At 56.9% G+C, this 115,343-nt stretch carries 90 protein-coding genes and 27 pseudogenes (2 of these 117 cut by a window edge); 54 read left to right on the forward strand and 63 right to left on the reverse strand.

The window, feature by feature from the left end:
- From P6U16_RS24615 to P6U16_RS24640, 6 genes and pseudogenes are all read left to right on the forward strand, one after another.
- Nucleotides 1-473, forward strand: partial view of a hypothetical protein gene (locus tag P6U16_RS24615; RefSeq protein WP_277704090.1) — the 3' portion only. The gene continues 31 nt to the left of window position 1, outside the view; the window shows 473 of its 504 coding nt (coding positions 32-504); the start codon falls outside the window, past its left edge; it ends in the stop codon at nucleotides 471-473.
- A 943-nt stretch (nucleotides 474-1,416) separates the two neighbouring features.
- Nucleotides 1,417-3,939, forward strand: a complete 2,523-nt coding sequence (locus P6U16_RS24620; RefSeq protein ID WP_277704091.1) for a HAMP domain-containing methyl-accepting chemotaxis protein — start codon at nucleotides 1,417-1,419, stop codon at nucleotides 3,937-3,939.
- Between the two features lie 6 nt (nucleotides 3,940-3,945).
- Nucleotides 3,946-4,041: pseudogene (locus P6U16_RS24625) on the forward strand (ATP-binding protein); the annotation flags it as partial.
- A gap of 654 nt (nucleotides 4,042-4,695) precedes the next feature.
- Complete coding sequence (locus tag P6U16_RS24630) at nucleotides 4,696-5,538, forward strand: DUF3800 domain-containing protein (RefSeq protein ID WP_277704092.1); 843 nt, start codon at nucleotides 4,696-4,698, stop codon at nucleotides 5,536-5,538.
- Between the two features lie 385 nt (nucleotides 5,539-5,923).
- A complete protein-coding gene (locus P6U16_RS24635; protein ID WP_277704093.1) occupies nucleotides 5,924-7,111 on the forward strand; it encodes an MFS transporter in 1,188 nt (395 codons plus the stop codon).
- A complete protein-coding gene (locus P6U16_RS24640; RefSeq protein WP_277704817.1) occupies nucleotides 7,111-8,220 on the forward strand; it encodes a class II histone deacetylase in 1,110 nt (369 codons plus the stop codon). The genes P6U16_RS24635 and P6U16_RS24640 overlap by 1 nt, the downstream gene beginning before the upstream one ends.
- A 231-nt stretch (nucleotides 8,221-8,451) precedes the next feature.
- Here the strand turns inward: P6U16_RS24640 and P6U16_RS24645 are convergent, their stop codons facing one another.
- The 8 genes and pseudogenes from P6U16_RS24645 to P6U16_RS24680 all read right to left on the reverse strand — a co-directional run bounded on the left by P6U16_RS24645 (nucleotide 8,452) and on the right by P6U16_RS24680 (nucleotide 15,675).
- Nucleotides 8,452-9,579 (reverse strand): helix-turn-helix transcriptional regulator, encoded by a 1,128-nt coding sequence (locus tag P6U16_RS24645; RefSeq protein ID WP_277704094.1) that lies wholly within the window; start codon nucleotides 9,577-9,579, stop codon nucleotides 8,452-8,454.
- Nucleotides 9,580-9,923: 344 nt separating this feature from the next.
- Entirely contained in the window at nucleotides 9,924-11,414 is a 1,491-nt protein-coding gene (locus P6U16_RS24650) for an aldehyde dehydrogenase family protein (RefSeq protein ID WP_277704095.1), read from the reverse strand.
- A gap of 5 nt (nucleotides 11,415-11,419) precedes the next feature.
- Nucleotides 11,420-12,121 (reverse strand): HAD-IA family hydrolase, encoded by a 702-nt coding sequence (locus P6U16_RS24655; protein WP_277704096.1) that lies wholly within the window; start codon nucleotides 12,119-12,121, stop codon nucleotides 11,420-11,422.
- Between the two features lie 2 nt (nucleotides 12,122-12,123).
- Entirely contained in the window at nucleotides 12,124-12,987 is an 864-nt protein-coding gene (locus tag P6U16_RS24660; protein WP_277704097.1) for a hypothetical protein, read from the reverse strand.
- A 9-nt stretch (nucleotides 12,988-12,996) separates the two neighbouring features.
- Complete coding sequence (locus tag P6U16_RS24665) at nucleotides 12,997-13,809, reverse strand: thiamine pyrophosphate-dependent enzyme (RefSeq protein ID WP_277704098.1); 813 nt, start codon at nucleotides 13,807-13,809, stop codon at nucleotides 12,997-12,999.
- 98 nt (nucleotides 13,810-13,907) lie between these two features.
- Nucleotides 13,908-14,606, reverse strand: a pseudogene (locus tag P6U16_RS24670) (thiamine pyrophosphate-binding protein); the annotation flags it as partial.
- 2 nt (nucleotides 14,607-14,608) lie between these two features.
- The gene (locus P6U16_RS24675) at nucleotides 14,609-15,262 is read right to left on the reverse strand and encodes a histidinol-phosphate transaminase (protein ID WP_277704099.1); all 654 of its coding nucleotides are present in this window, start codon (nucleotides 15,260-15,262) and stop codon (nucleotides 14,609-14,611) included.
- Entirely contained in the window at nucleotides 15,232-15,675 is a 444-nt protein-coding gene (locus tag P6U16_RS24680; protein ID WP_277704100.1) for an aminotransferase class I/II-fold pyridoxal phosphate-dependent enzyme, read from the reverse strand. The genes P6U16_RS24675 and P6U16_RS24680 overlap by 31 nt, the downstream gene beginning before the upstream one ends.
- A 248-nt stretch (nucleotides 15,676-15,923) precedes the next feature.
- Between P6U16_RS24680 and P6U16_RS24685 the strand changes: the two genes are divergently transcribed.
- From P6U16_RS24685 to P6U16_RS24695, 3 genes are all read left to right on the forward strand, one after another.
- Nucleotides 15,924-16,541 carry a hypothetical protein gene (locus tag P6U16_RS24685; RefSeq protein WP_277704101.1) on the forward strand — a complete coding sequence of 206 codons (618 nt, stop codon included), beginning with the start codon at nucleotides 15,924-15,926 and terminating at the stop codon, nucleotides 16,539-16,541.
- Nucleotides 16,542-16,849: 308 nt separating this feature from the next.
- A complete protein-coding gene (locus tag P6U16_RS24690; protein WP_277704102.1) occupies nucleotides 16,850-18,394 on the forward strand; it encodes an FAD-dependent monooxygenase in 1,545 nt (514 codons plus the stop codon).
- Between the two features lie 172 nt (nucleotides 18,395-18,566).
- Nucleotides 18,567-18,752: a hypothetical protein gene (locus tag P6U16_RS24695; protein WP_277704103.1), complete on the forward strand. Its 186-nt coding sequence runs from the start codon at nucleotides 18,567-18,569 to the stop codon at nucleotides 18,750-18,752.
- A gap of 168 nt (nucleotides 18,753-18,920) precedes the next feature.
- Here the strand turns inward: P6U16_RS24695 and P6U16_RS24700 are convergent.
- The 9 genes and pseudogenes from P6U16_RS24700 to hmgA form a co-directional block, all read right to left on the reverse strand.
- Nucleotides 18,921-19,801, reverse strand: a pseudogene (locus P6U16_RS24700) (AraC family transcriptional regulator).
- 156 nt (nucleotides 19,802-19,957) lie between these two features.
- Nucleotides 19,958-21,613 (reverse strand): IS66 family transposase, encoded by a 1,656-nt coding sequence (locus P6U16_RS24705; RefSeq protein WP_277704104.1) that lies wholly within the window; start codon nucleotides 21,611-21,613, stop codon nucleotides 19,958-19,960.
- Between the two features lie 45 nt (nucleotides 21,614-21,658).
- The gene (gene tnpB, locus P6U16_RS24710; protein WP_277704105.1) at nucleotides 21,659-22,006 is read right to left on the reverse strand and encodes an IS66 family insertion sequence element accessory protein TnpB; all 348 of its coding nucleotides are present in this window, start codon (nucleotides 22,004-22,006) and stop codon (nucleotides 21,659-21,661) included.
- Nucleotides 22,003-22,413, reverse strand: a complete 411-nt coding sequence (locus P6U16_RS24715) for a transposase (protein ID WP_277704106.1) — start codon at nucleotides 22,411-22,413, stop codon at nucleotides 22,003-22,005. Before P6U16_RS24715 ends, tnpB begins: the two co-directional genes overlap by 4 nt.
- Before the next feature lie 43 nt (nucleotides 22,414-22,456).
- A complete protein-coding gene (locus P6U16_RS24720; protein WP_277704107.1) occupies nucleotides 22,457-23,377 on the reverse strand; it encodes an AraC family transcriptional regulator ligand-binding domain-containing protein in 921 nt (306 codons plus the stop codon).
- Nucleotides 23,378-23,795: 418 nt separating this feature from the next.
- Nucleotides 23,796-25,737 (reverse strand): annotated as a pseudogene (locus P6U16_RS24725) (acetoacetate--CoA ligase).
- Nucleotides 25,738-25,817: 80 nt separating this feature from the next.
- A pseudogene (maiA, locus tag P6U16_RS24730) lies at nucleotides 25,818-26,461 on the reverse strand (maleylacetoacetate isomerase).
- Nucleotides 26,462-26,471: 10 nt separating this feature from the next.
- A complete protein-coding gene (locus P6U16_RS24735; RefSeq protein WP_277704108.1) occupies nucleotides 26,472-27,488 on the reverse strand; it encodes a fumarylacetoacetate hydrolase family protein in 1,017 nt (338 codons plus the stop codon).
- 58 nt (nucleotides 27,489-27,546) lie between these two features.
- A complete protein-coding gene (hmgA, locus tag P6U16_RS24740; protein WP_277704109.1) occupies nucleotides 27,547-28,845 on the reverse strand; it encodes a homogentisate 1,2-dioxygenase in 1,299 nt (432 codons plus the stop codon).
- 135 nt (nucleotides 28,846-28,980) lie between these two features.
- Between hmgA and P6U16_RS24745 the strand changes: the two genes are divergently transcribed.
- Nucleotides 28,981-29,427, forward strand: a complete 447-nt coding sequence (locus P6U16_RS24745; RefSeq protein ID WP_277704818.1) for a MarR family transcriptional regulator — start codon at nucleotides 28,981-28,983, stop codon at nucleotides 29,425-29,427.
- Between the two features lie 233 nt (nucleotides 29,428-29,660).
- On the opposite strand, the gene P6U16_RS24750 is transcribed toward P6U16_RS24745, so the two are convergent.
- From P6U16_RS24750 to P6U16_RS24785, 8 genes are all read right to left on the reverse strand, one after another.
- A complete protein-coding gene (locus P6U16_RS24750) occupies nucleotides 29,661-31,067 on the reverse strand; it encodes an aldehyde dehydrogenase family protein (RefSeq protein WP_277704110.1) in 1,407 nt (468 codons plus the stop codon).
- Nucleotides 31,068-31,216: 149 nt separating this feature from the next.
- Nucleotides 31,217-32,245, reverse strand: a complete 1,029-nt coding sequence (locus tag P6U16_RS24755; protein ID WP_277704111.1) for a helix-turn-helix domain-containing protein — start codon at nucleotides 32,243-32,245, stop codon at nucleotides 31,217-31,219.
- Nucleotides 32,246-32,376: 131 nt separating this feature from the next.
- On the reverse strand, nucleotides 32,377-34,368 hold the full coding sequence (locus tag P6U16_RS24760; protein WP_277704112.1) for a primary-amine oxidase: 1,992 nt from the start codon (nucleotides 34,366-34,368) through the stop codon (nucleotides 32,377-32,379).
- A 76-nt stretch (nucleotides 34,369-34,444) separates the two neighbouring features.
- Nucleotides 34,445-34,615: a hypothetical protein gene (locus P6U16_RS24765; protein ID WP_277704113.1), complete on the reverse strand. Its 171-nt coding sequence runs from the start codon at nucleotides 34,613-34,615 to the stop codon at nucleotides 34,445-34,447.
- Nucleotides 34,612-36,054, reverse strand: coding sequence for an APC family permease (locus P6U16_RS24770; RefSeq protein WP_277704114.1), 1,443 nt, complete (start codon nucleotides 36,052-36,054; stop codon nucleotides 34,612-34,614). Before P6U16_RS24770 ends, P6U16_RS24765 begins: the two co-directional genes overlap by 4 nt.
- A gap of 396 nt (nucleotides 36,055-36,450) precedes the next feature.
- Nucleotides 36,451-36,645, reverse strand: coding sequence for an FAD-dependent oxidoreductase (locus P6U16_RS24775; protein WP_277704115.1), 195 nt, complete (start codon nucleotides 36,643-36,645; stop codon nucleotides 36,451-36,453).
- Nucleotides 36,646-36,745: 100 nt separating this feature from the next.
- Nucleotides 36,746-37,855 carry an FAD-dependent oxidoreductase gene (locus P6U16_RS24780; protein WP_277704116.1) on the reverse strand — a complete coding sequence of 370 codons (1,110 nt, stop codon included), beginning with the start codon at nucleotides 37,853-37,855 and terminating at the stop codon, nucleotides 36,746-36,748.
- A 117-nt stretch (nucleotides 37,856-37,972) separates the two neighbouring features.
- On the reverse strand, nucleotides 37,973-38,395 hold the full coding sequence (locus P6U16_RS24785) for a MarR family winged helix-turn-helix transcriptional regulator (RefSeq protein ID WP_277704117.1): 423 nt from the start codon (nucleotides 38,393-38,395) through the stop codon (nucleotides 37,973-37,975).
- A 138-nt stretch (nucleotides 38,396-38,533) separates the two neighbouring features.
- Here P6U16_RS24785 and P6U16_RS24790 point away from each other — a divergent pair.
- Nucleotides 38,534-38,836 (forward strand): annotated as a pseudogene (locus tag P6U16_RS24790) (homogentisate 1,2-dioxygenase); the annotation flags it as partial.
- A 1,164-nt stretch (nucleotides 38,837-40,000) separates the two neighbouring features.
- Here the strand turns inward: P6U16_RS24790 and P6U16_RS24795 are convergent.
- From P6U16_RS24795 to P6U16_RS24835, 9 genes and pseudogenes are all read right to left on the reverse strand, one after another.
- Nucleotides 40,001-41,194, reverse strand: coding sequence for an aromatic amino acid transaminase (locus P6U16_RS24795; protein ID WP_277704118.1), 1,194 nt, complete (start codon nucleotides 41,192-41,194; stop codon nucleotides 40,001-40,003).
- Between the two features lie 166 nt (nucleotides 41,195-41,360).
- Entirely contained in the window at nucleotides 41,361-41,639 is a 279-nt protein-coding gene (locus P6U16_RS24800) for a thiamine pyrophosphate-dependent enzyme (protein WP_277704119.1), read from the reverse strand.
- Between the two features lie 38 nt (nucleotides 41,640-41,677).
- Entirely contained in the window at nucleotides 41,678-43,027 is a 1,350-nt protein-coding gene (locus P6U16_RS24805) for a thiamine pyrophosphate-binding protein (protein WP_277704120.1), read from the reverse strand.
- A 114-nt stretch (nucleotides 43,028-43,141) separates the two neighbouring features.
- On the reverse strand, nucleotides 43,142-44,587 hold the full coding sequence (locus P6U16_RS24810; protein ID WP_277704121.1) for an aldehyde dehydrogenase family protein: 1,446 nt from the start codon (nucleotides 44,585-44,587) through the stop codon (nucleotides 43,142-43,144).
- Nucleotides 44,588-44,675: 88 nt separating this feature from the next.
- Nucleotides 44,676-46,022 (reverse strand): NAD(P)/FAD-dependent oxidoreductase, encoded by a 1,347-nt coding sequence (locus P6U16_RS24815; protein WP_277704122.1) that lies wholly within the window; start codon nucleotides 46,020-46,022, stop codon nucleotides 44,676-44,678.
- A 322-nt stretch (nucleotides 46,023-46,344) separates the two neighbouring features.
- Nucleotides 46,345-47,137, reverse strand: a pseudogene (locus P6U16_RS24820) (amino acid ABC transporter ATP-binding protein).
- A 160-nt stretch (nucleotides 47,138-47,297) separates the two neighbouring features.
- Nucleotides 47,298-48,029: an amino acid ABC transporter permease gene (locus tag P6U16_RS24825; RefSeq protein ID WP_277704123.1), complete on the reverse strand. Its 732-nt coding sequence runs from the start codon at nucleotides 48,027-48,029 to the stop codon at nucleotides 47,298-47,300.
- Nucleotides 48,030-48,259: 230 nt separating this feature from the next.
- Complete coding sequence (locus tag P6U16_RS24830; RefSeq protein ID WP_277704124.1) at nucleotides 48,260-48,988, reverse strand: transporter substrate-binding domain-containing protein; 729 nt, start codon at nucleotides 48,986-48,988, stop codon at nucleotides 48,260-48,262.
- A gap of 369 nt (nucleotides 48,989-49,357) precedes the next feature.
- On the reverse strand, nucleotides 49,358-50,251 hold the full coding sequence (locus tag P6U16_RS24835; RefSeq protein WP_277704125.1) for a transporter substrate-binding domain-containing protein: 894 nt from the start codon (nucleotides 50,249-50,251) through the stop codon (nucleotides 49,358-49,360).
- Between the two features lie 297 nt (nucleotides 50,252-50,548).
- Here P6U16_RS24835 and P6U16_RS24840 point away from each other — a divergent pair, with 297 nt between their 5' ends.
- The 5 genes and pseudogenes from P6U16_RS24840 to P6U16_RS24860 form a co-directional block, all read left to right on the forward strand.
- The gene (locus P6U16_RS24840) at nucleotides 50,549-51,295 is read left to right on the forward strand and encodes an aspartate/glutamate racemase family protein (protein WP_277704126.1); all 747 of its coding nucleotides are present in this window, start codon (nucleotides 50,549-50,551) and stop codon (nucleotides 51,293-51,295) included.
- A 396-nt stretch (nucleotides 51,296-51,691) separates the two neighbouring features.
- The gene (locus P6U16_RS24845; protein WP_277704127.1) at nucleotides 51,692-51,979 is read left to right on the forward strand and encodes an FAD-dependent oxidoreductase; all 288 of its coding nucleotides are present in this window, start codon (nucleotides 51,692-51,694) and stop codon (nucleotides 51,977-51,979) included.
- Complete coding sequence (locus P6U16_RS24850; RefSeq protein ID WP_277704128.1) at nucleotides 51,940-53,313, forward strand: FAD-dependent monooxygenase; 1,374 nt, start codon at nucleotides 51,940-51,942, stop codon at nucleotides 53,311-53,313. The genes P6U16_RS24845 and P6U16_RS24850 overlap by 40 nt, the downstream gene beginning before the upstream one ends.
- Before the next feature lie 116 nt (nucleotides 53,314-53,429).
- Nucleotides 53,430-54,554 (forward strand): 3,4-dihydroxy-2-butanone-4-phosphate synthase, encoded by a 1,125-nt coding sequence (gene ribB, locus P6U16_RS24855; RefSeq protein WP_277704129.1) that lies wholly within the window; start codon nucleotides 53,430-53,432, stop codon nucleotides 54,552-54,554.
- A gap of 177 nt (nucleotides 54,555-54,731) precedes the next feature.
- Nucleotides 54,732-54,832 (forward strand): annotated as a pseudogene (locus P6U16_RS24860) (VOC family protein); the annotation flags it as partial.
- 301 nt (nucleotides 54,833-55,133) lie between these two features.
- Here the strand turns inward: P6U16_RS24860 and P6U16_RS24865 are convergent.
- The 5 genes from P6U16_RS24865 to P6U16_RS24885 all read right to left on the reverse strand — a co-directional run bounded on the left by P6U16_RS24865 (nucleotide 55,134) and on the right by P6U16_RS24885 (nucleotide 58,576).
- Nucleotides 55,134-55,613 carry a flavin reductase family protein gene (locus P6U16_RS24865; protein WP_277704130.1) on the reverse strand — a complete coding sequence of 160 codons (480 nt, stop codon included), beginning with the start codon at nucleotides 55,611-55,613 and terminating at the stop codon, nucleotides 55,134-55,136.
- A gap of 70 nt (nucleotides 55,614-55,683) precedes the next feature.
- Nucleotides 55,684-55,971, reverse strand: coding sequence for a hypothetical protein (locus P6U16_RS24870; protein WP_277704131.1), 288 nt, complete (start codon nucleotides 55,969-55,971; stop codon nucleotides 55,684-55,686).
- Between the two features lie 26 nt (nucleotides 55,972-55,997).
- Nucleotides 55,998-56,393, reverse strand: coding sequence for an ester cyclase (locus P6U16_RS24875; protein WP_277704132.1), 396 nt, complete (start codon nucleotides 56,391-56,393; stop codon nucleotides 55,998-56,000).
- A gap of 33 nt (nucleotides 56,394-56,426) precedes the next feature.
- Nucleotides 56,427-57,743 (reverse strand): LLM class flavin-dependent oxidoreductase, encoded by a 1,317-nt coding sequence (locus P6U16_RS24880; protein ID WP_277704133.1) that lies wholly within the window; start codon nucleotides 57,741-57,743, stop codon nucleotides 56,427-56,429.
- 2 nt (nucleotides 57,744-57,745) lie between these two features.
- Nucleotides 57,746-58,576 carry an alpha/beta hydrolase gene (locus P6U16_RS24885; RefSeq protein WP_277704134.1) on the reverse strand — a complete coding sequence of 277 codons (831 nt, stop codon included), beginning with the start codon at nucleotides 58,574-58,576 and terminating at the stop codon, nucleotides 57,746-57,748.
- A gap of 320 nt (nucleotides 58,577-58,896) precedes the next feature.
- Between P6U16_RS24885 and P6U16_RS24890 the strand changes: the two genes are divergently transcribed.
- Nucleotides 58,897-59,301 carry a LysR substrate-binding domain-containing protein gene (locus tag P6U16_RS24890; RefSeq protein WP_349017754.1) on the forward strand — a complete coding sequence of 135 codons (405 nt, stop codon included), beginning with the start codon at nucleotides 58,897-58,899 and terminating at the stop codon, nucleotides 59,299-59,301.
- A 13-nt stretch (nucleotides 59,302-59,314) separates the two neighbouring features.
- On the opposite strand, the pseudogene P6U16_RS24895 reads toward P6U16_RS24890, so the two are convergent.
- Nucleotides 59,315-59,773 (reverse strand): annotated as a pseudogene (locus tag P6U16_RS24895) (FAD/NAD(P)-binding oxidoreductase); the annotation flags it as partial.
- A 295-nt stretch (nucleotides 59,774-60,068) separates the two neighbouring features.
- Here P6U16_RS24895 and P6U16_RS24900 point away from each other — a divergent pair.
- Nucleotides 60,069-60,272 (forward strand): annotated as a pseudogene (locus tag P6U16_RS24900) (OST-HTH/LOTUS domain-containing protein); the annotation flags it as partial.
- Between the two features lie 265 nt (nucleotides 60,273-60,537).
- On the opposite strand, the gene P6U16_RS24905 reads toward P6U16_RS24900, so the two are convergent.
- Nucleotides 60,538-61,518: a hypothetical protein gene (locus P6U16_RS24905; RefSeq protein ID WP_277704135.1), complete on the reverse strand. Its 981-nt coding sequence runs from the start codon at nucleotides 61,516-61,518 to the stop codon at nucleotides 60,538-60,540.
- Between the two features lie 1,092 nt (nucleotides 61,519-62,610).
- Nucleotides 62,611-63,654, reverse strand: coding sequence for an IS110 family transposase (locus P6U16_RS24910; RefSeq protein ID WP_277704136.1), 1,044 nt, complete (start codon nucleotides 63,652-63,654; stop codon nucleotides 62,611-62,613).
- 438 nt (nucleotides 63,655-64,092) lie between these two features.
- Here P6U16_RS24910 and P6U16_RS28550 point away from each other — a divergent pair, with 438 nt between their 5' ends.
- Nucleotides 64,093-64,998: a hypothetical protein gene (locus P6U16_RS28550; RefSeq protein ID WP_349017704.1), complete on the forward strand. Its 906-nt coding sequence runs from the start codon at nucleotides 64,093-64,095 to the stop codon at nucleotides 64,996-64,998.
- Complete coding sequence (locus tag P6U16_RS28555; RefSeq protein WP_349017705.1) at nucleotides 64,995-65,684, forward strand: Fic family protein; 690 nt, start codon at nucleotides 64,995-64,997, stop codon at nucleotides 65,682-65,684. Before P6U16_RS28550 ends, P6U16_RS28555 begins: the two co-directional genes overlap by 4 nt.
- A gap of 180 nt (nucleotides 65,685-65,864) precedes the next feature.
- Here P6U16_RS28555 and P6U16_RS24920 read toward each other — a convergent pair whose 3' ends face one another.
- The 5 genes and pseudogenes from P6U16_RS24920 to P6U16_RS24940 form a co-directional block, all read right to left on the reverse strand.
- Nucleotides 65,865-66,170: a hypothetical protein gene (locus P6U16_RS24920; RefSeq protein WP_277704137.1), complete on the reverse strand. Its 306-nt coding sequence runs from the start codon at nucleotides 66,168-66,170 to the stop codon at nucleotides 65,865-65,867.
- 138 nt (nucleotides 66,171-66,308) lie between these two features.
- Nucleotides 66,309-66,857, reverse strand: coding sequence for a hypothetical protein (locus P6U16_RS24925; RefSeq protein ID WP_277704138.1), 549 nt, complete (start codon nucleotides 66,855-66,857; stop codon nucleotides 66,309-66,311).
- A 130-nt stretch (nucleotides 66,858-66,987) separates the two neighbouring features.
- A pseudogene (locus tag P6U16_RS24930) lies at nucleotides 66,988-67,709 on the reverse strand (transcriptional regulator).
- 226 nt (nucleotides 67,710-67,935) lie between these two features.
- Entirely contained in the window at nucleotides 67,936-68,670 is a 735-nt protein-coding gene (gene hutC, locus P6U16_RS24935) for a histidine utilization repressor (RefSeq protein ID WP_277704139.1), read from the reverse strand.
- Between the two features lie 129 nt (nucleotides 68,671-68,799).
- Nucleotides 68,800-69,201 (reverse strand): hypothetical protein, encoded by a 402-nt coding sequence (locus P6U16_RS24940; RefSeq protein ID WP_277704140.1) that lies wholly within the window; start codon nucleotides 69,199-69,201, stop codon nucleotides 68,800-68,802.
- A 93-nt stretch (nucleotides 69,202-69,294) separates the two neighbouring features.
- Here P6U16_RS24940 and P6U16_RS24945 point away from each other — a divergent pair, with 93 nt between their 5' ends.
- From P6U16_RS24945 to hutH, 4 genes and pseudogenes are all read left to right on the forward strand, one after another.
- Nucleotides 69,295-70,287: an ABC transporter substrate-binding protein gene (locus P6U16_RS24945; RefSeq protein WP_277704819.1), complete on the forward strand. Its 993-nt coding sequence runs from the start codon at nucleotides 69,295-69,297 to the stop codon at nucleotides 70,285-70,287.
- Nucleotides 70,288-70,395: 108 nt separating this feature from the next.
- On the forward strand, nucleotides 70,396-71,253 hold the full coding sequence (locus P6U16_RS24950; protein ID WP_277704141.1) for a proline/glycine betaine ABC transporter permease: 858 nt from the start codon (nucleotides 70,396-70,398) through the stop codon (nucleotides 71,251-71,253).
- Nucleotides 71,246-72,076: a glycine betaine/L-proline ABC transporter ATP-binding protein gene (locus tag P6U16_RS24955; protein ID WP_277704142.1), complete on the forward strand. Its 831-nt coding sequence runs from the start codon at nucleotides 71,246-71,248 to the stop codon at nucleotides 72,074-72,076. The genes P6U16_RS24950 and P6U16_RS24955 overlap by 8 nt, the downstream gene beginning before the upstream one ends.
- Nucleotides 72,069-73,590 (forward strand): annotated as a pseudogene (hutH, locus tag P6U16_RS24960) (histidine ammonia-lyase). The gene P6U16_RS24955 and the pseudogene hutH overlap by 8 nt, the downstream one beginning before the upstream one ends.
- 216 nt (nucleotides 73,591-73,806) lie before the next feature.
- On the opposite strand, the gene P6U16_RS24965 reads toward hutH, so the two are convergent.
- The 3 genes from P6U16_RS24965 to P6U16_RS24975 are packed head-to-tail and all read right to left on the reverse strand — an operon-like array spanning nucleotide 73,807 to nucleotide 75,068.
- Complete coding sequence (locus tag P6U16_RS24965; protein ID WP_277704143.1) at nucleotides 73,807-74,046, reverse strand: 4-oxalocrotonate tautomerase family protein; 240 nt, start codon at nucleotides 74,044-74,046, stop codon at nucleotides 73,807-73,809.
- 15 nt (nucleotides 74,047-74,061) lie between these two features.
- Nucleotides 74,062-74,442, reverse strand: a complete 381-nt coding sequence (locus P6U16_RS24970; RefSeq protein WP_277704144.1) for a nuclear transport factor 2 family protein — start codon at nucleotides 74,440-74,442, stop codon at nucleotides 74,062-74,064.
- Nucleotides 74,442-75,068, reverse strand: coding sequence for a glutathione S-transferase N-terminal domain-containing protein (locus P6U16_RS24975; protein WP_277704145.1), 627 nt, complete (start codon nucleotides 75,066-75,068; stop codon nucleotides 74,442-74,444). The genes P6U16_RS24970 and P6U16_RS24975 overlap by 1 nt, the downstream gene beginning before the upstream one ends.
- 112 nt (nucleotides 75,069-75,180) lie before the next feature.
- Here P6U16_RS24975 and P6U16_RS24980 point away from each other — a divergent pair, with 112 nt between their 5' ends.
- Nucleotides 75,181-75,564, forward strand: a complete 384-nt coding sequence (locus P6U16_RS24980; protein ID WP_277704820.1) for a helix-turn-helix domain-containing protein — start codon at nucleotides 75,181-75,183, stop codon at nucleotides 75,562-75,564.
- Between the two features lie 459 nt (nucleotides 75,565-76,023).
- Here the strand turns inward: P6U16_RS24980 and P6U16_RS24985 are convergent, their stop codons facing one another.
- Complete coding sequence (locus P6U16_RS24985; protein ID WP_277704146.1) at nucleotides 76,024-76,404, reverse strand: hypothetical protein; 381 nt, start codon at nucleotides 76,402-76,404, stop codon at nucleotides 76,024-76,026.
- Nucleotides 76,405-76,527: 123 nt separating this feature from the next.
- Here P6U16_RS24985 and P6U16_RS24990 point away from each other — a divergent pair, with 123 nt between their 5' ends.
- Complete coding sequence (locus P6U16_RS24990; protein WP_277704147.1) at nucleotides 76,528-77,727, forward strand: ATP-binding protein; 1,200 nt, start codon at nucleotides 76,528-76,530, stop codon at nucleotides 77,725-77,727.
- A 41-nt stretch (nucleotides 77,728-77,768) separates the two neighbouring features.
- Here the strand turns inward: P6U16_RS24990 and P6U16_RS24995 are convergent, their stop codons facing one another.
- Nucleotides 77,769-78,488, reverse strand: coding sequence for a Crp/Fnr family transcriptional regulator (locus P6U16_RS24995; RefSeq protein ID WP_277704148.1), 720 nt, complete (start codon nucleotides 78,486-78,488; stop codon nucleotides 77,769-77,771).
- A 96-nt stretch (nucleotides 78,489-78,584) separates the two neighbouring features.
- Between P6U16_RS24995 and P6U16_RS25000 the strand changes: the two genes are divergently transcribed.
- The 3 genes and pseudogenes from P6U16_RS25000 to P6U16_RS25010 all read left to right on the forward strand — a co-directional run bounded on the left by P6U16_RS25000 (nucleotide 78,585) and on the right by P6U16_RS25010 (nucleotide 79,829).
- Complete coding sequence (locus P6U16_RS25000) at nucleotides 78,585-78,824, forward strand: hypothetical protein (protein ID WP_277704821.1); 240 nt, start codon at nucleotides 78,585-78,587, stop codon at nucleotides 78,822-78,824.
- Between the two features lie 142 nt (nucleotides 78,825-78,966).
- On the forward strand, nucleotides 78,967-79,182 hold the full coding sequence (locus P6U16_RS25005) for a hypothetical protein (RefSeq protein WP_277704149.1): 216 nt from the start codon (nucleotides 78,967-78,969) through the stop codon (nucleotides 79,180-79,182).
- Between the two features lie 252 nt (nucleotides 79,183-79,434).
- Nucleotides 79,435-79,829 (forward strand): annotated as a pseudogene (locus P6U16_RS25010) (MucR family transcriptional regulator).
- Nucleotides 79,830-80,409: 580 nt separating this feature from the next.
- Here the strand turns inward: P6U16_RS25010 and P6U16_RS25015 are convergent.
- The 3 genes and pseudogenes from P6U16_RS25015 to P6U16_RS25025 form a co-directional block, all read right to left on the reverse strand.
- Nucleotides 80,410-80,621 (reverse strand): annotated as a pseudogene (locus P6U16_RS25015) (4-oxalocrotonate tautomerase family protein).
- A gap of 15 nt (nucleotides 80,622-80,636) precedes the next feature.
- Nucleotides 80,637-81,013: pseudogene (locus P6U16_RS25020) on the reverse strand (nuclear transport factor 2 family protein).
- Nucleotides 81,013-81,639 carry a glutathione S-transferase C-terminal domain-containing protein gene (locus P6U16_RS25025; protein WP_277704150.1) on the reverse strand — a complete coding sequence of 209 codons (627 nt, stop codon included), beginning with the start codon at nucleotides 81,637-81,639 and terminating at the stop codon, nucleotides 81,013-81,015. Before P6U16_RS25025 ends, P6U16_RS25020 begins: the two are co-directional and overlap by 1 nt.
- A gap of 112 nt (nucleotides 81,640-81,751) precedes the next feature.
- On the opposite strand from P6U16_RS25025, the gene P6U16_RS25030 reads away from it, so the two are divergent.
- Nucleotides 81,752-82,135: a helix-turn-helix domain-containing protein gene (locus tag P6U16_RS25030; protein ID WP_277704822.1), complete on the forward strand. Its 384-nt coding sequence runs from the start codon at nucleotides 81,752-81,754 to the stop codon at nucleotides 82,133-82,135.
- Nucleotides 82,136-82,617: 482 nt separating this feature from the next.
- Here P6U16_RS25030 and P6U16_RS25040 read toward each other — a convergent pair whose 3' ends face one another.
- On the reverse strand, nucleotides 82,618-83,199 hold the full coding sequence (locus tag P6U16_RS25040) for a hypothetical protein (RefSeq protein WP_277704151.1): 582 nt from the start codon (nucleotides 83,197-83,199) through the stop codon (nucleotides 82,618-82,620).
- A 477-nt stretch (nucleotides 83,200-83,676) separates the two neighbouring features.
- On the opposite strand from P6U16_RS25040, the gene P6U16_RS25045 reads away from it, so the two are divergent.
- The 5 genes from P6U16_RS25045 to P6U16_RS25065 all read left to right on the forward strand — a co-directional run bounded on the left by P6U16_RS25045 (nucleotide 83,677) and on the right by P6U16_RS25065 (nucleotide 87,615).
- Nucleotides 83,677-84,321 carry a BA14K family protein gene (locus P6U16_RS25045; RefSeq protein WP_277704152.1) on the forward strand — a complete coding sequence of 215 codons (645 nt, stop codon included), beginning with the start codon at nucleotides 83,677-83,679 and terminating at the stop codon, nucleotides 84,319-84,321.
- Nucleotides 84,322-84,448: 127 nt separating this feature from the next.
- Entirely contained in the window at nucleotides 84,449-85,849 is a 1,401-nt protein-coding gene (locus P6U16_RS25050; protein ID WP_277704153.1) for a sensor histidine kinase, read from the forward strand.
- Entirely contained in the window at nucleotides 85,849-86,496 is a 648-nt protein-coding gene (locus tag P6U16_RS25055) for a response regulator transcription factor (protein ID WP_277704154.1), read from the forward strand. The genes P6U16_RS25050 and P6U16_RS25055 overlap by 1 nt, the downstream gene beginning before the upstream one ends.
- Before the next feature lie 128 nt (nucleotides 86,497-86,624).
- Nucleotides 86,625-87,023, forward strand: coding sequence for a DUF1236 domain-containing protein (locus P6U16_RS25060; protein WP_277704155.1), 399 nt, complete (start codon nucleotides 86,625-86,627; stop codon nucleotides 87,021-87,023).
- A gap of 400 nt (nucleotides 87,024-87,423) precedes the next feature.
- Nucleotides 87,424-87,615 (forward strand): hypothetical protein, encoded by a 192-nt coding sequence (locus P6U16_RS25065; RefSeq protein ID WP_277704156.1) that lies wholly within the window; start codon nucleotides 87,424-87,426, stop codon nucleotides 87,613-87,615.
- A gap of 10 nt (nucleotides 87,616-87,625) precedes the next feature.
- On the opposite strand, the gene P6U16_RS25070 is transcribed toward P6U16_RS25065, so the two are convergent.
- A complete protein-coding gene (locus P6U16_RS25070) occupies nucleotides 87,626-88,039 on the reverse strand; it encodes a hypothetical protein (protein WP_277704157.1) in 414 nt (137 codons plus the stop codon).
- A gap of 404 nt (nucleotides 88,040-88,443) precedes the next feature.
- On the opposite strand from P6U16_RS25070, the gene P6U16_RS25075 reads away from it, so the two are divergent.
- Complete coding sequence (locus P6U16_RS25075; RefSeq protein WP_277704158.1) at nucleotides 88,444-88,737, forward strand: hypothetical protein; 294 nt, start codon at nucleotides 88,444-88,446, stop codon at nucleotides 88,735-88,737.
- Nucleotides 88,738-88,860: 123 nt separating this feature from the next.
- The gene (locus P6U16_RS25080; RefSeq protein ID WP_277704159.1) at nucleotides 88,861-89,112 is read left to right on the forward strand and encodes a hypothetical protein; all 252 of its coding nucleotides are present in this window, start codon (nucleotides 88,861-88,863) and stop codon (nucleotides 89,110-89,112) included.
- A gap of 622 nt (nucleotides 89,113-89,734) precedes the next feature.
- Here P6U16_RS25080 and P6U16_RS25085 read toward each other — a convergent pair.
- On the reverse strand, nucleotides 89,735-89,965 hold the full coding sequence (locus P6U16_RS25085) for a hypothetical protein (protein ID WP_277704876.1): 231 nt from the start codon (nucleotides 89,963-89,965) through the stop codon (nucleotides 89,735-89,737).
- 61 nt (nucleotides 89,966-90,026) lie between these two features.
- Here P6U16_RS25085 and P6U16_RS25090 point away from each other — a divergent pair, with 61 nt between their 5' ends.
- The 4 genes and pseudogenes from P6U16_RS25090 (at nucleotide 90,027) to P6U16_RS25105 (ending at nucleotide 93,969) form a co-directional block, all read left to right on the forward strand.
- Nucleotides 90,027-91,568 carry an ATP-binding protein gene (locus tag P6U16_RS25090; RefSeq protein WP_349017706.1) on the forward strand — a complete coding sequence of 514 codons (1,542 nt, stop codon included), beginning with the start codon at nucleotides 90,027-90,029 and terminating at the stop codon, nucleotides 91,566-91,568.
- Nucleotides 91,569-91,771: 203 nt separating this feature from the next.
- Nucleotides 91,772-91,975 carry a hypothetical protein gene (locus P6U16_RS25095; protein ID WP_277704160.1) on the forward strand — a complete coding sequence of 68 codons (204 nt, stop codon included), beginning with the start codon at nucleotides 91,772-91,774 and terminating at the stop codon, nucleotides 91,973-91,975.
- 310 nt (nucleotides 91,976-92,285) lie between these two features.
- Nucleotides 92,286-92,948: pseudogene (locus P6U16_RS25100) on the forward strand (aminotransferase class III-fold pyridoxal phosphate-dependent enzyme); the annotation flags it as partial.
- Between the two features lie 127 nt (nucleotides 92,949-93,075).
- Nucleotides 93,076-93,969 carry a phosphotransferase gene (locus tag P6U16_RS25105; RefSeq protein WP_349017707.1) on the forward strand — a complete coding sequence of 298 codons (894 nt, stop codon included), beginning with the start codon at nucleotides 93,076-93,078 and terminating at the stop codon, nucleotides 93,967-93,969.
- Nucleotides 93,970-93,990: 21 nt separating this feature from the next.
- Here P6U16_RS25105 and P6U16_RS25110 read toward each other — a convergent pair.
- Nucleotides 93,991-94,083, reverse strand: a pseudogene (locus P6U16_RS25110) (homoprotocatechuate degradation operon regulator HpaR); the annotation flags it as partial.
- Between the two features lie 627 nt (nucleotides 94,084-94,710).
- Between P6U16_RS25110 and P6U16_RS25115 the strand changes: the two are divergent.
- The 5 genes and pseudogenes from P6U16_RS25115 to P6U16_RS25135 all read left to right on the forward strand — a co-directional run.
- Nucleotides 94,711-95,347: pseudogene (locus tag P6U16_RS25115) on the forward strand (response regulator).
- A 198-nt stretch (nucleotides 95,348-95,545) separates the two neighbouring features.
- Complete coding sequence (locus tag P6U16_RS25120) at nucleotides 95,546-95,740, forward strand: hypothetical protein (protein WP_277704161.1); 195 nt, start codon at nucleotides 95,546-95,548, stop codon at nucleotides 95,738-95,740.
- 785 nt (nucleotides 95,741-96,525) lie between these two features.
- Nucleotides 96,526-101,980, forward strand: a pseudogene (locus P6U16_RS25125) (AAA family ATPase).
- A 190-nt stretch (nucleotides 101,981-102,170) separates the two neighbouring features.
- The gene (locus tag P6U16_RS25130) at nucleotides 102,171-102,407 is read left to right on the forward strand and encodes a hypothetical protein (protein WP_277704162.1); all 237 of its coding nucleotides are present in this window, start codon (nucleotides 102,171-102,173) and stop codon (nucleotides 102,405-102,407) included.
- Between the two features lie 364 nt (nucleotides 102,408-102,771).
- Nucleotides 102,772-103,101 (forward strand): annotated as a pseudogene (locus tag P6U16_RS25135) (hypothetical protein); the annotation flags it as partial.
- Nucleotides 103,102-104,124: 1,023 nt separating this feature from the next.
- Here P6U16_RS25135 and P6U16_RS25140 read toward each other — a convergent pair.
- Entirely contained in the window at nucleotides 104,125-104,874 is a 750-nt protein-coding gene (locus P6U16_RS25140; protein WP_277704163.1) for an SDR family oxidoreductase, read from the reverse strand.
- Nucleotides 104,875-105,102: 228 nt separating this feature from the next.
- Here P6U16_RS25140 and P6U16_RS25145 point away from each other — a divergent pair.
- The 3 genes and pseudogenes from P6U16_RS25145 to P6U16_RS25155 all read left to right on the forward strand — a co-directional run.
- Nucleotides 105,103-105,337 (forward strand): annotated as a pseudogene (locus P6U16_RS25145) (ABC transporter permease subunit); the annotation flags it as partial.
- A 592-nt stretch (nucleotides 105,338-105,929) separates the two neighbouring features.
- The gene (locus tag P6U16_RS25150; protein ID WP_277704164.1) at nucleotides 105,930-106,181 is read left to right on the forward strand and encodes an AbrB/MazE/SpoVT family DNA-binding domain-containing protein; all 252 of its coding nucleotides are present in this window, start codon (nucleotides 105,930-105,932) and stop codon (nucleotides 106,179-106,181) included.
- Nucleotides 106,178-106,576, forward strand: coding sequence for a type II toxin-antitoxin system VapC family toxin (locus P6U16_RS25155; RefSeq protein WP_277704165.1), 399 nt, complete (start codon nucleotides 106,178-106,180; stop codon nucleotides 106,574-106,576). The genes P6U16_RS25150 and P6U16_RS25155 overlap by 4 nt, the downstream gene beginning before the upstream one ends.
- A gap of 75 nt (nucleotides 106,577-106,651) precedes the next feature.
- Here P6U16_RS25155 and P6U16_RS25160 read toward each other — a convergent pair.
- Both P6U16_RS25160 and P6U16_RS25165 read right to left on the reverse strand, forming a co-directional pair.
- Nucleotides 106,652-107,062 (reverse strand): annotated as a pseudogene (locus tag P6U16_RS25160) (transposase); the annotation flags it as partial.
- Between the two features lie 722 nt (nucleotides 107,063-107,784).
- On the reverse strand, nucleotides 107,785-108,645 hold the full coding sequence (locus P6U16_RS25165; protein ID WP_277704166.1) for an RHE_PE00001 family protein: 861 nt from the start codon (nucleotides 108,643-108,645) through the stop codon (nucleotides 107,785-107,787).
- Between the two features lie 455 nt (nucleotides 108,646-109,100).
- Between P6U16_RS25165 and P6U16_RS25170 the strand changes: the two are divergent.
- Together P6U16_RS25170 and P6U16_RS25180 are read left to right on the forward strand one after the other, a co-directional pair.
- A pseudogene (locus P6U16_RS25170) lies at nucleotides 109,101-109,256 on the forward strand (prevent-host-death protein); the annotation flags it as partial.
- A 412-nt stretch (nucleotides 109,257-109,668) separates the two neighbouring features.
- Nucleotides 109,669-109,968: pseudogene (locus P6U16_RS25180) on the forward strand (WYL domain-containing protein); the annotation flags it as partial.
- Nucleotides 109,969-110,129: 161 nt separating this feature from the next.
- On the opposite strand, the pseudogene P6U16_RS25185 reads toward P6U16_RS25180, so the two are convergent.
- Nucleotides 110,130-110,506: pseudogene (locus tag P6U16_RS25185) on the reverse strand (helix-turn-helix domain-containing protein).
- Nucleotides 110,507-110,614: 108 nt separating this feature from the next.
- Between P6U16_RS25185 and P6U16_RS25190 the strand changes: the two are divergent.
- From P6U16_RS25190 to P6U16_RS25200, 3 genes and pseudogenes are all read left to right on the forward strand, one after another.
- Complete coding sequence (locus tag P6U16_RS25190) at nucleotides 110,615-111,322, forward strand: glutathione S-transferase family protein (RefSeq protein WP_277704167.1); 708 nt, start codon at nucleotides 110,615-110,617, stop codon at nucleotides 111,320-111,322.
- Between the two features lie 27 nt (nucleotides 111,323-111,349).
- Nucleotides 111,350-111,791, forward strand: a pseudogene (locus tag P6U16_RS25195) (transposase); the annotation flags it as partial.
- A 2,640-nt stretch (nucleotides 111,792-114,431) separates the two neighbouring features.
- Nucleotides 114,432-115,343 (forward strand): annotated as a pseudogene (locus tag P6U16_RS25200) (IS3 family transposase) (it continues 243 nt past the right edge of the window).

A 115,343-nucleotide genomic window follows, 5' to 3' on the forward strand; every position in this document is an offset into this window, starting at 1 on the left:
GATGGGCACGGCCGTCGCTGGTCCCGGAAGACCCTCACCTTTCGGTCAAGGACCCACTTGACGAGGGCGAGCCCATCGAGCCAGAAGAGAAGGATGCCCTTTTTATCGGCATGCTTCGGCACCATATCGCCAACCTTATCCGGCCGCTTGGCCACACCGTGCTGGCGAACGCCCTCCACGCGCTCACACAGCAACGGTTCCCGCGCAGGCTTCAAGGCGATCGTGATTTCGCCCGAGCTGCGCTGGATGCGGCACCTGTAGGGGAAATCGACAAGGCGGCTGGAATGGATGGGCTGAATGGCGGGATCGTTACCCGTGCCGGCCCGGTAACTGACGCGGGCGTCACGGCAGGCGATCAGGAGGCGCTCGCGCGCCTCAATCTCGGGCCGGTATTTGTCGGCATTGAACGCGAACTGATCGAAGCCCCCATCGAGGCCGACCCGCAGCCTGAAGCAGTCGGTCAGTCCCGATGAGTTTGCGCGTCCTGATCGCGCGGGCGGTTGGGTCGTACCTCTGGGCGAAGAGCGACACATGATTGGCGGAACCTGACGCAGCCCGGGGATGGACAAAAGCAGGCATCGGAAAGAATTGGGGAGCGAAGACATGGATGCACACGCCGATCTTTTCGTTGGAGGGCGAGCTCCTTGCTAAAATGGTCCGAATTCAAACGGGCGTCCGATGTCGTCCTTGCCGTCTGACCGTCTGGCCGTCTTACCGTCCGCTCTATGAGCGCTGGTATATGCAGGAGCTTATCGAGAACTATCTTTCTCTGGTTTGGCGCGAGCGCATGGTGCCGGGAGAAGACGACAGTGTGCGGTGTTGTTTTGCATTTAATCGTGAGATTCCAGTCCTAACAGTTTCAACAAGATAGCCCGGCACTTAATTTGAGACTTGGCATTTAATTTGAGATTCTGGCTTAACTTTTTGGCACTTAATATGCGATTCGCCGCCGGGAAAAGACGGTGGCCTACGGCCAAGCTTCCATCAGAAAATTTCCTATATTACAGATGGTTATCGCCGAACCGGAAGGCGTCAGGCGCGGAAAATCACACCGAATAATCTCAAATTAGGTGCCATCACCAGCCGGAACGGGCGCATTCTTACAATTAAATGCCAAACGACAACGGCATGTTATAGGGCATGTACAATCATAAAGGGTATTACTACCGGGTTGCCGTGCGTGCCTTGCTCTGCCGATTGGTAGTCGGAGCATTTCAAAGAGGCCCGTCCCGCCAACACCACGGCACAAATACCTCCAAAGCCGGACGGTACGTCAGCTGAGTCCACTAGTTTTAGGCGAACGTTAAGTATGTGATGCGATTGTTGTTGCTTGCCTAGGCATGCCCGCACCCGAGCCCGTCTTTGCGACCGAAGCGGACATTAATTTCAAAATGCTGAATTTGTGGGAAAAAGACCGTGATTGACAAGATTATGTCCCGCTTCAAGATCCAGACAAAGGTTGTCCTTCTGGTCCTGCCTTTTGTGATCAGCATTTCTGCCGTCGGATTAAGCGGGCTCTATGCTTCCGGCCTACTTCAGGGCCGAATGGAAATCTCCAATAGCGTGCTGCAGTCATTGTCCGGCTTCAAACATGTATTCACGGGAATGAGTGATTTCCTGATGGCGCCGACCCAGCAAAATCACGACCGCGCCGCGAAGTTTGCGGAGGAACAACTTAACCTGCTCAAGGCAACGACGGAAGAACTGCGCAAGGAAACCGATGTTGCCTTGCTCGACAAGGCGGTTGTTGAATCCCAAACAATTTCTGAGAATATCGAGACGATCTGGGTTTTACAAAAACAACAGGAAGCTGTTCTTGTCGATGTCGCAAACGCGCAGGCCGCGCTGCTGGATAAGCAAGGAGAGACTGGCAAGCGTTCATTTAAGCTGATTGCCGCCGCCAAGAGGATGGAGAAGGCCGCGAAAAAAGGCCTGACCAATGCCATGGACCTCGATAACGCATCCGTTCTACTCGATGCCATGGCGTCCGATCATGAAAATGCCCAAACACTTCAAGACAAGTTCAAGGCATTTGAGAAATACAGCCCCGATCTTGAAAAATCAGTCAGCAAAGTTCTGGCGTCACTTCCAACCGAGAAACAGCCTGACGGCAAGAAATTTGAAGAACTGGCAAAAAATCTGATTGCCCAGGTCAAAGCCAAGGACATGAGCGAAGCCGCGATGAGCCTGGCAAATAAAACGCTCGACAACCTCAGTCCGTTTGCGACAGTGTTCAAGCGGGTTAGCGGGGAGTTGATGCGCCAGTCGATCCTCAATCTAGCGGCTGCCGATATCGAAATATCGAATGCCGAAGGCGTCGCCAACAAGCTTCGCGCGATCGTCGGCAACAACAACGAAATTCGGGTTGTCTTTGCCGAACTTGCCGGAAACCCCTCCGAAGAGGCTGTGAAAAAGGTCGCGCGGGCACTGTATATGTATGCGACCGAAGTGGCCCGTCTCTCGCAGGCGGTGAAGAGCGACCAGTTCTTCACCGAGTTGCCGGCGATGATGAAACCGATCCTTGATGGCCTTGAAAAGGCGGCCGTGGCGCTTTCCGGCAATTCGATGCAGAAGACAACGGAATTCGTGACGGCCTCCAAGCAGATCGAAGAGACTTGGCAATTGTTGTCGACGTTCGGCGAAACGCAGAAAGCCAACGCGCGCGTTGAACGCGATGGCGCCAATCGCATCTCCATCGGCGCCGTCCTTCTTGGCATTTTCATTGCCATGGCTGCCGGTGCGGCCCTGGTCTTCACGCTGAAGGGGCCGATTGGGCAGATCACGTTGGCGATGCGACGATTGGCGGATGGTAGACTGGACACGTCGATTTCGGGTGACCGTCGCCCCGACGAAATCGGTGACATGGCTCGGGCCCTGGCCGTATTCAAGGACAATGCGCTGGCCAAAGTGACAATGGAGGAGGAGACCGAACAGGTAAGGTTGGCGACCGAGGATGAGCGCAGCCGCAACGAGGCCGAAAAGCAGGAAAACGCCTTGCACGTGCAGTTCGCCGTTGATTCGCTCGCACGTGGTCTCGGCAATCTCGCCCGAGGCGACCTCCGTTTCACAATCGACACGCCGTTTGCAAGCGACCTCGATCAATTGCGGAACGACTTCAACAGTTCTGTTGCCGGCCTTCGGGATACGCTTTCGCAGATTCGCAATGCGTCTGGCCTGATCCAGGAAAACGGCCGTCAGGTGGCGGACGCCGCCGACGATCTCGCAAAGCGCACCGAGCAACAAGCCGCCTCGCTGGAGGAAACTGCAGCGGCCGTCGGGGAAATCACAGCGGCCACCAAGACGGCGTCGGCCCGGGCAGGCGAAACCAAAGGCATCGTCGCAACCGCGAAGCGCAATGCCGACAACTCATCCGGCATCGTCCAAAATGCAATCTCGGCAATGAGCCGGATCAAGGGTTCCTCCGACAAGATCAGCCAGATCATCGACGTTATCGACGGGATCGCCTTCCAAACCAACCTTTTGGCACTGAACGCCGGCGTCGAAGCCGCGCGTGCTGGCGAAGCGGGCAAGGGCTTCGCCGTGGTGGCCCAGGAGGTACGTGAACTTGCCCAGCGTTCGGCGAAGGCGGCAAAAGAAATCGGCGGGCTGATTGCCAACTCCGCCGAAGAAGTATCGACCGGATCGCGTTACGTCGAGGAGACGGGCAATGCGCTGATCGAGATCTCCCGCCAGATCGTCGGTATTACGGGTCATATCGACCTGATTGCCAACTCGGCCAGCGAGCAGTCTTTGTCGCTGCAGGAAGTCAACTCGACCGTCAACCAGATGGATCAGATGACCCAACGCAATGCGGCTATGGTCGAGGAAACCAATGCCGCCACGCGACAGCTTTCCGAAGAGGCCGACCTATTGATGGAACTGGTGGGGCGCTTCGCGCTCGACGCCCATCCGGGGCAGCCAGGCCGCCGCGCGGCATAGAAACTAGGACGCGGTACTGGCAAAACGCATGTCGCGACCGCCCTCGGCATCCAGGCGATCGAGCATCATCGTCGAAAAGTCCGCTTCTTCTCAACCATCGAATGCCGCTTAGTAGAAAGCGATGTGGTGTCGCGCGCCTTGAACAGATACGAACCTACGACACGTTTGTTCAGAAAGCTAAACTACTGAAAAATCGCGTTTGATACAGAAAGTCCGACTATGGGATCAAGTGCATGCAGTGCGATGCGAGATAGGCAAACTGCAGAGATGTCGACATCAAACGGACACCGGCTTGGTTTCGCTTCGTCCAGAACATCCAGGATGTTGCCTATCCAATCCCAGAGCCCGACCACCGTTGGGTCGCGTTGTATATCTGCTCGTTCGGGAGCGGGTTGATCGACGGCGATCCGGGGCCGGACCAGGAACCCATCCATCAAGCGCGGGATGGGACGCATTAATAGATCCGGCTGCGACGAATAACGATCATGCTGATGCGCATCTTATCGCCATCCTCGGCACCTGATGCTATCTTCTTTTCGGTCCGGTCATCAGGTCAGAGTCGATGGCCACTACTGCTGAGACGGGTCACATACGACGTGAAGCCGCGAACGCCGGACTTAGGCGATTGCGAACCATGCGGAGCCGCCCTTGAAAAGCCGACAAGCAACCGATATATATCGGTCATAGTCGAGAGCGCTGATCCGTCGGTGCGTTGAACGATTGTTTCACTCGGCTTACCTAATTGGAGCGGACCGCATGCGGTCCGCTTTTTCGTTTCAGGGGGATTCGTTGCATCTATTATATCTTGACGAGTCTGGTCACTCGCATGATCCAAGCTCCGACTTCTTTGTCCTTGCCGGCTTTAGCATATTCGAGCGTCAAACACATTGGCTGGAAGCCCAGATAGACCCTGTGGCGGCGCGCTTCAGCTCTACCAATCCTCGAGAAATTGAGTTCCACGGAAATCCGATGCGCTCGGGCAACGGTACCTGGAAAGGTGTGCCTCCCCACGACAGAGTTCAAGCCGTTGTCGATATCTTATCGCTACTGGACGACAAGCAGTTGCAGTTGAAGGTCTACGCCTGCGTCATCGAAAAGAAGCTCCTCTCTCCGAACGATATTCTGGCTCGGAGCTTCGAGGAGGTGGCTTCGTGTTTTGATGGCTATCTGAAGACGCTTTATAAGAAGAAGAACCCCCAGCGCGGCTTGGTCATCCTCGACAAAAGCAACTATGAGGAGAAAATCCAAACCCTCTCTCATGTGTTTAAGCACGTCGGGCATGCCAACGGCCAACTTCGCAACTTTGCCGAAGTCCCGCTTTTTCTGGATTCAAAGGCATCGCGCCTGATTCAGATGGCGGATTTGATCGCCTACTGGATTTTCCGTCGTTTTCAGTCAGGCGACCAGCGTGGCTACGACCTCATAAAGCCCTACTTTGCCCGGTATGGCATCGGGCCAGTCTCAGGTCTGCGCTGTCATGTCTCGCCGGAGACAGAGGCGCGCCTCGCTTCGCTTCCAGTTCCAGCTCACCCGTTCCCCAATGCAACGCCGAAAGGTATTGCCGCCGACGTACCCCAAATTTCCCCGCTTGAAGATTGACACGGTGTCAGACGAGCGCGCACCCGTTCCGTCATGCTCGGCTTCAGATGTTAGTGAAAATTCCTGCTCTTGATCTTCAGCTTATCGATATGAAGATTGGGTGTTTATCCGGGCCCGATTGCACGGAGCCCGCTTCGAGAGCGCTAAAACTAGCCTTTTGTGGGGTAAGCATATTTATGGAACTAGCCCACCTGCCGGCTTGAAAATTCTCCGCAGCATTTCAAGCACGACCTGCGCATCGTTCATCTGAACGACTATGCGGCGGCGATTTTGCTCCCGACACTGAGTGCAAGCCTCCGGAACAGAGAGGTGTCGATATACATCGACCAACAGAGGGATCAACATCGATGACAAACCCAGAGCAATTCGGGATCGAGGCGCGGTCATGACCATGACATCCGCCTCGACCCTTCCCACCACCTTTCCGAAACTTACTCTGATCGCGCTTGTGGCTTTCGCCGCGATCACACCGTTGGCCCTGCTGGTTGCCCCTGCCCTTGCTGCCCAGCTCGGTATAGAGCTCGGCATCGGGCCGTCGGAGATCGGCACCTATTTCTTCGTCGAGAATGGCGCCTTCAGCGCCGCCTCACTGCTGTCGCTGTTCTGGCTGGGCCGTGCCAATGTCCGCATCGTCGGCATCATTGCTCTCGCCGTGTTCATTTCAGGCAACCTCGCGACCCCGCTCGTTCTACCGGACTACACCAGCCTGCTGCTCATCCGCGCTTTCACCGGTCTCGGCGGTGGAACCCTGATGGTCTTGTCGATGGTCAGCGGGCAGGATGCCAAGAACCCCGACCGGGTGTTCGGCTACTGGGTGGTAGGTCAACTCGTCGCTGGCGCGGCGGGCCTGTTCTTGCTGCCCTTTCTTTTCGCGAACTTTGGACTGAAGTCGTTCTACATCGCACTCGGCGGTCTCGCTCTGCTGCTTTCGCCTCTCTACAAGGGCCTTTTGGCGCCAAGGATATCAGAGGCCGCAATAACAAGATCTGCGGCAGGAAGGGGCTTCGTCGTGCTCGCAATCCTCACGGTCGCTTCGATCCTCACCTTCTATATCGCGATTGGCGGTGTCTGGACCTTTGCCAGCATGGCCGCAACCCAAGCCGGGTTCGCCAGTGAAAGCACGGGCGGCATTCTTGCCATCGCCTCGCTCTTCGGCATTACCGGCGCAATAATCGCCACCTGGCTCGGCGGACGCTCCGCACGGCTGGCCATGCTGCTGGTGGGCTACGCGGTCCTCATATTCTCGGTCGCTGCGCTCGCGATCTTCACAAACGGAACGGCCTATGTCGTAGCGATTTGCGCCTTCAAGGTCGCCTGGACGTTCGTACTACCCTTCATAATCGCCGAAGTGGCGGCGCGCGATCCATCCGGCAGACTGCTCGCCTCGACCACGCTCGTAATCGGCACAGGGCTGTCGCTCGGGCCGCTCTTCGCGGGCTTGTTGCTCGGTGCCGCCTTTGGCCTTGGCACTGTGTTCATCGCGGCAGCAGCATGTGGAGTGCTCTCATTTGCCTGCCTGTTCCTGTCCCTGAAATCCAGGCGTGATCCTGTCTTGAACAAAGGAATGCAATGATGAAGACGACCGGATTTTTCACCGACGAAAGGACCTTCTGGCATACGGGCGGCGTCCAATCCCTGGTGCTCCCCGTAGGCGGTTGGATCCAACCGCCATCCGCAGCCGGCTTTGCCGAATCCCCTGACTCCAAGCGGCGGCTTCTCTCCCTCCTGCAAGTATCCGGCCTTGCGGCAAAGTTGGATGTGCGCTCCGCCGAGCCAGCGAGCCGGGAGGATCTGTTGAGGATTCACCCGGCGAGCTACCTCGATAAATTCAAGAGCGTCAGCGACACGACAGGCGGCGATCTCGGCGTCAACGCCCCTTTCGGCGTCGGCAGTTACGAGATCGCTGCGCTCTCGGCAGGCCTTGCCAAGGCAGCAGTCGATGCCGTCCTGTCCGGCTCGGTGCGCAGTGCCTTCTCGCTGTCGCGTCCGCCGGGCCATCACTGCCTGCCGGACACGCCGATGGGCTTTTGTCTATTCGCCAACATCCCAATTGCTATCCAGGCCGCGCGGGCAAAGCATGGCGTGGAGCGCGTCGCTGTTGTCGACTGGGACGTTCATCACGGCAACGGCACGCAAACAATTTTCTACGAGGACCCTAACACACTGACGATCTCGCTGCACCAGGACCGCTGCTTCCCGCCCGGCTACTCCGGCACCGAGGATCGTGGTGCCGGCAAGGGCGAAGGCGCCAACATCAACGTCCCGCTTCTTCCTGGCGGCGGTCATCAAGTCTACCTGCGTGCCTTCGAGCGCATCGTCATCCCAGCGCTGGAGGCTTTCAAGCCTGACTTGATTGTGGTGGCGAGCGGACTGGATGCTTCGGCGGTCGATCCCCTTGCTCGCATGAACCTGCATAGCGACAGCTTCCGAGCCATGACGACGAGCATCGCCGAAGCGGCCGGACGGCTCTGCAAGGGCCGGTTGGCGATCGTCCATGAAGGTGGATATTCAGAGACCTATGTTCCCTTCTGCGGCCATGCTGTGATCGAGGCACTATCGGGCGAGACGAGTGGCGTGGTCGACCCCCTGATGCCGATGGTGTTGCTCTGGCAGCCGGAGGAGCGGTTCGATGCCTTGCAGTTCGGGATTCTCGACGAAATGGCGAAAAAGCTGAAGCTCTAGAAAGTGACCAGTGTCGAGCTGGCGGCTTATGCTCCCGCAAGCCGCCAGCGGGAGATACGATCTCGCATGCTGCGGCTCATCGCTCTCGATTGCGGCTATTATGGGCAGTCTCAAATGATCCGGTGGCAACACCGGTACACGATGCATAGCAAGAACGCTCTGGCCGACGATCGTCGGTAGATTTCGGCAACGACCGCGAAAACATCCGCAGGGTCGACAGTTCAAATCCGATCAACTGGAAGTTTGTTGCCGAGCACCTACGCCGCCAACAAGCCGAGCCATCTGGGTTTTGTTGTGCACGCCAAGCTTTTTGTAAGCCGATCGCAGGTGGTGCCTGACGGTGGTGGGCGAAATGTCCATGCGGCGAGCGACCTCCTTGTAGGAAGCGCCGTTTGCGAAATGCTGGATCGTTTCGAGTTCGCGCGACCCCAGCCGATCGACCAGTGATCGGGGGCGCAGTTCCAGCACGAACAGGCCGGCGATCGGATTGATCTCGATCCGGTGGGTTGTGCACAGAAACGGCGTTTCAGGAAGGGACTGCAGGTGCTGGCAAATTACATTGGGCAGTCTCTGGCCATTCCAGCCGGGCCACGCGGCAGTAATGGTTTCGGCAAAGCCTGGATCTGCACGGTGGATGACGCCATACGCGTCGCAGATCGCACGGCGGGTCTCGGTCGACACTTCCTTGCCGAGGCGGAACAGTTGCATGGTGCGGTTGATGCGCATTGCGGCAGCGAGGTGTGGAATGAGCGCCTCGATCGTCGCAACTTCCTCGGCAGAAAATGGTCGATTCGGATCGAACCGGTAGATGGAAAGGAAACCGATCAGGCCGAAGCGCGTGTCGAGCGCGCAGGTCCGCATCAGGTGTTTCAGGCCGAATTTTTCTGCCCAGGTCCGGAAGACCGGGTCGACGTCGTCCTGTCTAATGTCGGTCACTGCTGCCTGGCCATAGACGAGATGCGTCAGGTCGGCGAGCGGATCGTGTTCGCGGATGGTCAGCCATTCGCGGTAGAAATTTTCTGGCAGATGATAGACAAAGCTGTTGTGGGTGACGGGTCTATTGTCTTCCTGCGTCGCCACGCCGGTCCAGCCAGCGTCAAAGGCCACGAGCTCTTCGAGCAATGAGAAGAAGCAGCGCTCGAAGCGGCCGACTTCCTCGCGCATGGCCGCCGCATAGAGATCGAGCAGGAAGACGCTTAGTTTCTGGCTCGGGTTGTGGAAGCCGGCGAGCGTTTTGGTGAAATCAAGTCGGCGTGCCGGATGGGCCGAGCCGGACATCGTTTCCAGTCGGACAGGTTCCGGAACCGTGCCCGGGTTCGCAACGGTCAACCTGGCCACCTCGCTCACGGCTTTTTCCATTGCAGGCTTCTCCTATCGACGGCAATCAAACCGACCGCCGGTGAAGCCGGCTCGCCAAAGGCCATCGACTATACTTGGCGTTCTCCTCGCGCTCTCCCACAGAAAGCCGGAACGATAATTTTCAATCATCAGCGCTGTTGTTCCCTGATTAGTTCCGATGAGTTCTGGAGCGACCCAGCCTTGCTCCGAGTCATCCTTGCAAAGGGCGGGCTGAAGCTGGCGGTGAAGCCATATGGGTGATCGTCGCGAAGACCGATCTTATGACAGTGGTGTAGCGCCGGCATCACGATCTCTGGTGCGAAGGGCAAAGAGACTGCCGTCGCCCTTGGCGACAATTTAAGCGTTCAGAGTTGTATCCATTTGGCCTTCAGGTTTTCGTATTTCTCGAATGCGTGCAGTGAGCGGTCCGAGCCGTTGCCCGATTGCCGGACGCCGCCAAGCGGAGTCGTTATATCCGCGCCGGAATAGCAATTGATCTGGACGACGCCAGATTTTATTCTGCTGGATACTCGGTGTGCCCTCGAAAGATCACGGGTCCAAAGTACCGACGAAAGACCAAAGACGGTTTCATTCGCAATGGCGACCGCCTCATCCTCCGAATCGAACGGCCTTGCAGCGAGCACCGGCCCGAAAATCTCCTGTTGAACAATATCCATGTCAGCAGTCACACTCGTCAGGATCGTAGGCTCGTGATAGAAGCCGCCGCCTTCGGCGTGAAGCTGGTGTCCGCCATAATAAACGACGGCACCTTGTTCGGCCGCGCGCGTTACCGCGGCTCCGGTTTTTGCGAGTTGAGCGGCATTGGCCAGCGCCCCTGTCGTAAAAGCCAGAGAAAGCGGGTCCCCGATCTTCATCGCGAGAGCCTCAGTCCGCACAATCTCCATGAAATCCTTATAGATGGACCGTTCGACAGCCAAGCGGGACGCCGCAACACATACCTGGCCATTGTTGCGGAAAATCGATGCCGCCGTTTCTTTCGCCGCCCGCTCGATATCCGGCGCATCGGCGAAGACCAAATTGGGAGACTTACCGCCGAGTTCGAGATACACGCGCTTCATGTTCGAACGTGCTGAGTAGTTTAGCAGTCGACGTCCCACCCCGCCGGAGCCGGTGAAAGCGAGCACATCCACATCCATATGCAGTCCAAGGGCCTCGCCCACGATGGAGCCGCGTCCGTTGACCGCATTCAAAACGCCAGAAGGCATACCGGCCTCAGCCGCAAGCTCGATCACCCGCAAGACCGAGAGGCTCGCTTCCTCCGAGGGTTTCACAACGACACTGTTTCCCGCAGCCAAGGCAGGTGCCCACTTCCAGCTTCCGATCATGAGTGGGAAGTTCCAGGGGATAATCACGCCAACCACCCCCACCGGCTCCCTGTGGATCAACGAAAGTACATCCTCGCGCGTGGGGGTGATCTCACCATTCCGCTTATCGATAGCTTCGGCATAGAACCGGATTGTCGCAGCAGCCGATTGCGGCTCGCCTTTGAGCGCCATACGAATGTCAGTGCCATTGTCCCGGACACCCAACACTGCAATCTCCAGTGCATTCCTGTCGATGAGATCCGCCCACGTAAGCAAAATCTTCTTACGCTCCGCCGGTGCCATGCGCGACCAGTGACCTGCCTCGAAGCTTCGCCGCGCGGCGGCCACCGCCCGGTTCATGTCTTCGCCGTCCGATGCCGCGAGAACCGTCAGTTGTTTCCCATCGATCGGGCTGATAACTGGCATCTCATCACCGCTTGCAGCGGCGACCGCTTTGTTATCGATGAAGTTCAGGCCAATCGGTGCCGGCAATTGCCGCAGTGCATCAATGGTGGACTGATTAAGGCTCATCTGTCTTACTCCTCACTGATCGGCTCAAGGACACCCGGCGCGCTAAAGGCTTTCGCAATACCCAACTCCTTCAGGGCGGCGTTAAAGGCATCCCTTGGACGCATGACATCGAGATGCAATGCCCGCAAGCCGACATCAAGCCCTCCACGGACATTGCGCATCTGGTCGTCGATGAACACACACTCGTCTGCCCTCATTCCCAGATCGCCAAGACACGCCTGATACGCTTTCGGGTCTGGCTTGAGAACGTGGGTGTAGGTGGCATCGCTGATGATGTCGAAATTCTTCAGTAACCTCAGCGACTGACGCAGCTCGACGCCGAAGAAAAGATCGAGCTCGTTGGAAAGGATAGCGAGCTTTTTCCCCTCCTCCTTCAATGCAAAGATCAGCGGCTCGATTTCCGGGCGAATGATTTCATGGGTATTCTGACCGCGCGCGCGCACGACAAACTGCGCCATTTCGGTCCAGGTTTCTCCCAAAAGCGAGCCTGTTTCGCGTGCGCGCGCCAACCAGTATTCGCGCTCAGTGATTTCGTCGCGCTGCATGGATTGCCAGAGCACATCACCTTCCGGATCGAAGGGCCCCATCCAAGTCAGACTGCCTGTCGGCAGGCCGAGGTTACGCTCGGAAAATCGGTGTGTTTCGAACATCGTCAACGTCACGACGCTGCCAAAATCGAGAATGAGAGCTTTTGCGTCCTCTACCATTTTCAATACTCCGCCCACGCATCCGCGGCCCGTGCCGCAGCCGAACCTTGGTACAGCATTTCGAGCACGTGATAGGCCGCCTGCACCTCATCCGCGCTTGGAGTCAGTTCCCTGACTTCGACCGGGCGATCGTAGGCGGACCCGTCGATTGCAAATTTCCGGTCAACATTCAGGATTTCGCTGTTTCGGAAGCTAAGCAGCCGATTGAAAACATCTATGTAAATGCCGGGGTCATATTCCCGATCCCTGTCAGGCACATCGGGCACACCATGCCAGCGGTTGTGCAGTTGCCGAGTCGCAAGCCATTCACCTTCTACAATGTGGATCGGGGCATCCTTGGTTTCCTGTTCGTTGCGTGGATTGGCGAAGGTTTTTGCACGCTGACCGGTGATGACCTTGCGCATTTCGCGCGTGGGGACAGGCACGAAGAACAATACCGCGTCCGACTTCAGCAAATTTTCAGCCGAGTCATCGGCTTGCTGCAAAAGCTCAACGAAGCGGCCGCCGACGACGGGCAACTCGCCAATTAGGATATCCTCCTGCGCCGAGTACTCTTCCACCCATCGTTCAACACCCCGACGAACCCAAAGGCCGACGGCCTTACGGATTCCCGGATGTGTCACATTATCCGTCTCGGGGTATTTTTTCAGCCAAGCGCCGGTTTCAAACACGCGGCGGGCGGAGTCCCATTGCATCGAATGAACTTTGCGCCCCGCCTGATGGGCAAGGATGGTAAGCTGCTGAAGAAGCAGACTTTTTCCGGAACTGGGCAGGCCAGCAACGAAGATCATCTTGCAGGATGATATAGCCTTCCGGAAACTGGAGCCAATCGGGTTGTCTGCGGGTACAATGCAACGGTCGCTCATGCTGGCTCCTTACTGGAACTGGTCAACACTCGGCATATCACCGACAGCTACTTCAATTACTGTCGGGACATCCGTCGTCGCAATCGCTCGGCGCAGGGCGAATCGCACCTCTTCAGGCGAACGCGTATGAATCGCCTGCGCGCCGAAGCTCTCCGACATGCGGCAGAAATCGGGATTGTGCAGATCCGTGGCGATGACCTGCCCGCCGTAATCATCGATTTGCATCTGTTGCACATTGCCGAAACGATTGTTGTTGAAGAGGAGGACGATCAGCGGGATTTTATGTTGGACGGCAGTGGCTAATTCCTGCACGGCGAACATGAAACCGCCGTCGCCGGTAACGGAAACCACAGGAACGTCTGGCTTAGCGACCTTGACACCGAGCGCCGTCGGGAAGCCATAACCCAACGTTCCCTGGTAACCTGTGGAGATGTAGGTTCGGGGCTTATAGACCGGGTAGACGATCCGGCTGGCAAAGCCGACCTGTGTCAACTCGTCGACGAAGATACCATCCTCGCCGATTTCTTCGCGGATGACCTCGAGATAGCTCAACTGCGGTTCCAGTACGGCAGAACGCCTCGCCCAAGCGGCTTTAACGTCCAGCAATTCCGCTTCGCGCGAGGTACGGATTAAGTTGTGGCGTTCGAGCCGCTCCAGCAAGATCGGCAGTGCCTGCTCCGCTCGAGCAGTTACCTCACATTTCGGCGTAAAGAATTTCCGGTGGCTGGTCGGATCGACGTCGATGCGGATGATATCAGGCTTGTGCGCGTTGATCCATTTGCGTGCCGGAACGCGCATGTTGCTGCCGATCGCCAGCACCACGTCAGCCTTTTCCAAAGCTCCTTGGCGGCCGGCTGGTGAAGCGACAAATAGCTCCGCGCGTCCATGACCCCCATGCCTGTGCGATAGCCGACAACGGGAGCCTGCAATGTTTCGGCCAACTGACGAACCAGTGCACTAGCCCCTTGAGCACCGCTCCCTACAAAAATCAGCGGCGAAACCGAGCCACCAAGGAGCTTGGCCGCTTCTTCGATCGCCTCTTCGTCGAGTGGCGGTTCATAGGAAGGCTGTACGTCGAAATTCGGGTTCGCCGGGGCCTTGCCCGCCATTACGTCCATCGGAATTTCAAGGCCGACGGGTCGCGGCCGCCCCGACTGCATCTGGCGGAAAGCTTCGGCAATCAAAACAGGGACTTCCGACGGGCTGTTCGCACGATCGGCCCATTTGGTCAGCGACCGCAGGATCGTGAGTTGATCGTTAATTTCGTGTAGCTCGCCCCAATCCTTCCCGATCGAGGCTGAATTGATCTGTCCGGTCAGGCACATCAACTTCGCATTCAGCGCGTAGGCTGTCGACATAGCCGCTGTCGCATTTAGAAGGCCTGGGCCTGGCACGACGTTGAAGACCGTCGGCATGTCGCTGGCCAGCGCGTGGCCGAGTCCCATATAGGCGGCACCCTGCTCATGTCGCGTATGTATAATGCGGAACTTTTCCCGATGGTCGTAAAATGCGTTATAGAGCCAATCATTCTGCACTCCAGGCAAGCCGAAGACGGTTTTCACCCCGAGCGTGTGCAGCGATAGAACTGCTGCCTCGCCGCCTGTCATAGTTTTCGTCATGCTTAACCCTCCAGGATCGTCGTGATTGCAGTCAAAAGATGTGTGTTGTCGTCCGGTGTACCGATGGTGACCCGGATATGATGCGGCAGGTAGAAGGCCGGACGCACCATGACACCGTGCTTGACCAACGCCGCCGTTAGCATTTCAGCGTCGTAGCCGTCAGGGCAGCGAAACATAACGAAGTTGGCTTGGCTTGGTGTGACCTCAAGGCCCAGTTCAGAGAGCTTTTCCGTAATCCGGCGACGCTCGATATGGTTGTTTTCGACCGTCCGGCTCAGATGGTCGGTATCTTCCAGTGCGGCCCGAGCCGCCTCCATGCCGGCGGTGCCAACGTGAAAGCTGCGCTTCAGCTTCTGTACCTTTGCTACAATCCGCGCCGGCGCTATGCCATAACCAAGACGCATTCCCGCAAGTCCGTAGGCCTTGGAAAAGCTGTGGATTATCACGATGTTCCGATCATCAAGAACATGCCGGATCGCGTCAGGAAGACCATGTTCCGTAGCAAATTGATAATAGACTTCGTCGTAGATCACAGTGACATGTTTGGGCAGTCCTTCGAGAATAGACGTCAACAAATCTTTGCCAAACCACGTTCCGGTTGGGTTGTTTGGATTACACAAATAGATCAGCCGTGTTTCATCCGTGACCGCTGACAAGATCGCATCCACGTCAAGGCGAAAGTTGGGCTCGATAAGGGAATCTTATCAATGGCGCATCCCTTGTTAGTAAGTGATTGCGAATAGGCGCCGAAGCACGGCGGGCATATTATCGCTCGCTCGCCGGTGAGGATGAGTGCGTCCTCAACGAGCGACAGGACCTCGACGCCGCTGTTGGCCGAGAAAAAGTGAGATGGTGCCAGACCCCGGCCGTGGAAGCCCGCAAGAGCATCGCATAGCTTGCTATCCGTGCGTTCCGGATAGAGATTAGATGAGCCGATGGCTGATTGCGCAGCGGCAACCGCCTTCGGCGAAGGACCAAAAGGGTTTTCGTTCGACGAGAGCTTTGTAATCGCCAGACCCTCGGCCAAACCCCTTACTTCGTCGATTGATAAACCAGCCTTATACTCCATAGCGGGACCTCTCAGGATACGAGCGTGTCGCAGGGCGAGATGGCAGCACGCGAACCTACATTTAAGGGCTTATTTAGCATTTATCTGGTTCGAGCTATGTCATCCTTTTCGGACGACAAACAACGTCGGAACGTCTTCTCACGAACCGGCGTCGTTGAGCCGTTGCTCACCTGAATTTTGAACCCAGGGCACGGCAACCTCACCCATTTCGATTGATAAGACCCATCGGGCTATGCGATGTTCCGCTTATGTCGTTGGAAGAATACTTTTCCGGCAGGGGCGCCGAGCGTCTTCTGCGATCGCTTTCGGAATGCCTGCATTCAGTGGGCACTGAGGGATTCAATACAAGCTTTCTCAAACTCACCGAACACGTCGTCAAGGCCGACCAATGTATGGTATTTTCGTACCGCGCTGACAGGCCCGAATGCTATTTGTCATTCAACAGGCGTCAGAGCAAAAATGCGGCGAACCTCGCTGCGAAATATCTGCGGTCGGCCTATCGGGAAGATCCGGTTGTCAAATATTTAGACAAAGTACAAACGGTCAATGAAATGCGAATTTTGCGCCTTTCCGACCTCAGGGCGGAGATGCCGGAACATTATTATCAAACATTCTTTCGAGCGAGTGGCATCGTGGACAAGATTGTCGTCATAGTCGGCACCAAGGAAGAGGCTCTTGCACTCAATTTCTATCGGTTCACGGAGAGCGGCGCGTTTACCGTGAGCGATGAGAGCCTGCAAATTCCCTTTTGGCAAATCGTTTCGAAAATAGCCCTTCTGCACTATACAGGGAAGAAGGCCGCTCAGCTTCGCAGTCCCTTGAATTCGCTGTCAAAACGGGAAAAAACATTTGCGAATCCATGCTAAAGGGGCTGGCGTCAGATGCAATCGCCTGGAAGCTCAATATCTCTGTCAACACCGTCAAGACATACCGGCAACGCGCCTATGCCAAGTTGGGAATCAACTCGAAAGCGGCACTTTTCTCTCTCTGCAACGAGCATACCACCGAAATAGACTGACCTCAGTTCGTGTTTGCTGCCTTGAGTTTTGTCATTCACTGCGCCTTCTGATTTTATGCCAGTTAAGCGTTGGGTAGTTTGGGTACTGTTGAGACATTCCGACGCGCGCTTACCAATCAATCGCCTCCGTGCTTTTTTGGCGTTCCGGCCCACATAATGTCGCCTGTTTTGGGGGACAGACCGGCAATCCCGACCAACGTAAAATCTGAAACTTCGGAGGACGTTAAGGATATCGAGGAGGCGATTTTGAGACCCGCAGGACGCAGCGAAACTGAATCTCGCTATTTTCATTACCCGTACTTCGATGCACCGGGAAAGCAAGTGCACACCGCTGGCCAGACCGCCAAAGTGGCGATCGTCGGCGCGGGCCCAGTTGGAATGACCGCAGCGCTCACATTGGCAAGAGAAGGAATTCCTTCACTTCTTTTCGACAACAAATCGACATTTAATGACGGCAGCCGAGCTATCTGCGTCGCCCGTCCGAGCTATCAGATCCTTCAGCGGCTTGGCATTGCCGCGCCTTTTGTGGAAAAGGCGCTTGGCTGGACGACCGGGCGCTCATTTTATCGCGGGAAGCAAATCCTTGAGTTCAAAATGCCGGACAGCGAGGGCGAAAAGTTTCGCCCCATGTATAACATCCAGCAGCAATATATCGAGGAGTTCCTCTGGAACGCGGTAAGCGCCAACCCACTAATCGAAACACGCTGGCAAAGTTCGGTCGACGGTATCGAGGATAGAAATGACGGCGTCTGCCTGACGGTCAAAGACCCGGACGGCGTTTATTCAATCTGTGCCGAGTGGATCCTAGCTTGCGACGGTGCGCGAAGCAATATCCGTGCAAAGAGGGGACTGCGTCTTCAGGGCCAGAATTTTGAAGGTCGTTATGTCATCGCCGACGTGCAGATGGACCATGACTATCCCACGATACGACGAGCGCTTTTCGACCCACGCTGCCGTCCCGGCGGGACCGTCCTGATCCACCGGCAGCCGGACAATATCTGGCGTATCGACTACCAACTTAGCGAAAACGAGGCTACCGAGGACGCGATAAGGGAAGACAAGGTTCGGCAAAGTGTAACGGCCGTTCTCGATGAGATCGGTCATACCGGGCCGTGGGAGTTGGAGTGGTGGAGCGTTTACTCGGCCAATACGTTAGCTCTCGCTGATTATCGCGACGGGCGTGTGTTTTTCGCCGGCGACAGCGCGCATGTCGTTCCGATTTTTGGCGTTCGCGGCCTGAACAATGGCGTTGCCGACGCGGCCAATATCGGCTGGAAACTCGGGTGGGTGCTAAACGGCAAGGCTGGCGAGGCTCTGCTCGACACTTACTCGCCGGAGCGGCGTGGCGCGACACTCGACGTCTTTGCCAATGCTTCTAAGAGCGCCCGTTTCATGACACCGAACACGCATGGTTGGAGGCTTATGCGAGATGCCGCACTTTCGCTCGCTCTCGATCATCCCTTCGCTGGCGCTCTGGCAAATCCCCGCCAGATGACCGCCTATACCTACAGCGACAGCCCCGCCGTCGCACCCGATGACACAAATTTCACCGCAGGCCCGGTGGCTGGATCAGTATTCCAGGATGTAGGTTTAAATGGCGGACATCTTTCCGAAAAGCTCGGACACGGCTTTACGGTACTTTGTTTCGACGAGGAACTTTCGGCGCGTCTTGAGGACGCATTTACCCCGGGGCGGATGTGACTGTTCTGTCACTGCCCTGTGGTTCTCCTATCGCAGATGCCTACGGTGCAGTGAACGGAACTGTCTATCTCATACGGCCGGACACGCATATCGCAGGTCGATGGGCCAAAGCCGACGTGGCAACAGTTTTGGATGCTTATCGCATTGCAACCTGCCAGCAAGGAACCGCCTAATGACCGTCGATGAAATAGAAGCCATTTACGACGCGATCGCTATAAAGATAGATGAAGTCGGCGAAGGCCAAGCAGAACTCTACCTGGCAAAGCTGTCGCTTCTTCTCGCTGAAGCGACAGGAGAACGGCAGACTGCGATGAAGTGCGTCTCCGACGCGGCTTCCGGTTTGATCCCATCGGCTTGATCCCATCGCGCAGGAAAATCGTAACTATCCGGTGAAGGCCGCTACGGTTTCGCCTGATGGAATGCTCACGTTTAGCGAACGCGCTGTTTAGCCGGATCGGGAGGTTCGGGTTGAAAGCTGCTTGTCCGCCGCTGCGGACAGAAACGGACAAGCCGCCACAGAGGTTCGCTATTTCAGGGGCAGGAAGAGCTCTGCCACCGCTGCATGTTCAGGTGCTTCGGGAAAGAAGGTGAGACGCTGGCAATACAGGGGAAATCCCTAGCTTCCTCGCCACTGGCCGGCAGCCAATCGCGATAGAGATAAAGCGCGGCAGGCTCCAGATCATCAGTGTTGCCGACGACTTTCAGCACGGCGCAACGGCCGCCGGGGATCATGCCCGCCTCGATATGCTCTCCATTCGTCTTGATCGGCTGATCGGTGCTGACACAAAGGTCCAGCCGATACTCGTCCGGAGACGTCACCCGCGGATCGGAATGGAAGATGTTGAAAGTCAAACTGGTCTTCGGATTCAGGCCAGTGGCTTTGCGCCATGCTATGAAGCGTTTGATCGTGTCGCCGATCCTTGCCGGATCACCTCGGTGTTTCATGATCGCGACAGGGGTCGGAGACACCTCGCGGATTTCGATGTCATTGGCTGCAAATGTCCTTTGCATAAGCTTACTCCTTGCTTGGTTGAGAGGCCATAGGGCCGCAAGCCACGGCTCCCAATCGGGAGATTTCCTGAACTGCGAAGGCGACTGGCTGAACCGTTGCCGAAATGCGCGGGCAAAGGCGTCAGGAGCTTCGTAGCCGGCATCCATCGCTATCTCGGTCACGCTGTCTACGTCTCTGTAGGCAAGCCTGTAGGATGCCCGCTTCATGCGGAGGAGCTGGATATAGCGATGCACAGACAGCCCAAAGGCCGCCGCGAACTGCCGATGGAAATGATACTTGGAGAAGGCGGCCACGCAGCTCAACTCGTCCAGGTCCAGATTGCGGTCGAGATGCTGATCAATGTGATCTAGGACCCGTTGCATCCGGGCATGATAGTTTCGAAGCGTCGTCGTCATTATCCTGTCCTTACCGTGGCAGGATCAAATAGCCCCGCACAAATGCTGTGCGCTCGACCGATCTTGCGGATTATCAGGCTTGGCTGCTCAGCATTTACGTCGGCCTATGAGGTAGCCATCCGGCAGGGGGTGTCGGAATCCACTGTGGAGCGCACATTATGCCGCCTGAGCGTTCAGCGTCTTCGGTATCCAGTTCCACGGCAGCAATTGCTCCAGCCTGCTGATCGGCGTGTCCGCAATGTTGGCGAGGACGTCGGCGAGCCAGGCCTGCGGGTCGATGTCATTGAGCTTGGCGCTCATGATCAGTGTCGCCATGAACGCCGCACGTTCAGCACCACGATCCGATCCGGCGAAGAGCCATGACTTCCTGCCGAGTGCAAAGCCTCTGAGCGCTCGTTCGGCAGCATTGTTCGTCAGGCAAATCCGGCCGTCATCGAGGAATGACGTAAAGCCATCCCATCGCTTGAGCATGTAATCTATCGCCTCGGCGACGGGAGAACTGCGCGACAGTTTTGCCCGCTCAATTTGGAGCCAATCATGCAGCTCTTCGGCGAGTGGCAGGCTGTCCCCTCGGCGCCGCTCCAGGCGTTGGTCGGCGGCAAGACCGTTGATCTCCCGTTCAATATCGAACAGGGCATCGATCCGTTTGACGGCCTCCAGTGCCATCGGCGAGATCGGCGCGGCTTTGCTGCCACGTTTGGCGTTCGCGGCCATGTCAGCCAGCACGAAGAACTTGCGGCGTGAATGTGCCCAGCAGAGTGCTTGGCGCAGAGGCGCGGGATCGCGATTGACCTTGAACAGCGGATTGTAGCCGCCATAGGCATCCGCCTGCAGAATGCCGGTGAAGGTCTTCAGGTGGCGTGCGGGATGCTCCTGTCGCCGGTCTCGCGACGCGTAGAACAGAGCTGCTGGCGGTGACAGCCCGCCAAACGGCCGGTCATCCCGGACATAGGTCCAGATGCGGCCCGTATCGGTCTTTCCCTTCGCCAGGATCGGCACGGTCGTGTCGTCGCCATGCAGTCGCTCGGCGGCCAGGACATGGGCCTCGATCAACGAATGGATTGGCTTCAGGGCCGCGGTGTCAGTACCGACCTGATCGGCAAGCGTCGACAGGCTGAGATCGATCCCCTCTCGGGCATAGCGCTCGCTTTGGCGATTGAGCGGCTGATGCTGGGCGAACTTCTCGAACAGGATCATCGCCAGAAGGTTCGGGCCGGCAAAGCCGCGGGGTGTCACATGGAAGGGTGCTGGCGGCTGCGTGATCTTCTCGCATTCGCGGCAGGAGAACTTCTCCCGCACGGTCTGAATGACCTTCCACTGACGCGGGATGACCTCCAGCGTCTCTGTGATATCCTCACCGAGCTTCGACAGCTTGGCCGAGCCGCAGCAGGAGCAGTTTGTTGGGGCAGCAATGACGACACGTTCGCGTGGCAGATGCTCGGGAAACGGCTTGCGTGAAGGACGCTTGCGCTCGAAGGCCCTGACGGTCGAGCCCTTGGCAACCATCTCCGCCGCGAGCTCGTCTTCGCCGGCATCAGCTTCGAGTTCTTCGAGTTGCAGTTCCATCTGGTCGAGAAGCCGCGCCTTGCGCTCCGAGCGACTGCCGTAAAGCTCTCGGCGGACCTTCTCGATCTCCAGCTTCAACCGTGCGATCAGCGCCTCGGAATGTGACACGAGCGCCTTTGCGCTCGCAGCTTCCGCCTTGGCAGTCGCCGCTTCTACCTCGGCAACAACACGCCGCGAACGCTCTTCGGCCAGCAGTGCGAGCGCACTGGCAAGGTCATTTGGAAGCTGGTCGACGGGGTTGCTCATGGGGAGATGGAATCATATTCGCCCCCGCCATTCCAGTGTTTTTGCTCATCCAGCCGATGTTGGTCGCCAGGTCCTTTGCGGCATCCGCCAGTCGATGCCTTCCAGCAGATAACCGAGCTGCCCAGGCGTAATCACGACGGTCCCATCTGCCGCCGACGGCCATATGAAGCGTCCCCGCTCCAGCTTCTTCGTGAACAGGCAGGCTCCCTGGCCATCATGCCAGATGACCTTGATCAGGCCACCGCCACGACCGCGAAAGACGAACAGATGCCCGCACATCGGATCGCGCTTCAGCGTCTCTTGCACCATCAGCGACAGACCAGGAAAGCCTTTGCGCATGTCCGTATGGCCGGTCGCCAACCAGACCTTCACACCAGCAGGAACCGGGATCATCGCCGACCCAGCACAAAATCGAGAATGCGGCCAAGCGCCTCCGTGTCTATGTCGCTGTCCACACGGACACGGCGACCGCGGCCCAGCTCAATCGTCACATCGCTACGCTTCCGGCGGGACTGCGATGGGGCTGGCGCTTCTAAGGCGGCTGGCTGGGCTGCCGGCGCGGCCTCCGACACGATCACGGGCACCAAGGTGTTCGCCACCTGAAGCGACGGCTCCTCGATCCGGCAGAGTTCCTTGCGCCACCGAAAGAGCTGGCTCACGTGGATGCCGGCCGATCGCGCAATCTCGGAAAGAACCGCACCAGGCTCAAGGCAGGCTGCAACGAGCCGCTCTTTGTCCTCGCGAGACCAGCGCCGGCGGCGCTCGACAGACGTGATGACCTCAATCGGATGCTTCGTCATAGGACTACTCCTAGTGTTTGCACTAGGACTTCCGATGTTCGCATCAACCTCGCAAGACGGCCCTCCCCGGGGGCTTACGGAAAATCGAACCAACACGCTTCAACGCCAGCTTATTGGCCCCAATTCTCCTTGTCCTGCCAGCGTCTCCGAGCTCGCCAAAATACGGTTGAATCGGCATAGCCGAGCGCGTCCGCGATGCGAATTTTTTGAGACTTGCATCAATTTGTTTTTGAGCGAGTTCTCGACGGTGGCACTCAACTAGCTCCCGCAGAGACGTTCCCTCATGCTGGAGGCGGCGTTGCAAGGTTCGCTGTGTCACGCCGAGATCCTCTGCGATCAAGGCAATGGTGATACGCCTATATCCCAGGTGCATTCCGATCAACGAGTTCACCCGGTCCCGCAAGGACTTGCTCTCTTTAATCGAGAGATCGTTAATATGCCGCTCTAGGATCGAAACGAGTGCGGGATCTTCACTCCGGAAGATCCGTTGGGCATCTGCCTTGGTAATGACAAGGCGGTTACTTGACTGCCCGAATTTTACGGAAGTTTTGAAAATCTTATCAAGCTCGTTTGTCCTATTCGGCGGCTCGGGATGCTCGAAATGTATTTCCGCAGGCTGCCAATTGCGCGAGAAGCAAAGGCGAATGAGTTGGCAGCATATGGAGAGCGTAAACTCGCTATCTTGCCGCCGAGGCCACAAGTTTGGGACGGAAATCTGGTAATTCCAAACGTAATTGTCTCCAATCTCTTGAAACCCACTTGACGTCCCACCTTGAATGGCAGTGACATAAAGCGTGAGGCGATCAACCGCTTCACGGATCGTTGGAGAAATTGAGAAAAGCACTCCAGCTGGACCTAAATCACCTGGAGTTACTTTCGTACCGAGAACTGCGCCCAGATTCCCCAAACCGCTCAATCTTGCGGCGTCCTCAAAAAGTGAGACGTATAATGCAAGCGGGACCATGGCGTAGGGATCAGTGAATTGCCCCGGAGCATTCCATGGCGAGCAAGTAGCGCATCGACATGGAGGCCAGTTTCCTCAATCTGTGTAAGAATTGGGATAAGCACCGACGCACGAATAGCTGCTACCGTGGACAATGTGACCTCCAAGAAGAGCTCTCACCGATATGCTCAGTTTCTGAAAGCTGTGGCGCAATATATCGAAGTCCCGGCTTAATGTACAATATCGCTGGTTATCGGTCCGACCTACCCCTCTTGAAAAGAAGCAATTCTGGGACGGGTTCGTCGAGAGACGAAGTTCACATATCACTGGCAGTACGCGCGTGGCCGTGGTCGCCCCCGTCGAAGTCTTTATTCGCTACGTTCTGCTTCTGCCTAATGCTGTATCAAGTTCGGTACCTAGGGCAGGCACCACTCATATATCACGTTTCGAGATCGGAAAGACCGGCGTATAAGTCCAGCGCTTCGGGATTGGCGAGGGCTTCCTTGTTCTTTACCGGTCGGCCGTGGACAACGTCGCGCACAGCCAGTTCGACGATCTTGCCGGACTTCGTGCGCGGGATATCGGCAACTTGTATGACCCTTGCGGGCACATGGCGCGGCGAGGCACCGGTGCGGATGCGGGTCTTAATAGACTTCACCAGATCGTTGTCGAGAATTCGGCCGTTTGATAGGTGTACAAAGAGGATGATACGTACGTCGTTGTCCCATTCCTGGCCGATGCATATTGCCTCAACGATCTCGTCCATCTGTTCGATCTGATTATAGATTTCCGCAGTGCCAATGCGGACCCCGCCTGGGTTAAGTGTCGCGTCGGAGCGACCGTGGATGACGATGCCGTCATGTTCGGTCCATTCAGCGAAGTCGCCGTGGCACCAGACGTTTTCGAAACGCTCAAAATAAGAGCTGCGGTACTTTTTACCGTCAGGATCGTTCCAGAACATGATCGGCATAGACGGGAACGCCTTGGTACAGACAAGTTCGCCCTTTTCGCCGCGCACCGGCCTACCGTCGTCGCCCCATACATCGACCGCGAGCCCGAGGCCTGGCCCCTGAATTTCACCGCACCAGACCGGCTTCAGCGGATTGCCGAGCACGAACGACGAAACGATATCCGTTCCACCGGAAATAGAGGCAAGATGCACGTCGCTCTTGATGCCTTGGTAAACGAAGGAAAAGCCTTCCGGTGACAGTGGCGAGCCGGTAGATGTCAGCAGTCGAAGCATCGAGAGGTCATGACTCTCCTTGGGTACGAGGCCGCCCTTGCGGACCGCGTCAATATATTTCGCCGAGGTGCCAAAGACGGCGAACTTCTCATCCTGTGCATAGTCGAACAGGACGTTGCCATCCGGGGCAAAAGGAGATCCGTCGAAAAGACAGAGGGTGGCGCCGAGCGCGAGTCCCGATACGAGCCAGTTCCACATCATCCAGCCGCAGGTAGTGAAATAGAAAAGCCGCTCACCAGGCTCCAGGCTGCAATGGAGTCGGTGCTCCTTCAGGTGTTGAAGAAGGGTGCCGCCCGCTGAATGGACGATGCATTTTGGTACACCGGTCGTACCGGAAGAAAAAGAATGTAGAGCGGGTGCGAGAAAGGCAGTGGCTGGAATTCTACCATTTTCGCCTCATAGGGCGCAGTTAAATCGGCGAGCGTACAGCCATCGGCAAGCGCGGCTGCGAGCGTGGGGGCGTCACCCGCGTAAGGTACCACCATCACTGGAATCTTAAGGGCTCCGGAAACCACCTTCACCTTAGCGGAAACGTCCTGTAACTGACCATTGTACCAATATGCATCGCAAGTGATGTACAGTTTCGGATCGATCTGGCCGAAGCGGTCAAGTACGCCCTGCTCGCCGAAATCCGGAGAACAGGAACACCAGATTGCGCCGATAGAGGTGGCGGCGAGCATGCAGGCGATTGTTTCTGGAATGTTTGGCATCATAGCGGCGATACGATCGCCTTTTCCGATGCCGAGCGCACAGAAAGCCTGCTGCAGGCGGGATACCTCCCCTGCAGTTTGTCCCAGGACCATCGATAGCTTAGTTTATCTTCGCCACGGAAGATCAGCGCATCGCCCGTACCGGTGCGGGAAAGCAGATTTTCGGCGAAGTTCAGCGTGGCGTCGGGAAAGAAGCGGGCGGCCAGCATAACCTCGCTATCGATCAACACACGTTCGCCGCGTTTGCCCTTGACGCCACAATAATCCCACACCAGAGACCAGAAGTCGCCACGCTCTGCGATCGACCAAGCATGCAACTGATCGAACGTCGCAAAGGTTTGCTTGAACCTCGAATTACATGCTTTAAGAAAATCATGCATCGGACTGACAGCATCCGACGGAGTCCACAGAAGAGGGCCAGTGCTCATAGTTAGGTCGGTCTCCGAGGGATCATAAGTTGTTCGATATCTGCGTTATCGTAAACCAAGCGGACTGGGCTTCAGATTGGTCACGTCGTTTTTGTCGGCGAAATCGGCCGTGCATTTGCAAAGGGTTTCAATGCGGCCGCTCTGTCGGCAATTTCCAGTGTGCGTGGAGAGGCGGAGAGATCGACATTCCAGCGGCGGGCATTGTAGATCTGCGGTACGAGGCAGAGATCGGCCATGCTTGGCTGGTCGCCATGGCAGAAATCGCCGGTTGCCGGATGGTCGAGCAGGCGTTCGAAGGCAGTCAAGCCTTCGCCGATGAACTTGCGCATCCAGGCTGCGCGCGCCGCATCCGGATGGCTCGATTGCTGCATCACGTGAGCGACGACGCCGAGATTGCAGGTCGGGTGGATGTCCATGGCGATCGCATAGGACAGCGCCCGGACGCGATGGCGGCCAAGCGGATCGACGGGTAGAAGGGTACTGTCTGGCCGGGTCTCGGCGAGATATTCGATGATAGCGAGCGACTGCGTCAGCATATGGCCGTCGATTGACAGAGCGGGAACTAGCCCTTGCGGATTGCGGGCAAGGTGATCCTTCTGCTTGTGTTCTCCGCTCAGCAGATCGACGGGCACGGGATCGTGGGGATTGCCAGCATGTTGAGTGCGATCCGCACCCGGTAGCTGGCCGACGAGCGCCAATAGTCGAACAGAATCGCATCGGTCATCGGCGTTGCCTCAGCAGGGTTCATATTTCGTGATGGTCTGCTCGATCGCCCCGAAGATCGAATGGCCCGCCTTGTTCTTCATTTCGATGCGGACGGTATCGCCGAACTGCATGAACGGCGTGGTCGGCGCACCTTTCTCGATGGTTTCGATGGTGCGGATTTCGGCAATGCAGGAATAGCCGACGCCACCTTGCGAAACCGGCTTCCCGGGACCGCCGTGGAGCTTGTTGGAGACGGTACCCGAGCCAATGATGGTGCCGGCGGAGAGCGGCCGGGTTTTGGCTGCATGGGCAACGAGCTCGCCGAAATCAAAGGTCATATCGATGCCGGCATTGGCGCGACCGAAGGGGTTGCCGTTGAGATCGACGCACAGCGGCAGGTGCAGCTTGCCACCGTCCCAGGCTTCGCCAAGCTCGTTCGGTGTGACGGCAATCGGCGAGAAGGCCGAGGACGGCTTGGACTGAAAGAAACCGAAACCCTTGGCGAGTTCCGCCGGGATCAGTCCACGCAGCGAGACGTCGTTGACGAGCATGATCAGGCGGATGGCTGCCCGCGCCTGTTGGATTGTCGCTGCCATCGGCACGTCATCAACGATGACGGCGATCTCGGCTTCCATATCGATACCATAGGTCTCGTCGGCCATGACGATCGGATCGCGGGGGCTAAGGAACGAGTCCGAGCCGCCCTGATACATCAACGGCTCGGTCCAGAAGGTTGCCGGCATCTCGGCATTGCGGGCCTTGCGCACCAACTCGACGTGATTGACATAGGCCGAACCGTCCGCCCACTGATAGGCGCGCGGCAAGGGAGAGGCGGCTTCGTGTTCGTGGAAGCGAAGGGAGGGCTGGGCGCCGGTTTCCAGACCCTCTGCAACAGCGGCGAGGCGCGGTGCCACATGTTCCCAATCGTCCAGCGCCGCTTGCAGCGTGCGGGCGATATGCCCGACTTCGGAGCAGCGGGTCAGATCTCTGGTAACGACGACCAGACGGCCATCGCGGGTGGAGTCCTTGAGGGTTGCAAGTTTCATATCTTTGAGTTCCATCCTTGAATAATCGGTTGGGTCTGCCGCTATCGCGGAGCGGATGTCACTTGATGCCGGGCGTGCCGTCGAACTTGCGTTCGAGCTCGTCCCAGCATTCGAGATAATCGTCTTGCAACGTCTCGAGCTCTGCGGCGTAGCGGGTCAGTTGCTGCGGATAGCGGGTCTCGAACATGAAGGCCATGGTATGATCGAGTTTCACCGGCTTGAGTTCTGTGCTGGAGGCTTTCTCGAAGCCGGACGCGTCCGGCCCGTGCGGCAGCATCATATTGTGCAGGCTCATGCCGCCGGGTACGAAACCTTCCTCCTTGGCGTCGTATTGACCATGGATCAGGCCCATGAACTCGCTCATGATATTGCGGTGGTACCAGGGCGGGCGGAAAGTATGCTCGGCCACCAGCCAGCGCGGTGGGAAAATGACGAAATCGACGTTGGCGGTGCCTGCCTCTTCCGTCGGCGCCGTCAACACCGTGAAGATCGACGGATCCGGATGATCGAACAGGATGGCACCGACCGGCGAAAATGTCCTGAGATCATATTTGAACGGGGCGTAGTTGCCGTGCCAAGCGACGACATCGAGCGGCGAGTGGCCGATCTCGGTGACATAGAACTTGCCGCACCACTTTACATGCACCCGGCACGGTGTTTCCTTGTCCTCGTAAGCCGCAACCGGGGTCTTGAAGTCGCGCGGATTGGCGAGGCAGTTGGCGCCGATCGGGCCGCGATCCGGCAGGGTGAACTTGGCGCCATAGTTTTCGCAGATGTAACCCCGCCATGTCGAGCCTTCGCCGAGACGCGTGACCTTGAACATCATGCCACGCGGGATCAGGCAGATTTCAGACGGTTCGACGTCGATGATGCCCATTTCGGTGAAGACGCGAATGGTGCCGAGCTGCGGCACCACCAGCAGTTCGCCATCGGCATCGAAAAAATAGTCGTCGATCATGTCGTCGTTGAAGATATAGACATGGGCGGCCATGCCGACCTGGGTCATGACATCGCCGGCGGTCGTCATCGTGCGGACGCCAGAGAGGAAATTGAGCGTTTCCGTCGGTTCCGCGATCGGGTCCCAGCGCAACGGGCCGAGCGCCAGTGAATGATCGTCGAGGCACGGCGCCGATTTCCAGAGGGGATAGCTGGCATTGGAAAAGCGGCGTGTGTGGCGCACGCTCGGGCGGATGCGGTAGAGCCAGGAACGCTCGTTGGTGCCGCGTGGCGCGGTGAACGGCGAGCCGGATAGCTGTTCGGCATAGAGGCCGTAGTTGCATTTCTGCGGGCTGTTCTGGCCCTGCGGCAAGGCGCCGGGAAGGGACTCTGTCTCGAAGTCGTTACCGAAGCCAGGCATATATTGCGTGCTATTGGCCAGCGCATCGATGGCGGCCGTCCGTTTTTTCCAACATGGCTTGATCCTTCTCTACATATTGTTACATACGTAACTGTCTATTTTGTAACTATCAAGGAAGCCAAAAGCGTGCGGCCCATCATCGGCGATTTCGATCTCGAACAGTTCCTACCGTTCCGCCTCAATCGCGCGGCCGAATTCATCGCACTGCGCTTCGCCGCCGCCTACAAGGCGAAGTACGGACTGACACGGCCGGAATGGCGCACATTGGCCGCCTTAGGAAGCTCCGGCCGAATGACGGCCAAAGAGGTCGGGGTCCATTCGACCATGCACAAAACCAAGGTCAGCCGTGCTGTCTTTGCGCTGGAAGAGCGCCGCTGGCTCAAGCGGGCTCAGGATGAGGACGACCGCCGTGTAGAGCATCTGGAGCTGACGGTCGCTGGCGTAAAGGCGTACCGGGACCTGACCCGGCTGGCGCGCGATTATTCGGCAGAGTTGCTCGATCTGGTGGGGCAGGATGGGTTGCTCGCTCTTTCCTCGGGGTTGCTCGCCGTTGAAGAGGCCATGGCCAAACGAGGCGGCTGACATTTTACGATTTGCCGCGCTGGCGAACGGGCAGTCCTTCAAAATCCGTCAGCGTCGCCAGCAAGATGCGTGCTTCGCGGCGGAGACGCGCCACAGGCCATCGACGGCGCACAGGGATCGTGATCTTCGACCAACAACGTCGCATGGCTGCTGGGCTCGGTGGTTATCTTCTATGCATGCCGATACCCGCTCGGTCTACTCGAGTGCCGAACGTGCCCGCCCACGAGTGGCTATCAGGAGAAGACCGTCTGAATGTCGGTGTATTCGGCGAGCCCCTCTTCGCCGAACTCGACGCCGAGGCCGGACGATTTCACACCACCGAAGGGCGCGTTGGGCTGGATCGCGCCATGTTTGTTGATCCAGACAGACCCGCACTGCATCCGAAGTGCCAGCTTACGGGCAGCCTCAATATCGGAGGACCAGATCGAGCCCCCAAGCCCGTTCGGGCTGTCATTTGCTGAGGCTATCGCCTCCTCGATGTCGCTGTAGCGGATGACGGGGAGTACGGGACCGAACTGTTCCTCGTCAACAAGCGGATCGCCATTCTTCAGTCCGGCGACAATAGTCGGCGGAAAGAACAGCCCCTCGCCCGCCTCACCACCCAGCAGAACCTTTCCGCGCGTCTTGGCGTCCTCGACCAACCGCTTCACCTTGTCGAACTGCATCCGATTCTGGATCGGGCCGAGGACGGAGCCCTCGGCCAGTCCATCGCCGACCGGAATTTTCGACGCATAATCAACGAGCGCTTGGCAGACGGCGTCGTGAATATCATCATGCACGTAAAGCCGCTTCATCGCCGCGCAGGTCTGGCCATTGTTGATGAAGCCACCCCAGAACAACCCTTCGGCAATGGCCTTCGGATCTGCGTCCGCGAGCACAATGCCGGCATCGTTGCCGCCAAGTTCGAGCGTCAGCCGCTTCATGGTGGCCGCCGCTGATTGCATCACCTTCTGGCCGGTGGCGCAGGAGCCGGTGAAGACGATCTTGCGGATATCAGGATGGGCCGACATCGCTGCGCCCAGGTTGACCTTCGTATCATCGCCGGTGACGATATTGACGACACCCGGCGGTAGAATCTCGTTGATGATCTGCACCAGGCGCAGCGTCGCCAGTGGCGTGAAGGGAGAAGGCTTGACGACAACAGTGTTGCCTGTTCGAATCGCCGGCAACATATGCCAGACAGCAATCATCACCGGAAAGTTCCAAGGCGTGATCGAGCCGACGACGCCGAGCGGTTTGCGGTGCAGTTCCACGCGACCGGCATTGTCGTTCTGCAGCACCTTGACCGGCAGCGAAAGCCCGGCAGTATAGCCGGCCCAAGCTTGCGCGCCGCCGAGTTCCCAGCGCGAACCGAGCCCGTTGAGTGGCTTTCCCTGCTCCAGCGTTACGAGCCTGGCGAGTTCTTCGGCATGTTCGCCGATTTTGGCGGCGACGGCCAGCGTCGCCTCTTTCAGATCCGCATCAGATTTTTGCGCCCAATCGACAAAGGCACGCTTGGCTGAAGCTACGGCCGTGTCGAGATCGGCAAGCGTTGCGTTGGGTGCCGAGCCGATGGGCTCCCCAGTTGCCGGATTAATCACGATAAAACGATCAACGGTCGTGTGCGCGGATCCGTTGATGACGAGATCGAATTCTTCCATAGCTCTTACCTCCCTGTGTGAATTCTTCAGCGGGGAACATCGGCCCGACCGCGACGAAGCATTTCAATACTTCGACAGTATGCTTCGAACCGGTTTTCCTGCCATCGGCGCTCCCGGCCGTCGGGAGAAATCTGACGCAAATCGGGTCATCAGTCTTGGCATCCAGCGTCAGCCGGCATGGCGTTCGGCGACAGGCCGTCCGTCGAAAAGGCTTCCGAGATCTTCGAAAGATGACCGGGAGCGACGCCGAACCGTCTGCGGAACCCCCTGTAGAAGGAAGAAAGGTCGTTGAAACCGCATTCGAAGGCAATCACAGCGATTTTCTGAGGATGGGTTACGGCGCTGCGGGCCATCAGAGTGGAACGCGCCAGCGCTAGCCTCTTATCGAGAATACGGCCAGACACCGTCTCCCTCACCGCCTCGAAGCGGCGTTGTAGCGTGCGCGGAGAGACGCCGAGGATCCGCGTCAACTCTGTCGGGTCGAAAGCAGGATCCCGCGCCCGCCGATCGATCAGCAGGAAGGCTTCCTCAAGAAGCCGATCATGCTGGCGCTCGCCATCGGCAACATGACTATCTGCGCAACGGAGATAGGCGCCCAGCAGATTCATCAGCGCCTCAGCAAGCAACGCTGCGACCTGCCGGTCCGTGGTCAATAGCTTGCAGACGGTCGCTTTCAACGCAAAAGCCAGCGGATCGTCGCGATCGACACCCACTCCGCCAAAACAGCTCTGCCCGAAACGGGCAAGGGCCTCGTCCCTTGGCAAGTGCACGGAAATCTGCACCGACCTAGCTCCGCTGTAGACGAACCGCGATGGGCGGGTGGAATCGACGAGATACATATCGCCGGGTGCCAGCAAGGTGGCCCTCTCTCCCTGATCGATGACGCACTGACCCTGTTGCTGAACCAGGAGAAACAGATATTCGCCGGGATCGCGACGAATCTGCCGTTGCGTGCGGGTGACGCAATCGGCGTCAAGTGCCACGATAGCCGTATCATAGCCACCGAGACGAAGATTGGTCAGCCCGCCCTCAATACAGTCCCTATGGTCTTTTGAAGGTTCGACGGCGAACCCGCCGCAAATGCCGCGCAGATCGGCTGTGAAATCGTCGATCTCCCACCTGTCGAATGAAACAGGCAACGCTACAGACATCCATTCGCCGGGTATCATTGTCGTCATGTGGTCCTCCTATCCTTTTCATTCAGGTCGCGGAGGGGCGTGCGGGCCACCCACCCACTCACGCACGCGGTCGGATGCAGCCGCGGAGGCCCGAACGAGTTCCTGGACCGGCGCGGCGGTGCAAGGCTACGTCATGAGTGGCAGCACGAGGCTCCTGCTTGGTCTCCGGCCGCCGACGCCTCCCGATTGTCCCTGCTCTGCTCATTCTTCCGAGCAGGTAGGTCCATGGCGATATTGCCGGCGAAGAAGCCGTTCGGCTTCAGTGTAAAGCCCGCATATTCAACTGGCATGATCGGGAAATCCTCCGGTTTGCAGACGTGGGTATGGCCAAAGGAATGCCACAGGACGAGATCGGCATTGTCGATATTGCGGTTCTGCTGCACGTATTTCGGCAGACCGTCGCCGCCGGCATGGACATTGGGATAGTCGCCGCTCGCATATTTTTCGGCCGGATCGAAGGCGGTCACCCAGATGTGCTTCTTGGCGAAACCACCACGCCTCGCGATCGTCGAATCCTCCTGCGCCAGCATCAGTGGCGAGGGCATAACCACCATCTTGTAGCCCGGCGCTTTGCCGACCGAGTTCTTGACATTGGGATTCTGCACCTTCCAGTAACGGCCGGTCTCGCCGTTGGCGATTGCCGGACTATCGAGTTCGCGCTTCAGCACCTTTGTCATCGTGTCGAAGGCGTTGCCGTATGGGTTGTCTTCACCCCAGGGCCGCGGCAGGAACTCATGCTCGGTGACCGTGTTGGGGCCGCCGTCAATATCCATATGCAGGCGGGCATTGAAGAAATGCTGGTGGGTAGGCCCGCCGAGATTGTCGTCCACCATGCCGCCCCAACGATAGGTTTCGCCGGAAGCGATGGCGGCCGTCTGGATGATACCTGTAAGCTTTGCTTCGAGCTGGATCGTGCCATCCTGGTAGAGGTACCAATAGAAGCCATAGTCATAATTGCCTACGGTGGTGAAGAAGGAGATCACCAGCCGCCGTGAACGCCGCATTTCAAAGATGCCGTTGCGGAATTCATAATGCTTCCACAGGACGCCGAAATCCTCCTCGTGCATACAGATGGCATTTTTCATGACGGTCGGCTGACCGAAATCATCAGCCGAGGGCACATCGAAATAATGGATATGGCCAAGGCAGTCACAGCCAAGCTCGAGGCAGTTTGCGAGACGACCGAGACCATATTCCCCGGCGTCGAAGGCGCTCTTCCAGTAGTGGTTCGCGGTCGGGTCAGCATAAGGCACCACCATCTCGGTCACGGAGGCGCGGAAGATCACCGGACGGAGCTTGCCGCCATCCCTGATTCCAAGCTCATGCAACACCAGACCTTCGCGCGGGGTGAAACCGACCCGAAAGCTCCAGTTTTGCCATTCGACCTTCCAGCCGTCGACCGAAAAGCTCGGTCCTTCCGGCTGAACGATATCGAGCGGTTTCACATCCTTGCGGATATCCGGGAAGGCTTCCTGCCCGTAATTGCGTTTCTTCTTTGGTACGGGAACGATTTTCTCGTCATCGACGAGATCGACGACCTCATTCTTCACGAGATCGACCACCGCCACTACACCCTCGACCGGGTGGGCGTAACCATTGTCGCGGATATCCTCGCGCCAATAGGAAACAGCACGCACAATGCGGGCGCCCTTTTCGAAATCGCGACCGAAATAGCCTGAGGAAAAGGGATCAATCTGAACGAGTGGAATATCCTCGTCGGTGATCCCACGTTTCTTGACCGCGGCGATCCAGCGTGGATCGGATTTGACGATGCCCTCCACTGCCTCAAACTCACAGAGCATGACGGGCGGCTGGCCATATGGCGCTTCCTCCAGCGGCAGCCGCGTGTGAGAGGTCACCGCCTTCCGACCCAGATCGACAATCGATTCATGGGTTTCACCCGTAGCGATATCCAGTGAAAGCACAAAAGCCAGGCGGGACAGCAACTGACCAGCCCGGAAATTTGCCATCTCGGTCTTTGTCACCTCCTCCAGCCGTACCATGACAAAGCGAACTGTATCTGCGAGCGACTTTTCGTCCTTGAGGATAGCGACGGCTTCCGCGATTTCCTCGAGGCTAAGAGGATCGAGGGGATATGTCTCGAGTTCGATAACGGCGTCCATTACGGTTGCCTTTCCTATGCTTGATCTCTGATCGTGTACGCGCCGCGCCTTTCGCGGCGAGCACTCGTGAAGGATGTCAGCCGCGCCCGGAACAAATGTCTGTCACGATCATCCGGTCACCATGGATGCAAAACGTCGAGCAGAAGGCGTGGGCCTCGGCAGCCACTACAAGGGTCGCGACCACGATGACGGCGAACAGAAACGCCAGCAGGCGGTCCGAGGGATAGAGAGAAATTGAGGCGGTCATTCGAAAGCCTTTCCAAGCGATGCATAGACATCCGGACTGATCTTCTTCACGCGCATCGCAAAGGCTGCGCCAAGAAGCCCGATGCCGACGATGAAGTAGGGGAAGGCTTTCACGATCAGGCTTTCGCTGCCGGAAAGCAGGGACAGATTGGCTGTCACCAGTGCCAAAGCCCCGAGAAGTCCAAACAGGCTGAGACCTGGTGCGATTGTCGTGGTCCAGACTGAGTGCACCGTCGCTCTCTTTCGGAAGAACAGGATGACAGCAATCGACACGAGCACCTGTACGGCCAGGATACCGATGACCGCGAGCGCCGACATCCAGGAAAAGACAACCGTGTAAGGATCGGCACCGCCGAAGACGAAGAGCGCCAGTACTACAGTTGCAATTACGCTTTGAAGCAGGCCAGCCACATGGGGCGAACCATGCTTCCCGTGCACCTTTCCAAGCGCTTTGTGCGCCAAGCCTTCTCGGCCGAGGGCGAAAAAGTAGCGGTTGAGCGTATTGTGGAAGGAGAGAACGCAGGCAAACAGGCTGGTGATCAAGAATATATTCATGACTTGCGAAGACCAAGAGCCAAGCACCGCGTCGGCCGCCACGAAATAGAACGTTTCAAGTCCGTTCGCGGCCGTTTCCTGTACCTTCGCAGGGCCGTAGAACTGTACGATTGCCCACGTCGAGAAGGCGTAGAACAACGTGATCAGCAGGACCGCCACATAGGTCGCCCGCGGGATTGTCTTTTCCGGATTTTCCGCTTCTTCGCCGAAGATCGCCGTTGCTTCGAAGCCAATGAATGAGCCGATGACGAAGACGAGCGCAACACCGAGGCCGGGCGCAAAGACGGTCGACGGCGCAAAGGAAGCAGCTCCGATGCCTTCCGGCCCGCCACCGGCGAGCAGAATACCGATGTCGAGGAGAAGCAGTATGGCAATCTCCGCGATCATGCAAACGCCGAGAATGGCTCCGGAAAAAGCAATGTTACGCTGACCGCAGAAATGAACGATGACAATGGCCGCGAAGGCGTAAGCCCACCAGGGCAGGCTCACCCCGAGTGGAGCGAGTGTCCCGGATATGAACACTCCGAACAGAGCGTAGATGGCGATCTGCACCGCGCTGTAAGTAACAAGCGCCATCAGCGCGCCACCTACTCCGGCCGGCTTTCCGATCCCCTGTGCGATATAGGTATAGAATGCGCCAGCCCCGCCGACATATCTGCTCATTGCCGTGAACCCGACAGAGAAGACCAAATAGAGGAGCCCAGACAGCACGAAGGCGCCGGGAACGCCTGCCCCATTGCCGAAGGCGAAGGCCGCTGGCGAAGCACCAACGACCGCTGTGAGTGGTGCCGCCGCGGCGACCACGAAGAAGACAATGTGAGCGAGACCGACCGAATTCTTTGCCAGCCGGACGGAGGACTGGTCTGCAGTTATGATTTTGGACATGGAACCCCTCATTTTTTGATAATTTCCGAAAACGCTAATCTTATTTTCGGGGTTCTTAAATTGCTTGGTGCGCCAATAACTCGATATGTTACGCCACAAATGACTAAACATTAGGCGGTCTTTGCCAGCGTTCGAGATCAGGGCATTATTCTGCACAAAGGCCACCCGCGTTGATCTGGGTTCGACAAGAATCCCGTTGTGGATTTCTCCGACGATGTTCGACACAATCGCCCGGAAGAGGAGTTTAGGGCCATAATCTGCATCAGGATAAGCTGGCATTTCCCAACTTAAGGAAGCCCGGGCAGCAACTGACGTCATCGAGCGACCGGGATTTGCACTCGGGCGCTCTCCGAGCGATTCATGATGAGGGCCAATGCGCCAGAAACGGATCGAGCGCTAGAAGCGAGATCCGAGATACAGATTGGGATCGACGAACCTCGTGGTTTCATTCGATACGAGCTCAGCCACCAGTTGGGCGGCTGCGGGGGCCATTGACAGGCCATGGCCAGACATACCCGAAGCCACCACGAGGCCTGGGATTTTCTCGATCTTCTCGATGATCGGAGCTGAATCGGGCGTTGTGTCAATCACGCCCCCCACTCCTCCAAAGTTTCAACATTCTTTGCGGCAGGAAATGCCTTTTTGAAAGATGCGAGCGCTTTAGAGGGAAGGTCATGCCTTGGCGTTGGCATCAGAATCCGATGTTCTTCAAACACGGTCTTCTCATCGTTCGACCATGTTTTTTTATCATGAAGTCGTCGAATAATTCCCGGTTTGGCTGCAGAGACACGTGCCCCCAATTGGCCACCACGGCCGACGCAAATTGTCGGGCAAATCTAAAATTATCCGGCAATAAAGGAGCAAGCACGTTAGGAATTCCTATGGAGAAACCGCCGCTTGCTTCCTTGCGCCACGGCGTCCCCGCGCCACTTCCAGAGGCGAGTGGACTACCGTTAAAATCAGGAATTCTCAGCATGAAGGAGTAGATGCGCAGCAGCGGTAGATCAACACCGAGATTTTGCATGAATAATCGCGTCCAAGCCCCGCCTGCTATGACTGCCGCCTGGCAATTAACGGTACCTCGTTCAGTGGCCACACCTGAGACGGCCCCTGCTGACGTTTCTATCCCGCGGACGGCACATTGTTGAACTATTTTCAGTCCATTCTTGCTGAGCAGATTGGCGATACGCGGGACGGCGGCTGAAGGCTCGACACTGCCATCGAGGGGCTGGATCACCGCAGCGTGCCAAGAGCGGCTTGCCCCGCCCGGCAAATAGTGAGCCAGCGCTTCTCCCTTGAGAATTTTTACCGCTGTGCCGCCGTATTCCGAATGCTCTCTTGCCCACTGCTCCCATCGCGCGACCGCAGTATCGTCCTTGCACTCGTACAAGAGACCGCTTTGGCGGTAAGTGGTATCGATAGAAAGCTTGGCGTTGATGCGCCGCCAAAATTCACCACTGGGTGCTGACAGTCCAAGGCGCGCAGGACCGTCACCCAAAGAGGAGATCCATCCGAACGCCCGTGAAGTCTGCTCAGCGGCAATTTGTCCCTTCTCGAGCAACACGACGTCGTAGCCCTTTTCCTGCAGCATCATAGCTGAGAGAACACCCATGATACCGCCGCCAATCACAGCGACATCGACCTTATCAGGCAGTTTATCAGAGGAAATGACTGCCTCCGCTCGACTAACGCCCGGGCTTTGCAGGAGTGACGGCCGCGAAAACAAATATGCTGCACCCGCGGCGCTGACTGCTGCCGCGCCTCCGCCTGTGATCACAAATTGACGTCGGCTCAAAGACATTCTTACCTCATTGAAATACGGGCAAGGCAGACTTCCCATGCGCTTGTTTGAGCTATCGCTTCTGACTTGACTCTTGCTTAGGTGGAAGGGAGGAGAAGCTGTTGTTGGCTGCTTTCCTTACTTGCTCTCGACAAGCCGGGTCAGCGCTCGACTGAAAGCGTCTCCATCGACGCCGAGTTCGATCAGAAGCTCCGTCTGGAAGTCCTCCGCAATACGTCCGAGGCGCTGCATAAGATCCCTGCCCTGCTCAGTCAGTTCGAGCGCAACGAGCCTCTGATCCTGAGTATGAAGGGATTTCGCAAGATAGCTGGCTTGCGAAAGACTATCTGCAGCACGGCTCACAACGGACTTCTCCAGATTCACCTTGGCAACAATATCACGCACACTAAGGGCCCCTGAACCGTTTAGGTGTGCGAGCACGCGCCACTCCGGTATCGAAAGTCCGGCCTCTGTTTTATAAAGCGCGGCAAAACGTCGGCTTACCTGCGCAGCCGCTATATTGAGACGGTAGGGAACGAAATCGTTGAGATGAAATGTCACTGACGTCTCCGAAAACGTGAAACAAAAAGATACCGACGAGCACAACGAATTCCTTACTGGAGATTTAGCATTGACATCGTTGCTGTTGCAACGTTTATTCGTTGCGTTGGCAACGAATCTGGGGGCTCGCCTTTGGACATGCAGGAGGCGCGGAAGACCATGACCGGTCTCGGTAACGCAACAGGTGTCGCTAAAGGCTATATGCCCGGCCTTGGTAACGACTTTGAGACAGAAGCCCTCCCTGATGCCCTAACTCAGAGACAGAATTCGCCCCAAACGTGTAACTATGGGCTCTACGCCGAGCAGTTGTCCGGCACGGCTTTCACGGCATCACGCGGGCAAAATGAGCGCACGTGGTGCTACCGCATAAGGCCTTCCATTCATCACACCGGAAGCTTTAAGCCCGTCGACACACCATACTGGAAAACGGCGCCGAACATCCCCCAACCTGACAAGGGATTTGTTACAGACGGGTCATTTTGGAAGTGAATACTCTTCGCGCTAGTCGCTAACGTCGATAATTGAGATAGGCCAGAAAAAAATTGGAGCTATAGTATCGAGATGATGGATCAAGAGCTGCAGTATCGAGCCGGCCGGAGTGCCCCCTGTTTTCCTATCGAAGTGGCCGAGTTCGACGGGCGAGCCGCGTCAAGATCGATCCACGCCTTTCTTCCCAAGCTGGTGGATGCCTGTGGGCTCCCAACTTTTGAACCCCGCGTCGCTCAGGTCGCAAAGCAGGCTCTTGACTGCGACCATGTCACTGGCCTTTCCTTCCGGACCGACGAACCGCCGGTCGTCGTATGCATGTCTTCGGTGGACGAGCACAACCCGGTTCGTCGGGTAAGTGGGCCTTACGTCGCAGCGCACTGGTGTAACGACCCAACAAATCTATTTCTTTTGAGAAATTCAAGCGCGAGAATGTCTACCTCATTTTCATGTCGGAAGATCAGGTCGCAGATGAGCGCTACCGGCACGACTGCTTTACTTCCACAGGTGTTAAACACCGTGTTTCACTTCTAAAGTGGCACGAACGAGGGATAATTAAGCTAAGCTTTCACAGGACGGAAAGAGCAGGCCCCTTTTCTGCTGACGCTATGAACGAGATCGTTCCTTGGGCCGAGGTGCTGGCGTCTCTCCTTATAAAGCACGACCTCGTTCGTCCTAGCCCAAGGAGCGGAATCGAAGCCGTCGAGCGTTACAAACTTTCGATTGGCATATACTGTCCGGAACTAACAACACGGGAACGGGAGGTATGTGGACTGATCGCTGTTGGCCTGAGTTCCGAAGCGATCGCCTTGACCCTTAGCGTAAGCGTCAACACCGTCCTGACGTTCAGACGCCGTGCCTACACAAAGCTGTCGATCTCGAGCCAAAATGAGTTGATGCGGATCCTTTTGTAACAAGCTTTGTCGACGGACGAGTGCTTCGCCAGCTTATTACTGTTATTGCCACGTTTGCGAGTCGGCTGCTCCGCCGCTGTGCCTGGGTTTGCTGGTCCTACCAGCTACACTCTGCCGGCCTTTACGAGAGGTGAATGAATGAGGCAGGATCGCAATAACCTTAGCCGCCGCGTGCGGGGCAGGAACCCCCGGAACTCATACCACCTTACTTCCGGATAACGTCGGCTAATGCATCTGCGACCTGGCGTGTTGCCGGGCCTGACATGCCTGCCAGGTTGATTCTGCCGTTCCCAGGCATATAGATTGCGTGACGCTCCTGCAGCAGCTCAACAGCATCTCTCGATACCGGCAAGAGCGAAAACATACCGTTCTGGCCCTCCATGAAATCAAAACGCTCGTCTCCCAGTCGGGTCCGGAGTTCTTCAGCAAATGTGCGTCGCGTCTCCTTTACTTGGATCCTCATTATTTCAAGCTCTTCTTCCCATACAGTTTTCAATGAAGCAGACCTGAGAATCTCAGCAACAACCGCTGCGCCGTGATGAGGCGGCATGGAATACAAGCCTCGGGCCACGACCACGAGGCTCTCGACAGCGAGGCGCACTGCCGGTCCGTCTTTGCTCATCACAACCGCGCAGCCAACACGGTCGCGATAAACGCCGAAATTCTTGGAGAACGAATAGGCAAGCATGAGCTCGGGGAGTTTGCGGGCAAGAATCCTTGCTGAGAGAGCATCCTCTTTGAGCCCTGCGCCAAATCCTTGGTAGGCTATATCAAGGAATGGGATCAGGTTGCGCTCCAGCAGAATGTCCGCCAGTTCATTCCACTCTTGTTCACTCAAATCTGCGCCCGTCGGATTCTGGCAGCAACCGTGGAGCAAAATCACATCGCCCGATTTCGCGCCCTGCAAGTCATTGGTCAGGCTCTCGAAATCAGCCAAGCCCCTTTCACGATCATAGTGTCGGTAAGTTTTCCACTTGAGGCCTGCTGCTGAAACGATTGTGAAGTGTGGGGCCCATGTCTCTTCGCTGATCCAGACGGTCGCATCAGGCCTTGCGAGCTTAGTCAACTCGGCCAGTAGTCTGACCGCGGCAGCTCCACCAGGAGTTTGAAGAGCGGCGAAACGCTGGGCGTCTGTATCGTCTCCAAACACAAGTCGGATGCACTCTTCGTTGAACGGCGCATAGCCGCTTAGGCCTTCATAGGCCTTGCTGGCTTCGGTTTCGAAGAGGAGCGCTTGGGCTTGCTGAACGGCTTTCATAACGGGGGTTCTGCCGTTCACATCTTTGAACACTCCCACTCCCAAATCGAGCTTCTGGGCCCGGGGATCCGCTCGATATTTTGCGGTCAGCTGGAAGACTGGGTCGGGAGCAGAGGGGTTGAGGGCTAGAAAAAGTGACATCTTAGCAACTCCAATAGGAATAGGAAACGGTAACGCCGTGAGACGCTTTGCAGCTCTGGAAGCGAGAACTCTCGGCGCACGTTGATTCGCACCGAACTTAGGACGATCGACATTTCCGATATGACAATGGCATTATTCGACGACCGCGCGTGCAGAACTAGAAGGTTCAGCCTCGAACCCGGGGCATCAGGATCATGTCCCAGATGCTTGGTACCTCTCCGCACGGAACGTGAATCAACGCGGGATCGCCGGACGAAAGTGCGGCCTTGATCCGAGTTTCCAGCTCTTCAGGAGACTGAGCGAGAAATCCTGCCATGCCGAACGAGTCGGCCAGTTGCACGAAGTCGGGACTTGTCAAATCGCAGGCGATATGCCGGCCGCCAAACATGTCGCGTTGAATGCGCTTGACGTTGCCAAACATCGAATTGTCGAACACGACCGCCACGACGGGCAACTTGTGATGAACGGCGGTCGCGAGCTCCCCTACCTGATATAGGAACCCCCGTCCCCGGCGATTGATAGCACCGGCCGACCGGGATTTGCCGCCTGAGCCCCAAGAGCAGTTCCGTAACCCCACCCCAGATTGTCTTGAAACCCGGCAGACAGGAACGTCCTTGGCGAGTACACCGGGAAGGCAAGCCTGCTGGCGAACCCCATTTGGGTGACCTCGTCGACGAATATGCCGTCATCGGGAAGCGCTCTACGAATAGCCTCGAGGTAAGATTTTTGCGGTTCGAGCCTGCTGTACTTATCGTCGAACCAGGCCCTGTGCTCAAACAGGTCGCTCGACCAGTCCGCTTTTTCCATACCCCCGTTCTCAATCGCCGCTACCAGCGCCGCGGTATAGTGTTTCGCGTCACCCACCATCGCAACCGCAGGCTTCATGAACCGGCCTGGGGCCGCCGGATCCGTATCGATACGGATCACCTTGATATTTTCATCGAGACCCCACTGCTTTTCCTGGGCAAATAACCGGGTTCCAATGCCAATAACGACGTCGACCTTCGGCCACAGTCGATGGCCAACAGGCATATTAATTGCTAATGGATGATTTGTTGGGATGACCCCGCGTCCACGTCGATAAGAAAGGACAGGGGCATCCAGTAACTCTGCCAACCGGGTTACCTCGACTGAGGCATCCAAAGCACCGCCGCCGACCACGATCATCGGGTGCCGGGACCGGAGAGCGATGGCAGCAGCTGCCTGGACCTGACGCAGATCGATTTGCTGCGATACTCGATCAGCAACCGGCTCCATTTTAAAGTCGGCGCGCTTGGCCCATACATCGAAGGCGCACTCTATGTACGCAGGTCCGGCTTTCCCCGACAGCATTGCCGCGAATGCATCGTTCACCGCCTTCGGGCCTTCTTTAGGTGAGGTGATCTGGCGCGTGAACTTGTTGACATGGCTTGCAAAACCGATCTGGTCGCGCATTTCGTGGAGGTGACCATGTCCCTTATCGATATCTGCGTGGGGAATCTGGCTTCCAATCGTCAATACCGGCGCACACATAGCTTCAGCCGTCAGCATCGCGGCCGATGAATTCGCCACGCCAGGTCCCGGAACCACTGAACTCACATATGGTCTGCCGGTCGAAATCGTTGCGCCGAGAGCCATGTAGCCGCACGTCTGTTCGTGCCTTGGATGAATGACACGAATACCAGTGTTAGAACGATACAGCGCGTCAAAAAGCGGGTCGCTTTGAAGGCCCGGCAGGCCAAAGACAATTTCCGCTCCGTTTGCGGCCAACGCTGACACAACGGCATCCGCCGTCGATGTTTCCGCGGCTGGCTGTTCAGATTTTGTAGAGCCGGGTTGAGAAAGTGCGTTCATATCGATGCCATCAGCCTAAAGTTGATCTTATGAAAACTCCTAAAGAAAGATCTGACGGCTTTATATCCCAATCCATTGTGACCGGGGCCGCCAGTTCTCACCGCAGGTCCTCGATCAGTAGAAGAAATACAAGGTTTTCTCTGTCGTGTGGGAGAGAATGCCAGCTTCGCCAAGTTCTCTTCCGATCCCGCTCTTTCCTCGTCCGCCCCAGCCGGTCCGGGGATCAGGAGTTCCGCCCCCGTTTACCCAAACAGTACCGACCTTCAAACCATGGGCAATCTGGTGGGCATGTTTGACGCTGCCGGTCCAAACGTTTGCTGAGAGCCCGTATTCTGAGCTATTGGCCATCTGAAGGGCTTCTTCCGGCGTATCGAAGGGTATAATCGCTGCGACCGGACCGAAGATTTCTTCGCGCGCGATCGTGGCGCCATTGGCTACGTTGTCGAAAACTGTGGGCTGGACGAAGAAGCCGACCCGATCGACCTTTTCGCCGCCAGCAAGGACCCTTGCGCCCTCAGCCTTCCCGACCTCGATATAGCGCATCACGGAATCAAACTGCTTTTTGCTGACAAGGGACCCCATGGTCGTATTCGGGTCGAGAGGGTCACCAAGCTTCCTGCTCCTGGCTTCTTGCGACAGCAGTTCGGCCACGCGTTCTCGTATTGATCCATGTACAAGGATACGGGAGCCCGCTGCGCAAATTTGACCTTGGTTGGAGAATATTCCAAGTGCAATTCCAGGAACGGCACTCTCGATATCTGCATCGGACATAACGATCTGAGCGCTCTTTCCCCCGAGCTCTAACGTGGTGGGTCGAAACAAAGGTGCGCACCAAATCGCGATCTGAGAACCAACCTGGGGGCTTCCCGTAAAGCTGACCTTGTCTACCAGCGGATGGGTTACAAGTCGCTGCCCGATTGTGTTTCCTTTGCCCGGAACGATATTCACGACCCCGTCCGGGTAACCTGCTTCGAGGATTAGCTTCCCAAGGTGAAGCACTGCCAAAGAAGCGTCTTCGGCGGGTTTCAGCACACAAGTACATCCTGTTGCCAGAATCGGCCCCAGTTTCCAAGTTGCGATCATGGTCGGAGCATTCCAAGGAAGAATGGCGGCCACGACACCGATCGGTTCGCGAACCACAAGAGTGGTAAGCTGTCGGCCGAAGTGATCCGGTCCCGGTATGTGTTTGCCGTTTACCCTTTCCGCGAATGCCGCGTAAGTGCGAAGGCAAGCGACGGCAGAGGGTATGTCAACGTTTCTTGGTTCGCTTATTGGGCGCCCGATTTCCACTGCTTCGAGGTGAGCCAGTATCTCGGTGTCACGTTCAACGAGTTCCGCGAGACGGTAAAGGAGCCGGGCGCGTTCCCATCCGCTCGCCTTTGACCAGGAGCCACCGAGAGCGTCCGATGCGGCCAAAACTGCGGCGTCTATATCCTCGTTGTTGCCGCTCGCTATCTGAGCGAGATCTTTCTCGTCGGCGGGCGAAATAGATAGAAAGGTGGTCCCTTCCCGAGCATCAATCCACTTGCCGCCCGTCAAAATTCTGGTTTCAAAGTCCATGACATCCTCCCGTTATCAACATGGCACTCGGGTAGAGACCTGTTGGCGTCCAGCAAGATTAGGTCCGTCCCTCCAGTTGTGAAATCACCTAGGAATGTGACGGAAGACCAGAATCACGTTGATCCGTTCGGACAATTGAAAGAATACCTTCAGCGGCTGCCTCACCAGCACGCACCGCGCCCTCCATAGAGCCCCAGCCATGCTCAGCAACTTCGGTGCCGGCAAAGAAGATGTTTCCGATCGGCCTCGCAAGCTCTAAACGGCTGCGTACCGGATATCCGGACGGCAGAGGTGATCCGCAACCACCGGCAAATGGATCGGAAGCCCACGATATCGTAGCAAAATCGACAACCGGATAGGGCAAGCCTTGAAAATAACGTTCAAGGTCCGCCAAAACTCCAGCCTTGATGGCCTCTTGGGAAAACCGCGGGGCGCCAGCAGCCTCATTCGCAAAGAGGAGGAGTGTCCCCTCCCTTTCATCATCTCTGCTTGCGTTCATAACCACCGCGTTTGAGGTGTCTCCCTCGGCAAAGCCGCTGAGACCGGCGTCAACCCACCATCGTCGCTCAAACACCACAAAGGACTTACTTGAGGCCTGCTGTTTCCACCCAGAAATGAGCCGGCGACGGCTTTCGGGAAGCTCTGGCGAAAAACGTATTTGCTTTAACGCGGTGGGACTGACTGCAAGCACGACAAACGACGCGGTTACAACACCGTTGTTCGTCTGAATCTCGACACTCTCGTAATTCCTAGTCACCGCGTGAACGATGGTATCGAGAGCAACGGGGTGAGCTTCAAGACCGAGCGCAAGGTTTGTCGCCAATGCGCTTCCACCGCCGACTATCCTTGCACTTTGATGATTGTGCGAATGCCCGGCTGAGGCGTGATAGCTTACCGCAGCAGCCATCGAGACCGCGAATGGGTCAGTGCCTGCGAGTTCAAACACGAGTTCTTGTGCGAAGCGGTCTTGGTGCAACGTGTCAACGCCGTGCATGCCGAGCCACGTCCCAACACTACAGCCTTCAACCCAATCTTCCAGCGCTCCCTTTTCGAAATCGGCCTTTAGCTGATCAAATCGTTCCCTTAGGCAGCGTATTCCGGGTTCGATATAATCATTATGTTCGGTCCACCTGACGCCGCCACGAAAAACCGATTTATGGCCACGTCTCTGTAGGGTTGTGGATTTCAGCCCAAACTCTTTCATGAGCGACTTCATACGCTCATGCCCTGGTTTTACGAACTCAGGCCCGCCTTCGAACGATCGCCCGTTTTCGCTTTTGATGGTCTGTGTTTTGCCGCCGATGCGCGCTCTCGCATCAATCCCCTGGATCGAAATTCCGGCTCCAGATAGTAAGCGTATTGCGGACAATCCGGAAAGACCAAGACCAACGACGACGACGTCAACATGTCGATCCGATTTAGGCAGGAGTTTCATCGTCGCCTGCGTAATGCAAGTGGGCCATCACCATCGAACCGCCGTCGACAACCCAACCTTTACTGGCCGCGTATTCAATCATAGCGTCGAACGCTTTACGGCCCCCTCATCTGCTTGTGCGAAACGAAGCCAATCCACCGAAAGGGCAGCGTGTCCTACAGGGTCTGATACAAGCCTCCCGGCGTTTGCAGAACGGAGGCAATCGTCCACCACCGGCGAAGGCGTTCCAGCAGGAATTTTCACCAAGAGACTTTTGTAGTCATCTTTTTCGTGGAGGCTAACCATGCCCCCGGCTCAACTTGAACAAACATCTTTCAACCTCTCACATGACCGCCCTAAGGAAGTCACGAGTACGCTCTTCCTTAGGTGACGTGAGCAGCTCCTTGGCCGCTCCTTGTTCGACGATGCGACCTTGATCCATGAATACGACACGGTCCGCCACCTCTCGAGCGAAGCCCATCTCGTGCGTCACAATCACCATCGTCATCGTGCCACTTCGCGCGATATCACGGATTACGGCGAGAACTTCTCCAACGAGTTCGGGATCCAACGCGCTCGTCGGCTCGTCGAAAAGCATCACTTTTGGTCGCATTGCGAGAGCTCGAGCTATTGCGACACGCTGCTGCTGACCACCTGAAAGCTGTGATGGAAAAAATCTTCCTTCCCTGAAAGACCGACCTTTGCCAGCAGTTCAGCAGCGCGCCGGCGGACTTCCGCCTTTCTTTCCTTTTTAACGATGACTGGTGCAAGGCAGATGTTATCCAGAGCCGACATGTGTGGGAACAAGTTAAAGTGCTGGAACACCATGCCGATGTCGATGCGTTTTTTGCAGCCTCATTGTCGCGCAACTGGTGAAGCCTTCCATCTTTCACCCTGCAACCGATGAGATCGTCGTCAACAGTGATCTGACCGGTCTGAATTTCTTCCAGATGATTGATGCACCGCAACAGTGTGCTTTTCCCCGAACCCGACGGTCCAATAAGGCAAACAATCTCCCCTCTCGAAATCTCCATGCTCACGTCGAACAACACTTCGTGGTGGCCATAAGATTTCGAGACACCCGCAATCTTGATTTCACCGCCGCGGGATTCGTTTCCAACTGCTTCATTCGTCATTGTCTTCTCCGCGATCGACAAGCTCATTTTTCCGCCATCTTACGTTCGAGTATATTTTGGAAGACGCTGACAACAGAGATGACCGCAAGGTACCAGATCGTGGCTACAATCATCATCTCGATCGTCCTATAGTTGGAGCCGGCGATACTTTGCGTGATAGTCAGGAGATCTCCCCCGCAATAACCGAGACGAGCGAAGTAGCCTTCAATACATTCACAAACTCGTTTCCGAGCGGAGGGGTGATGACCCGAAGCGCCTGGGGTAGAACAATGTAACGGAGCGTCATCCAGCTGTTCATCCCGAGGGCCTTGGAAGCCGCGTGTTGCCCTCTATTAATGGCAAGCAGTCCACTCCGCACGATTTCGCTCATATATGCAGACGCAGATAACGTCAGACCGATCACCGATGCGATAAACGGTGTGAGCAGTGTCTGAATTGGTGCCGAGTACAGCGTGATGTCTGTGAACGGCACGCCGATGTGAACTCGCTTGTAGAAGAGCCCAAGATTTCCAACGACGATCAGGATGACGAGGAGTGGGATGCCGCGGAAGATAAAAACGTAGGTGCCAGCAATGGCGCTTATGACGCTACTGGGGGACGTCCGCATTATCGCGATAAGAATGGCCACCAGCAAAGACGTGAACATCGAAATGATCGTCAGCTGCAAACTGACCATCAGCCCATTCAAAACCGCCCCATTGAAGAGATATTGACTGACGGTGTCCCAGTTCAGGTAAGGACTCATCACGAAGGAATAAAGAAACTGTGCGCATAACAGGACGGCAATCGCGCTACCAATCATCCGCCCATAGTGTCGAACCGGGATGATTTTATTTGAGGCCAATGCCAGGCTCGCGCCAGTTGTATTTGGATGCGCCATTTTTGCACTCACTCGAATAGAATTCCAACAGGTGGGGCCGCTTCTCGCAGCCCCCATATCAGATCACTGTTTCTGGCCAACGGGGGTGTGGGTGAGCGGATTAATGGACATCCGGTCGGCCGAAACCGCAGAATCTGCAGCATCGTATTTTGCCAGGACCTGTTGATACTGCCCGCTTTCGGAAATGACCTTCATTGCCGCGACGAAGGCTTTTGTCAGATCGACGTTATCCTTTGTGGTGGCTATGCCATATAGACCTGGATCCCACTCTTGCGTTTGTTCGTAGCGAAGGGTGACGTTGGATAGCCTGGCGCTACTGCTCCCTGCGATGCCCCTGCATGTAACGCTGGAATCCAGATAACCGTCAATCTGCCCGGATAGCACTGCGGTCGATGCGGCAGGGGCAGAAGGAATTCTGCTAGCGTGATAGGGCCTGCGGCCTCCTTCGAGCAGTATTTCTCGCTAATCCCAAGCAACGTTTGCCCATATAGGGATCCCGACGGAGCGCCGATTTTCAGGCCGCAAAGCGTCTTCACGTCCTCACCGATTTTGCGCGGATTGCTAGCATCGAGAACGATTCCTGCCGATGCCTGAAAGTATGGCACGAAATCGAACATTTTGCGCTCACGCTCCCCGGTTACGCTGATTTGCCCCATTAGGGCGTCCAGGGAACCAGATTGAAGGCCAGGAATCTGACCCGGCCATGGCGTGTTGACCCACTCGAATTTCACGCCAAGTACAGGGGCAAGCATTGCCGTCAACTCTGCTGCAATTCCGGTAGGTTTAGTTGCGTCCATTGAATCAGCAACCAACTGAGGGAAGCTCTCAAAGGCGCCGCCGATCCTGATGACACCGGCGGATTTGATGCTTTCAGGAAGTGCGTCGTGTATTGCTTGATCGGCGACTGCGATCGACGCACAGAAAAGTGACATAAATGTACTTAATGCGGCTACGCGAGTTGTCTTCCTCATTTTGTTCCCCTTGATGACCTATTGGCCGTTATTGTTGATCGACTAAACTAGCTGCACTCTTGAGGTTAACCAGCCGCGGCGTTGAGCGCCATAACAGCGGAATGTTACAATCGGAGCTTTCCCGGTGGGCTTCGCGAGCAAGAGCGGCAACCGTGCGCCGCCACTTTTGGATGCAGTCGTAGCGCGGTCCAAGGTCAAGCATCCCATCTAAAGCCTGAGACCACAGCTTATCATAGCCGGGAAACGCAACGCCTATCTTAGGTAGACGCAGTGCGTGTTGGGGGTGTGTTTTCTGCGAGTTCGAAGAGCCGGGTTGAGTTAGCTCAACCCGGTTCAGATCGCGAATGAGATGCTCCGACCCTAGCGCAACTACTTCGCCGTAGAAGGGTTGACCCTCATCTCTTCCTTTTTAATGATATTCGCATCAAGGCCGTATTTGGCGAGTATGGCCTGATACTCTCCCGAGGCATGCAATTCCCTGAAGGCCAGCGCGATAGCGTCAGCCAGCCCCGGGGTTGATTTAGAAACGGCGACCGCCTGCGGGTTTCCAACCCAGTTGGAAAAATTTCTTCGGACCAAGACACCAGCGGAAGTGGATTCGCCGTAAGCGAGTTCCCCGGTTGATGCGGGATAGGCCACGGCACTGCCGCCCTTCAATGCGACCATCGCCATACCTGTAGAAGGATACGTCTTTATATTAATAGCGGACGCTCCGTCAGCTTCACATTTCTTCGATTCAAGTTCCAGCTGCTTTAGAAGGGCAGCCGCTTGGACAGTTGCAACCGGTTTTCCGCACAAGTCTGAGGGGACCTGTATCTCCGCAGCGTGATCTTTCAACACCAAGACGCCGCTCACATTAGACCGGTAGACAACCATGTCCATGATCGCCTCTCGGTCAGGCGTATAAGACATGACGCCGATGCTCATATCGTAGTTGCCAGATTGGATTCCAGGGATCACTCCAGGCCATTGCATGTCGTCGAACTCAAACTTCACGTTCAGGATCGGTTCTATCGCGCGGACAAGATCGACCGCTTCACCTTTAAGCACTCCATTTTCAAGGAATATATTGGGCGGAACCTGCATTGGAGTTGCAACTTTGACGATGCCGGTCTCCTTGATTGAACTTGGAAGCATCGCAATAATTTCTTTGTTAGGTTGGGCGGCCTGTGCTCCGAACCCGACAAAGAGCGCAACCCCAAGGCTCATAAGCGATAAGCGGGCGGCGGATTTCATGGCGAATGCGCTGTCGTACTTTCTCATCGGCTTCCCTTTTTGGCCTTGGTCCAAACTTTCCTAGGCTCTCTGCAGGTTCGCGCATTTCCTACTGTCCGCAATCACTACCTATTGTGATTTCAAAGCATAATGTATTGTTAAAGTATCACGCGAGTGCCCCGAGGGATTGCACCGCATGAGCAATCCGCGCTGAGGCTTCAATCGGAGAGGATGACTCGAATTTATGTCGCCCCAGAACAATTTGCCTGCCCTGATTAGGAGCGATTGCTCGCCTGCTCCAAGCTTGTCGGCCAGCGCTTTGGTGAGTGGGCCCGGAGCTGTGGAATGAATGAACAGGCAGTCTCCAAATACGACAGATCGACATTCCAGTCTCGCGGAAGACCAGTATTCGGAACGACGCTCGGGATAATTATCCTAGATACGCGGTTTCGACGTTTCAATGGGGATATTGGTTTCGCGGGGTCGCTTCAGTTTCCGGTGCAGTATGCCATAGCGAAGGGTGTCGCTGATGGTGCAAAAATTAAGTCTGACCAGAGCTCGCTTCAAGTCTTCACCAAGGCCATCGACGAACTCGTTGCAGTTGGCGTTGACGGCATCGCAACGAGCTGCGGATTTCTAGCCGTTATGCAGCCACAATTGCAGGCGTACAGCCCCGTTCCGATTGCAACTTCAAGCCTGCTCCAGATACCTCTGATCGAACGTATCCTGCCAGCTCACAAGCGCGTTGGAATTCTTACCGCCGATGCAGCCGCTCTTACGGAGGCCCATCTTTGGGGGGCAGGTGTCTACAGTCCCGCGCCCGTCGTCGGTCTGCCAGGCGATAGTACCTTTTTAGTGAATATGCGTGATGGCAATACTGTCATAGACCGCCGAACGCAGGAACTTGAGGTCCTAGCTGCGGTGGAGGAGCTCGTGTCTAGCCACACCGATATCGGCGCCATACTGCTGGAGTGTACAAATCTTGCCCCCTACTCCGCAACAATTGAAGCCCGGTTTGGGCTTCCAGTATATGACATTATGACATTGCTCCACTGGTTCTACTCCGGATTGCGGCCACGACGATACGAGTAAAAGCAGTATCCGGGCGTCCACATTATTCACGGTTGCTGTGCCAACAAGCCACGCACACCTGCCGCCTCGCCTTGCACACAGCGCCGAGAAAGGCGTGGCTAGCGTTCTCCATCAGATGCCAGCGGTCGGCGACTTGATCGGTATGCGGCAGAGCATGCGAGACGGCCTGGGCATAAACCCGCCCTCCTCCGTCTTATTGTCATCACCCCTTGTGATGGCAAGCCGATCACTGCAACCCCATAGTCTAAACTTGGAAGAACAGGATTGCTGTCTGTAGAACTACCAAGAAGATCGACCTATGGGCTTTCCGGCTGCGTTAGCGGGTAGTTTTGTTGGATCCACGGGTAGTCATTATGTCGCTTGAGTTCGACCACATTAGAACCCAGAGAGATCGCGATGCAGAAGAAATATGAAGTTGTAATCGTCGGCGGTGGCCCCGTGGGGATGACTCTTGCTTATGATTTGGGCATGCGGGGTATCAGCTGCCTGGTGGTGGATGACGGTCACCCCTCGCTCGCCAAAAAGGCGGGATCCTGTAACACGCGAACGATGGAGTACCTTCGTGCTCTCAATTTGTCGGAGAAAGTGAAGGCCGCCGCTCCCATCCCCCTGGCATCTCGCTTGATGTTGTCTTTGCTACCGGAATGGCAGGCAAGGAACTGCACCGTTTCTCAAACTGCTTAGGTTGGCAGCAAACAAAGCAATCTCCGGAAAGAACACACATGATCTCTCAGAAAACCCTGAGAGACTTGGTGTGCCAGCAAACACAGCAAAATTTCTCTCAGGTCGATTTTCTATTTGATGCCACCGGGGCGCTGGCAGCTCAGACACCTGATGGGGTTACCGTGGCGGTATCTACCAAAGAGGGTCGGCGGGACTTTGTGGCTGCGGACTTTCTTGTAGGTTGTGACGGCGGTGCAAGTTCTGTTCGGAAAGCCATGGGTGCCAAGTTTGAGGGAGAGGGCAGCACTGCTGGGAACCTCCGCCTTCTGTTTCACTCACCCCAATTCTACGAAATGTCGACCCTGCGCCCGGCGCAACAAAACTGGATCGTTAATTCTGAGGTGAACGCGAGTTTTAGCGGCGGCCGCAGCTTTCGCGACGATGGCGATATCATTACAGCGACATTCTGGAACATCACTCCGGAGAAAAGTAGCGAAATCCTTGCAGACCCTGGCCCATATCTATGGGCTGCGGCGGGTTTCGAGTTCCCATTCACCTTCTCACATTCTGACTTCTGGGCGACACATAACCTTGTCGCAAATCGTTACAGGGAGGGCCGCGTTTTCATCGCTGGAGATGCTGCGCACCTTCATCCTCCAACGGGAGGTCTCGGCTTGAACACCGGAATGATGGACGCGTCCAATCTCGGCTGGAAGCTGGCTGCATACCTGCAGGGCTGGGCGGGCGAGGAACTGTTGGCCAGTTACGAGGTTGAGAGAAAATCGATTGGCAAACGCGTTGTCGCGCAAGCCAATCACAACTATCGCTCTGGCTTGCCATCTGATTTCTATGAGGCCGGACTGCTGGACGAAAGCAGTGAAGGTGAAGCTATCCGCACAAAGGTCGGCAAGCGGATTTTTCAGATGAAGAATGACGAGTTTAATGCTCCAGGCTTGGTTCTGGGATATACGTACGCACCGTCGCCGGTCATTCTTGAAGATGGAACCCCTCCCGAGCCGGAAACAGTTGTCGATTTTGCACCTTCCGCGCGCCCGGGCAACCGACTGCCTCATTCCGTCGACGGAGATGGTGTGCCAGTATATGACCGACTTTCCAAAGGGCTATCACTCATCATTACAGGCGAGGACACCTCGGCCGGAACGCAACTCGCAAGTGAGGCCCGCGCTCTGCGAATCCCATTCGAAGTCATCGAACTTCCGGAGGCGACCCGGCCTTTGTATGGAGCGAAGCTTCTTCTCGTTCGGCCTGACGAGCACGTTGCATGGCGCGGGGATGCACTACCGAATCCACCATCGACGATACTAACCAAAGCGGTTGGCCTGACGGTCCTCTAAAGCCCGGCGGCTACGCCGCAATGCCAGACGAGATTATTGGCTCTGCCGATGAGGATACGGGAAACCAGCTACACGTTAGCTTTTCCTCAACATGAAAAGGTTCTGAATTGCTTCATATGGAAATCGCCGATGCCGACAGGCGGGTGTACAATCAAATGCGTGTCGTCGAGGCCATCCGTGCCTTCGAAGCTGGAGAAATCGTCGTCGTCACCGATGACGACGACCGAGAGAACGAGGGCGACTTGATCGTTGCTTCGGTCCATTGCACGCCAGAAAAGATGGCATTTATCGTGCGCCACACGTCCGGTATCGTGTGCACGCCGATGCCGCGCGAAGAAGCGAGGCGGCTGAACCTCAGCGCCATGGTGGCTGAGAATGACAGCGCTCATACGACGGCGTTCACCGTCAGCGTCGACTTCAAGCACGGCACCACGACTGGCATTTCAGCCGCCGATCGCACACTGACGGTGCGCAACCTCGCCAACCCGAATGTCGGCCCATCCGATTTCCTCCGTCCTGGCCACATCTTTCCGCTGATTTCCCGAGAGGGAGGCGTGCTGATGCGCTCAGGGCATACGGAGGCGGCGGTCGATCTCTGTAGGCTGGCGAACCTGCCGCCGATCGGCGTTATCTCCGAACTTGTGAACGACGACGGCACAGTGACGTGCGGACCGCAGGTGACGGCATTTGCGGAAAAGCACGGCCTGAAGCAGGTCTCGGTTGCTGACCTGATCGCCTATCGTCAGCGCAAGGAAACGCTGATCGAGCTGCAGTCGCATTTCGATATCGTCACCCCAGCCGGTCCAGCCACGGCGCATGCCTATTCGCTGCCGTGGGACCCGATGCAACATATTGCCGTGATCTTTGGTGACATCCGTGACGGCGTCAACATCCCGGTCCGCCTGCACCTGGAAGACGTTGCGCAGGACGTGTTTGGCACGACGAGGTCGATCGATCGCTATATGGACATCATCGAGAAGGAAGGCCGCGGCATCATCATCTACCTGCGCGAAGGTTCGGTTGGTGTCGGCAAGACCGATACCGGCAGACAGGCGCGACAGCGCAAAGAAGGCCATGCGGAGGCACAGACGCGCGAAAGCGAATGGTTGGAAATCGGCCTGGGAGCGCAGATCCTTAAGGATCTCGGCGTGTCATCGATCAAGTTACTGACCCGCAGTGAACGCCATTATGTCGGCCTCGAAGGGTTTGGTATCGAGATCACCGAGACGATCAGATGGTAAAGAGATACACTCGTCTTGAAGAATAATGATCGGGTTCGTAATTAAGGCTCGTGGCACCGGCTTATCCTAACCGCCGCGCCCTCATCGGTGACCGCGGCAGCACATTGCGGCCACTGAAAGATTTCGCACTCTGCCCCCTGTCCACGACCTGCAATAAACGCCGTCGAGGATGATCGGATGAACCTGAATCAAGTCACTGTCACGATGCCCGACCTCGACGAGGGGTGGCATTTTACTGTGCTATGGGACTAGAGCAGGTCCTGTGTTCGAGGAATCGATTGTGAGGTGCCTGGCTGCTCCGAAGCTGCTTCAACATCCACAGCAAGGCGATGGATGATGGCGCAGGCCTTGAGCGATGATTTACGGATTGAATTCTCGATTCTGAAATGCCTCTTCCAATGACGTAGGCGACCCATTGGATCCCTGTGACCCGCAAAAGCCTTCGCAATCTTGTTTGATCGGTAGCGTGACCAACTGAACGGCCGCAGGCCGTTCCCGGCTCCCGGACGTTGTTGGAACTGAACGTTCCGTTCAATTGCTAGAAGGGGTCAAAGTTAAACAGGCAAAATCAGACTGGTATCAACTGTCCCCCGTCGAAGAGGCTTCCCCTACGTAGATAAGCGGAGGGGTTCCCGAAAAGCCAGCATGGGTAACCTCGCCGACGAATATTGCGTGTGTGCCAGCCAGTATGCGACTGGTAACGCGAAATTCCAGCTGCGCCGAGGCGCCATCTATCAAGGGCGCCCCTGTTTCACCAGCTGACCATTTCACCTGTGCGAACTTGTCGATACCAGGTTTCGAAAACACTCCGACGACCTGCCCTTGGTCGTGTGCCAAGATGCTGACGCCAAGCCTGTCCCCTGAGAACAGCTTATCATAGGTGGATGACGTAGCCTTCACACACACCATCACCATCGGGGGATCGAGAGATACACTGCAAAAAGCGTTTACAGCCAGCCCAAAAGGCGAGCCATCGACGGAGGTACTGACAATGGTAACGCCAGTGGGAAAGCTCCGATGGAACCCCTTCAATGCATCCGTAAGTTCAATTCCGGTCACGTCGACACCCTTCCTAGGCAGAATGCAGTTATCCTTGGAGCCATCTTTCCAGTGACATACCCGTCGCTTCTCAGAGAGGAAACCAAACCCTGTCAGTCGGAATCTCCGAGCCCCTTAGCCGCGCCAGTTCGTCAATCAGAGGGCGCGCTTCTGTAAGGAAGTTCTGAAAACCTTCCTCACTTTCCCATTCGTCGATATCGAGGATGTCGTCGCCGTTGTAGTAGCGCTTGTGGCTGATGACACCGTGCTTTTTGAGAAGCGTGCCAAGCGCTTGGCTCAGGTCTGGACGTGCACTTGCAACCTCGCGGATTTTCTCTACCGACGTACCCTTGATCGAGACAACGACTGTCACACTCATGTTTATTCTCCAGCTGCTATTCGAGATTAGATTGGAAAAACGCTCATGCCATGCAGGACATCAGAATTTTGCCAACTGCTCCAGTCTTCAGCGATTTTACCGCCAGACAAACGGCTTATCGTTATTCCGCTCACCCTGACCGTTCTTCCAGTGGGGGGCACATTCATAAATTTTCCCAAGTGGGTGCCTTGAGATTCCCAGCGATAGGCGATCTTGGCCGTGTCTTCGACAACGTCCAGGATCGCGGTCTTTAAATCGGGAAATGCAAGAGCCCTCTCGCGGATGATAGTGAGGAATTCCCTCCGGCTAATGTCAGCCTGAGGAGAATGCCGGACGTAATCCGCAGTAAAATAGTTCTCCAGATCTGAAGCAGCGTCTTTCTCAAAGGCTGCCCAAAACCCGCGTATCAGTTCTTCTGCCATTGCTTCGCACCTAACATCGATCGCAACCGTCCATTACGGTTCAAGTGGTTTCCTAAGCTCTTCGATATGAGCTGTACGGATATCGACCACCCCGGTATCCGCCAATCGGACGGTCGGACGCGCCAGCGGTTCCTCGACCCTTGCACCGTACTCACTGGTCGTATTCCACGCCTGCGATTTGCTTTGATCCCAGATGGGCTTCCCACCAGGTGCGCGAAACCGCGGCATGACTTCTTCCGCGAAGATTGTCATGTTTTTCCGTGTCAGCCAGGCCGGTGCGGTCCAGCCGTCACAGTTGACAACAAGTCGCCCTGCCCCCATTGCGGAGGTCAGCTCTTCGATTTGCTCTGCGACAGTGTCGGGTGAGCCGCAGATTATAGAGCGGTCGGCGAGGGCTTCGGCGAACGTCGTTTCGGAAATCTCTTTAGCTCGATATCCGCCACTCAGCATTCCGCGAAGCGACTGTGAAGTAACATGGCCGGGCGGGAAGGAATCGTGGAATGGCGAGCCAAAGGAGTTTTGAAGCATCGACATGAAATGAGCCTCGACCTCAAGCTGTGCCTGTTTGTCAGTTTCAGCCACATGAACCGTGGCGGTGGCGACGATCTGAGTTGGATCAGCCGTATATCCAGCCTCCTCGCACATATCGCGAAACGTCTTGATGTTTCGGAGAAGGATCGGAAGCGGTACGAGGATGGCCAGATAAGTGTAATGGTTGTCGGCCGCGAACTTCAGCGAGTCTTTCGACCCTACTGCGGGTACCCAAATCTCTGGATGCGGCTTTTGAAGAGGCTTCGGCCACAAGTTCGCATAAGGCACCTTGAAGAACTTGCCGTCCCATTCGAACGGCCCTTCTTCCGTGAAGGCCTTCTTCATGAGATCGTGGCCTTCGCGCAGACGTTCACGTGCATGTGTCGGATCAATACCGAGTGCGTGATAATTGGGCCCAATACCGACCGGCATGCCGAAGAAATATCGTCCGCGAGACACATAGTCCAGCGCAGCGACCTCTTCCGCATATCTCATCGGTGAAAGGTAAGTGTTCATGATAGGACCGACGGCCCCTACCCGGATGTTTTTAGTCCGCGCCGCCAGCGCGGTTGTCATGACGATTGACTGACCTGCCACAGCGTTTGGACCACCGTGCTGCTCGAGAACAAGGAGGCCATCGAAGCCCAGTTGTTCACCCAGCACCATGTTATCCAGGAAGTCTTCGATAACTCTTTGCCCGCGGATCGGATCGAAATATTTGGTTGAAGTGTTGATGAAGATGGACTTCGACAGATTTTCACGGCGCGGAATGAAGCTGTATTTACCGCCATTGTTGAGGTAGAATTCTAACTTATTCATGATCACGCCTCGGGGTGTCGATTAACAAATTCAGCGATGAGGCTTGCTAGCGCCTCCGGCTCTTGTACGTAGGGGACATGGGATGTCGTGCGCGTCGCACCACGTATTTTGGCGGTTTCTGCGCCTGGAATCAGATCGGCATATCGCAATGCGACATCGGCATTCATGATGCGATCTTCATCGACCGTGATAACCTGGGTCGGTGTGCGAACGCGTGCCAACCGGCGCTCAAGACGGGGATCGTAGCGCGGGTTCCACATCAAGCGAGCCTGGGCGGTGAGTTCCGCGTAGTCATGCACCAGCTGTTCAACGCGTTCGTCGCCCTCCAGATACTCCGGAAATGCGTGAGCCTCTCCGTTGAACACCCGCTCCAACGCCTCTTCACCGGTCTGCCTGAAAGGATCATTCAGCAAACTGCCGCGAAGTCCCGCGGGCGTTATCAATTGTAAGCTCAAGAGCCTTCTTGAAAAGAAGACTGCGTAATGAGCAGCCATCCAACCGCCTAAAGAGTGTCCAACAAGGTGGAAGCGGTCGAGCCCGAGTTCATCGAAAAACTGCTCGTAGTGCAGGTTGATGTCATCAAAATCTTCAAGCCACTCCGGCATCGGAGTATCGCCGAAGCCAGGGTGCTCGGGAACAATGACATCGGCATAAGTAGCCATTGCATCGTAAAAAGGCAGCCACCGTCGCGTCAGACCCGCGCCGTGGAAATAAACTACTGGCGCGCCGCTTCCCTTGCGTCGGTATGCAACGTCGACGCCGGCAACATTCAGCTTTTCGGGTTCCGTATAAAATGCCCAGGACTTCACTTCGATCACCTTGCCTTCTTTCAAACGCCCTGTCATCCACAGTGCACTATTCGGTCATCTTGCGAATGAGGAGTTGTCCCAATGTATGGTCATTGAGCGGCCGCGAACATCACAGTAAACAATGACATGACCTGCTCAATGCCCGAATATGAGGCGGCGCTACAGGAAAACGTCCGATGCCCAAATAGCTTTGACAAAGCGACATTACCGAAGAAAACGGTCTCGCGGTCGACCGTAATGAATATTGCACCATCCCCAAGGCTCTGCGCTGGTGCAGACCGATCCAACCTATCTCGAACGCGAATCCGTGCTGATGCTCACTCGGGCACGGCGACCTCGTCTGCATCGTTCCCGAACATCACCGGCTTGCAGAACTCAAACAGATCGGTTTTGTCGACCTTCAGAACGAGATGCTGATCTCCTACCGCGCCGACACCCTGCCCGGTCGGCTGCTGATCAGCGCCGCCGCGGCCGAAAAGCAGGTCTTCAACCCCTCGATCGAGATCGATATCTCCATCACGGCACTGCCATTCGTTCGGGACGGGTTCGGCGTAGCGATCGTCGACGGGCTCTTGCCGTGGGAACAGTTTCCAGGCCTTGTCCGCCGTCCGCTTCAGCAAAGGATTCTCGTACCCATCGCGCTTTTGACAAGCCCGGATCGTCCGCTGACGGGAAGCCATGTAGCGATGCGCGACGAGCTCCGAGAAGCCTGCGCGTGCGTGCTGAAGGCAAGTGAGCTGAGAGCCTGATCAGGCGTTCCCAGGCGTCGAGGATCCATGCGCCGATCGGCAGGGGCCTGACCGGCGCCTGTTCGCGCAACCGGCCCGCCTCGCAGACGCTTATGCCAGCTTTATCGGCAACGCCGGAAAGCTGGCAATACCGGCCTTGGCAGCGCCCCATCCCGACCCGCGCTAGCGATTTCACCCGGTTCGCCTCGCCACCACCATAAACGACGTTTTCGCGCAACTGACGAGCCGTAACGCCTTCGCAGCGACAGACCACCGTCTCGTCCGGTACCGCGCGGACCATGGCGCCCGGCCAGGGAAACGCGCGTGCCATGGAGCGCGCGAACTACTCGTAACGCTTCAGGCGCCGCAGGTCCGCTCTTGGATCTAGAAAGGCCAGTCCCAAATCGGACGGGCAAGCGGTCGCGGCAAGCCGGCCCGCGACCTCCGCGCCGTCAGCACCAAGTATCCTCAGACCATCGCCGGCGAGATAAAGCCGGCCCACGAAGAAATAAGCAAGCTGCTCGCCGAGAAAAACGTCACATGGCCGTGGCCGAATTTCCTTGGACTGAAGGATTTTCTGAATGAAGTAAGCGGGAGCGGTGTGCACCAGTGGCAATGCGCCAGCCCGGCTACCTCTGTTGCCAAAGAGCATTTCTTTTATCTTGCGCTCCACACAGCCTCCCTCATTCATAGCTATGAGCCTCAGCAAGCCTATCACTGAGCGAGGCGCTGGCCAACGTGGTGACCGCCTACCAATTCTCCATCTCTTCCGTCACACTTTGAAGATGCTTGAGAATGCCGTGACGGCGTCGGCCGACGAAGACGACCGTGCCAACCTGGCGCGTGTCGGCGCCCACCTGGCAAAACAATCTTCTGACTTTGACGCCCGCAACTACGGTTTTGCCCGCCTAACCGATCTTGTCGAGGCCTCCGGCATTGTCGATGTAGAGCGAAGCGGCGACAGCCCGAAGATCGTCACGGTCCGCCTGAAGGGGAATGACCCGGCCGAAAGCCAATCGCTAGATTACCATCACTGGCGGCGAATGGCGTTGATCAGACGGGTAGTCTCGGATCTCAGCAAGAGGTCGTCGTCAAGTGTGATGAAACGGGAATGCATCGTTGCCAACCTGACTGGAAATAGCCGCTGGAAGGACTCCTGGACATCTTCCTTGCGACCGAAAACGGGTTTAAACACCTTAGTCCAGTTGTCGCTCTTCTCGATGATCAGTTTGTAGTGCGTGAAATCGGCGTACTCTATCAGCGGCATATCGTCGGCTCCTGCCGCACGCGCCTTTTCCGCTTCGCGTGCCAATCGTCTCGCACTACGGGCGGCAACTGATTCATCCACTGATCCCCGAAGGCACCGCTCATTACGGTGACGATGAACGCCCGCACCTCCCTTTCGAACCGAATAAGCGTCCGATAAGCGCTGGAATTAAGCTCTACGAAATCATCGTCATCGTCGGCCGGTAGTTCATCTTCCTCGACGGCAAGTCCAGCAATCACAACAGCTTCATGGTAAGCTGGCTCGGAAAAATGCGTCAGATGCGGGTCAAAGCCCCTGCTGTCGTACAATGCGAGGCGCCCGGCGGCCGTTTCCAGCTCTGCAACGTTGAAGGTGATCGGATCCCGCCAATCACCAAGTTCGAGCCGCAGACGCGAGGAGACGTCAGCGCTGAACGACAATGCCGATGTGGAAAGGCGACCGACCTCCTGGAGGTCGATGAAGGACTGGAACGAACGCTTGTGATTGTGGATATCGACCCAGCCAAGTCGCATCGCTGCCATTCGGCTTTCGACCGTCTTCGCACCCCCGAGCTCGGCTATCGTCGAAGTTATGAGCTTCAAACTTGCGACAGCGCTCGATATTGCCTGTGTATCGGGGAGAAGGAACTGCTGTTGCAGATCGGGCAGTTGATCTGAGAACTGAGCATGTTGTGCTCGAATGGCGAGCACGTCGCCTTTCCAGTTTGCCTGATCAATCTTGGCAACCGCGCCACTGAGGCCTCGTACCCGTTCCGAGATGGCATCGCCGCCCCCGAGGGTCTGGCGCAGCTCCGCAAACATCCTTGTAGCTTCCGTTGAACGAGACGTCAGTTCCTTCATCACGGCTTGCATATCAGCGCCGGGGTCAAGTCCGCTCGCTACTCTTAGCGTCTCTTGCAGGTCCTTAAGAGGATTTCCTGCCTTTTCAATCTCGCGGCTGAACTCAAAGAGCTTCTTGAATTCGTCGTTCATTGGCGCCCACCATTGAGGTACATCCTATTCAGTTTTGAATCTGCGCCACGCGTCCTATAAAGGTCTCCGTGAGGTTCAGGATAACGCTGCAGTTTATGATCTTTGGAGGGATTGATAGCCCGCCGTGCTGCGAAATTATATTTCCTCCGAAGGGTAGCAAAGTTACGGTGCGTTCCTGCTAGGCTAACGGTAATTCGAGTACGGTGTTGTTTTGCATTTAATCGTGAGATTCCAGTCCTAACAGTTTCAACAAGATAGCCCGGCACTTAATTTGAGACTTGGCATTTAATTTGAGATTCTGGCTTCACTTTTTGGCACTTAATGTGAGATTCGCCGCCGGGAAAAGACGGTGGCCTACGGCCAAGCTTCCATCAGAAAATTCCCTATATTACAGATGGTTATCGCCGAACCAGAAGGCGTTTGGCACGGGCAATCACACCGACTAATCTCAAATTAGGTGCCAACACCAGTCTGAACGGGCGCATTCTTACCGTTAAATGCCCAACGACACCGAGCGACGGCAGCTTGCTAGCCGACCCCGACAGAGGGTTGATCGACGGAGATCCGGACCTGGTCCAGGACGCCATCGATGAAGAGCGGGATTGGTTTGCTTCGGAGGGCCAGGTGGTGTTCGGCACAGGCCTTCACCTGCACCACAGCTACAGCGTCAACTAGACATGTTTTCCGCCAAGCACCGGGCATGTGTTCAGCGGCGACCGGCACGTTCCTGATCGGCAATCGCCTTGACGACCTCGAAGTCCATCTCGGCACGCGGTTCGATGCGGCGACTTCGCTGGCAACCTTGGCCCATATGTGGACGGCCCCCTACCTGCAAGAATTTATTTCGAATGATTTGATCGGATCGCTTGCGTTCATATGTCCGGCCTGTTGGTGCGTTCGCACATGAACGCTGGCCAAGATGGGTTCCGCACCACGAGTTCCAAACAATGCCTCGACCACATGGGCCATTGGGCCAAACGGAGTGTCTCGCGTCTCGGATCGATCGATCATACCATCTGTCGTTCTCTTGCAAGTTCACGTATCAGCGCACGGTAACTTCTGTATCATGCTCACCGTGGCCGACTGAGTTCTTCACGCCGCACAGGCCGGCGCCGACCGAGTCGCATTGCCCCTGTATGCCTCTCCGGTCACCATCATCTTCCAGGCAATGCGGGCGACCTTGTTCGCCAGCGCGACAGCCACCAGCTTGGGAGCCTTGCGCTTGAGTAATTCCATGAGCCATGGCGAGCCGTTTTTGCCGCGTCCCACTCTCACATGGCGAAGCAACGCGGTCGCACCCAACACCAGCGTCTTTCGCAGCACCTCATCCCCGGCTCTCGTGATAACCCCAAGCCTGACCTTGCCAGCGGTCGAATGGTCCCTTGGTGTCAGCCCCATCCACGCGGCGAACTGCCTTCCGGAGGCGAACTGTTTCGGCGCCGGCGCCTTCATCACCAGCAGCACCGCACCGATCGGGCCAACCCCCGGTATCTGAGCAAGCCGGCGGCAGCATTCGTTATTGCGATACCAAGCCATCAGCCTTGCATCCACCGCTTTCAGACGCTCGTTCGCCTGCGCGAACTCCGCAGCCAGGGACGCGAACAAATCGCGCGCCAGATCAGGAACGAAACCGTCCGCCATGATGCGTTCCAGCAGCAGCGAGATATGGCTTATTCCCTTGGCCGCGGTCAGCCCGAACTCGGCCGCATAGCCTCGGATCATATTGGCAAGTGCCGTCTGCGCCGCGACAGCGCGCTCGCGCATGCCAACCAGCATCAGTATGGCCTGCTGATCCGCGCTTTTCGTCGGAACGAACCGCATCGTCGGACGACTCATCGCCTCGCATAGTGCCTCGGCATCAGCGGCGTCGTTTTTTCCGCGTTTGACATAAGGCTTCACGAGCTGCGGCGCGATCAGCTTCACCTCATGCCCCAGCGAAGTCAGCAGCCGGGCCCAGTGATGCGAGGCACCGCAGGCTTCGATCGCAATCACCGTCGACGGGCATTTTGTGAAGTAATCCACCATTTCCTTGCGGCGCATCTTCTTGCGCAGGACCGGTTGCTCGGCAGCATTCACCCCATGCAATTGAAAGACACTCTTTGACGTATCCATACCGATACGGATAATCTGTTCCACGGACCGCTCCTTTGTTTGAGATCTTCAACGACTAAACTTGGCACATTTCGATGCCGTTCGGAGGCCGTCCACCCCAACAATGCCAGTATTCACCGGCATTCCCTTGTGCTCGGCTGCGGGCGGCTCTTCGCTGCGCCTCGTAATAGGCACGTCCGTTGCGGCAAGCCGCCTGGCATCTGCCCGCCAACGGCGGCGGATGGCTCGCCGATGTTCGATCCATTGCCGTAAGAATCCAATCACCACCAGCTCACTTTTGCATCTTGATGCAGGCTGCTTAGCTCGACGCGAAATGCTGCGATGACTCACGACACCAAAGACGCGTTATGACTCATCATCAAAAACGCTTATTGAATCATCACCTTGAACGTGTATTGACTCGACGTTAAAAACGCGGATATAAACGACATCAAAAACGTGCAATGATGCAGGCATTGCCTTATGAGACGCGGCATTGTGAGTTCGCGCAAGAACAACGAGGTCGTGAGAACCAAAATGGCTACACCAAATGAAAAGTTGGCTGACGCCCTGCAAGCCCTCAAAACATTGCAGGATGGCGGGCGTCGAATATTCAAGTCCGACGAGTTCAGCCGACTACACCGAGAGCGCCTTACACGGAGCGGATTTCTCCAAGAAGTCATCCGCGGCTGGCAAATGTCAACGGGACCCCAGTCCCAAGACGGCGACACAACCCTTTGGTACGCTTCATTCTGGGAGTTCTGCTCCCTCTACTGCAACGACCGCTTTGGACGGGAATGGCATCTGTCACCGGAACAATCGATGCTACTCCACGCAGAAGCAACTGCGATTCCGCCCCAGGTGATTGTCAACAGTCCAAAGGCAACGGGCAACAATTTATCACTGCTTTTTGGCACATCCATCTACGATCTCAAGACCAAGCAAATACCACCGCGCGAGGATCTCGTCGAGAAAAACGGATTGAGGTTCTATACTGCGGACGCCGCCCTGGTAAAAGTTGCTGAAGCGTTTTTTCAAAGATCACCTATCGAAGCCCAGATCGTGCTGAAATCCATGCGCGATGTGTCGGGTGTCCTCGGTCGATTACTCGACGGAGGGCATTCGGCCGTGGCAGGCCGTCTGGCCGGGGCATTTCGGCGCATAGGAAAAGGCGAGTTCGCCGACGATATCTTGAAAACGATGAAAGGCGCGATGTACGACGTTAGAGAGACCGACCCGTTCGATCAAAACCAGCAAGTCTCCACCTTAGCTGTCGGTGGATCTCCCATTGTGGCGCGTCTCAATGCTATATGGGAAAGCCAGCGTCAGGCGGTCCTCGATGTTTTTCCTGCTGCACCCGGACTTCCTCGGACACCACCGAATTCATGAAATCGGTCGAGGACATATACAAGAACGACGCATACCATTCACTTTCGATCGAAGGGTACAGCGTTACTCCGGAACTCATTGATCGCGTGCGCGCTGGTAGGTGGGATCCGGATGTGGATCAGCAGGATAGGCAAAACCGGGACGCCCTGGCAGCACGCGGTTATTGGCAGGCATTTCAGAGCGTGAAGGAATCTGTTGCTGAGATTCTCCGCGGCGCACCGGCAGGAGCCGTTATCCGTAAGCAACATAGGGATTGGTACCGCGAACTGTTCGGCCCCTCGGTCGCCGCAGGTATTCTGAAACCCAGCGCCCTCGCGGGCCATCGAAACCACCCTGTATATCTCCGCGGATCATGGCATGTACCACCGCGTTCCGAAGCAGTTTCGGATGGAATGGAGACCCTGTTCGATCTACTGGAGAAGGAAAGCGAGCCAGCGGTTAGGGCAGTCCTTGGCCACTGGTTGATAGGCTATGTTCATCCCTATCCTGACGGCAACGGACGGATGGCGCGCTTCCTGATGAACGCCATGTTCGCCTCGGGTGGGTTTCCATGGGCAGTGGTTAGGGTTGAGGATCGGTCAACTTATTTGGCCGGCCTCGAACAGGCGAGCATCCACATGAACGTCAAACCGTTCGCGGAATTCATCGCGGAGCGCACCTCTTGGTCGATGAGTAAGGCACTCTAAAATCATCGATCGCCTTGAAGGGAATTGAACCCGTAATCCCAGTCTGGCCGACACCTGAAATCTACAAGCCTTTGAACAAACGAGCTTTCAAGCCAGCATCCGTCAAAAACTGTACCGGCTCCTGCTTTTATGAATCTTGAGCTTCGCCGGACACAGGACGAATTTTGCCCGGATTCCCGATTATTCTAGGAAAGGTATCTGTCGATACAGAAGCAGAACAGTGACGAATGTGACAAATCCAATAACGGTCAGGCCGACGGCCCGCATAGAAGCTGGACCGCCGCGATGAATTAACGCGGCCGTAAAAGCGCACAGCGACCAACCGGCTGTGACTATGATCAACAGCCAGGAATATAGAAACGGACCAAGATCATAGCCGCCACCGCCGATAGATGCTCCAGAGTTCGTATCGATCTGAACTGCGATCAACGAAACAACGGGTACGGCGAGTGCAGAGATCCATACCCAAAACGTCCTGTTTTTCATCAGAGGTCACCCAGTCCATGAACGCAGTTGCCCGTCAGATGAGGAGGTATGACTAAAGAGATATGCCGCAGCAATGCATTTGATCCTGTCTGTGGATTTCCGATTGGCATTTTGCACAGACAGCGACATCGTAAATGATCAGCGCTCGAAACGCGCCAGCATCCTCTTTAACTGAGCGTTCTGCAGTCGCAGCTTGCCGGCCAACTGGGTCCGGAGTACGGCGATCTCTTCATCAAGGCTGACCATTTTGTCGGAAGCGGAGGCAGCGACTGGAGAGACCTGCAACACGACCGCGGCCGCTTCAACCTTTTGGGGCCGAGTTCTCCGCTCGGCGCGCGTGGTTTTTGCAGTCTCTTCGACCTTAGCAACGACTGCGCCGAAATCCAGCAGGACGGTACCAGAGGCTGGTTCCAAATTGTCGCTGTCGTTTTCCTCGATGCCTGCAGCATCGCTGCGGGTTTGATCGGATGGTTCAGGCGCGATCGGAACCGCATCAGATCGATCGACAGGCTGCGGTTGTTCCCCTACGAGGTGATCGGCAATATGCCCGCTCTCCTCGACTGTGGTTTCGGTCGGACCCGCTATCGCCAGGACGTCCGGTCTGACGGCTTCGATCGCGCTGTCGTCCTGCTTTGGCTGGCGTCGCAGCGACACAAGTCTGGCAAGAAATTTCCAGGGAGACGCCATTTATTCGACCTCGCGGTGAATCCCGCAGGAAGGTTGCGAGTGGATAGTTTGGCGGCGGCTGTGACCGCCCACCAGAATATATGTCTCGTTGGCATGCAAATGCGGCCAGCGATGGGCCGCCAGTTGTTTCTCAATCGAGCTTGAGGCGCTTGCGCAGATCGGCATTTTCCGCACGGAGCTTTTCGGCCAGCAGCTTGCGCAGCCTCTGGTTCTCTTCTTCCAACTGCAGGAGATCGGCCATCTCGTCACTCGCCTCTGCTGCAGCTGTCGGCAGCGCAGGTGCCGTCGGTGCTAAAGGAGCCGCCGGTAAGGCCATCGGAGCGCGTTTCACAGGTGCAAGCTTTGCGGTACCAGTACCTTCGATCGACTTGGCCTTGCGTCCGCGCTTCTGTTTCTCGGGAGCGCCGGCAGAAGTACCGGCTGGTTCCACTGCATCAGTGACCGAGGCGCCCTGCGGACTCACCTTTTTGCGCGCGGCTGGTGCTGCTTTTTCGGCATGATTGGCGTTTCCGCAACCGACGGCGCATCAGTCGTGGTCATCGTATCGTTTTCGTCGGCCATGATCTTCTCCTCGGTCACTGTTGTAGTTTTGTGCTGCCCAGTCGGCGGTGTCAACAAAGGTCTAGCTGGCGCAGCTTTCGATACAGACAGTTCTCTGGCGGAACCATCTGCTCGCCCACTCGACAAAAATGACACCGCGTCGTCCTCGACATCGCGTGCAACGGACTTGAGATCGATCTCGCCCCAGATCGAGCTCGACTTCGGGTCGGGTTTCTGTCGACCGGATTTGTATTCGACGACGAAACTGCGTTGGACTGTTGGTTTCCACGCGGAACTGAGCCAGTGCCCCACTTCGACGATTACACTGAGTGCCGGCAACAGTCCCGCACCGAGAGCTGGGGGTCAGCCTATGAAGTGGCGAATGTTTCTTTTGGGCATTGGTTGTGGAGGCTTGTTGCTCCCAGCAGATTGTTTCCCGGCGTCAGGACTAAAGTTGCGCTGAAAGTTCAATCTGTTCCAAAACCCCGATCAGGCAATCTCCGATATTGGCACCCACAACGAGGCTTATGGGTGTCCGTTATGAACTGCTTTCCAGCCGGTAGCGACTACCCGGGTAGAGGAGCCGAACCGATGTGACAATTCTGCTGGACGACCAGGTGCGACGGCGGATCAAGAGGCAGGGCTCTGCGCGGACAATCGCCAAGTGCCGGCATTCCCAAGGCTGCGACAGCATGGCTTCGACGAATTGTTCCGTGTGGGAGATCGGCGCTATCTCCGTCAGATAGGCATTGGGTGTAGTCGTGCGAAAATCTTGCCCCAGATAATCGGGTGCAACGGCCGGGTTGACGAACCGGTCTTCCAGCTGGATGGGCAGGTCGTCCTCAAGGTGCAGGATCACCGAGTGAAATACAGGCAAGCCGACTTCAATATCCATCGTTTCTGCCAGGTCGTGGCTGCAAATCTCCGTCTGGGCAATGATGACCTGCGCCGTGTGAACCGATCCCCGTTCGGCAATCTCGTCGGCTATGTTGCGCACGCCCATGAACGGCGTGCTGCGCTTCTTGTTGGCGACAAACGAACCTCGCCCCTGCACACGGACGATGATCCCTTCTGTCGCCAATTCGCGTAGGGCGCGATTGGCCGTCATGCGGCTGACATTCAGCGTTTCGGCGATCTCGTTTTCTGATGGGACGCGATGATGCGGCGGCCATTCGCCAGTCTCGATCCGCTTCTTGATGTCTGTCTTCAGGCGCTCGTAAAGCGGAATGTCGCGCAGACCTGCAGACTGGATGGTTTGGTCGCCTTCAGACATTCTCGTTTCTCCCTGGCATTGCAGTGACGTGCATACAAAATATGCACCAAAAATAAAGCACAAAGTTTCGGCGAGGCCACTTGCTCGCTTCCAAAAACTCTGCCATGTTCCCTATACAACTTGCTAAGGTCACGCAAATGGCAGCGTTTCAATACCTTCTTTGCAAACACGGATTGCCACCGCAAGGCTGGCCATCCGATGATGATTTGGCAATTGTTGGCAATCGGTTGACTGCTGCAATTGAAGCGAATTTCGATGCGCCGCCGCGTTATGTTGCGGTCGCGGCCCTGTTGCTCTTGGTTGTTTTTCTTCTCGATCCCCGCAATTTCCGGCGTTTCGACGCGCCATGGACGGCTTTACCGACATTGCAGTGGTTTCAGAGGGGGCTGGCGAGATCTGGCTCGGCACAGTCAACCATTTGGCCGCACCTGTTTCATCCGAGAATACCGATAACAAAAAGACAAGGTTGTACAGTGAACTTTCTGGGAGCTGCTCGCGCGGTTCGGGAAGAATCGCCCGATGCGCCCTCAAACCCTTCCACCAATAACGCACTCATCAGCAAATCAAAAGGGGAACTCCATGCTGAATACAAAACTGAAATACACTCTGCTTACCACTGCCTTGATGTTTGGCGGTTCTTTCACCGGTGCCAATGCTGCATCCTATTGTGCTGACGACAAGACCGTCACCTTTGCCGGCATCGACTGGGAAAGCGGCGCACTGATCACCGAGGTGATGAAGTCAATCCTCTCCAAGGGTTATGACTGCAAGGTGGATTCAATTCCTGGCAATTCGGTCACGCTGGAACAGGCTACCGCCAACAATGACGTGCAGATCTTTGCCGAGGAATGGATCGGCCGTTCCGACGTGTGGAATAACGCCACGGCAGCGGGCAAGGTCACTTCGGTTGGCAAGACCTTTGTCGGCGCATCCGAAGGCTGGTTCGTGCCGGAATATCTCGTCAAGGGCGATGAAGCGCGCGGCATCAACGCGGCGGCTCCTGATCTCAAGAGCGTCTCGCAACTTTCCGATCCGAAATTCGTGGAACTCTTCAAGGATCCGGAAGAGCCCTCCAAGGGTCGCTTCCTCAATTGCCCATCGGGCTGGACCTGCGAAGGCGTCAACACCGCCAAGCTTGAAGCCTACAAGCTGATGGAAACTTATGTGAACTTCCGCCCGGGCACCGGCACGGCGCTTGATGCAGCAATTAGCTCCGCCTATCTGCAGGGCGAGCCGGCACTCTTCTACTACTGGAGCCCGACGGCCGTAATGGGCAAGTTCAAGCTGGTCCAGCTTGAGGAGCCAGCTTACGACGAAGCATGCTGGAAAGAACTGACGAGCGCCACCGGCAAGCGTGAGGCCGGCTGCGCCTTCCCGGCAGTCGAAGTCGCTTATGGCGTCAACAGCACCTTTGCCAAGGAAGCACCGGAGATCATCGAAATCCTTGAAAAGGCAACGTTCCCGCTGGAAGACGTCAATGCAAGCCTCGCCTATATGGTCGATGAAAAGGCTGATGCGGTTGCTGCCGCAAACCAGTTCCTCAAGACCAAGGGCGACGTCTGGGGTGCATGGGTGTCTGCCGATGCCAAGGCCAAGATCGAAGCCTCGCTGAAATAGTCGCATGAGGCCGCGCGAGATTCGCGCGGCCTCATTTGCGCATCTTTATGTCGAGCTGCAGCATGGGCGAACGCCATTTCCCAGACGGTCATTCCAAGGACTTGAGCGATGTTTCCTGACGCCTTCCACATTTCCATCCGCGGGCCGATCAACGATGCGGTCCAGGCGCTGGTGGTCAATTACGGCTTTGTCTTCAAGGCAATCTCGCAGACCATTCTACAGGCCATCCTGTTCATCGAATGGATTCTTCGCGGGCTGCCCTGGTGGGTAATGATCATCGCCTTCATGGCGCTTACCTGGCAGGCGACGCGCAAGGTCACGCTTGTGGTCACTGTTGCCGTCCTGCTGTTTGCGATCGGCGCCCTTGGTCTCTGGGATCTGGCGATGCAGACGCTGGCGCTGATGCTGATGGCGACGCTGATTTCCGTGGCGATCGGCGTGCCGGTCGGCATCTGGCTGGCCAAAAGCCGACTTATGCGCAGCGTAACCTTGCCGGTCCTTGACGTGATGCAGACCATGCCGAGCTTCGTCTATCTCATTCCGGCGATCATGCTTTTCGGCCTTGGCAAGGTGCCGGCTGTTCTGGCGACCATAGTTTATGCGGTGCCACCGCTGATCCGCCTGACGGATCTGGGCATTCGCCAGGTCGATAGCGAAGTCGTGGAAGCCGCAACCGCTTTTGGCGGCAGTCCACCGCAGATCCTGTTCGGCGTCGAACTCCCGCTTGCCACGCCAACGATCATGGCTGGCCTCAACCAGACCATCATGATGGCGTTGTCCATGGTCGTGGTTGCCTCCATGATCGGCGCTCGCGGTTTGGGGGAACAGGTCTTGAACGGCATTCAGACGCTGGATGTCGGCAAGGGCCTTGAGGCCGGTTTGGGCATCGTCATCCTTGCCATCGTGCTGGATCGTATCACGCAGGGCTTCGGCCGCTCCAAACTGGAGGATGGCCAGAATGGCTGAGATAGAAATCCGCAACGTCTACAAGATATTCGGCCGCAACGCGCACGAAGCCATGGCTATGGCCCGTGACGGCGTCGAGAAAGGTCAGATCCTCGAGCGCACGGGATGCAGTGTCGGTCTGAACGATATCAGCCTGAAGATCGGTGCATCCCGCATTTTCGTGATCATGGGCCTTTCCGGCTCAGGCAAGTCGACGCTTGTACGTCACATTAACCGCCTGATCGAGCCGACCAGCGGCCAAATCCTGGTTGATGGTGGCAACGTGCTTGATCTCAAGCCGCGCGACTTGCGCGACTTCCGCAACCGCCGCGTCAGCATGGTGTTCCAGAGCTTCGGCTTGATGCCTCATCGCACGGTCCTGCAGAACGTCGTTTACGGCCAGCGCGTTCGGGGCTTAAGCAGGACGGATGCCCATCCCATTGGCATGAAGTGGATCGAGACCGTTGGCCTGCTCGGCTACGAGAACAAGTATCCGCATCAACTGTCCGGCGGCATGAAGCAGCGCGTTGGCCTCGCCCGCGCGCTGGCCGCCGATACCGACGTCATCCTGATGGACGAAGCTTTTTCGGCGCTAGACCCGCTGATCCGCAGTGATATGCAGGACCAGCTGCTGCAACTGGAGAAGAACCTGTCGAAGACCATCGTCTTCATCACCCATGATCTCGACGAGGCACTGCGCATCGGCGCCGAAATCGCCATTCTCAAGGACGGGAGGCTGGTACAGGTCGGCACGCCGAGCCAGATTCTGAACACGCCGGCGGATGATTATGTCGCCCGTTTCGTGCAGCGCCGGGCCGGCGCGGAGCTGGTCCCCCATGGCTGACAAGGCCAATATCATCGTCCTAGATGGACCTTTGACGTGGAAAGAGATAGCTGCCGTGGCCAATGGTGCGGCGCTTGAGCTTTCGGACGCCGCGTGGACGCGGATCGCCAAAGCGCGCGCCATCGTTGATGCCCTCGTCGAACGCGAGATCCGCGGTTACGGTATCAATACCGGCGTCGGTGCGCTTTGCGATGTCATCATCAGCCGGGATGACCAGCAGGTGCTGTCGCGCAACATCATTCTCAGCCATGCCTGTGGGGTCGGTGAACCGCTCGGCACAGTGGAGACGCGGGCTGTGATGGCCGCGCAAATCGCCAATTTCGCCCATGGCTATTCCGGTGTCAGTCCTCAGGTGATTGAAACGCTGCTGGCGCTGCTCAATGGGGATATGTTGCCATTCATTCCCTCAAAGGGCTCGGTTGGTTATTTAGCCCATGCGGCGTCTATCGGGCTTGTACTGATCGGTGAGGGCGAATGCCGCAATGGCAGCGATCTGCTCAGCGGCTCCCAGGCTCTTCAACGCCTTGGCCGGACACCGCTCATCCTGAAGGCAAAAGAAGGCCTCAGTCTGGTCAATGGCACGCCTTGTGCCACCGGTCTTGGTGCCTTGGCGGTGTCGCGTCTGTTCCATCTTGCCGATTGGGCCGATGCTGCTGCCGCGATGACCTACGAAAACCTTGGGGGCAAGCCGATCCCTTCGCGGAAATGCCGTTGGCGCTGCGCCAATCACCCGGTTTGCAACTGGTCGGGCGCAATCTGCGCCAATGGCTTGCCAGCAGCGCGCTTCTTGCGCAATCGGCCGGAAGCCGCACCCAGGATCCTTTGAGCCTGCGTGCCGTACCGCAGATTCACGGCGCCGTGCGTGATGCTTTGACGCATGTCGCCGACATCGTCGATCAGGAACTTTCGAGTGTCACGGACAATCCGATCGTTGCTGGCTCGGCGGAAGCGCCAGAGGTGCATTCGCAAGCCCACGCCGTGGGCGCCGCTCTTGGCCTTGCAATGGACAGCCTTGCAACGGCCGCCGCTGAACTCGCCGCGATATCCGAACGCCGGATCGACCGGCTGGTCAACCCTCTGGTCAGCGGCCTGCCTGCCTTTCTCGCCGGAGCCAGCGGCGTCGCATCCGGGTTTATGATCATCCAGTACACGGCAACGGCACTCGTCGCTGAGAACCGCCGGTTGGCGGCACCCGCAAGCCTTGATGGGGGCATTACCTCCGCACTGCAGGAGGACATCCTGACCCATGCGACGCCGGCGGCCGACAAGGCACTGGCGATCATCGACAATCTGCACACCGTCCTGGCTATAGAGATCATGGCTGCCATACAGGCTTACGACCTGCAGGCCGGCTCGGCAAAAAAGCACCGGGAACTGCAGTTCTCTATGAACGGGTTCGCGAGACTGTGTCCTTTTACCGTGACGACCGACCGCTGAACCTTGAGGTTGCTAAAGTTCGCGCCGTGATCGGAACAAGTTCAACCTCCCATCAAGGTGAGACGCTGCTTCTGTAACGGTTGACTTGGGTTCAATGCGCGCTGCCTCCGGCAATTGAACCGGAGCCTATGGGGTCAGTCAGACACGCCGCCGATCTCAAATCATTCCAACCCGCAGATGACGAACAAACGCGGCGGGCCTTATGGCGCGCAACGGAACGATAGAGAACACTGGCAAAGCGGGTGGGGCGCCCCACTGCCGGCCAGCAAGAGATGCCCGCTGGCCGCGCTGAGCTACGACTGCACGTACGACTTCGTACCTTTACGAGGGTTTGAGTAGCGTCTTGCGATAGTCTGCGACGGGAAGGCCCCCACGCCCCAGTCCTCCATCTCAACTTCGTCGATGACGACGAAGGTCGTGGCGGGGCTCTTGTTCAGGATGCGTACGAGCAGATCGGTGACTCCGCTGATAAGCTCCGCTTTCTGTTCCTTGGTGGCACCTTCATTTGTTATCTTGATATTCACATAGGGCATTTCGACGACCTCTCTTTATCGTTTCGGCTCGATGATGTTGAAAATCTTGGCAATGATCCGCCATTTGCCGTGGTCGACGCGGACAAGTGTCAGGAAATCGACGAAGTCCCGGGTTCCAATCGAGCAACGCACGCGAGCGAGCGCTACGTTATCGCTGACGATATCGACAGCATCGATGTGATCGCGGCGGACATCGTTGCGGAAGTCCCCGGATTGCCTACCAGCGACAATCGGAAAATATTCCGCCATCGTGCGATGAAGTAAGGGAGTCTCGTCGGGTGTCGCGTAGACGGCCGCCGGGTGAAATACGCTCTCCAGCTTATCAACATCGCAGAAATAGAGAGCGTCGAAATATGCGCCTAATGTCTCGCGGATGTCTTCAAGGGCAGTGCTCATTAGGCGGTCTCCTCCTGAAGCAAGCCTTCGGCAACAAGCGCCGCGCGGACAGCAGGACGCATGGCGATGCGCGCGACATGGGCCGCAACCTTTGGCCATCGTGCGAGATCGAACCCGATAAAGCCAGACCAGTTGAGAACGACGAACAGATAGGCATCCGCCACGGTAAAGGTTTGACCGAGAATGAAGCACCGCCCGTCGGACAAACCGCGCTCGACATCATCGATCCGGCGGGCGAGGTTGATTTCGGCCCGGGACTGCTCATTTTCCTCTAGGGCGCGTCCACTGAACCAAGGGCCGAACGCCTTGTGTAGCTCCGAGGACGTGAAATTGAGCCATTCCTGCAGACGGATACGGTCGAGCGTTCCGGCTGCCGGAGCAAGTCCGGCTTGCGGTCGCAGATCTGGCAGATATTGCAGGATCACCGGGTTTTCGGTCAGCACGATGCCGGGCTCGATCTGGAGCGCGGGAACATAGCCCTTCGGATTGATCGCGCGGTAGTCGGCCCCATCGATCGTCATGCCTGTTTGCGTGTCAACTTCAACGCTCTCGAAGGGCAGATTGAGTTCATTGAGAATGATACGGACGGACAGCGAGCAGGCACCCGGCTTGAAATAAAGCAACATTGCTAGACCTTTGTTGGTTGATCGACGCCTGCAGCCTAAGGACCAGAGTTACCATTGCCAACTTAGTTTCTATCAGTTACTTCATATTTGAGTTTCCCTGCGGTAACTGGAGATCCAGATGAGCCTCAAGATCCGGAAAAACAGAAGCGTTGCCCTACTTGAGCCATGCGTGCTGACCGAGTGCATGGCGATCATTGCCGGCGCCTGGGCGCCGAATGTGATCTGGCATTTGCGCGCTGGGCCGCGCCGCTTCAGCGAACTGCGACTTGATATTCCGCCGGTGTCCGCAAAGGTGCTGTCGCAACGCTTGAAGGAACTGGAAGCGCGCGGCGTTATAAACCGCACCATCCAGCCGACGACGCCTCCGTCTGTTGAATACGCATTGACCGCTACCGGTGAAGAGCTGGTGCCTGCAATCAGTGCAATCGTCGACGTGGGGCACAAATTGAAGATGGGCGTGACCGGGTCCGCGGTTCAGTCACAGGCCGTGGATTGAGAGGAGCACATTGAGCGGCGGGAATTATTGTGCCCCAAATGTAGCGTCAGAAGTTTGGTGTGAACGCCTTGAACGGGTTCGAACCCACGACCCTCTTATTTGAATAGAGCTAACGCGCTGAAACTCCACAGTGGGGACCGTCGTTTGTCTTAAAAGGGATCAGCGGATGGGGCCGTTTGCAGAATGTCGGGTTGCGGGCGACGAAAGGCAGATAGCTGCCGTTCAATCTACTACTCAGCGATAGCAGCTTGCGACCACTTGAAGTCATTTCGATGTCTTAGCGCAAATGTCTGCTGTTGACGAAAGCTGCCGTTGGCCGCCATCTCTCTGACGCAAGCCCTACAAATGTCGCACTCCCCGGGAAGGCGATCTCGCTCCTGGGCGGCTAATTTTTCGACGGGCTCCTCGCCGAGGTTGTACGGTTCATGTCATTGAGTATGTCAAATGCCGAGCGGTCGATTAAAAGAACCTCTCGAACGGAACCTCACGAAAGGGCGCAGCGTAGTATGAGGCGGAATCCAGTGTGCGAATGGTCGCTTCGACCACTTGCCGCGCCTCGCGGCGCCAGTCTTCCTTTGGCGTGATAGCTGCCGAGGCGAGGACGAGGGCGGCATATGAGCCGTCCTGCAGCAGGTAGAGTGCGATCTCGACCAGAGCCCGAGCCGCTTCCTCCCGCATAGGTCCCTCTCCTTCGAGAGCAAGTTCGGTCAGCCCTTCGATCTGCTGTCTCGGAAAGGAGTTCGGTAGCTCCTTGTCTGATGACTTTACCGCCAGTTGCAGCCGGCGCCAACCGAACTGCCCGGGAGCAAGTTTATCAGCGCCTGCGATGTTTGTGAGCATCCTTTAACCGTTTCAATGGAGTTACGCGAGTGGAGGCCTTCAATTGTCAGCCGATGAGCCATAATCATTTTCGGCAAAGCCATATTGACCGTAATTCGAAACTCTGATTTATGATTTGCGGTAATGATGATACCTCGCCCCGCTATCGAATCTGCCCTTGAGCGCGCGTTAGCACGCGCGCCTGTAGTCGCACTCATCGGCGCGCGTCAGGTTGGCAAGACCACACTCGCCCGCAAGATTGCGGATGGAATAAAAGGCACAATTTATCTTGATCTGGAACGTATAGGTGACCGCCGCAAACTAGAAGATGCGGAAGCGTTCCTCCAGGCTCAAGTCGGCCATTTGACGGTACTGGATGAAGTGCAGCGTTTACCGGGGCTGTTTGCCGAGCTGCGTGGGATCGTTGACGATCGGCGCGTTGGTGGCGAGCGGTCGATGCAATTCCTGTTGCTGGGATCGGCGTCTCTGGACCTAATCCAACAGGTATCCGAGACGCTGGCGGGGCGAATAATCTATCTCGAAATGCCGCCAATCGGAGCGGTAGAGGCCCGAGCTGCTTCTATCGACATCGACGAGTTGTGGCTGCGTGGCGGCTTCCCCGATAGCCTGACGGCAGCGACGGATGAGGATAGTTATCTCTGGCGGCAGGCATTTGTTCGCAGTTACCTCGAACGCGATGTTCCGATGTTTGCGCCCCGTATGCCAGCCGCGACAATCGGACGGTTTTGGACGATGCTCGCTAACGGCCAAGGAAATACCCTCAATAGCGCGCGGCTTGCGCAAGGTCTGGGTGTATCTGCCCCTATGATTGGACGGTACATAGATCTCCTTGTTGATCTCATGCTGGTTCGCCGCCTTCAGCCATGGAGCGGTAATCTTGGCAAGCGTCTTGTGAAGTCACCAAAGATCTATGTCCGCGACAGTGGGCTCGTACATGCTCTTCTGGAAATCGGCACGCTAAACCAATTGTTAGGTCACCCGGTCGTTGGACCGAGTTGGGAAGGTTTTGCTCTAGAGACCCTTATCCTTGCAGCCGGTCCGGACGTGGCGCCTTTCTTCTACAGGACGGCCGATGGTGCCGAGATCGACCTTGTCATTGAACAAGCTGGAAAGCCTAAGGTGGCGATCGAAGTCAAGCGAGCCAGCGCTCCACAAGCTGAGCGCGGCTTCTTTGTAGCTTGTGACGATCTGGAGATAGAAAACAGGATCGTCGTTGGTGCAGGTGCTGCCGATTATCAGGCGAAGGGCGGGGTTAAGGTGCGCACACTGTTGTCGGCTGTGAAAGAGGTCCGGGAAATCCTGAGATCACCGTTCGCGGCGTAAGCAGATTTATGGAACTGTCCAACAGCGGACCGGACTGCTGGCTATCGCGATTCCGTATAATAATTTAGGTAGTTTGGCTCGAACTCCGCAAGGCGCACCAGTTCGCGCCAGTCGTGTATGGTTACCGTGCGCGACACCCAATCCAGCGCCTTTTCGTCACGCAACAGTCGCAGGGTCTTGCTGAGATGAACCAGCGATATACCCGGGACATCGGCCAGTTCTGCCTGCGTGAGAGGAAAGGAAAAGCTGTTGTTGTTGGTTTTTCCGACCACCTGAAGCCGCATTAAAAGTTCACAGAAGAGGTGCGCCATATGTGACTTCTTGGAACGGCGGCCCATCGCCACGATCCACTCCCGATGAATTGCGCCATCTATCACAGTCAAAAGCCAAAGCAGTCGCGTCAGGTGAGGTTCGGTTTCCGTGACCCGTTTCAAATCACCGTGGTCCGCGAAGCCAACATGACACGCAGACAGCGCCACGATACTGTGATCCATCGTTTTCAGCGGAAAGGCATGTAAATCGACAAAATCACCAGCCACATGAAGTGCCGTGATCTGTCGGCGTCCGTCCTCCAGAACCTTATAGCGCGCTGCAATGCCGTCGAGCAGCAAAGTGCTATAGCTCGGTCTTGATCCTTCAGTGACCATGTCCTCGCCGACAACAAATCTATGCTCTCGGACGATCATAGAGCGCAGAACCTCAGCCTCCCGGGCAGAGACTGAATCGCGGGCTTGCAGGTTAAGAATAAGTGGTTCTATCAATACACAAATTCCCGGTTCGATTTCTCTCCTATCACATGGGCAAACCAGGAACAAAATCCAGGGGCTTTGAATTGTCGCTTGAAACTGAGGTGCCGTATGCAACGCTATTTTTTTGATCTCCAAAACGGTGATGGATTTACCAAGGACGATGAAGGCAGAGAGCTTCCTTCACGAAAGGCGATCAATCTGGAAATTGCAAAGATCCTGCTGGATGTTGCCCAGGACGAGATGGGAAGTATCGATCATATGAACGTGACCGTCACCGTGCGCGACGACACGGGAAAGACGGTTTCTCTGGCAAGCCTGACCATGAACAACACATGGACCGCCGATTAGCGCCTCTGCTTGCAGAGGCTCCATATCTCAATGCCCTTTCGTGGAAATCACAACCCGCTGCTTTCCAGCCAGAAGACCTTCGGAAGACGGCTCGGATTGCACGTGTAGTAAAGTCTTGCCGATCGATTAGGAGCATTCACCGATGCATAAATTCACAGTTTCTACTACGCTGGAAATCGAGGCTGACACCGTAGAAGAGGCGGCACTTCTCATGTACCAGACGCTCACTAGAAGCCCAGCGCCCCTCCACTATTCGGTCACCGACGACAGGGGACAGAAAGTCGATTTGGACTTGGATCGAGAGCAGGCAACCGAATTCGCCAATCTCGATCACACCGCAGATCCTGGCAATTGGTGATCGGGCGTCGTCGCTCGGTTCAAGCCTATTCTTGACAAACGGAAGCATCAGGCACCCAACCTCACCGTTCGCGCGATAGTAGTGCACTATGGAAGGCGCTTGTAATTTTCCTGTCCGAAGTCTTCTGCGATGTTCTCTCCCCTCATGGGATATAGCCGGTCGGTTGGCAGATTGAATCTGTCTATCCTGTAATCAAAGGAACTTGGAAAGAGCCTTGGAAATGAGCCCAGAAAAAGACATGTTGCAAACCCGCTGGTGGCGCTCACAGCACACGTTGTTTCCGCCTATGTGCAGAACCATGTCGTGCCGGCGACCGGCTTGAAGATATGATCCAAGGGGTTCATATCGCGCTCCAAAACACCGGCCGGCCAATCTTGGTCGATGCCGAGCATACCAGCGAGAAACAAAAGCCCGCTGTCGCAATCCGCAAGTCTGTCACGGACGAGTTCATAATCTGCCTCGAGGATGGCCAACAATTCAAGTCTCTGAAACGTCACCTCAGCGCGAAGTATGGGATGACACCCGACGAGTACCGGGCGAAGTGGGATCTTCCAGACGACTACCCTATGGTAGCGTCCAAATACGCTGAGCAGCGCTCTCAATTGGCTCGTGCCAGTGGCCTCGGAAATCGGCGACGGGCAAAATAAGCCCACCGGGCGTTGCGTGGCCCTATGTTGTTTTGCATTTAATCGTGAGATTCCAGTCCTAACAGTTTCAACAAGATGGCCCGGCACTTAATTTGAGACTTGGCATTTAATTTGAGATTCTGGCTTCACTTTTTGGCACTTAATGTGAGATTCGCCGCCGGGAAAAGACGGTGGCCTACGGCCATGCTTCCATCAGAAAATTTCCTGTATTACAGATGGTTATCGCCAAACCGGAAGGCGTCAGGCGCGGAAAATCACACCGAATAATCTCAAATTAGGTGCCATCAACAGCCGGAACGGGCGCATTCTTACAATTAAATGCCAAACGACATTTCCGGAGTGGCCGATCGAACGCCCGGCCGAAGAAGCGATGTCTGCTGCACTGGATATGTTCATTCTGTCGATCGGCGCTCCGGGTCGCGCAGGCACAACTGCCGGCACCTGAACGCGAGAGAAAGAACACTGGCGACGCGGTATAGGTGGGCCGCCCCTACCGGCCAGCAAGAGATACTCGCTGGCCGGCTGAGTGACGACTGCACTTACAACCCTGCCGGGGTTGACGGATTGAGCCTCGGCCGACTCACGAGGGCGTGAGTAGCGTCTTGCGGTAGTCTGCGACAGGAAGCCCCCGACGCCCCAATCCTCCATCGCGACCTCGTCAATGACCACAAAGGTTGTGGCCGGGTTTTTGTTCAGGATGCGCACCAGCAGATCGGTAACACCGAGGATGAGTTCCGCTTTCTGTTCCCTGGTGGCGCCTTCATTTGTTATTTTGATGTTTACATAGGGCATCTTGAATACCTGCCTCTACTGCTTCTGTTCGATGATCTTGAAAATTTTGGCGATGATCCGCCATTTCCCATCGACGCGAACGAGCGTCAGGAAATCGACAAACTGCCGGGGGCCAATCGCGCACCGCACACGGGCGTGCGCAATGTTGTCGGTTGCAATGTCGATTGCGTCGATGTGATCGCGGCGCGCTTCGTTCCGAGAGGCGCCGGATTCCTGCCTGCAACAATCGGAAAATATTCCGCCATCGTGCGATGAAGAAAGGGCGTCTCGTCAGGCGTCGCGTAGACAGCTGCCGGGTGAAAGACACTTTCGAGTCGGTCGACATCGCAGAAATAGAGGGCGTCGAAATAAGCGCCCAATGTTTCGCGGATGTCTTCAAGGGCATTGCTCATTACGCGGCCTCCTCCTGAAGCAAGCCTTCGGCAATAAGCGCCGCGCGAACGGCAGGACGCATGGCCACGCGCGCGACATAGGCTGCAACCGTAGGCCATCGTGCGAGATCGAAACCGATGAAGCCGGTCCAGTTGAGCACGACGAACAGATAGGCATCGGCCACCGTAAAGGTTTCACCGAGAATGAAGCCCCGTCCGTCAGACAGTCCGCGCTCGACATCATCGATCCGGCGGGCGAGGTTGATTTCGGCGCGTGACTGTTCACTTTCCTCGAAGGAGCGTCCGCTGAACCATGGGCCGAACGCCTTGTGTAGCTCCGAGGACGTGAAGTTGAGCCATTCCTGCAGACGCACGCGGTCGAGCGTCCCGGTGGCCGGGGCAAGACCGGCTTGTGGCCGCAGATCGGCCAGGTACTGAAGGATCGCCGGGTTTTCAGTCAACACGATGCCCGGTTCAATCTCGAGGGCCGGAACATAGCCCTTCGGGTTGATCGCGCGGTAATCGGCCCCGTCGATCGTCGTTCCTGCTGCCGTATCGACCCTCACGCTCTCGAAGGGCAGACCGAGTTCGGTGAGCACGATGCGGGCGGACAGTGAGCAGGCACCCGGCTTGAAGTAAAGCAACATTTATAGACCTCTGTTGGTTGATGGACGCCTGCAGCCTAAGGACCGAAGTTACCGTTGCCAACTTGGTTTCTATCAGTTACCTCATATCTGAGTTTCCCTGCGGTAACTGGAGATTCAGATGAGCCTCAAAATCCGGAAAAACAGAAGCGTGGCGCCACCCGAGCCATGCGTGCTGACCGAATGCATGGCGATCATTGCCGGCGCCTGGGCGCCGAATGTGATCTGGCATTTGCGCGCCGGGCCGCGCCGCTTCAGCGAACTGCGTCTTGATATTCCCCCGGTATCCGCGAAGGTCCTTTCACAGCGCTTAAGGGAACTCGAAGCGCGCGGCGTTATAAACCGCACCATCCAGCCTACGACGCCTCCGTCTGTTGAATACGCCTTGACGGCTCTCGGTGAAGAGTTGGTGCCCGCCCTCAGTGCAATCATCGACGTGGGGCACAAACTGAAGATGGGCGTGACCAGGGCCGCGGTTCCGGCAGAGGCCGTTGATTGAGAGGAGCACATTGCAACGGCGGGGAGTGACTGTGCCTGAAATGTGTCCAGTGTGAACGCCTTGATAGGAACCGAACCGGCGACAGGTTGGGTCAGATAGCTTAAGTGTTTGAAAAGACATACTTCGCGGGATAGCGTCTATTTATGGAACTTTCCCCAGAAGTTGTTTTTACGATGGTTACAGCTTTCGTACTTTTGAGTTTTGCACCGTTAGCGTTTATCGGTCCAACCTGGAGGAAGTCCAAGCTGACCGGCCACGATAGCTTTGATGCCAGGATCACGTCCAAAAGCCTCGCAGGTGCATATTTGCTTGGATCCCAAGCTATGGGAAACAGAGTCCGGCGTTCGTCGTCGAGACTCAACGCCTACCGCGCTTGGTCGTCACAGGGCTGAAGATCCCTCTTTCAAAGGTCACTGCCCCGGAAACTACGATTTATGGGTTAAGCGGCAGCGGCAGCCCGCCGCCACCGTCTTCGAACCTGCTCAGTTGCCTTCATCGGAATTTGCCAGGGCATGGCGCACTTGGTCGATCTTGCCGACCTCATCTCCAACGCCGAGAATGGTTTTAGCCCACTCCAGCGATGAGTCCGAAACTGTCGGAGTGCCCGCAGCTGTTGCCAGAGCTTCCCGTAATGTTTCGTCCGAATATTCGCTGCCGGCCGGAACCGTATCGACCCCGTTGGCAAGTTCGTATTTCGCATATCCGCGGACGTAGGCAAAGACACCAGCGAACCGTGGGTCATTCGAGTTGAGGTAGGCTTGGTAGTTCCGCTTAATTGAATTTAGGCCGGCACGTTCCGCCGCATCAGGCTTGGCTGCTTGCTCCGCATCGGTTGATCTGCCCTTGTTTTTGCGCACGTCATCGCCGCCTCTGGCAGGAGCTTTTGAATTTCCCCTGTCGGATTTATCCCGTCCTGAATTGCTGCCACCATGATTGCCGCTGCTTCCCTCATGACCGCCTCCTCCACCCTGGCCGCCATTCTTGGCATAAGCAGTTCCCATTGGAGTGGGCAGTGCAAGGGCAACAGTGATCAGCGCGGGTGTAATCAATGATCTCATCGACATGGGTTTTCTCCTGCATGCATTCTTCCGGACGCAACATTTGCGCGCGTTGATATTACCGTAAGATTGCAGCTATCATGATGGATTCAAGCACTGGCAGACCAATGCTTTTCTGAGCAGGACCTAAGTCCCGCTGGATGAATATTTGGTTGAACCGACAAGAAAGCTGTTTAACGGCGGACATGAAACCTCACGCTCTTGATGCTGCTGTGAAGGAAAAGCATCAAGAGCCACGAAAGAGATTGCGCGGACCGCATTTCTCAGCGTCATCCATTCAGCGGGAAATGATGGACTTTAGTCCTGTTTCGCGACAGCAAAAGACTAACAGGCACGATATCCAGGTATTCGAGCGGAACTCGGGTATCCGAGTCGCGTTTGTGGATCGATGACAACGCCACCTCGGGATGCGGAAGTTGAAGTGTCGATTTCAAGCTTTGGCCTACCGTGTCCCGACAACCGATCGAAACGCAGGGCAATCTGATGACATATCCAATCCTGCCCGTACTTGCCCTCACGCTCTCGCTCACCGCCATAGCCGGGAGCCTTATGGCAGTTCCGAACCACCTACCGGAGCCCGAGGTCAATGAACTGGATAACATCGATATCACGTCGCTCTGGACATCTCATCCGGTGTCAGTGGATCCTAGCAAGCAGAGTTTTGAGCGGCTTCCTGCTCTGGTCGTCAAGCTTCCGGAGTCGGCGGATTTAAACCCCGGCCTAGATAACATCGTTGCTAGCTCGATCGAACCCTCGAGCCAGATGGTCCGAAGCGATCTCATCGACGACGGCGAATTATCGAGCGTCGACCTTTCCTCAATATACCAGGCTGACACGCAAGCGGCGGCTTGGTGCGCAAATCGTTACAGGTCGTACCGCGCTTCAGACAACACATATCAGCCGTACAGCGGTGGGCGCCGGCAATGCGAACCACCGTTCAGTTCTTCAGTGCATGAAACAGCGACTGCGGATGTTGTGCAACAAACGTCTGATATCGCTGAGATCGGCTATTCCGGAGATAGCCATGCTGAATGGTGCCTGTCGCGCTATCGCTCTTATAACCCAAACGACAATACATTCCGCGCCTTCAGCGGCGAAATCCGCTCCTGCGTATCTCCTTACATCTGACATAGCCTCCGTCTGTGCATCTCATCGCCGTTCGCGCTCCCAGTCGTTGACGAACCACCCTCCCGCCATAGTTTATGACAAACAGGTCGCAGGCTAGGAATTGCGGGTTTCGGAGCGTTAGAAAGGCATGCAAGCTTTCTTCAAAGAGTATGACTGGAACGCACTCTCGCTGGCCCAGCAGTTTGTTCTTGTAGGCGGATTGGTCTCTCTCGTGGCGACCATCATCGTCGGAGCGTTCGTCACAAGTCTCATTGAAGACGCGGTGACAAGGAATTCCGGAGCCGCGACCGCTCTCTACGTAGACAGCGTCATCGCGCCACTTCTTCCAGACATGCAGAACAGCGCGGCCCTGAGCGACTCCGTGAAACAGGCGCTGGACGAAACCTTGGGCCAGGGAGCACTGGGAAAACGTCTGATGTCCTTCAAACTTTGGCGTCCCGACGGCACAATCTTGTATTCCAACCACAAGGAGCAGATCGGACGGAAGCTGCCGATCAGTGATGGCATACGTGCAGCGCTGAACGGAAAAATGGTCGCCGAGTATGAAAATATCGACGATGTCGGGAGTGAAAGCGAAAGAGAAAGCGGCTTGCCGCTGCTCGAGGTCTACAATCCCGTCCTTCAGCCATGGTCGGGCGAAGTCGTCGCTATCCTTGAATTCTATGAGATCGCCACCGACTTCCAGCAAAGCCTGAACCACGCACGCTTACAAAGCTGGATCGCTGTGGTGGCATTTACCATGACCTTTTTTGCCATCCTTTCGGCTCTCGTGTTCAGAGGGAGCAGGATGATCGACAGCCAGCGCGAAGCATTGAACAAGCGCATCCAGGAACTCTCCGAACTTCTCACGCAGAATGGCGAACTGAGTGCGAAGCTTCAGCGTGCAAGCCAGCGGACGACCGCCCTGAATGAACGCTATTTGCGACGCCTCGGAGCTGAACTGCACGATGGACCGGCACAGCTTGTCGCTCTCGCGGCGCTGAAGGTCGATAGCGAGATCATCAGCAATCCTCGCACGTCGCGGAAGATACGGGATGGAGAGATCACATCCATCAAATCCAGTCTGGATGACGCCATGCAGGAAATCAGGACGATCTGTAGCGGTCTCGTCCTGCCTCAGATCGAAGGAGCCGATCTCAGAGAGATAATCGAACGAGCCTTGAAGGCCCACATGCAGCGCACAGGCACATCGGTGAGGCTCTCAATGTCTCCCACCTCGCCGCCGCTGCCGTTATCGGCAAAGATCTGCGTCTTCCGTTTTCTGCAGGAGGCGTTCAACAACGGATTTCGCCACGGCGGCGGACTTGGACAATATGTCGTGCAGACCTTCGACGGGCACAACGTGTCAATAACCGTCGGTGATAGCGGTCCGGGCTTCGACCCGGCGCAAATCAAACCATCCAGCCTCGGCTTGTCGGGCCTGCGGGAACGCGTCGAGAGCCTCGGCGGACATTTCGACTTGAAGACATCGAACCGAGGGACCGTGCTGCGCATGTCCCTGAACCTGCATGAAATGGAGCCTGCCTAATGGGAGAGATCACAATTGCCGTCGTCGACGATCATCCGCTGTTTCGAGAGGGCGTCATGCGGATACTGTCCGAGATTGCGGGGTTCGCAATCGTTGGTCAGGGTTCGACCAAGGATGAGGCGCTTCAGTTATGTGCCACCGTGAGACCCGATATTTTGCTCATGGATATCTCGATGCCGGGCGGCGGGCTGAATGCGATCGTGCCCATCCTCGAAGTCAGCCCGACGCAGAAAATAATCATGTTGACGGTCTCCGAGACGGGCGAAGATGTAATGAGCGCCTTGTCAAAGGGCGCGAAGGGCTACGTGCTGAAAGGCGTTGGCTCGCGGACGCTCGAGGATATCGTAAGGGCGGTTGCAGCAGGAGAAACCTACGTCTCACCGACGTTGTCGGCGCGGTTGCTATCCGACATGTCGTCGGCAGCCTCACCGAAGCAAGTCAATCCGATCGACGATCTGACGAAGCGCGAGCATGAAGTCCTGAACCTCGTGGCCGAAGGCCTGAGCAACAAGCGGATTGCGTTGCGGCTTGGCGTGCATGAGAAGACAATCAAGCAGCACATGACGCACATCTTTGCAAAGCTTGGGATCAGCAACAGAACGGAAGCGGCCATGACACTGCGCAACGCGATAACAGTCCGGATTTGAAGGGGTCGCGCATCAATCGGCGCGGTCGAGTAGGACTTTAGCCCTACATGTTTTTAGCATTGGTCCCGGTCGGGAACCGGCATGGATTATCGACGTTCAGCTCCTGTGAAAAAACATTGGAGACTGTCATGAACACGAAACTCATTCTCGCATCGGCCTTTGTCACACTCGCCCTGGGCGGCTCGGCCCTAGCCGATGATTCCACTGCGGTCACCGGCGCCGCGGGTGGTGCTATCACGGGTGCGATCGTCGGAGGTCCGGTCGGTGCGGCCGTCGGCGGTGCTGTTGGCCTGGTCGCGGGTGCCGCGATTGACCCGCCGCCTGAACGCATCGTCACTTATGTCCAGCAGCAGCCTTTACAGAACTCCGTCGTCGTCGCGCAGCCGCTCGTTGTCGGTAAGCCGATCCCTCAAGAGGTTGTTCTGGTCCCCATCGCTGAAGATCCCAGGTACTCCTACACCGTTGTCAATGAACAGCGCGTCATCGTCGATCCGCAGACCCGCACGGTCGTGCAGGTTATCCAGTAACGCCAGCCACACTGGTCACCGAGCGCGCAGGAGATAGACAATGAATAGCCTGATCTGGCTCGTCGGAGCCATCGTGATCATTGGCGCAATCCTGTCATTCGTTGGATTCGCCTGAGTTGCTACCCGAGGCAACGTTGCAGCGTTGCCTCGGGTCCGTCATCATCGCCGAGGGGCAGATATGTCTTACAATAACTCATCTGAACAAACCGCCTCGCTTGTCTGGCCAATCATCTGGTTGTTCGTGATTGTGGCGACCGCAACGGCTGTGATTTTTTCGACGGGCTTTGCTGGCTCTACAGATCGACGCGGTACGGTGGTTTTGCCCGCTGTCGATAAGGCTCGCTGATGGTAATTGGTCTTGTCTGGGGCAACCACGATGAACTGCCGAAGGAGCATCTCCATGTGGCTCGAGCTGACATCCGAGAACGATGAAAAATTCTATGCCAATGTCGACCAGTTCATCGTCATTTACCCTCTAAACGATGACAAACTCACGAAGGTTCTGACGCCTGGCGGTCCGATTATGATCAAGGAACCACTGGCGTTTATTCAGTCGAAGCTCGAACACGCGGTCGCCCGAACATCGAATTGACGGCCACCGATCATTTACGAAAGAACCGCAGCCGGATCTCATCTCGCAAAGAGGCGCGACGGTTTACAATAGTACGCCCTTTGGAGTCTTTCATAATGTATCGACCGTTACGCACGACCTCGCTGATGCCATCGTTATGGCGAACCGAAAGCGCTGTAGCGCTCCCCTTGGTGGTCACGCCCTTGTCTTTCGCGCCCTGAGAATTCGAGTTTCCGGGTGTCTCGCTATTACCACCTTTGTTGCTGTTGCCTCCGCCGTTCCCGTTGCCACCGCTATTTCCGTTGTTGCCGTTTTTTGCAAATGCGGTCTGCAAAGTGAAACTAAACGAGAAAACTGAGATGTTTGCCGAGCACGGAGCCGTGGCAATCAACAGACCGAGGACAATCGAAAGCTGGAGGTTGACGCTCTTGCTGCGCGTTTCCATGACGTTACTCCTTGAGATCAAAAGCTGCGTATTTCCGCCCCTCGCAAGCGACGCGGTCGAGCGGCCTCGGATCGGTGACGCAAAAGCGCCTCCAGCAAACCTATACTCTTGAGACACTCGGCCAGATCGTCAAGCCGTCGTCATCGTTTTACGTCGGAGCAGGACCTTTATCTTGGTTCATATGAGACCAACGTCCTGTACCAGGATGTTCAGCACCAGGCAGACACCGCAGCGCAACCTAGAACGCAGGGGTGGTGGTTGTCCGGATCTGGTCCAAAGGTCTAGGTTTTGCAGAGGACTGAGGTCGGATGCCGTGATGATTGCGTATGCGCTATGATTGTTGGCAAGCCTGATCTGCGCGCGCTGCGCGACGTCACATGGTGGTTCACAGTGAGACATTACGCATGATGGATGGATTCACAATCTACGCCTATACCTTGGGAAACGGGAGTTCGCTGTCATATGTCGCGGACGAAGCCCGCGCATATTATGAGGCCCGCACTCATCGCGGGTTCTTGCGCGAGGATCCCCACCGACACCTTCCCGAGCAAACAGCAATCTACCGTGTTCAGCTACGCCCACTCCCGGTCGAAGCCATACTCGACATCCTGAATGAGCGCGGAAGTGTCGTGGAGAGGTTTGTGGCGGCGATGGAGCCGATTGGGGCGGTGGCCGACGTCGGGGACGTGGCGCCGTGACACTCTACGCCTGAACACTCGAATTGGGTGGCATGTGCACAGCACAGTCCGGCCGTGGCAACTCAAGAGGAGAGCGGGATTTCCTCCTTCACGAAGTTATCGGCCGATGGGAGGAATGACCTTGTGACACATTATGCTTGGACAATAGAGGCAAGCGGTTCGAATCGCATTCAAAAAGTCACAACCCTGCCCGAGCTTTATGACATCCTCCAGATGCTGAAGCTGCCAGGAATAGCACCTCCCACCTGGCTGACGATAGATCCATGGCGCGAAGCGCCTCCTGGCGACGGGCATTACATCTACGATGAAGGCGGCTCGAATGAATGGTCTATTGTCTGGACAAAAGTCAACTACGGCCCTGGCGACGTTAACTGAGATCGAAGCGCTGCGAATTCCGGCGCTTTGGCCCAGGCAAGTGAGTGTCCGTTTGAGGTATCGTTTACGGCTTTCTCGCCTTTGGCCTCTGTGATTTTTGGAAGCCCTCTCCTGACACATACAGCCGCCAAGGATTGTAACACCGAGGGATGCACTGGAATTTGAGCTTTAGCCCGCATCAACACTTCAGATGTGGATACACGCTCTCAAGTTCCCGTTCGTCGGAGGAGGTCTGGACTCGCTTGGCCGTCGAACGCATTCTCCTTGATGTTGCGTCTATCTACGTTATTTCGCGAGGGGACAACGCGGTTTATTGTTAATACGAAAGGTCGCTGAAATGATGGGGTCACACGACGGCATCCTCGTAATGCTGGCTGTCATGATTGCGATAGCGGCGTCTTACACGGCTCTTGACCTTGCTTCACGAATGACAGCAGCTTCATCACGCCTAGCCTCCCTTGCATGGCTTACAACCGCGACGGTTTGCATGGGTGGCGGAATATGGGCGATGCATTTCGTCGCCATGTTAGCCTATGTCGTTCCAGGTATGGAGGTTGCCTATGATCCGTGGCTGACAGTCCTATCGTTCCTTACCGCAATCGTTTTCACAGGGGTTGGCTTTTCAGTCGTGGCCCGCGCCGATAGCGGTCCAGCTGCTCTTGTCTTCAGCGGCGTTTTCATGGGGAGCGGGATCCTTGCGATGCACTATGTCGGGATGGCGGCGATGCGGATGCACGCCAGTCTTCTGTATGATCCTTTGTGGGTCGCAATTTCGGTTATCATAGCTCTGGGCGCCGCCATTGCGGCTCTCTGGCTTGCCTTTCGCGGTGCCCGATTCTGTCGAGAAAATCATTTCGGCGTTTGCAATGGGCCTGGCGATCTCCGGAATGCACTTTGCTGGCATGAGAGCCGCAATGTTTCAGACGCATAGCGGCACGGGCGTGGAAATCGACGGCAGCGTCGATCAGAGTAGTCTCGCCTTGGCGGTATCGTCTATTACATTTCTAATCCTCCTCGCAGCGATCATAGCCGCGATCTTCGATAGGCGGTTTGCGGCACTCGCCACAAAGGAATCGCTGGCATTGAAGGAAAGCGCAGAGCAGTTCCGTTCTCTATACCGGCGCACGCCTCTCCCCCTGCATGCCCTTGACGAGGAGGGCAGGATCGAGGACGTCAGCGATGCTTGGCTGTCATTGCTGGGCTATGATCGTGGGTCCGTAATCGGCCGCCCTCTCATCAATTTCATGACGGAAGAATCGGCAAGGCAGCGTGTCGCCGACTGGCGCGCTCTTTTTGCCGAAGGTGCGCTTCATGAGCGAGAGTATAAGCTTGTCACGCGTCAGGGTGAGTTCCTCGACGTTTTATCGACCTCCCGCATCGAGCGAGACGCAAATGGTAGATTTATTCGCGTGGTCGGCGGGCTGGTGGATGTAACGGCGCGGCGGCGGGCAGAAGAGGCGCTTCGCCAGGCGCAGAAGATGGAAGCGGTAGGGCAGTTGACAGGAGGGGTGGCACACGACTTCAACAACGTTTTGGCTATCGTTCTGGGCAACCTAGAAATGATCCGTAAGCGGGTGCCCGAAAGTGATCGCACACGCTCCATGGTCGATAATGCGATTGAAGGTGCAAAACGCGGTGCAGCTTTAACACAGCGCATGCTGGCGTTTTCCCGCCAACAAAGCCTCAGCCCGCAAGCTGTGCAAATAAAAGCCCTGGTCGAAGGCATGCACGACTTGATTGAGCGATCCTTGGGACCGCGGATAAAAGTGGCTACCAACTTTTCCGACTTTCTCCCCGCGGTCTTTGCCGACCCACACCAGCTCGAGATGGCTCTGCTCAACCTAGTCGTCAACGCTCGCGATGCGATGGAAAGCGGGACGATCACCATCATCGCCGACGGCCCCGCTCCGGCGCCCCGAGCTCTACACGGCGGGCCGTTTGTACGTATTCGGGTTGTCGATACCGGCCAGGGAATGGACGACGCCACGCTCGCGCGAGCACGCGAACCGTTTTTCACCACCAAGGGTGTGGGACGGGGAACCGGGCTGGGGTTGTCCATGGCCAGTGGGTTTGCGGACCAGTCCGGAGGCATGCTGGACATTGCGAGCCGGAAAGGGAATGGCACGACGATCAGTATCTGGTTGCCAATCGCGAGTTCCATTACAATGGTGAAGCAACCAAGCAGGCCTGACTCTGAGACCGGTCAAACGCTTCGCTTGGATGGGCAGACCATTCTTGTTGTCGATGATGAGGCTCTGATCCTCATGAATACCGACGATGCACTGCAAAGTCTCGGAGCTACCGTTGTTACAGCAACAACAGCCATGGAAGCTCTACAGCTGTTTAGCCGTCATTCCGAGGTCTCATGTCTGGTTACAGACTACGCAATGCCGGGCATGACTGGCGCCCAACTTGCCGCGGCTATCCGCGTAAAAATCCCAACCTACCCATCGTGATTGCGACAGGCTATGCCGAGATACCGGAGGAGATTGCTGGATACGCAACCATTGTAAAGCCTTTCACTGGGGACGCTTTGGGAGAAGTCATAGCGGGAGCCATATTCGGAGCCAGACGCGAAGTCGTTCCCTTTGACAGAAGGAAGAGTTGACGAGGATCCGTGCGTAAACGTTTGCCATTCAATGGGATGGGCTAAAATCAGATGGACCCACATCTGACGATCTTCATAGCCTCACCCACGACGACGACCCTGCCGGTCCAAATGTTCAATTATATTCAGGATTCGATCGACCCGTTGATCTGCGCCATTTCCGCACTTTTGATCCTTGCGACGGTAATCTTGATGTTCATCCTGGACCGGGTCTACGGCCCTGAAAAGCTGTTTGTCGGTGAAGGGCAGGCGTGACGACGGTTCCGCAACGCGTCGCTACGCTGCATGAGTTGCAACGAGAGGGGACAGCACGATTTATGTCGTGCGGCACAATCATTCGCTGACTCAGCGATGTTGGGCGGTCACGGGCGAAGAATTCGGTCTCGATGCCTGCCGGAGCGGCGTTCGGATCGCTGGCGACGCTTTTTGAGAAAATCAATGGTCCCATCTGAGCGTGTGGTCCAGGCAGGACGGTGACTTCGATCAACGCCTCCGCCCCCTCTGCCGTTGCCGAATCAGCGAGCACGGCGCGAACACTGGTGCCAATATTGGTAAGTGCATCTGCCCGTTCTTCGCCAATGAAGGCTTCCCCGATCTTCCGCCGGGCTTTCTCGACAAGGCGGTTGCTGCCGTGCGCAAGTCCGGTGGCCTGGTCATTGCCGACGAGGTGCAGCCGGGTTTCGGACGCACCGGCGGCCATATGTGGGGCCACCAGCGCGCCGGTTTCGTGCCGGACGTAGTCACGCTCGGCAAGCCGATGGGCAATGGCCATCCGGTCGGCGGGGTGGCGCCGAACGCCAACACGCTGAACGCCTTCCGCAAGGCCTTCCGCTACTTCAACACCTTCGGCGGCAACCCCGTGTCCTGCGCTGCGGCCATGGCCGTTCTCGACGTCATCGAGGAGGAAAAGCTGATGGACAATGCCCGCACCGTCGGCGCCTATGCCAGAGATGGCCTGAAGCGGCTGGCGGACAAGCATGACGTCATCGGCGACGTGCGCGGCAGCGGCCTGTTCTTCGGCGCGGAACTGGTTCTCGACCGGCAGGAAAAGACACCCGCGCCGGAGATTGCCACAAGGGTCATCAACGAAATGCGCGAACGCGGCGTACTGATGGGCAAACTCGGCATTCATCAATGCGCCACCAAGATAAGGCCGCCGATGCCCTTGTCGAAGGACAATGCCGATCTGATGCTATCGACCCTCGACGACGTCCTGTCGGGACTGTGACGACGATCATGCTCAAAAACGAAACCGGCCCGTCGACGCGGGCTCTTGCTGACAGGGCCCGGGAGGCGCTCGGCCATTGGAACCTCGGCGGGCAGACACCGCAACTCCTGAAAGTTCGGGAAACGCGGTGTTCCGGATCCTCCTGGCAAATGGCGAACCGGCGGCCCTGCGCCTTCATCGCCAAGGATATCATGACGAAAACACGCTGGCCGCGGAACTCGGGTGGATGGGGGCGCTGCGGCGGGCGAACCTTGCCGTTCCAGCACCGTTGGAAAGCCGGACCGGCCAGCTGATCGTTGCACTTCCTGAAACCCAAGATTTCGGCGTGCAACATGCAGATGTCGTCAGCTGGATGCACGGGAGCCCGCTCGGCCAGTCCGGCGTCCCGCTTCCCTATTCCCGCGAGCGCCTAGTGACCATCTTCCTGTCGCTCGGTGAGACCATGGCACGGATGCACACGGTCAGCGACGCGTGGAGCCCACCACAATTCTTCAGCCGCCCGTCCTGGGACGCCGACGGTTTTCTTGGCGAGCAGCCGCTCTGGGGGCGCTTTTGGGATTGCCAAGGACTCTCGCAAGATCAGGCGCAACGGCTCGGCGATCTGCGGCAATCCCTGCGGACACGCATTGAGGCTCTGCCCGCCCTCGACTACGGCCTGATCCATGCCGACCTCGTTCGGGAAAACGTTCTTGTTGATGGTGATCGCATCAAGATGATTGACTTTGACGACGGCGGCCATGGCTGGCGCATGTTCGATATCGCAACGGCCCTGTTCAGGAACAGGCACGAACCGCACTATGCCGCAATCAAAACGGCTCTCATCCAGGGCTACAGGACTGTCCGGCCTTTGCCCGACAGTGCTCTTACCACTTTGCCGCCCTTCATGGTTTTGCGCAGCGTGACCTATATCGGCTGGATCGGGCAACGATCCACGATGCCGGACGCGGCAGACCGGCTTCGACGCTACGTGACCGACGCACTGAACCTGGCAGAGGCCCTTTCTTCTGGGGCTGACGGATAGATGGGCAAAACAGTGCTGTTTGTCGAGCGTTGCCAGTTCATCGAGCATGTCGAGCAGGATATCGATCCGCTCGCGGCCGAAACGCTGTTCGATCGCCGTGTAGATCGTCCGGCTTTAACCTGACGGCGGTTGCCACCCTCAAATGTTAGTGCATGCCCTCATCGAGAGGCCGGGCTGGCGCTACATCGCTTGTTAAACGAGAGCTTCTATTTCCGCTCGCCCTCGGCATTACGCCGAGAAGGATTGTTAGCATGCCAAAATAAGATTGCCTCACGGCAGTTTCAACGAAAAATCTCCGAATATTGCGAAGTGTAGCTTGCTCCGATCGCATCAGAGCGGGTCCTGGAAAAATCAGGCCCGATCTGATCAGCCTGATCATCAAGGACATTCGGCGGGCGACGCGCAAGCATCGTTCATCCGAAGACAAATCCACATCGTGCTGGAAGGCCTACGTTGCCAATGTGAGCAGACCGGAGTCGTCGCGCTTTCCCCTTCATCGGTGGGCAACGGAACGACGCAAGGCGAAACGGACATTGATCAAAGTGCATTAACACTTGCCGCCGATTTGATTCCAGCGCATTCTGGAGTTGGAGGACGCTTCGTGCCGAACATTGAACGGGCTTGGATAAGAGTATTCTTGTCGCCAGGTGGGCGAAGCTCTGCTTGTGAGATTTCCTGTGAGTATCACGTGGGTGGCCGCACACGTCTCTGTCAACGTAGAGCCTGCGCAGGACTAAGCCTATGATCGAGGAACCACCAATCATCATCGTTATTGATGATGATCCTGCGGTTCGCGAGGCGCTTGGCAGCCTGCTGCGATCCGTCGGCTTGAAAGTGAAACTCCTTGCTTCGCTTGACGAATTCCTGGTACCAAGACGCCCGGCCGGGGCAACCTGCCTTGTGCTCGATGTTCGGCTTCCGGGGCGAAGCGGACTTGATTTCCAGCGTGAATTGTCGGCGGCGAATATTCAGCTCCCGATCATCTTCATCACCGGACATGGCGACATTCCAATGTCCGTCCAGGCGATGAAAGGGGAGCGATCGAGTTCTTGCCGAAACCGTTTCGGGATCAGGACCTACTCGACGCCATTAATGTGGGCATTGCGCGTGATCGCGCATGGCTCGAGAACGAAAAGGCACAGGCTTCGCTGCGTAGTCGTTTCGAGAGCTTGACGCCGCGAGAGCGTGAAGTGATGGCTCTGGTGGCGAGCGGGCGACTTAACAAGCAAATCGCCTTTGAGTTGGGCGTGAGCGAGATCACTGTGAAGGTCCACCGCGGCCAGGTCATGCACAAGATGTCCGCTGCATCTCTGCCTGAACTCGCTCTCATGGCAGATAAGCTCAAATTTGCCCCCTAAAGCCGCCAACGCACTCGTAAGTCCTGGCGGGGCGTATAGGTCACCCCTTCCCCTTTGATAATGCATCCTTCCCTGTGGCCAATAGCCCAGCAGGTGAACTCCTTCTATCTTTAAGGCTGTATCGTCCCGATCGTCCCCCCGGAGCCTCTCATCGCGGGAGTCTCCGCAAGCGAGATGGAAAAGTCGTGATTCAGAGCGGACTTAGGCAGACTGCTGATATGGAAGATTTCTCCCTCGCACGGATGGAGCTGATCGGCCTGGCGCTGACGGCCAACGGCTACCGTGCCAAAGACATCGCTGCACGTATCGGCGTCAGCGAAGAGAGATGGAAACATTGCTCTTCTGCGCCGAGCGGAAGCTGCGTGCGAAAAACAGGCTACACGCGGTTACCATCGCTGTCAGCCGAGGCTTGATCGGAATCGAAGTATAGAGGTTTTCCTCGCAGGGCCGATTCCGGTCCGGGTGCTGCAGGCGCCTTTTGGCGTTGACGTTGAGGTCCTCCTCCCGGCCATAAACGTCGCGAATGTTCGATGGCGGCGGACTAGCTGCGGCACCCAACAAGACAATGGCCCTCCGGCGCATCGCGCTTGGAGGGCTTCTTCTTTGTCATCTGATGCTCTATCAGGCTGTTGAAAGGCCGAGCCTCGCGCCGACCGACCGCATGCGATCTCGCCCGGAGCCGACGAGGCCTGGTTCAAAAGCCAACAACGATCCCACGTGGTCGGTCCGCGTACATGTCACGGCTGGGCAGAAAGTTCGCAATTGTCGCGATGTCATTAACCGAAGGTATCGCAGGGAGAAACCAGCTATAATTCTCGTTCGCCTCTTCAGTCGCTAGTCTCTACTCGTTGCCAAAACTATGGCAAAGTAGCGATTTACCCCTACGCTACCGACACGCTTCGGCTCCTCCTCCATCCGAAGCTCCGCAGGTCCCGTATCCGCCTGACCGTCCAGCCGCGCCTGGCGGTCTTCTGTCAGCATGATACGCCTGGGAACCGAAGGTGCCGCGGCCGCGCTGGGACGCTCGGGCGGGGTGTGGTAGAAGATCAGGAAGCGGTTGCGGCTTATCGGACGCGCGTTCGCCGCCTTTGATCGGACGGAACTCTGGAACAACGGCGGCAGGTCCACTAATACAAACGTGTAACTGCGCGGGCAAGTAAGAATATCCTCGTTATTCAGTGTCGGTGGAGATATTAGCTTGGAGGTTCTTTGTCAGGATGGTGATCGCGTCTTACGCCGCGAACTGCGCCGTGGCCCCGACGGCAAATGGAACCCAGCACTGGTCGTGCTTCCCGCCCAGGACCACCCCTCGCCTTCGAGCCTCGAGCGCCTCGACCATGAATTAGGCCTGAAGAATGAGCTGGATAGCGCATGGGCGGTGCGGCCGTTGGAATTGGTGCGCGAGGGCGGTCGGACGATGCTGGTGCTTGAAGATCCGGGCGGCGAACCGCTGGCCCGGTATCTCGGAACCCCTATGGAAACGGAGCATTTCTTGCGGGTCGCGATCGGCATCGCTGCTGCCCTCGGCAAGACCCACCAGCTTGGCCTGATTCACAAGGACATCAAGCCGGCCAATATCCTCGTAAAGGACGCGAGCGACGTGCGGCTCACCGGCTTCGGCATAGCTTCGCGCCTCTCCCGCGAACGGCAGGCGCCCGAGCCACCCGAAGTGATCGCCGGAACGCTAGCCTACATGTCCCCGGAGCAGACCGGGCGCATGAACCGCTCGATCGATTCCCGCAGCGACCTTTATGCACTGGGCGTGACCCTCTATGAAATGCTGACCGGGAACCTGCCCTTCACCGCTGCTGACCCGATGGAACTGGTCCACAGCCACATTGCACGGCAGCCGATGCCGCCGCACGAGCGGGTGGCGGGGGTGGCACCGGCGGTCTCGGCGATCGTCATGAAGTTGCTCGCCAAGACGGCCGAGGACCGATACCAGACGGCCGGCGGCGTCGAGCACGATCTGGGCCGCTGTCTCAGCCAATGGAAGGAGGAGTGCCGCATTGATGCATTCCCGCTTGGCGAACACGACAGTCCGGACCGCCTATTGATTCCTGAGACACTGTACGGGCGGGAGCGCGAGATTGAAACCCTGGTGGCGTCCTTCGACCGTGTGGTGTCGGGCGGCGTGCCAGAGCTGGTGCTGGTCTCCGGCTATTCCGGCATCGGCAAGTCGACAGTGGTCAATGAACTCCACAAGGTCTTGGTGCCGCCGCGCGGGCTGTTCGCGTCCGGCAAGTTCGACCAGTACAAGCGCGATATCCCTTATGCGACGCTGGCCCAGGCCCTTCAGGGTTTGGTCAAGGGACTCCTCGCGAAGAGCGAGGCCGATCTGGCACCATGGCGCGAGGCGTTGAGCGAGACGCTCGGCCCCAACGGACAACTCATGGTAGATCTGGTCCCGGAGCTGAAGCTCATCATCGGGGACCAGCCGCCGGTCGCTGAACTCTCGCCACACGACGGGCAACGGCGGTTTCAACTGGTGTTTCGGCGGTTCATCAGCGTCTTTGCACGGCACGACCATCCATTGGCGCTGTTCCTCGACGATCTCCAATGGCTCGACGCGGCGACGCTCGATCTGATCGAGGATCTGATGACCCGTTCGGATGTCCAGAACATCATGCTGATCGGTGCCTACCGCGACAACGAAGTCACCGCCGCCCATCCGCTCAGGCGCAGGCTCGACACGATCAGGGCCGCAGGCGGAAAGGTCGCGGAGATCAAGCTTGCCCCGCTCAGCCCAGAGCGTCTCCGGGCGTTGATCGCGGATGCGCTCCACAGCGAGCCCGAGCGCGCCACGCCGCTGGCACAACTGGTGCACGGCAAGACGGGCGGCAATCCCTTCTTCGCCATTCAGTTCATCTCTTCGCTCGCCGAAGAAGGATTGCTCACCTTCGATCATCACGCGGCATGCTGGTCGTGGGATCTAGGTCGCATTCACGCAAAGGGATACACCGACAACGTCGTTGACCTGATGGTCGGCAAGCTCAGAAGCCTGCCGCCCGAAACCAGACAGGTGCTGCAGCAGTTCGCCGGTCTCGGAAACATCGCGGATTACACCCTGCTTTCACTGGTTCTCGATATCCCTGAAAGCCGGATCGATGGAGCCCTTTGGCCTGCCGTCTCTCATGGACTGCTCGAGCGTCCGGTCGGCGCGTACCGGTTCGTCCACGACCGAGTTCAGGAAGCCGCCTATTCATTGATTCCGGAGGAGAAGCGCGGCGAGTTGCACCTTCGCATAGGGAGACTGCTCGCGGCGAACACGGCGCCGGAGTTGCTTGACGAGCATGTCTTCGACATTGTCAGCCAGCTCAATCGCGGCGCCGCATTGATCACCTCGGCGGAGGAGCGCGAGCGGCTGGCCGAGTTGAACCTGATGGCGGGCAAGCGCGCCAAGGCCTCGACGGCATACGCCTCGGCGCTCAACTATTTTGTTGCCGGCACGACAATGCTGGCGGAAGGCGCCTGGCAGCGCCAGCACCAACTGGCCTTCGCGCTTGAGCTGAACCGGGCCGAATGCGAGTTCCTTGTCGGCGCCCTGGGGAAGCGGAGGCGCGCCTGGCCAAACTGGCAAGCCACGCCGTCAGCCTGCCCGACCTGGCAACCGTGACCCGGCTGCGGGTGGACCTTTTCATGACCCTCGGCCGAAGCGCCCGCGCCGTCAGAGTCGGCCTAGACTACCTGCGCCGCGTCGACGTCACCTGGTCGGAGCATCCGACGAAGGACGATGTCCGGCAGGAATATGCGCGGATGTGGCGGCAGATCGGCGACCGCCCGATCAACGCACTGCTCGAACTGCCTCGGATGGTCGATCCGGTCGCGCGCGCGACGATGGCCGTCCTAACCTCGTTGGTGTCGCCGGCCTTGTTTACCGACGAGAACCTGCGCTGCCTCGTGATCGGTCGCATGGGGAATCTCAGCCTGGCGCACGGAAACGACGACGCATCGTGCTACGCCTATACCGCGGTTGGCAACGTGCTGGGGCTGTTTTTCGGCGACTACCAGGCAGGGTTCCGCTTCGGCGAGCTGGGCCTCGACATGGTGGAACAGAGTGGCGTGGACCGCCTCAAGGCCCGCGTCTACCTTGCGTTCGGGAACCTCGCCAAACCGTCCACGCGGCACTTCCCACCGGGGCGCCCAATCGCACGACACGCCTTCGACATGGCCCTGGGGGCCGGTGATCTAACCTACGCAGCGTTTAGCTGCAACAACATCCTCACCCAACTTCTCGCCGGTGGCAGCTCGCTCGCCGAAGTGCAGCGCGAGGCCGAGGCTGGGCTCGACTTCGCGCGTCAGGCGAAGTTCGATCTCGTCGTCGACCTGATCACCGCACAGTTCAGGCTTGTCCGGGCCCTCAGAGGCCAGACAGCGATCTTCGGCTCGTTCGACGATGCCGGGTTCGATGAGGTCCGGTTCGAGCAGCATCTGGAGGAGGACCCGCGCCTGTCGGTCGCAGCCTGCTTGTACTGGATCCGTAAGCTGCAGGCATGTGTCTTCGCCGGCCACCACGCAGCAGCCGTTGCGGTGGCGGCGAAAGCAGAACGCCTGCTTTGGATGTCGCCTGCTATTTTCGAGCGGGCGGAATACCATCTCTATGCAGCGCTGGCGCGGGCCGCGTTATGCGACTCCGCCCCCGCTACGGAGCATGCTCGCCACCACGAAGCGCTGGCCGCCCACCACCGTCAGCTCACGGAGTGGGCCGAGCACTGCCCGGAAAATTTCGCGAGCCGCGCCGCGCTACTCGGAGGGAGGTTGCACGCCTTGAAGGCCGCGAAATCGAGGCCCAGCGTCTCTACGAGCAGGCCATCCGGTCCGCCCGCGACAACGGCTTGATCCACAACGAGGCGCTCGCGTCCGAATTGGCAGCGCGGTTCTACGCCGCGCGTGGCTTGGAGACCAATTCCCACGCTCATATGCGCAACGCTCGAAATTGCTATCTGCGCTGGGGTGCTGACGGGAAGGCTCGACAACTCGATGAACTCTATCCCTATCTGCGAGCCGAAGAGTACGCTCCAGCTCTAAAGAGCACGATCGGAGCACCTGTCGAGCAACTCGACCTCGCAACCGTGATAAGGATTTCCGAAGCCGTGTCGGGCGAGATCGTACTCGAAAAACTAATCGACACGCTGATGCGCACTGCGCTCGAGCATGCCGGCGCGGGGCGGGGTGTGCTGCTCGTTCCAAGCAAAGGGGAACTCAGGTTGGAGGCGGTGGCCGAGACCACCGCCAGGGATTTCACCATGCGTCTGCGCCCTCCTGCAGGAAGCGTCCCTGTGCCCGAGGCGATCGTCAATTTCGTCGCGCGGACAAGTGAAGTCGTTATCCTGGACGACGCCTGTACCGAGAATATCTGGTTCGACGAGTATATACGCGACTTCAGGCCCCGGTCGGTGCTCGGTCTGCCACTCGTCAAGCAGGGCAGGCTGATCGCGCTGCTTTATCTTGAGAACAATCTGGCGCCGCGCGTCTTCACCCCGGCCCGGATCGCGGTGCTGAAGCTGCTCGCCTCGCAAGCCGCCACTGCGCTGGAGAACACCCGGCTCTACGAAGATCTCGCCGGACGCGAAGCCAGAATTCGGCGCCTCGTCGATGCCAACATTATCGGGATCTTTATCTTTAGCGTCGACGGCCAGATTCTGGACGCCAACGACGCATTCCTCCGCATGATCGGCTACGATCGCCAGGAGCTCGTCTCGGGCCGCATCCGCTGGACCGATCTGACTCCAGCGGAATGGCTTGACGGGGACACGAGACAAAGGGTCCCTGAGCTGAAGGAGACCGGCATCCTGCGGCCCTTCGAGAAGGAATATATTCGCAAGGACGGCAGCCGCGTGCCCGTGCTGATCGGCGGAGCGAGTTTCGAGGGGAACGAGGATGAAGGTGTAACCTTCGTGCTGGATATGACCGAGCGCAAGCGGGCGGAGGAGGCGCTGCAAAAGGCGCAGGCCGAGCTGGCGCATATCACGCGCGTGACGACGATCGGGGCCTTGACCTCGTCAGTCGCCCACGAAGTCAACCAGCCTCTAGCAGCCATTGTCACCAACGCCGATGCGGCTCTGCGCTGGCTCGCCGGTTGGCCGCCCGACCTTGACGAGGCACGCGAGGCGCTGAGGCGCATCGTCCGGGATGGACACCGAGCCGGCGAGGTGATCGGGAAGGTGCGTGCGCTTCTCAAGAAGAAGCCCGCTGTCGCCGGGCGAGTGGATCTGAATGGGTTGGTCGAAGATTCGGTCGCTCTTCTTCAAGGTGAATTGCGCCGCCATCCGGTCATCCTAAAGACCGAGCTGGTAGATGATCTGCCATTGGCGATTGGCGACAATGTGCAGTTGCAACAGGTGATCCTCAACCTGATGATGAATGGCATCGATGCCATGGCAGCTGTGACGGACCGACCGCGCGAACTGACGGTTTTGTCCAGGCTTGAGGGATCCGAGGCGCTAATCGCCGTCATGGACGTCGGCATCGGCCTGGACTTGCAGGTCGCAGAGAAGGCGTTCGAACCATTTTACACCACGAAAGCCGAGGGTCTCGGAATGGGCCTGGCCATCTGCCGGTCGATTATCGAGTCACACAGCGGCCGGCTTTGGGCCGGCATAAATGAGCCGCATGGAGCTGTATTTCAATTCACAGTGCCTCTGGCATCTTAACTTTAACGCTGTGCAGCGCGTATAGGCCACCCTTTCCCATCTGATAATGCATCCTTCCCTGTGGCCAATAGCCCAGCGGCTGAACCCCTTATATCCTTGGGCTTCCTTCTCTCTAGGTCGTATCGCTCCGTTCGGCCTACCTGAGTTTTGCACCCGGGAGGTGCCTGCATGCGATAGGGTAGGGTTGAACATGTCAGGTTCGAACGCTGTGGGAGGAACTGAAAAACCGCCGCTAGAAGAGTTTAAGCGTCGTTTCGTAGAACATGTCGCCATTCACACCCGTCAGGAGGTCGTGTACGGCATGCCTGTTCTCTTGTACGCAGAACGGATCGCTCGTGAATATTGGAAAACCGCCCAACATGGTCACACACCGGAAGCGTATGCGCAAGAAGACATAGACTTCTGGCCAATCGAGGTTTCCTCCTGATGTGGATCTGCTCTGCCCTAAAAGTAGTTCATTTTACAATATGGCTTTTGATTTCATATGCAGCGTAAGGCAGGGGCATGATCTTTCAACCAAACCGCGCGCGGAGTGGAGATCCAGCTGGCTTCCGCGAGAGCCATGACCGATTGCCAGCGCTGAGAAAGAACGAGTTGCGGAGTATCGCTTTGCAGCGAATTGTGACTGGCGCGCCCTGAAGAGATTGGAGCCGGCTGCGCAAACGCTTCGGGCCAATGCATCGCTAGTCATGCAGCTAGGAGCGAGCCAAAATCGTCGTCTGTAAATGTCTGCTCCAAGCCGAGCAAGCAGATCATTCCAGTTTTCTGAACGATTATTCCCGCCGAATAGCATGGAATCTATCGCGACATCCGCAAAAGAGCAGTCAATTGGTTTGGGCGAGGTCAATATCGCGGTCCATCAGATGGACCAGACCACACAGCAGAACGCGGCTATGGTAGGGCAGTCGACTGCGGCATCCGCTTCGCTGGCCCTGGAGGCTCAAAAGCTTCGCGAGCTTTTCAGCCAGTTTAGGCTTGACGGGCCGATACTCGAGCAAACGGCGGCGCTACGTGCGGTGATTAAGGCCATGGCTGGACAATCGGGGCATCCACTCGCGCAAGCAGGGGCGCTCGCCGCTAATCTGGACGTGTGTCAAAGTCCGCCTGCTTCGTCAACTTAACGAAGCAGGCGGTGTCGTTTGGCATTAACTCCCAAACGACATTTGCGTTGGCGCCCACATGATATGGGGTCGGAACAAGGCAGTGCGAAATCGTACGCTTAGCTCGACCGGAGCAAGGAATTGCGCCTAGGCATTTTCAGCAAGCGCTGAAACCTTAGTCGTGGCGTCACCCGACACCAACGTCCTACTACTCGGGCCGGTCGGTTAAGGCGCAGCCTGGCTGCGCTGCCTGTCTTAATCGATAGCGCCGCGGGGGACGGACAGTCGGATCAAGAGTCCGTTCGGCATCCACTCACTCGAGATATCGACCCCGAGGCTCTTGCTAGTGCCCTTCACTTGGTATGGCCCGGTTGCTGCTGGGATATTCTCGCACGATCGACAGTCCTACAGCATTGAGAAGAACGAGAAAGCCCCGGCGCAATTCGCTCAATTCGGCAGCGGCAGCGATTGGTGCATCGATCACCTCGTCAAACGCTCCTTTAAGGTCAGATGCCGTTCTACGTTCTTGCGCGTTGAAATTCGAACTTGCCATAACGATCACGACTAAGCCAAACATCCGCCGGACACTTCTGGCCTCTGTTGCGGCCCGTAGCCATTGAATTCTACATACAAGCATAACACCCCCAACCTTGTGCACTGCCACAACGCGCGAACACCCTTATGGTTCTAGGGGCGTCGAAACATGGTTAACCCGAAGTTAACACCGCGCCTCCTCCCTCCGTGGCCCGGATCTGCGTCCGCTCTAACGCATTCGCAAAAAGAAATTAGCTCGCCTTGAGTGGAATCGGACCGGCGACCCAGTTTTCTTAGTCGAATCCTTGGCTGACCGAAACATTGGGAAATCGGCGCTTTGGATGAATCCGTGCATGCATGTTGAGAGAAGCAGTGCATCGAAGCGTCAGCATTTATGTCTGGTTGTCGCATATATGTAGTGTGGACCGATCCCTGCAAGCGAGCCCTAATCTCGTCAAGCGCCACTCCGAACGCTTAGCGATTTGGTGGCGACAACATTTAGTTTTAGCGCTACTTGACGGCCGAGTTTCCACCGTCGGCAAACAAAGCAGATCCAGAAACGAAACTAGACATAGAGCTGGCAAGGAACAGGGCGGCTTGGGCAATCTCTTCCGGTTGCGCTATTCGTTTCATGGCATGCAGACCTGCAGCCCATTCCTTCTGCGCTTGGTCGCCAGCCATCGCGGTATCAGAGCCGCCGGGCATGAGTGCATTTGCCCTGATGCCGCTGCTGGCATAGTCGGCGGTGATCCCCTTTACGAGTCCCATCAATCCGGCCTTGGACGCTGCGTAAACCCCCATGCCCGGAAGACCGACGCTGGTGCCGACGAAACTAGATGTGAATATGATTGAGCCACCGCCTCTTTCCAGGAGAGCGGGGATTTGGCTGCGGCTTGCCACGAAGGCTGAGGTCAGATTGGTCTCTAGTGTCTCTTGCCATTCTGAGAAAGTGACCTCTGCGAGTGGCTTTATCGGGCCGACCGTTGCTGCATTGTTGAAAGCAATATCCAACCCACCGAAAACACGCACGGCGTCGGCAACCAGTTCATCGTGCGTGTCAGGTTGGCCCACATCACCCACCACCAGGTGAACGCTCCCGCGCTGACCCCGGATAGCCTCAGCGACTTTTTCTAAGCCCGATCTGCCACGAGCATTCAAGACCACGGCAGCACCTTCGGCGGCAAACAGCATCGCTGTGGCGCGGCCGATCCCTGATGATGCTCCGGTTATAATAGCGACTTTGTCTTGCAGCAATCCCATGATCCACTCCTTGTTGGGAGCTCAGCCATAGACGATGGGCTAAGCCCCTTGCCACCCGATTCCTGCTCTACAGCCACGCTCCGCACCTCCATGCCATAAGCGCATGCGACTGGCAGTGAAACTCTCGATCACGGTCTCTTGACACCGCCTATATGAAATATGCCCAAACGCAGTCCCGACGATCGACGCCGAAACTAAGAGAGGAGTGTTCCAAGGTGACCTTTCCAAATGATGCCCGAGTTGCTGAAGGCATTGCCTTTGCTCTCGCGATCACATTCACGGCCATGATCGTAGGGTTCTGCCTGGCGCTGATCGCAGCGACATTCAGGGTGGGCAGGATGCCGGTAATCAGTCAACTGGCTGACCTTTCTGTATCCTATGCCCGGAACGTACCTGTCTCCTCCAGCTGTTCGTTGCATTCTATGGCCTTCCATTGGTGCTCGCCTTGTTGGACGTCGAAGATTCGTAACGCGTTCCGTGTGAGAACGCCTGTCAGGCCGTCACTGCTAGATTGGACGGAAGGGCTTCACAGGCCTTAAGCTTGTGCAACGCCTCTGCGGTCGCCGCTTCCGCCCGTCAAATTTTCTCCGACTGAGTGAAATGCGCCGTAGACGCCGGAAGAGATTTCGCCAGTGGGCAAGAAATAGTCATGAGCACACCGGCGCCTGCCACAATGAAAAAGCCAGCGAAACCAATATGGAAGGCAACCCGGCCAAATCGATTTCTTAAAAACACTAGGTATCGTGTCACCGTAACGAGTACGGTTTTCTATGAGCTTCTCGAACCTAAAAAGACTGAAACACACCGATAAACTTGATTTATGGGTCCCAATCATCGAATTTTGCCTCAAAGGCTCGATTGCGATCCCTGGATATCAAGATGGTGGCTCACGGGTTTTAGCATCGCCGCGCATCAACGCTGACCTCATGGCCCCAGAGAAAACTCGCCTTTCTTTATATCGCCCAGTGGCAGCGGCCCAAGGTGTCATTCATGAAACTTGTTTGTAATGAATATTTCAATTACTGTATGGCCATACTCAGTAAGAGGGAATTCCCATGACTTCACTAGCGGTAACGATGAAAGGGCAGGTCACATTAAAGCGAGATCTCCTGCAACATCTCGGTATCAAGCCAGGTGAGCGGATCGAGTTCGACAAACTGCCGGGTGGTGAGCTTAGAATAAAGGCTGCAAAACCTGTGGGCACGATTGATAGCTTCATCGGACGGCACGCATCGAAGGTCAAGAAGCCGATGACGATTGAGGAAATGAATGAGATTGCCGCCTCTGGTTGGGCGAGTGAAGAGTGAGAATTTCAGTCGATACGAACGTGCTGGCTCGCGCTGTCTTGCAGGACGATGCGAAACAAGGTCGCGCCGCAAGCAAGCTGCTGAAAGAGGCTTCCCTGATCGCGGTTTCTCTGCCGTGCCTGTGCGAGTTGGTTTGGATACTGCGTCGGGGCGCGAAACTATCGAAGGAAGACGTAGCGGTGACGATCCGCGATTTGATGGATGCTGGTAATGTTGTGATGAACAGGCCCGCCGTTGAAGTCGGGCTTGCGATCCTCGAAGCCGGCGGAGATTTTGCGGACGGCATAATGGCCTATGAGGGCAATTGGCTTGGCGGCGAAACCTTCGTCTCGTTCGATAGACAGGCGGTCGAACTGGTGGTGCAGCAAGGGCAGGCCGCACAGCTCCTTTCCTAATTTGCGTCGGCCCATTCGATTTTTTCGAGTTGGCCTGTTTCGCAGCTTCTGGCCGATTAGGCCCGACCAGTACTATGGCCATTCACCTTCAATAGGCCGATCGAGGAAAGCTTTGACCTTGACGTCGATTTCCTCTCAAAGCCGTTACACCGGGCTCTTGGAGATGCCACTCATGCCCATTGCCTTCACGAGGTCATCGACGGAGCGCGTTGAGATGCCCTGGATGTAAGCTTCCTGAATGACAGCAGTCAGAGCCTTTTCGGCCATGCGACGCGGTTCCAGGAGGTTGGGAAATAGCTGCCGGTCCGCAGCGCGGGGTACGCAGTTCAACCGTGCCAGCCCGCGTGTCCCCAATCTCGATCGCGACGGACGTTTGCGCTGGGCAACACGAAGCGCACTCTTCTCGCCGTAGCCTGCGCCAGTCACAGCGCCAACTTCCAAAGCCCTCAGCTTCTCAGCGGCAAAGCCGATCATATCGCGCAGCAAATCTGCGTCTGTACTCTACTCAACAAGCGAACGCAGGTTCTTCACGTCGTCGGTCATCGGTGGTGTCCTTCAGGTTGGCTCTAAGCAACCCGACCCTACCGGAAATCACCGATGGCTATGAAATCGCAAAAGTGTTAGGGCGGGGACCGGATCTCAGGTGCAAATTGCCGGCGCCGGAGCGGCGAATGCCCTTGGCCTATCAACGCGGCAAAGAGCACCTATCTGACCAATGGCCCTCCCGCCGTGTAAGCGCGTCATAGATCTGCGCCACGCTTCGTCCAGCCATCTTATTGCTCCGGGCAGTGCTGCAGGCACCGTGGTCCAGGCCCTTCGTCACGTCGGAGCAATACGTGCCGCCGATGTTGCGCACGTAGCCTCCCGTCGCTGTCGTCAAGCGACAAAAACGCTAGGATCAAATGCGATCAAGGCCCGGCACGGATGCGGGCCGACGCTCGTCTCGACCGCCATCGCAGCGTCGGGTGAGAAAGACGGATAAGATAGCTCTCCTTCCCGCCAACGAACGAGCGGCCCTCTTTGGCGAGACCGGCGCTGGCCGAGATGTCGCCAATAAGATCATAGGAAAGGACTAGCCTGATGCCGTGCATCCCTGCCATGCTTTGACCGCAAGCCGATAAGTTTACAGTGCCCGAACAATTGATCTAACGCCTAGCGGCGATCGTTCTCCCAACGAGTCCGTTCCCCCAGAGGGGCCCGCATCGCCATCATAGTATGCCCCACGCCCGAAACCTCCCCCGCCCCGTCATCTCTCTGAGCCCGAGTTCGCCCACGATCCGCACCGCCGCCTGCGGCGTCACGCCGACGGCCTTGACGATCATCCCGGTCGAAACCATCGGCCGCGACATCACCAGTTCGATCATCTCCGGCAGTTTTGACGATGTGCGCCGGCCGATCAGGCGACGCTCCATGGTTTGCCGGGCAAGGGTCAGCCGATCGTGTTCCTTCAAGCCGAGCTCGGCCGCAGCGGTGATGCCCGCGAGAATGGCCAGCAACCGGGTTTCGCGGTCGCGATTCCGGCGACGATCGACGGGAATGGATTTCAGGCCGAGATTGATCGCGGCAAGATGCGCGCCAGTGGTGATCCCGGCCTGCCGCAGGATTGAGGCGGCCAGTGGCCGGCCGAGCCAAGGTGCATGCTGCAGCACCTCCAAACCGTTCCAGGCATCGAGGGCGACGATCGCCTGCAGCACCGGTGGAAAATTGTCGAGCTCGCGCAGGACGGCCCGCCATTCGCCGAGCCGTTCGTCTTCATCCCAATCGAGATCATAGACGAACGGATCCTTTTCGCGGGAACCGATGCGGTTCGGCGTCTTTGCCTGTTTGATGGCCGCTTCCGATCGGGCCAACACGGCGTCAATGGCAGCGAATTCTTCCGCAAGCGGGCCGGCATCGTCATCGTTCTCCTCCCCTCCCTCCTCCAGCCGCATCGAAATCCGTCGCTGCACCTTGGCTCCCGGCGACCCCGTCACCAGATGATGGTGCAGGCGCGCCGGCGACGAAGTCGTGCCCGCGGAGGCTGCGCAGACCGTCGGGGCTGAGCGCCCAGCCGAGCGCCTGCGCCGCAATCCGGCGACGGGTCTTTAGGACGTCGCGGGCGATGGTCAGCTCGTGGGTGGGCGCGCGGATATCGGCCGCGGCGTCATGCAGCACCAGGTCTTCGAGATGCACCAGCTCGCCGTCGATCCAGAGCGAGGCGCAGGCATCGGCAAAGTGGGATCGTTCGATCCAGCCCTGACCGACCGGCGAACGGGCGATGCGCTCGTCAAGCCGGCACAAGGTCGAGCCGGCTTCGGATATCGACCGCAGCAGACTTGTGATGGGTAATCCGGCGAGATCGTAAGACATTGAAATCATGATAAATGATTTTTTAAACGAACGCTATCTCATAGCAAGAGTTCATTACTGCCCGCTTTTGTCGGAACAATGCATAACTACTGATTTGTATTTCTTATCGGACGTGACATATACGCACGGCAAAGCGGTCATATCCATACCTACAGAGAAAATTTGGGAGGTCCCGATGCCGCAGACCAGCTACAAGGTCAGCGAAGCGCGCAAGAACTTCGCAGAAGTTCTCGGATGCGCCAACCAGGACGAGGATATCGCTGGCATACGCGGCAACGGAGTTTATGCCCGCATCGGTTCAGCGGCCGATGGCGGCAAGCGTCCTTTTGGCAAGAGGGCCAAGGCGGTCACAGCAGATGTGCTAGTGCCGATGCTGGCAACCTGTGCAGACGAAGACCTTCGTGACGTGAGAGACCGGGCAATTCTGATGGTGGGTTTTGCCTCGGGCGGTCGCCGCGGCAGTGAGATTGCGGGTTTGCGAAGGAAGCAGCTCACGGTCTAGCCGCCAATGGCCGTCGCGCGGTGGCCCTCCCCTCCCTCTCTCGCCATCTATCTGGGTCGCACAAACGTCAGGGGCAGAGCAAAATGAGATCGTATATCTAACAGGCCGTCCGGGGATGACCTCAACGCCTGGCTTGTGGCTGCCGGGATCGAGACGGGGAGGATCTTTCGGAAGATCGATCGGTGCGGCAACATTTCGAAGCGGGCACTGGAGCCGAAAGCAGTCAACCAGATCATCAAGCACAGACTTGGGTTTGAACGATCCGGCCTTGCTGGTCGCCTTCGAGGCGGCCTTTCTCCAGCGGCTACATCTGCAGTACCGGTACCGTGACGCAAAAGGAGCAGAAACCATCCGACACGTTGAACCGCAGGCCCTTTTGATCCTGCCGCCTCTTTGGTATCTCGTGGCCTGGGATGCCGCCCCTGAGGGCTTTCGCCACTTCCGCATGGACAGGATCAGCAAGTCGAAGATCGTATTCGGCACACAGTTTCGTCGAAGGCACGTACCCTTGATAATGATTCTTGCCCTTTTGGTGACATGAAACGCTAAGTATTGACGATGAGTGGCCGATTCTCTTTTGACGAGACTCGCAGATTTTCGAGGTCCCGCGATGGCGCGCTTAACACCATTGAAAGCGGAACCTGCCCGTCTGCTTTACGATGGACGGAGCCTGAAAAGGACAATTGGATTTGATTGAGGATACTAGTTCCGGGCCAAACGCGGACGGGGCAGCAAACCTGAACTGTCCAATTCACCCTGTTCTTGTAAGCCGCCCTCAGTGCTTCTCCACCAATCGCCGAGAGCGTCAATTAGTGGCAAGAGTCTCTCCCCGCCGCCGTGAGATCGTATTCGACACGCAGAGGATAGCCGCCAAAATCGGTGCGACGGACGATGCCTGCATCTTCCAGTTTGCGTAGTTCAAGTGTCAACATCTTGTGAGAAATTGTCGGATTTTCCCGGCGAAGATCGCTAAACCGCTTCGTCCCTTGCTGCAGATAATAGATGAGCAGCGTTGGCCAACGACCGCTGAGAATCTGCATGACCTCTTCAATTGGACAGCGGGAAACAAGGCCTTTCATCGGTCGCTCCTGGTAACAAAAAGGTGCGTAATTTACTTGGCGCGGCCGCCAGTTATGGTTCGACTACGCTGCGCAGCGTGATCAACAGAAGTCACGGAGAACAACAATATGGAACCCATACTCATATACGGCTTCCCCGCGGGAAGTTCCATGGGGCTCGTCGCCGCTCTGGAATGGATGGGCAGACCTTACAGGCTTTGCCGCGTCGACATGTTCGGTGAGATGCGCGATCCGTCCTATAAGCGGATCAATCCGCGTGTCGAGACGCCCGTTTTGATCACTGATCAAGGCAACGTACTAACCGAAACCATGGCCATTGCGGCATGGCTGGAAGCCCGGGACACAGAACGACGGATCAGCTTCGACCCACTATCGCGCGAGGCCGACCGGATGCACCAGTTCATGGCGTTCATCAACACAGGATTTACGGGTGCGTTCGGTCCGCTTTGGGCTGCGATGGAAATGCGGCGGACCACCCCAGCGATGCTGGCAGCCATAAAAGCATTTGGGAACGACGGCGTCATCGAGCGCCACGACCGTCTCGAGGAAATGATTGGAGACACCCAATTTTTAGTTGCCGATCACCCGACGCTTGCCGACGGGCTTCTGATCGGGGTCGCCCGCTGGCTAGACTTTCATCAGGTGATCGACAAGGCTCGCTGGCCAAAGCTCGCAGGTCTGAGACGCCGTATCGAAGCCAATTCTGCCGTCATTTATGCGATATCGCTGGAGACCGGGGAGATATCTCCAGGCAATGGCGCTTTTCAGGGCCATGTCGACTTGACCGAAGTGACCGACCGGTTCGGCCCTGAATAACCCTGCTGCGCGCGGCCTGTTCAATATATGCGGACCGCGCGCGAGGTCCGGGGGCGTCGTGACAATTTCCGGATCAAGGGCTTTGTGCCGGCTGGCGCCAAAAGCAAGCGTGTTCTTCGCACGGATAGTAGAACATTTCTGGATGCGCTTTTGTAAATGGCGCGTTCCAGAGGGGTTGGCGGGACCTGCCCTAGCGGCTCTGCGATTACCGCTCGGTGAAGCGGCGCTATTCCCGCTGGATCGAGATGCGTCTCGACGAAATGCTGTCGGTTCTTTCGCGCGAAGCCGATCTTGAATGGCTATGATCAAAAGCATCGTCGTGCGGGCTCATCAGCATGCGGGAGACCGCCGGTCAAAAGGCGGGGACGGATTCCCAAGGGCTAGGTCGGTCTCGCGGGGACTGCGCACGAAAACCCATGCCGCGAGGGAAGGGCGAGCCCTTCCAGTCCGGCTGATCGGCTCTAACGGGTAACGCAACGATATCGGATTTTTTTCGCTCCAAACACCTCAAGGGCAAAACCGATTGCAGCGAAGGCAAGAACTGCAAAGGAGCGGATCATCACGGACTGAAGAGAGAGGTAGCGGAGAATCTTTCCTTCGCGGAAGGTAAGGCGCAAGTGCAGCGGCCACCCGAAGATCGCTGGGAAGAGCACTGACGGGACAACGGCAACGGACCCATTTATGCCCTTGAACTTGGCGCAGATATCACCGCCCAGTACCCATATCTAAGCCCAAAGCACGCCCGAGAAACATCCGCCAAACAGTTCTGGTCTCGGCAAATTCGAGCACATACTTCGCCCGAAGCATCACAGATCGATTTGCACTCTGCAGAACACCGTGGTCTGAAACACCTGATTTCACAGGCACTTAAACCAGTTGACCGCGGTCAACTGACGAATCGGCGACACGTGCGGAGGGGCATCATGCCAGCTAGCGGTTTACTTAGACTGCACCACGCTTGCGCAAGCTCTGGCGGCGAAGAATGAAAAGAGGAAGGTATAGAAGATGTAATGCCGGAAATCCTATCATCCAGCCGGTTTAGATCTCGATGCTTTCCCTGTCCGCTTCCCGCGCACTTTGGCCCTCACTTCGAGGAATCTTAAACGTCCCGAAAACTAAGCAACAGAAATCGCAAATAATTCAATCACTTACATCTGTTGACCGCGGTCAACAGTGTCATGCGGCGGTTAGTCGACGAGGGCTTGCTGTGATGCGCGGCACAGGGATCGGCAAAGGGTAGTGGCGCCGAATTGAATCCGTCCCTGGGCTGCCAAGAAGTCAAGCCGGAGCAATTGTCTGAAGAACACCCGCAGAGCAAGCCACCCCGGCTGAACTGCCAATTGGTTGGCGTTGATTTTACACAGGTTGATTTCGTCCTATCAGCATTGTAGGGCCATTCACCGTTCGCGCAACGAGCTGAGCTTCCCTGCACGAACCGTTGTAACCGGTGGGTGCGCAACTAATGTCCCGTCCTTGCCGAGAATTCGTGGCGGAACCCCACGAATACGGCGACCCGCCCCAGAGGCCGTTCCGCCCACCAAGGGCAGCCTGACGCCTCCGGGATGTGCAATACTAAGGTCAAAGAAGCGGCGGCCTTTCCAAGGACCTCTCTCCCGCCGCCATATCGCGCTACCTCCGGAGGAGTTTATCAAACCGCTCGCTCGGCTGTTGGCGCTGGAAGGTTGCGTTCGCTTCTAGCGATCTAGTGCGCACCAATTGAGTTCCATCTCTACACGCACGGGAGCACCCATGGTTCGGAGAGATCCGGTGTCTTGTTATGTGCGTTCTAAACGGGGCGGCTTGCCACTTCGCCCGCCCCACCTGTGGCACCGCCGCAGCTTCTCGAGACGAGATCGAAACGCGGCTCGTTCAGACATCCAAGGGTGACCATGCCATGATCTTGAACCAGTCAAGACTGTCATGAGAGCGAGTCGGTCCCACACGAAGGCCAGGGAAGAAGGCCGAACCTGCTTTACTTTCCAAACGAGTCGCCGACGGTTCAACCGATCGAAATTGCGTCTACCAATCTCGAATCCCTGTTGCCAACGCGAGCCGCCGGACTTCGACGTCAAAACAGACGCATTCGATGACCACGCCGAGCTCCTTGTGTTTACAAACTAAGGAATTTTCTTCAAAGCCGCCGATCACGGGCTATTCAAACACGGGTCAAGCGCGTCTGCCGCCCTTGTGAATTCACCCGAACAGTCGGCTGGGAACAATCGGACCAGTTCCGGACCTGGTATCCCGTCGATTAGGGCAGGGCTGGAAACTTGCGCATTTCCGTCGTCCAATTGTCGCCGGCGGGAAGGGCTGAAAATCCTATCGCTTGTCTGTCCGTCCTTGCATGCAGCCAGCGCAGTAGAGGGCAGAATGTTTTCCGGCTCTTCGCTCGAGATCGATCTCAACGCAAGGATATAGCTTCCTCAGACTGGGGTTTCCTGATCGGTGGTCTGGGCCGCTAAATTGAACTCTGCATGACCGAGGCCACATATTCTTACTATGATATCAACGGAATTTGCCGCTGCCGCTATAGTGAAGAAGTTACGGGAAATGTGTAGAATATCGGCGCCGGTTTGCAGAGCCGAGCTCTCCGCCTCGCGCTCGGCCCTGCGACACGCACAAGGCGATGTCGCGTGATAGCGCGAATGACAGGGGCCCATCACGCCCCGGCAGTCAACGACAATTACTACCGCTTGCAGTGCGAAATCGCGAACTACACGTTCTCTCCAGTGTAAGCGTTGTGTCTGGCATTCTCTCAGTGCGCCCGTGGCCCTCTTAGACCTCATTCTCATTCGTAAACCCGACCGTCTTAGGGATGCAGAGAAGGTCACCATCCTTACTCGTTCTCTCGGTGTTGATGGGCATACACACGCTTGCGCCGGCCTTTTACACTCGTCGTTTATAGGCGTGTCGAAAGCCCGACGGCCTCAGACTTTTCATCAAGCCCCATCGCAGATCTATCAACGAGCTGTGATTAAAGCTGAAACGTCAAAAAGCCTCGACCTGTTAGAACACGTGCGTGCTCGTCTTCAACCTAGCGGCTGCATTATCCTACCGTCAGTTGGCTGCGACTGGACTTGCACCGTAAAAGTGGATGGGTTTTCTTGAGTTGAGAGGAAACCGGAAGGCCGAAGCAGAAGATTTTACCAAGGAATTCGAGAAGGAAGCGGTGCGCCTGACGCGGACGAGCGGCCGGACGCAGCGCGAGATCGTCCTGGACTTGGGTGTCGGCCTATCGACGCTGGTACACTGGATCGGCCGTAGCCTTGATCAGGCGATGGATGGTCCGACAGAGTCCGCTGCTACCGAAGACATGGCGGCCGAGCTGAAACGGTTACGCCGGGAAGATGAAATCCTGCGGCAGGAACGCGAGATACTGAAGCATGCCGCGACTTTTTCCGCCAAGGAGGAAGCCAATGAAATTCCGTTGCATCGACCAAGCGAAAACAGAATTTCCCGCAGACCGTCTCTGCAAGGCTCTGGGCGTTAGCCAGAACGGCTATTTTGCCTGGAAAGACCGGCCGGCAAGTCGTCGGCAGCGCGAGGACGTGGTGATGCTGGCGCATGGTCGTTCGGCCTACTCGCCTTCTCATGAGACCTAGGCAGCCCACGTATGACGCGGGAATTGGAGGACGGCGGCTTTGCCATCGGTCGGAGGCGAACCGCCCGGCTGATGCGAGAAAATGGCCTGCATGCCCGGCAGAAGCGTCGGTTCAAGCGCACGACGGACAGCCAGCATGCCTTCCCGGTTGCGCCCAACATCATCGATCAGGACTTCCCAGCAACCGGTCCCAATCAGAAATGGGGGTTGATATGTATGGACCCGCGAGGCTGGCTTTATCTCTCCGTTGTCACCGACCTGTTCTCTCGCCGCGCCGTCGGCTGGGCGGTGGGTGACTGGCTGCACCGTGAACTGGCAATCGGTGCTCTTCGAAAGGCCATCCTCATGCGTCGTCCAAAGCCTGGCCTGATCCATCATTCCGACCACGGCAGTCAATATTTGTTCTATCGACTATCAGGC

Source organism: Rhizobium sp. 32-5/1 (assembly GCF_029537235.1).
Taxonomy (GTDB): domain Bacteria; phylum Pseudomonadota; class Alphaproteobacteria; order Rhizobiales; family Rhizobiaceae; genus Pararhizobium.

What these genes read in the sequence shown, in the direction of transcription:
- P6U16_RS24630 (WP_277704092.1), top strand. Translation starts at nt 4,696, where the DNA reads ATGCGGTCCGCTTTTTCGTTTCAGGGGGATTCGTTGCATCTATTATAT.
- P6U16_RS24635 (WP_277704093.1), top strand. Translation starts at nt 5,924, where the DNA reads ATGACCATGACATCCGCCTCGACCCTTCCCACCACCTTTCCGAAACTT.
- P6U16_RS24640 (WP_277704817.1), top strand. Translation starts at nt 7,111, where the DNA reads ATGAAGACGACCGGATTTTTCACCGACGAAAGGACCTTCTGGCATACG.
- P6U16_RS24645 (WP_277704094.1), bottom strand. Translation starts at nt 9,579, where the DNA reads ATGGAAAAAGCCGTGAGCGAGGTGGCCAGGTTGACCGTTGCGAACCCG.
- P6U16_RS24650 (WP_277704095.1), bottom strand. Translation starts at nt 11,414, where the DNA reads ATGAGCCTTAATCAGTCCACCATTGATGCACTGCGGCAATTGCCGGCA.
- P6U16_RS24655 (WP_277704096.1), bottom strand. Translation starts at nt 12,121, where the DNA reads ATGGTAGAGGACGCAAAAGCTCTCATTCTCGATTTTGGCAGCGTCGTG.
- P6U16_RS24660 (WP_277704097.1), bottom strand. Translation starts at nt 12,987, where the DNA reads ATGAGCGACCGTTGCATTGTACCCGCAGACAACCCGATTGGCTCCAGT.
- P6U16_RS24680 (WP_277704100.1), bottom strand. Translation starts at nt 15,675, where the DNA reads ATGGAGTATAAGGCTGGTTTATCAATCGACGAAGTAAGGGGTTTGGCC.
- P6U16_RS24685 (WP_277704101.1), top strand. Translation starts at nt 15,924, where the DNA reads ATGTCGTTGGAAGAATACTTTTCCGGCAGGGGCGCCGAGCGTCTTCTG.
- P6U16_RS24690 (WP_277704102.1), top strand. Translation starts at nt 16,850, where the DNA reads ATGTCGCCTGTTTTGGGGGACAGACCGGCAATCCCGACCAACGTAAAA.
- P6U16_RS24695 (WP_277704103.1), top strand. Translation starts at nt 18,567, where the DNA reads ATGACCGTCGATGAAATAGAAGCCATTTACGACGCGATCGCTATAAAG.
- P6U16_RS24705 (WP_277704104.1), bottom strand. Translation starts at nt 21,613, where the DNA reads ATGAGCAACCCCGTCGACCAGCTTCCAAATGACCTTGCCAGTGCGCTC.
- tnpB (WP_277704105.1), bottom strand. Translation starts at nt 22,006, where the DNA reads ATGATCCCGGTTCCTGCTGGTGTGAAGGTCTGGTTGGCGACCGGCCAT.
- P6U16_RS24715 (WP_277704106.1), bottom strand. Translation starts at nt 22,413, where the DNA reads ATGACGAAGCATCCGATTGAGGTCATCACGTCTGTCGAGCGCCGCCGG.
- P6U16_RS24720 (WP_277704107.1), bottom strand. Translation starts at nt 23,377, where the DNA reads ATGGTCCCGCTTGCATTATACGTCTCACTTTTTGAGGACGCCGCAAGA.
- P6U16_RS24735 (WP_277704108.1), bottom strand. Translation starts at nt 27,488, where the DNA reads ATGAAACTTGCAACCCTCAAGGACTCCACCCGCGATGGCCGTCTGGTC.
- hmgA (WP_277704109.1), bottom strand. Translation starts at nt 28,845, where the DNA reads ATGCCTGGCTTCGGTAACGACTTCGAGACAGAGTCCCTTCCCGGCGCC.
- P6U16_RS24750 (WP_277704110.1), bottom strand. Translation starts at nt 31,067, where the DNA reads ATGGAAGAATTCGATCTCGTCATCAACGGATCCGCGCACACGACCGTT.
- P6U16_RS24755 (WP_277704111.1), bottom strand. Translation starts at nt 32,245, where the DNA reads ATGACGACAATGATACCCGGCGAATGGATGTCTGTAGCGTTGCCTGTT.
- P6U16_RS24760 (WP_277704112.1), bottom strand. Translation starts at nt 34,368, where the DNA reads ATGGACGCCGTTATCGAACTCGAGACATATCCCCTCGATCCTCTTAGC.
- P6U16_RS24765 (WP_277704113.1), bottom strand. Translation starts at nt 34,615, where the DNA reads ATGACCGCCTCAATTTCTCTCTATCCCTCGGACCGCCTGCTGGCGTTT.
- P6U16_RS24770 (WP_277704114.1), bottom strand. Translation starts at nt 36,054, where the DNA reads ATGTCCAAAATCATAACTGCAGACCAGTCCTCCGTCCGGCTGGCAAAG.
- P6U16_RS24780 (WP_277704116.1), bottom strand. Translation starts at nt 37,855, where the DNA reads ATGTCTTTGAGCCGACGTCAATTTGTGATCACAGGCGGAGGCGCGGCA.
- P6U16_RS24795 (WP_277704118.1), bottom strand. Translation starts at nt 41,194, where the DNA reads ATGTCACTTTTTCTAGCCCTCAACCCCTCTGCTCCCGACCCAGTCTTC.
- P6U16_RS24805 (WP_277704120.1), bottom strand. Translation starts at nt 43,027, where the DNA reads ATGAACGCACTTTCTCAACCCGGCTCTACAAAATCTGAACAGCCAGCC.
- P6U16_RS24810 (WP_277704121.1), bottom strand. Translation starts at nt 44,587, where the DNA reads ATGGACTTTGAAACCAGAATTTTGACGGGCGGCAAGTGGATTGATGCT.
- P6U16_RS24815 (WP_277704122.1), bottom strand. Translation starts at nt 46,022, where the DNA reads ATGAAACTCCTGCCTAAATCGGATCGACATGTTGACGTCGTCGTCGTT.
- P6U16_RS24830 (WP_277704124.1), bottom strand. Translation starts at nt 48,988, where the DNA reads ATGAGGAAGACAACTCGCGTAGCCGCATTAAGTACATTTATGTCACTT.
- P6U16_RS24835 (WP_277704125.1), bottom strand. Translation starts at nt 50,251, where the DNA reads ATGAGAAAGTACGACAGCGCATTCGCCATGAAATCCGCCGCCCGCTTA.
- P6U16_RS24840 (WP_277704126.1), top strand. Translation starts at nt 50,549, where the DNA reads ATGAATGAACAGGCAGTCTCCAAATACGACAGATCGACATTCCAGTCT.
- P6U16_RS24845 (WP_277704127.1), top strand. Translation starts at nt 51,692, where the DNA reads ATGCAGAAGAAATATGAAGTTGTAATCGTCGGCGGTGGCCCCGTGGGG.
- P6U16_RS24850 (WP_277704128.1), top strand. Translation starts at nt 51,940, where the DNA reads ATGGCAGGCAAGGAACTGCACCGTTTCTCAAACTGCTTAGGTTGGCAG.
- ribB (WP_277704129.1), top strand. Translation starts at nt 53,430, where the DNA reads ATGGAAATCGCCGATGCCGACAGGCGGGTGTACAATCAAATGCGTGTC.
- P6U16_RS24870 (WP_277704131.1), bottom strand. Translation starts at nt 55,971, where the DNA reads ATGAGTGTGACAGTCGTTGTCTCGATCAAGGGTACGTCGGTAGAGAAA.
- P6U16_RS24875 (WP_277704132.1), bottom strand. Translation starts at nt 56,393, where the DNA reads ATGGCAGAAGAACTGATACGCGGGTTTTGGGCAGCCTTTGAGAAAGAC.
- P6U16_RS24880 (WP_277704133.1), bottom strand. Translation starts at nt 57,743, where the DNA reads ATGAATAAGTTAGAATTCTACCTCAACAATGGCGGTAAATACAGCTTC.
- P6U16_RS24905 (WP_277704135.1), bottom strand. Translation starts at nt 61,518, where the DNA reads ATGAACGACGAATTCAAGAAGCTCTTTGAGTTCAGCCGCGAGATTGAA.
- P6U16_RS28550 (WP_349017704.1), top strand. Translation starts at nt 64,093, where the DNA reads ATGAGACGCGGCATTGTGAGTTCGCGCAAGAACAACGAGGTCGTGAGA.
- P6U16_RS28555 (WP_349017705.1), top strand. Translation starts at nt 64,995, where the DNA reads ATGAAATCGGTCGAGGACATATACAAGAACGACGCATACCATTCACTT.
- P6U16_RS24920 (WP_277704137.1), bottom strand. Translation starts at nt 66,170, where the DNA reads ATGAAAAACAGGACGTTTTGGGTATGGATCTCTGCACTCGCCGTACCC.
- P6U16_RS24925 (WP_277704138.1), bottom strand. Translation starts at nt 66,857, where the DNA reads ATGGCGTCTCCCTGGAAATTTCTTGCCAGACTTGTGTCGCTGCGACGC.
- hutC (WP_277704139.1), bottom strand. Translation starts at nt 68,670, where the DNA reads ATGTCTGAAGGCGACCAAACCATCCAGTCTGCAGGTCTGCGCGACATT.
- P6U16_RS24945 (WP_277704819.1), top strand. Translation starts at nt 69,295, where the DNA reads ATGTTTGGCGGTTCTTTCACCGGTGCCAATGCTGCATCCTATTGTGCT.
- P6U16_RS24950 (WP_277704141.1), top strand. Translation starts at nt 70,396, where the DNA reads ATGTTTCCTGACGCCTTCCACATTTCCATCCGCGGGCCGATCAACGAT.
- P6U16_RS24955 (WP_277704142.1), top strand. Translation starts at nt 71,246, where the DNA reads ATGGCTGAGATAGAAATCCGCAACGTCTACAAGATATTCGGCCGCAAC.
- P6U16_RS24965 (WP_277704143.1), bottom strand. Translation starts at nt 74,046, where the DNA reads ATGCCCTATGTGAATATCAAGATAACAAATGAAGGTGCCACCAAGGAA.
- P6U16_RS24970 (WP_277704144.1), bottom strand. Translation starts at nt 74,442, where the DNA reads ATGAGCACTGCCCTTGAAGACATCCGCGAGACATTAGGCGCATATTTC.
- P6U16_RS24975 (WP_277704145.1), bottom strand. Translation starts at nt 75,068, where the DNA reads ATGTTGCTTTATTTCAAGCCGGGTGCCTGCTCGCTGTCCGTCCGTATC.
- P6U16_RS24985 (WP_277704146.1), bottom strand. Translation starts at nt 76,404, where the DNA reads ATGCTCACAAACATCGCAGGCGCTGATAAACTTGCTCCCGGGCAGTTC.
- P6U16_RS24990 (WP_277704147.1), top strand. Translation starts at nt 76,528, where the DNA reads ATGATGATACCTCGCCCCGCTATCGAATCTGCCCTTGAGCGCGCGTTA.
- P6U16_RS25000 (WP_277704821.1), top strand. Translation starts at nt 78,585, where the DNA reads ATGCAACGCTATTTTTTTGATCTCCAAAACGGTGATGGATTTACCAAG.
- P6U16_RS25005 (WP_277704149.1), top strand. Translation starts at nt 78,967, where the DNA reads ATGCATAAATTCACAGTTTCTACTACGCTGGAAATCGAGGCTGACACC.
- P6U16_RS25025 (WP_277704150.1), bottom strand. Translation starts at nt 81,639, where the DNA reads ATGTTGCTTTACTTCAAGCCGGGTGCCTGCTCACTGTCCGCCCGCATC.
- P6U16_RS25040 (WP_277704151.1), bottom strand. Translation starts at nt 83,199, where the DNA reads ATGTCGATGAGATCATTGATTACACCCGCGCTGATCACTGTTGCCCTT.
- P6U16_RS25045 (WP_277704152.1), top strand. Translation starts at nt 83,677, where the DNA reads ATGACATATCCAATCCTGCCCGTACTTGCCCTCACGCTCTCGCTCACC.
- P6U16_RS25050 (WP_277704153.1), top strand. Translation starts at nt 84,449, where the DNA reads ATGCAAGCTTTCTTCAAAGAGTATGACTGGAACGCACTCTCGCTGGCC.
- P6U16_RS25055 (WP_277704154.1), top strand. Translation starts at nt 85,849, where the DNA reads ATGGGAGAGATCACAATTGCCGTCGTCGACGATCATCCGCTGTTTCGA.
- P6U16_RS25060 (WP_277704155.1), top strand. Translation starts at nt 86,625, where the DNA reads ATGAACACGAAACTCATTCTCGCATCGGCCTTTGTCACACTCGCCCTG.
- P6U16_RS25065 (WP_277704156.1), top strand. Translation starts at nt 87,424, where the DNA reads ATGTGGCTCGAGCTGACATCCGAGAACGATGAAAAATTCTATGCCAAT.
- P6U16_RS25070 (WP_277704157.1), bottom strand. Translation starts at nt 88,039, where the DNA reads ATGGAAACGCGCAGCAAGAGCGTCAACCTCCAGCTTTCGATTGTCCTC.
- P6U16_RS25075 (WP_277704158.1), top strand. Translation starts at nt 88,444, where the DNA reads ATGATGGATGGATTCACAATCTACGCCTATACCTTGGGAAACGGGAGT.
- P6U16_RS25085 (WP_277704876.1), bottom strand. Translation starts at nt 89,965, where the DNA reads ATGATTTTCTCGACAGAATCGGGCACCGCGAAAGGCAAGCCAGAGAGC.
- P6U16_RS25090 (WP_349017706.1), top strand. Translation starts at nt 90,027, where the DNA reads ATGTTTCAGACGCATAGCGGCACGGGCGTGGAAATCGACGGCAGCGTC.
- P6U16_RS25095 (WP_277704160.1), top strand. Translation starts at nt 91,772, where the DNA reads ATGGACCCACATCTGACGATCTTCATAGCCTCACCCACGACGACGACC.
- P6U16_RS25120 (WP_277704161.1), top strand. Translation starts at nt 95,546, where the DNA reads ATGGAAGATTTCTCCCTCGCACGGATGGAGCTGATCGGCCTGGCGCTG.
- P6U16_RS25130 (WP_277704162.1), top strand. Translation starts at nt 102,171, where the DNA reads ATGTCAGGTTCGAACGCTGTGGGAGGAACTGAAAAACCGCCGCTAGAA.
- P6U16_RS25140 (WP_277704163.1), bottom strand. Translation starts at nt 104,874, where the DNA reads ATGGGATTGCTGCAAGACAAAGTCGCTATTATAACCGGAGCATCATCA.
- P6U16_RS25150 (WP_277704164.1), top strand. Translation starts at nt 105,930, where the DNA reads ATGACTTCACTAGCGGTAACGATGAAAGGGCAGGTCACATTAAAGCGA.
- P6U16_RS25190 (WP_277704167.1), top strand. Translation starts at nt 110,615, where the DNA reads ATGGAACCCATACTCATATACGGCTTCCCCGCGGGAAGTTCCATGGGG.